Source organism: Acinetobacter sp. V116_7 (assembly GCF_056735735.1).
On sequence record NZ_JBWZIF010000028.1, the window covers coordinates 807,402 to 922,744 of the forward strand.

General features: G+C 38.1%; 101 protein-coding genes, 1 pseudogene and 1 riboswitch (1 of these 103 only partly in view). Of the genes and pseudogenes, 24 read left to right on the forward strand and 78 right to left on the reverse strand.

Annotated elements, in window-relative coordinates:
* Both AC1PJP_RS17775 and pobA read right to left on the reverse strand, forming a co-directional pair.
* Positions 1-7: the start of a UTRA domain-containing protein gene (locus AC1PJP_RS17775; protein WP_000434318.1), read on the reverse strand. The gene continues 716 nt to the left of window position 1, outside the view; the window shows 7 of its 723 coding nt (coding positions 1-7); it begins with the start codon at positions 5-7; its stop codon lies beyond the left edge, outside the window.
* Positions 8-183: 176 nt separating this feature from the next.
* Positions 184-1,398 carry a 4-hydroxybenzoate 3-monooxygenase gene (pobA, locus tag AC1PJP_RS17780; RefSeq protein WP_479767922.1) on the reverse strand — a complete coding sequence of 405 codons (1,215 nt, stop codon included), beginning with the start codon at positions 1,396-1,398 and terminating at the stop codon, positions 184-186.
* A gap of 141 nt (positions 1,399-1,539) precedes the next feature.
* Here pobA and pobR point away from each other — a divergent pair, with 141 nt between their 5' ends.
* Positions 1,540-2,355: an IclR family transcriptional regulator PobR gene (gene pobR, locus AC1PJP_RS17785; protein WP_252059829.1), complete on the forward strand. Its 816-nt coding sequence runs from the start codon at positions 1,540-1,542 to the stop codon at positions 2,353-2,355.
* A 56-nt stretch (positions 2,356-2,411) separates the two neighbouring features.
* Here the strand turns inward: pobR and AC1PJP_RS17790 are convergent, their stop codons facing one another.
* Positions 2,412-3,008 carry an NAD(P)H-dependent oxidoreductase gene (locus AC1PJP_RS17790; protein WP_479767924.1) on the reverse strand — a complete coding sequence of 199 codons (597 nt, stop codon included), beginning with the start codon at positions 3,006-3,008 and terminating at the stop codon, positions 2,412-2,414.
* A 98-nt stretch (positions 3,009-3,106) separates the two neighbouring features.
* Between AC1PJP_RS17790 and AC1PJP_RS17795 the strand changes: the two genes are divergently transcribed.
* Entirely contained in the window at positions 3,107-4,018 is a 912-nt protein-coding gene (locus AC1PJP_RS17795) for a LysR family transcriptional regulator (protein ID WP_479767926.1), read from the forward strand.
* A gap of 76 nt (positions 4,019-4,094) precedes the next feature.
* Here the strand turns inward: AC1PJP_RS17795 and AC1PJP_RS17800 are convergent, their stop codons facing one another.
* Entirely contained in the window at positions 4,095-4,646 is a 552-nt protein-coding gene (locus tag AC1PJP_RS17800; protein WP_479767928.1) for a TetR/AcrR family transcriptional regulator, read from the reverse strand.
* A gap of 895 nt (positions 4,647-5,541) precedes the next feature.
* Between AC1PJP_RS17800 and folE2 the strand changes: the two genes are divergently transcribed.
* The 3 genes from folE2 (at position 5,542) to AC1PJP_RS17815 (ending at position 8,480) form a co-directional block, all read left to right on the forward strand.
* Positions 5,542-6,444, forward strand: a complete 903-nt coding sequence (folE2, locus tag AC1PJP_RS17805; RefSeq protein ID WP_479767930.1) for a GTP cyclohydrolase FolE2 — start codon at positions 5,542-5,544, stop codon at positions 6,442-6,444.
* Between the two features lie 130 nt (positions 6,445-6,574).
* Positions 6,575-7,135 (forward strand): gamma carbonic anhydrase family protein, encoded by a 561-nt coding sequence (locus tag AC1PJP_RS17810; protein ID WP_479767932.1) that lies wholly within the window; start codon positions 6,575-6,577, stop codon positions 7,133-7,135.
* A complete protein-coding gene (locus AC1PJP_RS17815) occupies positions 7,125-8,480 on the forward strand; it encodes a dihydroorotase (RefSeq protein ID WP_479767934.1) in 1,356 nt (451 codons plus the stop codon). Before AC1PJP_RS17810 ends, AC1PJP_RS17815 begins: the two co-directional genes overlap by 11 nt.
* A 135-nt stretch (positions 8,481-8,615) precedes the next feature.
* Here AC1PJP_RS17815 and AC1PJP_RS17820 read toward each other — a convergent pair whose 3' ends face one another.
* Complete coding sequence (locus tag AC1PJP_RS17820; protein ID WP_479767935.1) at positions 8,616-9,995, reverse strand: L-serine ammonia-lyase; 1,380 nt, start codon at positions 9,993-9,995, stop codon at positions 8,616-8,618.
* Positions 9,996-10,445: 450 nt separating this feature from the next.
* Here AC1PJP_RS17820 and AC1PJP_RS17825 point away from each other — a divergent pair, with 450 nt between their 5' ends.
* The 3 genes from AC1PJP_RS17825 (at position 10,446) to abaF (ending at position 15,201) form a co-directional block, all read left to right on the forward strand.
* Positions 10,446-12,017, forward strand: a complete 1,572-nt coding sequence (locus AC1PJP_RS17825; RefSeq protein ID WP_013198264.1) for an APC family permease — start codon at positions 10,446-10,448, stop codon at positions 12,015-12,017.
* Positions 12,018-12,169: 152 nt separating this feature from the next.
* Positions 12,170-13,750: an aldehyde dehydrogenase (NADP(+)) gene (locus AC1PJP_RS17830; protein WP_416684358.1), complete on the forward strand. Its 1,581-nt coding sequence runs from the start codon at positions 12,170-12,172 to the stop codon at positions 13,748-13,750.
* A gap of 161 nt (positions 13,751-13,911) precedes the next feature.
* On the forward strand, positions 13,912-15,201 hold the full coding sequence (abaF, locus tag AC1PJP_RS17835) for a fosfomycin efflux MFS transporter AbaF (protein WP_005304099.1): 1,290 nt from the start codon (positions 13,912-13,914) through the stop codon (positions 15,199-15,201).
* 67 nt (positions 15,202-15,268) lie between these two features.
* Here abaF and AC1PJP_RS17840 read toward each other — a convergent pair whose 3' ends face one another.
* The 6 genes from AC1PJP_RS17840 to AC1PJP_RS17865 all read right to left on the reverse strand — a co-directional run bounded on the left by AC1PJP_RS17840 (position 15,269) and on the right by AC1PJP_RS17865 (position 20,454).
* Positions 15,269-16,021 (reverse strand): AraC family transcriptional regulator, encoded by a 753-nt coding sequence (locus AC1PJP_RS17840; RefSeq protein WP_479767936.1) that lies wholly within the window; start codon positions 16,019-16,021, stop codon positions 15,269-15,271.
* Between the two features lie 44 nt (positions 16,022-16,065).
* Entirely contained in the window at positions 16,066-17,328 is a 1,263-nt protein-coding gene (locus tag AC1PJP_RS17845; RefSeq protein WP_416717183.1) for an FAD-dependent oxidoreductase, read from the reverse strand.
* Complete coding sequence (locus tag AC1PJP_RS17850) at positions 17,328-17,558, reverse strand: 2Fe-2S iron-sulfur cluster-binding protein (protein WP_416717182.1); 231 nt, start codon at positions 17,556-17,558, stop codon at positions 17,328-17,330. Before AC1PJP_RS17850 ends, AC1PJP_RS17845 begins: the two co-directional genes overlap by 1 nt.
* Positions 17,559-18,662, reverse strand: a complete 1,104-nt coding sequence (locus AC1PJP_RS17855) for an NAD(P)/FAD-dependent oxidoreductase (RefSeq protein ID WP_416717181.1) — start codon at positions 18,660-18,662, stop codon at positions 17,559-17,561. It lies immediately after the preceding gene.
* On the reverse strand, positions 18,659-19,591 hold the full coding sequence (locus AC1PJP_RS17860; protein ID WP_479767937.1) for a 4-hydroxyproline epimerase: 933 nt from the start codon (positions 19,589-19,591) through the stop codon (positions 18,659-18,661). The genes AC1PJP_RS17855 and AC1PJP_RS17860 overlap by 4 nt, the downstream gene beginning before the upstream one ends.
* 179 nt (positions 19,592-19,770) lie before the next feature.
* Positions 19,771-20,454: a GntR family transcriptional regulator gene (locus AC1PJP_RS17865; RefSeq protein ID WP_000174668.1), complete on the reverse strand. Its 684-nt coding sequence runs from the start codon at positions 20,452-20,454 to the stop codon at positions 19,771-19,773.
* A 421-nt stretch (positions 20,455-20,875) separates the two neighbouring features.
* On the opposite strand from AC1PJP_RS17865, the gene AC1PJP_RS17870 reads away from it, so the two are divergent.
* Positions 20,876-21,781 (forward strand): DMT family transporter, encoded by a 906-nt coding sequence (locus AC1PJP_RS17870; protein WP_416707775.1) that lies wholly within the window; start codon positions 20,876-20,878, stop codon positions 21,779-21,781.
* Positions 21,782-21,838: 57 nt separating this feature from the next.
* Here the strand turns inward: AC1PJP_RS17870 and AC1PJP_RS17875 are convergent, their stop codons facing one another.
* Entirely contained in the window at positions 21,839-22,774 is a 936-nt protein-coding gene (locus AC1PJP_RS17875; protein WP_013198270.1) for a dihydrodipicolinate synthase family protein, read from the reverse strand.
* A gap of 542 nt (positions 22,775-23,316) precedes the next feature.
* On the opposite strand from AC1PJP_RS17875, the gene AC1PJP_RS17880 reads away from it, so the two are divergent.
* A complete protein-coding gene (locus AC1PJP_RS17880; RefSeq protein ID WP_192454796.1) occupies positions 23,317-23,940 on the forward strand; it encodes a hypothetical protein in 624 nt (207 codons plus the stop codon).
* A 74-nt stretch (positions 23,941-24,014) separates the two neighbouring features.
* On the opposite strand, the gene AC1PJP_RS17885 is transcribed toward AC1PJP_RS17880, so the two are convergent.
* The 3 genes from AC1PJP_RS17885 to AC1PJP_RS17895 all read right to left on the reverse strand — a co-directional run bounded on the left by AC1PJP_RS17885 (position 24,015) and on the right by AC1PJP_RS17895 (position 25,568).
* The gene (locus tag AC1PJP_RS17885; RefSeq protein ID WP_013198272.1) at positions 24,015-24,449 is read right to left on the reverse strand and encodes an I78 family peptidase inhibitor; all 435 of its coding nucleotides are present in this window, start codon (positions 24,447-24,449) and stop codon (positions 24,015-24,017) included.
* 159 nt (positions 24,450-24,608) lie between these two features.
* Positions 24,609-25,076, reverse strand: a complete 468-nt coding sequence (soxR, locus tag AC1PJP_RS17890) for a redox-sensitive transcriptional activator SoxR (RefSeq protein WP_192454797.1) — start codon at positions 25,074-25,076, stop codon at positions 24,609-24,611.
* A gap of 198 nt (positions 25,077-25,274) precedes the next feature.
* Complete coding sequence (locus tag AC1PJP_RS17895) at positions 25,275-25,568, reverse strand: hypothetical protein (RefSeq protein ID WP_005304072.1); 294 nt, start codon at positions 25,566-25,568, stop codon at positions 25,275-25,277.
* 439 nt (positions 25,569-26,007) lie between these two features.
* Here AC1PJP_RS17895 and AC1PJP_RS17900 point away from each other — a divergent pair, with 439 nt between their 5' ends.
* Positions 26,008-26,667, forward strand: a complete 660-nt coding sequence (locus AC1PJP_RS17900) for an epoxyqueuosine reductase QueH (protein WP_151987667.1) — start codon at positions 26,008-26,010, stop codon at positions 26,665-26,667.
* A gap of 277 nt (positions 26,668-26,944) precedes the next feature.
* Here the strand turns inward: AC1PJP_RS17900 and pdxR are convergent, their stop codons facing one another.
* On the reverse strand, positions 26,945-28,423 hold the full coding sequence (gene pdxR, locus AC1PJP_RS17905; protein WP_479767940.1) for a MocR-like pyridoxine biosynthesis transcription factor PdxR: 1,479 nt from the start codon (positions 28,421-28,423) through the stop codon (positions 26,945-26,947).
* A gap of 111 nt (positions 28,424-28,534) precedes the next feature.
* On the opposite strand from pdxR, the gene AC1PJP_RS17910 reads away from it, so the two are divergent.
* Entirely contained in the window at positions 28,535-28,990 is a 456-nt protein-coding gene (locus AC1PJP_RS17910) for a GNAT family N-acetyltransferase (protein WP_479767942.1), read from the forward strand.
* A 38-nt stretch (positions 28,991-29,028) separates the two neighbouring features.
* Here AC1PJP_RS17910 and AC1PJP_RS17915 read toward each other — a convergent pair whose 3' ends face one another.
* From AC1PJP_RS17915 to AC1PJP_RS17930, 4 genes are all read right to left on the reverse strand, one after another.
* A complete protein-coding gene (locus tag AC1PJP_RS17915) occupies positions 29,029-30,186 on the reverse strand; it encodes a winged helix-turn-helix domain-containing protein (RefSeq protein ID WP_447500569.1) in 1,158 nt (385 codons plus the stop codon).
* Positions 30,187-30,316: 130 nt separating this feature from the next.
* Positions 30,317-31,498 carry a cyanate transporter gene (locus AC1PJP_RS17920; protein WP_479767944.1) on the reverse strand — a complete coding sequence of 394 codons (1,182 nt, stop codon included), beginning with the start codon at positions 31,496-31,498 and terminating at the stop codon, positions 30,317-30,319.
* Positions 31,498-31,980, reverse strand: coding sequence for a nucleoside deaminase (locus AC1PJP_RS17925; protein ID WP_479767946.1), 483 nt, complete (start codon positions 31,978-31,980; stop codon positions 31,498-31,500). The genes AC1PJP_RS17920 and AC1PJP_RS17925 overlap by 1 nt, the downstream gene beginning before the upstream one ends.
* A gap of 16 nt (positions 31,981-31,996) precedes the next feature.
* On the reverse strand, positions 31,997-32,665 hold the full coding sequence (locus AC1PJP_RS17930) for an ankyrin repeat domain-containing protein (RefSeq protein WP_479767948.1): 669 nt from the start codon (positions 32,663-32,665) through the stop codon (positions 31,997-31,999).
* Between the two features lie 148 nt (positions 32,666-32,813).
* Between AC1PJP_RS17930 and AC1PJP_RS17935 the strand changes: the two genes are divergently transcribed.
* Entirely contained in the window at positions 32,814-33,671 is an 858-nt protein-coding gene (locus AC1PJP_RS17935; protein ID WP_479767949.1) for a LysR family transcriptional regulator, read from the forward strand.
* Here the strand turns inward: AC1PJP_RS17935 and AC1PJP_RS17940 are convergent.
* The 30 genes and pseudogenes from AC1PJP_RS17940 to AC1PJP_RS18085 all read right to left on the reverse strand — a co-directional run bounded on the left by AC1PJP_RS17940 (position 33,668) and on the right by AC1PJP_RS18085 (position 75,717).
* On the reverse strand, positions 33,668-34,621 hold the full coding sequence (locus AC1PJP_RS17940) for a M15 family metallopeptidase (RefSeq protein ID WP_107880245.1): 954 nt from the start codon (positions 34,619-34,621) through the stop codon (positions 33,668-33,670). The two genes, AC1PJP_RS17935 and AC1PJP_RS17940, sit on opposite strands and share 4 nt — an antisense overlap.
* A 7-nt stretch (positions 34,622-34,628) precedes the next feature.
* Positions 34,629-35,252 (reverse strand): hypothetical protein, encoded by a 624-nt coding sequence (locus AC1PJP_RS17945; protein WP_192833592.1) that lies wholly within the window; start codon positions 35,250-35,252, stop codon positions 34,629-34,631.
* Positions 35,253-35,264: 12 nt separating this feature from the next.
* The gene (gene icmH / locus AC1PJP_RS17950; RefSeq protein ID WP_004793176.1) at positions 35,265-36,071 is read right to left on the reverse strand and encodes a type IVB secretion system protein IcmH/DotU; all 807 of its coding nucleotides are present in this window, start codon (positions 36,069-36,071) and stop codon (positions 35,265-35,267) included.
* 17 nt (positions 36,072-36,088) lie between these two features.
* Positions 36,089-37,453, reverse strand: a complete 1,365-nt coding sequence (gene tssK, locus AC1PJP_RS17955; protein WP_005304041.1) for a type VI secretion system baseplate subunit TssK — start codon at positions 37,451-37,453, stop codon at positions 36,089-36,091.
* A 16-nt stretch (positions 37,454-37,469) separates the two neighbouring features.
* On the reverse strand, positions 37,470-38,564 hold the full coding sequence (gene tssA / locus AC1PJP_RS17960) for a type VI secretion system protein TssA (protein ID WP_174740058.1): 1,095 nt from the start codon (positions 38,562-38,564) through the stop codon (positions 37,470-37,472).
* A 22-nt stretch (positions 38,565-38,586) separates the two neighbouring features.
* Positions 38,587-41,268 carry a type VI secretion system ATPase TssH gene (gene tssH / locus AC1PJP_RS17965; RefSeq protein WP_174744339.1) on the reverse strand — a complete coding sequence of 894 codons (2,682 nt, stop codon included), beginning with the start codon at positions 41,266-41,268 and terminating at the stop codon, positions 38,587-38,589.
* A gap of 148 nt (positions 41,269-41,416) precedes the next feature.
* Complete coding sequence (locus AC1PJP_RS17970) at positions 41,417-41,680, reverse strand: PAAR domain-containing protein (protein WP_005304032.1); 264 nt, start codon at positions 41,678-41,680, stop codon at positions 41,417-41,419.
* A gap of 16 nt (positions 41,681-41,696) precedes the next feature.
* Positions 41,697-42,464 carry an OmpA family protein gene (locus AC1PJP_RS17975; protein WP_005304028.1) on the reverse strand — a complete coding sequence of 256 codons (768 nt, stop codon included), beginning with the start codon at positions 42,462-42,464 and terminating at the stop codon, positions 41,697-41,699.
* A 2-nt stretch (positions 42,465-42,466) separates the two neighbouring features.
* Positions 42,467-43,426 carry a type VI secretion system-associated protein TagF gene (gene tagF, locus AC1PJP_RS17980; RefSeq protein ID WP_004793188.1) on the reverse strand — a complete coding sequence of 320 codons (960 nt, stop codon included), beginning with the start codon at positions 43,424-43,426 and terminating at the stop codon, positions 42,467-42,469.
* Between the two features lie 37 nt (positions 43,427-43,463).
* Complete coding sequence (gene tssM, locus AC1PJP_RS17985) at positions 43,464-47,285, reverse strand: type VI secretion system membrane subunit TssM (protein WP_192836725.1); 3,822 nt, start codon at positions 47,283-47,285, stop codon at positions 43,464-43,466.
* Positions 47,286-47,315: 30 nt separating this feature from the next.
* Complete coding sequence (locus AC1PJP_RS17990) at positions 47,316-48,725, reverse strand: hypothetical protein (RefSeq protein ID WP_192836724.1); 1,410 nt, start codon at positions 48,723-48,725, stop codon at positions 47,316-47,318.
* The gene (gene tssG / locus AC1PJP_RS17995) at positions 48,722-49,720 is read right to left on the reverse strand and encodes a type VI secretion system baseplate subunit TssG (protein WP_192836723.1); all 999 of its coding nucleotides are present in this window, start codon (positions 49,718-49,720) and stop codon (positions 48,722-48,724) included. Before tssG ends, AC1PJP_RS17990 begins: the two co-directional genes overlap by 4 nt.
* On the reverse strand, positions 49,684-51,495 hold the full coding sequence (gene tssF, locus AC1PJP_RS18000) for a type VI secretion system baseplate subunit TssF (RefSeq protein ID WP_479767954.1): 1,812 nt from the start codon (positions 51,493-51,495) through the stop codon (positions 49,684-49,686). Before tssF ends, tssG begins: the two co-directional genes overlap by 37 nt.
* A 16-nt stretch (positions 51,496-51,511) precedes the next feature.
* Positions 51,512-51,988, reverse strand: a complete 477-nt coding sequence (gene tssE / locus AC1PJP_RS18005) for a type VI secretion system baseplate subunit TssE (RefSeq protein ID WP_002048404.1) — start codon at positions 51,986-51,988, stop codon at positions 51,512-51,514.
* A gap of 78 nt (positions 51,989-52,066) precedes the next feature.
* The gene (locus AC1PJP_RS18010) at positions 52,067-52,570 is read right to left on the reverse strand and encodes an Hcp family type VI secretion system effector (RefSeq protein ID WP_003651052.1); all 504 of its coding nucleotides are present in this window, start codon (positions 52,568-52,570) and stop codon (positions 52,067-52,069) included.
* A 49-nt stretch (positions 52,571-52,619) separates the two neighbouring features.
* A complete protein-coding gene (tssC, locus tag AC1PJP_RS18015; RefSeq protein ID WP_013198291.1) occupies positions 52,620-54,101 on the reverse strand; it encodes a type VI secretion system contractile sheath large subunit in 1,482 nt (493 codons plus the stop codon).
* Entirely contained in the window at positions 54,094-54,597 is a 504-nt protein-coding gene (gene tssB / locus AC1PJP_RS18020; protein WP_003651049.1) for a type VI secretion system contractile sheath small subunit, read from the reverse strand. The genes tssC and tssB overlap by 8 nt, the downstream gene beginning before the upstream one ends.
* A 16-nt stretch (positions 54,598-54,613) precedes the next feature.
* Positions 54,614-55,303, reverse strand: a complete 690-nt coding sequence (locus AC1PJP_RS18025) for a hypothetical protein (protein ID WP_198307617.1) — start codon at positions 55,301-55,303, stop codon at positions 54,614-54,616.
* 691 nt (positions 55,304-55,994) lie between these two features.
* Positions 55,995-56,900: a tetratricopeptide repeat protein gene (locus AC1PJP_RS18030; protein ID WP_479767957.1), complete on the reverse strand. Its 906-nt coding sequence runs from the start codon at positions 56,898-56,900 to the stop codon at positions 55,995-55,997.
* Positions 56,901-56,916: 16 nt separating this feature from the next.
* The gene (locus tag AC1PJP_RS18035; RefSeq protein WP_479767959.1) at positions 56,917-57,693 is read right to left on the reverse strand and encodes a putative type VI secretion system effector; all 777 of its coding nucleotides are present in this window, start codon (positions 57,691-57,693) and stop codon (positions 56,917-56,919) included.
* Between the two features lie 51 nt (positions 57,694-57,744).
* Positions 57,745-58,479: a putative type VI secretion system effector gene (locus AC1PJP_RS18040; RefSeq protein ID WP_479767961.1), complete on the reverse strand. Its 735-nt coding sequence runs from the start codon at positions 58,477-58,479 to the stop codon at positions 57,745-57,747.
* Between the two features lie 10 nt (positions 58,480-58,489).
* A complete protein-coding gene (locus AC1PJP_RS18045; protein WP_479767963.1) occupies positions 58,490-61,207 on the reverse strand; it encodes a T6SS effector BTH_I2691 family protein in 2,718 nt (905 codons plus the stop codon).
* Entirely contained in the window at positions 61,200-62,120 is a 921-nt protein-coding gene (locus AC1PJP_RS18050; protein WP_479767965.1) for a hypothetical protein, read from the reverse strand. Before AC1PJP_RS18050 ends, AC1PJP_RS18045 begins: the two co-directional genes overlap by 8 nt.
* 1 nt (position 62,121) lies before the next feature.
* Positions 62,122-64,749: a type VI secretion system Vgr family protein gene (locus tag AC1PJP_RS18055; RefSeq protein WP_479767967.1), complete on the reverse strand. Its 2,628-nt coding sequence runs from the start codon at positions 64,747-64,749 to the stop codon at positions 62,122-62,124.
* 345 nt (positions 64,750-65,094) lie between these two features.
* Positions 65,095-65,433 (reverse strand): annotated as a pseudogene (locus AC1PJP_RS18060) (hypothetical protein); the annotation flags it as partial.
* 88 nt (positions 65,434-65,521) lie between these two features.
* The gene (locus AC1PJP_RS18065) at positions 65,522-66,058 is read right to left on the reverse strand and encodes a hypothetical protein (protein WP_479767969.1); all 537 of its coding nucleotides are present in this window, start codon (positions 66,056-66,058) and stop codon (positions 65,522-65,524) included.
* A 77-nt stretch (positions 66,059-66,135) separates the two neighbouring features.
* Positions 66,136-66,654, reverse strand: a complete 519-nt coding sequence (locus tag AC1PJP_RS18070; protein WP_192833604.1) for an SMI1/KNR4 family protein — start codon at positions 66,652-66,654, stop codon at positions 66,136-66,138.
* Positions 66,655-66,671: 17 nt separating this feature from the next.
* Complete coding sequence (locus AC1PJP_RS18075) at positions 66,672-71,510, reverse strand: RHS repeat-associated core domain-containing protein (RefSeq protein WP_479767971.1); 4,839 nt, start codon at positions 71,508-71,510, stop codon at positions 66,672-66,674.
* Positions 71,511-71,519: 9 nt separating this feature from the next.
* Complete coding sequence (locus tag AC1PJP_RS18080; RefSeq protein ID WP_479767973.1) at positions 71,520-74,714, reverse strand: type VI secretion system Vgr family protein; 3,195 nt, start codon at positions 74,712-74,714, stop codon at positions 71,520-71,522.
* 106 nt (positions 74,715-74,820) lie between these two features.
* Entirely contained in the window at positions 74,821-75,717 is an 897-nt protein-coding gene (locus AC1PJP_RS18085; RefSeq protein WP_416707810.1) for a LysR family transcriptional regulator, read from the reverse strand.
* Between the two features lie 98 nt (positions 75,718-75,815).
* Here AC1PJP_RS18085 and AC1PJP_RS18090 point away from each other — a divergent pair, with 98 nt between their 5' ends.
* The 4 genes from AC1PJP_RS18090 to AC1PJP_RS18105 all read left to right on the forward strand — a co-directional run bounded on the left by AC1PJP_RS18090 (position 75,816) and on the right by AC1PJP_RS18105 (position 79,471).
* Positions 75,816-77,156, forward strand: coding sequence for an MFS transporter (locus AC1PJP_RS18090; RefSeq protein ID WP_479767975.1), 1,341 nt, complete (start codon positions 75,816-75,818; stop codon positions 77,154-77,156).
* A complete protein-coding gene (locus AC1PJP_RS18095; protein WP_479767977.1) occupies positions 77,149-77,550 on the forward strand; it encodes a hypothetical protein in 402 nt (133 codons plus the stop codon). Before AC1PJP_RS18090 ends, AC1PJP_RS18095 begins: the two co-directional genes overlap by 8 nt.
* A 95-nt stretch (positions 77,551-77,645) precedes the next feature.
* Complete coding sequence (locus AC1PJP_RS18100) at positions 77,646-78,590, forward strand: ABC transporter permease (RefSeq protein WP_100290881.1); 945 nt, start codon at positions 77,646-77,648, stop codon at positions 78,588-78,590.
* A complete protein-coding gene (locus AC1PJP_RS18105; protein ID WP_479767979.1) occupies positions 78,590-79,471 on the forward strand; it encodes an ABC transporter ATP-binding protein in 882 nt (293 codons plus the stop codon). The genes AC1PJP_RS18100 and AC1PJP_RS18105 overlap by 1 nt, the downstream gene beginning before the upstream one ends.
* Positions 79,472-79,539: 68 nt before the next feature.
* Here AC1PJP_RS18105 and AC1PJP_RS18110 read toward each other — a convergent pair whose 3' ends face one another.
* The 5 genes from AC1PJP_RS18110 to AC1PJP_RS18130 all read right to left on the reverse strand — a co-directional run bounded on the left by AC1PJP_RS18110 (position 79,540) and on the right by AC1PJP_RS18130 (position 83,474).
* The gene (locus AC1PJP_RS18110; RefSeq protein WP_479767981.1) at positions 79,540-80,562 is read right to left on the reverse strand and encodes an ABC transporter substrate-binding protein; all 1,023 of its coding nucleotides are present in this window, start codon (positions 80,560-80,562) and stop codon (positions 79,540-79,542) included.
* Positions 80,559-82,370, reverse strand: a complete 1,812-nt coding sequence (gene atzF / locus AC1PJP_RS18115; RefSeq protein WP_479767983.1) for an allophanate hydrolase — start codon at positions 82,368-82,370, stop codon at positions 80,559-80,561. Before atzF ends, AC1PJP_RS18110 begins: the two co-directional genes overlap by 4 nt.
* A gap of 12 nt (positions 82,371-82,382) precedes the next feature.
* Positions 82,383-82,817 carry a CopG family ribbon-helix-helix protein gene (locus AC1PJP_RS18120; protein ID WP_479767985.1) on the reverse strand — a complete coding sequence of 145 codons (435 nt, stop codon included), beginning with the start codon at positions 82,815-82,817 and terminating at the stop codon, positions 82,383-82,385.
* 4 nt (positions 82,818-82,821) lie between these two features.
* Positions 82,822-82,947, reverse strand: a complete 126-nt coding sequence (locus AC1PJP_RS18125) for a hypothetical protein (protein ID WP_001000625.1) — start codon at positions 82,945-82,947, stop codon at positions 82,822-82,824.
* A 173-nt stretch (positions 82,948-83,120) separates the two neighbouring features.
* Positions 83,121-83,474 (reverse strand): winged helix-turn-helix transcriptional regulator, encoded by a 354-nt coding sequence (locus AC1PJP_RS18130; protein WP_479767987.1) that lies wholly within the window; start codon positions 83,472-83,474, stop codon positions 83,121-83,123.
* 92 nt (positions 83,475-83,566) lie between these two features.
* On the opposite strand from AC1PJP_RS18130, the gene AC1PJP_RS18135 reads away from it, so the two are divergent.
* Positions 83,567-84,103, forward strand: coding sequence for an NAD(P)H-dependent oxidoreductase (locus AC1PJP_RS18135; protein WP_479767988.1), 537 nt, complete (start codon positions 83,567-83,569; stop codon positions 84,101-84,103).
* Positions 84,104-84,141: 38 nt separating this feature from the next.
* Here the strand turns inward: AC1PJP_RS18135 and uca are convergent, their stop codons facing one another.
* From uca to AC1PJP_RS18160, 5 genes are all read right to left on the reverse strand, one after another.
* Positions 84,142-87,747: an urea carboxylase gene (gene uca, locus AC1PJP_RS18140; RefSeq protein WP_479767990.1), complete on the reverse strand. Its 3,606-nt coding sequence runs from the start codon at positions 87,745-87,747 to the stop codon at positions 84,142-84,144.
* Between the two features lie 2 nt (positions 87,748-87,749).
* Positions 87,750-88,403 (reverse strand): urea amidolyase associated protein UAAP2, encoded by a 654-nt coding sequence (locus tag AC1PJP_RS18145; RefSeq protein ID WP_111854903.1) that lies wholly within the window; start codon positions 88,401-88,403, stop codon positions 87,750-87,752.
* Positions 88,404-88,418: 15 nt separating this feature from the next.
* Positions 88,419-89,159 carry an urea amidolyase associated protein UAAP1 gene (locus AC1PJP_RS18150; RefSeq protein ID WP_479767993.1) on the reverse strand — a complete coding sequence of 247 codons (741 nt, stop codon included), beginning with the start codon at positions 89,157-89,159 and terminating at the stop codon, positions 88,419-88,421.
* A gap of 28 nt (positions 89,160-89,187) precedes the next feature.
* Positions 89,188-89,283, reverse strand: a riboswitch (guanidine-I (ykkC/yxkD leader).
* Between the two features lie 189 nt (positions 89,284-89,472).
* Complete coding sequence (locus tag AC1PJP_RS18155) at positions 89,473-90,636, reverse strand: zinc-dependent alcohol dehydrogenase (RefSeq protein WP_479767995.1); 1,164 nt, start codon at positions 90,634-90,636, stop codon at positions 89,473-89,475.
* Between the two features lie 237 nt (positions 90,637-90,873).
* The gene (locus tag AC1PJP_RS18160) at positions 90,874-91,824 is read right to left on the reverse strand and encodes a 3-hydroxyacyl-CoA dehydrogenase NAD-binding domain-containing protein (RefSeq protein ID WP_479767997.1); all 951 of its coding nucleotides are present in this window, start codon (positions 91,822-91,824) and stop codon (positions 90,874-90,876) included.
* 203 nt (positions 91,825-92,027) lie between these two features.
* Here AC1PJP_RS18160 and yddG point away from each other — a divergent pair, with 203 nt between their 5' ends.
* The 3 genes from yddG (at position 92,028) to AC1PJP_RS18175 (ending at position 94,172) form a co-directional block, all read left to right on the forward strand.
* Complete coding sequence (yddG, locus tag AC1PJP_RS18165; protein ID WP_479767999.1) at positions 92,028-92,960, forward strand: aromatic amino acid DMT transporter YddG; 933 nt, start codon at positions 92,028-92,030, stop codon at positions 92,958-92,960.
* Between the two features lie 128 nt (positions 92,961-93,088).
* The gene (locus AC1PJP_RS18170; protein WP_002114206.1) at positions 93,089-93,520 is read left to right on the forward strand and encodes an SRPBCC family protein; all 432 of its coding nucleotides are present in this window, start codon (positions 93,089-93,091) and stop codon (positions 93,518-93,520) included.
* A gap of 418 nt (positions 93,521-93,938) precedes the next feature.
* Positions 93,939-94,172, forward strand: coding sequence for a hypothetical protein (locus tag AC1PJP_RS18175; RefSeq protein WP_004642296.1), 234 nt, complete (start codon positions 93,939-93,941; stop codon positions 94,170-94,172).
* 48 nt (positions 94,173-94,220) lie between these two features.
* Here AC1PJP_RS18175 and AC1PJP_RS18180 read toward each other — a convergent pair whose 3' ends face one another.
* Entirely contained in the window at positions 94,221-94,739 is a 519-nt protein-coding gene (locus tag AC1PJP_RS18180) for a hypothetical protein (protein WP_322003974.1), read from the reverse strand.
* Positions 94,740-94,762: 23 nt separating this feature from the next.
* On the opposite strand from AC1PJP_RS18180, the gene AC1PJP_RS18185 reads away from it, so the two are divergent.
* Positions 94,763-95,092, forward strand: coding sequence for a hypothetical protein (locus AC1PJP_RS18185; RefSeq protein ID WP_322003972.1), 330 nt, complete (start codon positions 94,763-94,765; stop codon positions 95,090-95,092).
* 2 nt (positions 95,093-95,094) lie between these two features.
* Positions 95,095-95,523: a hypothetical protein gene (locus AC1PJP_RS18190; protein WP_322003970.1), complete on the forward strand. Its 429-nt coding sequence runs from the start codon at positions 95,095-95,097 to the stop codon at positions 95,521-95,523.
* 53 nt (positions 95,524-95,576) lie between these two features.
* Here the strand turns inward: AC1PJP_RS18190 and AC1PJP_RS18195 are convergent, their stop codons facing one another.
* The 14 genes from AC1PJP_RS18195 to AC1PJP_RS18260 form a co-directional block, all read right to left on the reverse strand.
* Positions 95,577-96,131: a TetR/AcrR family transcriptional regulator gene (locus AC1PJP_RS18195; protein ID WP_322003968.1), complete on the reverse strand. Its 555-nt coding sequence runs from the start codon at positions 96,129-96,131 to the stop codon at positions 95,577-95,579.
* Positions 96,132-96,979: 848 nt separating this feature from the next.
* Complete coding sequence (locus AC1PJP_RS18200; protein ID WP_322003966.1) at positions 96,980-99,985, reverse strand: TrlF family AAA-like ATPase; 3,006 nt, start codon at positions 99,983-99,985, stop codon at positions 96,980-96,982.
* Positions 99,986-100,231: 246 nt separating this feature from the next.
* Positions 100,232-101,452 carry a chloride channel protein gene (locus tag AC1PJP_RS18205; RefSeq protein ID WP_003651008.1) on the reverse strand — a complete coding sequence of 407 codons (1,221 nt, stop codon included), beginning with the start codon at positions 101,450-101,452 and terminating at the stop codon, positions 100,232-100,234.
* A 302-nt stretch (positions 101,453-101,754) separates the two neighbouring features.
* Positions 101,755-103,473 carry an acetyl/propionyl/methylcrotonyl-CoA carboxylase subunit alpha gene (locus AC1PJP_RS18210; RefSeq protein WP_479768002.1) on the reverse strand — a complete coding sequence of 573 codons (1,719 nt, stop codon included), beginning with the start codon at positions 103,471-103,473 and terminating at the stop codon, positions 101,755-101,757.
* Complete coding sequence (locus AC1PJP_RS18215; RefSeq protein WP_479768004.1) at positions 103,470-105,056, reverse strand: 5-oxoprolinase subunit B/C family protein; 1,587 nt, start codon at positions 105,054-105,056, stop codon at positions 103,470-103,472. Before AC1PJP_RS18215 ends, AC1PJP_RS18210 begins: the two co-directional genes overlap by 4 nt.
* Before the next feature lie 32 nt (positions 105,057-105,088).
* Positions 105,089-105,904, reverse strand: a complete 816-nt coding sequence (locus tag AC1PJP_RS18220; RefSeq protein ID WP_479768006.1) for a putative hydro-lyase — start codon at positions 105,902-105,904, stop codon at positions 105,089-105,091.
* A gap of 2 nt (positions 105,905-105,906) precedes the next feature.
* The gene (locus AC1PJP_RS18225; RefSeq protein WP_151987579.1) at positions 105,907-106,671 is read right to left on the reverse strand and encodes a LamB/YcsF family protein; all 765 of its coding nucleotides are present in this window, start codon (positions 106,669-106,671) and stop codon (positions 105,907-105,909) included.
* Positions 106,672-106,705: 34 nt separating this feature from the next.
* Complete coding sequence (locus AC1PJP_RS18230; RefSeq protein WP_081399177.1) at positions 106,706-107,959, reverse strand: NRAMP family divalent metal transporter; 1,254 nt, start codon at positions 107,957-107,959, stop codon at positions 106,706-106,708.
* Between the two features lie 340 nt (positions 107,960-108,299).
* Positions 108,300-109,211 carry a LysR family transcriptional regulator MumR gene (mumR, locus tag AC1PJP_RS18235; RefSeq protein WP_005303905.1) on the reverse strand — a complete coding sequence of 304 codons (912 nt, stop codon included), beginning with the start codon at positions 109,209-109,211 and terminating at the stop codon, positions 108,300-108,302.
* A 90-nt stretch (positions 109,212-109,301) separates the two neighbouring features.
* Entirely contained in the window at positions 109,302-109,481 is a 180-nt protein-coding gene (locus tag AC1PJP_RS18240; RefSeq protein ID WP_002048456.1) for a zf-HC2 domain-containing protein, read from the reverse strand.
* The gene (locus AC1PJP_RS18245) at positions 109,475-110,095 is read right to left on the reverse strand and encodes an RNA polymerase factor sigma-70 (protein ID WP_151767698.1); all 621 of its coding nucleotides are present in this window, start codon (positions 110,093-110,095) and stop codon (positions 109,475-109,477) included. The genes AC1PJP_RS18240 and AC1PJP_RS18245 overlap by 7 nt, the downstream gene beginning before the upstream one ends.
* Before the next feature lie 2 nt (positions 110,096-110,097).
* Complete coding sequence (locus AC1PJP_RS18250) at positions 110,098-110,853, reverse strand: HvfC family RiPP maturation protein (protein WP_479768009.1); 756 nt, start codon at positions 110,851-110,853, stop codon at positions 110,098-110,100.
* A complete protein-coding gene (locus tag AC1PJP_RS18255) occupies positions 110,804-111,667 on the reverse strand; it encodes an HvfB family MNIO-type RiPP peptide maturase (protein WP_479768011.1) in 864 nt (287 codons plus the stop codon). Before AC1PJP_RS18255 ends, AC1PJP_RS18250 begins: the two co-directional genes overlap by 50 nt.
* 69 nt (positions 111,668-111,736) lie before the next feature.
* Positions 111,737-112,045, reverse strand: a complete 309-nt coding sequence (locus AC1PJP_RS18260) for an HvfA family oxazolone/thioamide-modified RiPP metallophore (protein ID WP_004702533.1) — start codon at positions 112,043-112,045, stop codon at positions 111,737-111,739.
* 164 nt (positions 112,046-112,209) lie between these two features.
* Between AC1PJP_RS18260 and AC1PJP_RS18265 the strand changes: the two genes are divergently transcribed.
* Positions 112,210-112,812 carry an HvfX family Cu-binding RiPP maturation protein gene (locus tag AC1PJP_RS18265; protein ID WP_151767694.1) on the forward strand — a complete coding sequence of 201 codons (603 nt, stop codon included), beginning with the start codon at positions 112,210-112,212 and terminating at the stop codon, positions 112,810-112,812.
* Here AC1PJP_RS18265 and AC1PJP_RS18270 read toward each other — a convergent pair.
* From AC1PJP_RS18270 to AC1PJP_RS18280, 3 genes are all read right to left on the reverse strand, one after another.
* A complete protein-coding gene (locus tag AC1PJP_RS18270) occupies positions 112,809-113,606 on the reverse strand; it encodes an SDR family NAD(P)-dependent oxidoreductase (RefSeq protein WP_479768013.1) in 798 nt (265 codons plus the stop codon). The genes AC1PJP_RS18265 and AC1PJP_RS18270 overlap by 4 nt on opposite strands.
* 92 nt (positions 113,607-113,698) lie before the next feature.
* Positions 113,699-114,643, reverse strand: a complete 945-nt coding sequence (locus AC1PJP_RS18275; RefSeq protein WP_479768015.1) for a DUF4424 family protein — start codon at positions 114,641-114,643, stop codon at positions 113,699-113,701.
* A 124-nt stretch (positions 114,644-114,767) separates the two neighbouring features.
* Positions 114,768-115,112, reverse strand: coding sequence for a hypothetical protein (locus tag AC1PJP_RS18280; protein ID WP_045435682.1), 345 nt, complete (start codon positions 115,110-115,112; stop codon positions 114,768-114,770).
* Positions 115,113-115,343 lie beyond the last annotated feature (231 nt).

Sequence of the window (115,343 nt, forward strand, 5' to 3'; positions counted from 1 at the left end):
GTTCCATACAAACTTAGAATTTATAAATAAAGAAATTAATAGCAATATACTGAAAAAATGTGACAAAAGCTTTTATTAATGCTGATCTTTTAAGCAAAACAATCTCTTAGTCTATTTCTTTCCTCTGAGTTTTTTATATAAAAAAAGAGCATTTTCATGCCCTTTTTATTTCTTATCTAGTCTTTAGCTTGCGTGCTTAAAACTATCAATTTGCTTAATCTCATAAGGCAAACCGACATAGTTTTCAGCCAATGTGGTTTTACCCGCAATTGAACCCAGTACATAACTTAGCTCGGCTTGCTTAATTTTATGGTCAAACTCACTTTCAGTTTCAAAGCGATGCAATAAATGAGTCATCCACCAAGAAAAACGCTCTGCTTTCCATACACGTTGTAGGCATTTCTCTGAATATTGATCAATCCCTTGCTCGGAACCTTCAACATAATATTCAACAAGTGCACTTGATAAATAAGCAATATCAGACGCAGCGAGATTTAGGCCTTTTGCTCCTGTCGGTGGCACAATATGCGCAGCATCACCTGCTAAAAATAGTTTTCCGAAACGCATTGGCTCGGTCACAAAGCTACGTAACGGCGCGATACTTTTTTCAATAGAAGGTCCTGTCACTAGCTTTTCACGGCTTTCAGGATCTAGGCGATTTTTCAACTCATCCCAGAACTTTTCATCTGACCAGTCTTCGATGTGATCTGTTAAAGGAACTTGTAAATAATAACGGCTACGCGTTTCAGAACGCATACTGCATAAAGCAAATCCACGTTCTGACTGTACGTAAATCAGTTCATCGGCTACAGGTGGAACGTCTGCCAACACCCCTAACCAGCCAAACGGATAAACTTTTTCAAAGGTTTTAATTTTATCTTCTGGCACGCTGGCACGGCAGACACCATGGTAGCCATCACACCCTGCTATAAAGTCACACTGAATTTGAAAAGATTTACCTTGGTACTCAAACTCAACTTTTGGTGCAGTGTAAAAATCTTTCACTTGTACATTTTGAGCTTCATAAAATGAAGTGAGCTGCTCCGCTTCACGCGCAGTCATTAAATCTTTGGTGACTTCGGTCTGACCATATACAGTCACTTGTTTACCACCCGTGAGTGCGGCTAAATCAACGCGATGCAATTCACCATTGGTTAAGATTTCGATGCCCGAATGCGGTAATCCTTTGTCTTTTAGGTTTTGGTCAACGCCTGCTTGTTTCAGCAAGTCGACCGAAACTTGCTCTAAAATTCCTGCACGAATCCGTGAAGCCACATATTCAGCACTACGTTGCTCAACAATAATATGGTCGATGCCAGCTTTATATAAAAGTTGCCCAAGCAATAAACCTGCTGGTCCAGATCCAATAATTGCAACCTGTGTCTTTAAAATATCCATAACTTCATCCTTGTTTCATCCTGACTTTTAAATTACTGGCTTTAAGTTTTGTGCACTATGTATCCAAGACGAAAATAACCGTTTATCATTTAGTTTGTCCGAATAGCGGACAGAAACAACCAAAATAACAGGAATGAAAGGATGCCTTCTCTCGATGCTTTTTTAGAGCACCCAAACTCGCATGAGAAAATTCGTCAAGAAGACTACATTGCAGGGTTAGCAAAAGGTTTAGCTTTACTCGAAGCTTTTGGAACAGATCGGCAACGGCTCAATGTGACTCAAGTGGCCGAGCGAACTGGCATTAGTCGTACCGCGGCAAGGCGTTATCTAAAAACTTTAAAATACTTAGGCTATTTAGAAACAGATGAACATTATTTTTGGCTTACTCATCGCGTGCTGCGCTTTTCGAGTTCTTATTTAAGCTCTGCCCACCTGCCTAAAGTTGCTCAATCATTTCTAAATCTTTTGTGCGCGCAAACATCTCTGACGTTTTCAATTGTGGTGTTAGATGATAACGAAGTGGTGCCAATTGCCCGTAGTTATTTACCGCAGCAAGATAATTTACGTGTTAGCCCTTATGGCATGCATTTAGGAAACCGACTCCCTGCCCATGCCACGTCCACAGGTAAAGTATTACTGGCAGCACTGCCAGAAGAAGCTCAGCATGCATGGGTCAAAACTTATGGTTTAAAACGCTTAACCCCGTTTACCATTGTAGATGAGTCCAAGTTTTTTGAAGTGCTTAAGGACATTACGTTATCGGATTATTGTCTTTCTAAAGAAGAACATGAGCTTGGCGTAATTGCGATTGCAGTGCCTGTATTTAATGCTCAAGGTCAAGCTATAGCAGCGCTTAACTGCATGTCTCAAACCAACCGTGTACAAGAAGATTATTTGGTTCAGCAAATCTTGCCATTGCTTCGCAACACAGCAAATGAACTCAGAAATGTGATTTAAATAGACTTAGAAACTCTTGTTATCTCATTCAAGATACAAGAGTTTCAGGTTACGATTTAAATGGCAAATTCTTTGACTTGCTGATTTGCCAAATCTAAAGCATTGCTGCGATAAGCCTGCATATCTAGGCCTTCTGCATAGATAAAATCGACTCCATGAATGCCCATTAGACCTAACACTGCTTTGAGATAAGGCGTGACTACCTCAGTTTCTTGGCCGACATGAATACCGCCTCGACTACTTACCACCACGGCCTTTACTCCTTCCACCAAACCTTGAGGGTAAGTTTCGGTGTAGCGGAATGTTTGTCTTGCGCGTGCCACTAAATCAAACCAGTTTTTGAGTTGAGTCGGAACATTTAAATTGTACATAGGTGCGCCAATGACCAATAAATCGGCACTTTTTAATTCAGCAATTAATTCATCAGATAAAGCAACGATTTGTTTAATGTCTTGATTGTTATTTTCAGCCCCACGCAGCGCTTGGAAAATTTCCAAATCTAATACAGGCAGATTCATTTCCGCTAAATTACGTATGGTGATGTCATCTTGCAAACCTTGGTCTTTTCGATGTTCAAGCATTACATCGATTAGGCGATTGGTTTGTGAACCCTCACCCATAATGCTGGATTTTAATACCAATATTTTAGCCATGACCATCTCCACGTTTTTGATGAAGCCATATTAACTCCACAATAAATTCAACAGTGGTGATATTATTTCTTATCATTGGTTCCTTTTAGGCAACAATCATGCAACATGAGCTAAGTGCAATTTCTATATTTGTGACTGTGGTTGAAGCTGGAAGTTTTGTAAAAGCTGCCGAGCAATTGCATTTAACCCGCTCAGCCATTAGTAAAAATATTGCTCGCCTTGAAGATCAGCTTGGTGTTGCTTTATTTAAAAGAACAACACGTTCGCTTAGTATGACTGACGAAGGTGCTTTGTTTTATGAGCATAGCCGCCGAGCGTTAAGTGAAATACAAAATGCAGCGGCTTTATTAGACCAAGGGAAAATTCATGCAACAGGCCGTTTACGAATGTCTGTGCCAGTGCTGTTCGGGCAACTCTTTGCAGCCCCACTCATGGTTAAATTTGCTCAAGAGCATTCGGACTTACAGCTAGAAATTTCATTTAATGATCGGACTGTAGACTTGGTCGAAGAAGGTTTTGATTTATGCATCCGAATCGGAACGTTACCTGACACCACTCAGTTGGTTGCCAAACCGATTGGTGAGCATCGAATGCTACTTTGTGCCTCACCTGACTATTTAAATGAAGCAGGTCCCCTAGAACATATTGAAGACTTAGACCACCACGCCACAATTGCCGATCCGCATTTTGGTCAAATAAAAAAATGGCAACTTCAAAAGGAAAATAGCGAGCCTTTATTTATTAAACCCAAAGCAAAGCTTCTTTTAAATGACTTGCAGGCCATTAAAAATGCAGCGCTTGCTGGAGCTGGTATCGCTTGGCTGCCCGATTGGCTCATTCAAAATGAATTACAGGATGGTAAGCTCGTACAAGTGTTAGAAACCATGTCGAGCATTGCTTTTCCGATTCATTTGGTATGGCCTACGCTGCCTTTTATGCCACTTAAAACCCGTCTTGCAATTGATTATTTGGCGCAGCATTTACCACCTGAGCTGAACAAACAAGTTTAAAGTAAATAAGGCCTTGTCCATTTCATCAAGGTTTTTTTTAATACACGAAGCCAAAGTTTATTAACGCTTTGACCTTCTATTTAGAATTTAGAAAACAATCCAGCACCTTTTCCCGATCGACTGCCCCATCTGAGCTTAAAAGCTGAATGATTGTGCCTTCAATCATATATAAAAATAGTTTTGCATCCTGAAAAGTCGCATCGGTTTTTAGCTTTATAAGCTGGCTATAGATCTCATTGATGAGCCATGTTCGATACCTCACCGCGATTTGATAGGCTTTTGGATAGCTCAGTTTCGTTTCAAAAATAGCTTTAAATAATAGGTAGTACATCCCGTCTACATCGGTGTGTAAGAAATAAAGTTTCTTGAGTTTCTCCCCCACACTTGCGCCTTGATGGTACTCAGCAATTGAAACCACTTTTTCTTTTAATCGTTCTTTCTGCACAGTCAAACAGATTTCAATAAAACGCTCTTTCGAGTGAAAGTAGTTATAAAATGTCGCTTTTGGGATTTTTGACTCTTTTACGATTCTATCGACCCCAACAGTATGAAATCCAAAATAGTGAAATAAATAAATCGACGTATTAATGACTTGCATGGCACGTGTTGGGAGAACTAAATTTGGCATGGTTTTACCGTTATAAATTCTTGTTGTTTCTAAATGAGATACTTTTTTTGGGAGAAAAAAAGGCACAGCAAAGCCTATAAAGACTGTGCTTGGCACATCTCAAATTTGTTATTGCTAAGTTTTAAGTAAAAATGACTTAAAGCCTGAAAACCTTAGGGTGATCAAGCTGCTTTAATTTTTTAAGCTGTGTCGTTATAGCTTTTGGCATTGAGAGCCAAGAAATAATGGATGTGCAAAGCCAACTCCTTTTTATTGGGAGTTCTGCCAGAGCATTAATTAAGAATTATGGTGGCAGAACGGAAGAGGGTTGACAGACTAGTCACTCAACTAGCACACCATAGGTGTCCCTCTCCCGTCCTACCGCTACGGGAGGGAACGAGAGTACACACAAAACTGTTCCTCAGATGGAATAGCTCTGATGTGTGAGTGAAACGGTCTGTCAAAACCGACTGGCAATGTGGCCAGCAGGCAAAGGATAGTGCCCAACCCTATTGCAGTCAAGCACGCAAAATGCCATTTGTTTTAAATTAAATCATTAAAAAAGTAAGGCTAAATAATTAAAATTTATTGTTAAATTGGGATTGAAAATTAAAGTAAATATTTGAGCTTAGGCTTTAATAAATGACCGTTAGCTTCTCTTTTTATTAGAAGTTCTGCCAAAACATAAGATTTATGGTGGCAAAACGAAGGAGGGGTCGCGGACTGGCCTTAAGACTCCAGCACACCCAAAGGTGTCCCTCACTCGTCCTACCATTACGGAAAGAGACAAGGAGCTTACATATCTATTTTTACTTATTCAATGTTCTTTAACTCCATTAAGGCCTATAGCAAACTTGCCATCTATTAATGTTATGTTATAACATAACATTAATATCACAGTATAAGTCTCTAATAAATGAACCTTGTTCTCCCAGATATATCTGCCGAGCCAACTTTACCAAATGCCTATAGCCACCGCCTTGATTGGGTTGGCATGGAAAACATTGCATTACCCGTTCGAATTGAAAATACCTTATGCCCAAGCCACATAAATGCTTATGTCAGTCTGGATGATCCTTTAGCAAAAGGCATTCATATGTCGCGTCTTTACACACGGCTTTTAGAGCTAACATCGCTCGAAAACATAAATATGTTTAATCTGAAATTAGTTTTGGAGGACTTTTTAGACAGCCATCAAGATTTATCGCAGCATGCCAAAATTGAAATTCACAGTAAACTTTATATCGAGCGACCAGCCTTAGTCAGCAAGCTTTCAGGGTGGAAAAGCTATCCTTTTGTTTTGTCAGGCCAACTTTCTAATGATCAATTTGAGGCAGAATTAAAAGTCGAGATCCCCTATTCTTCAACCTGCCCATGCTCTGCGGCACTTTCAAGAAATATTATTCAACAACGGTTTGAGTCGGCTTTACAAAACCAAGAAATTCGACTTGACCAACAAGACATTATGAACTGGTTAAATACCACAGATGCAATTGCAGCAACGCCCCATAGCCAAAGAAGTTTTGCCCTCCTTCAATTTAAATTAGATCAAAATCTTCAAAACATTCCTCTCATCGAATTTATAAACCGAGCTGAACTGGCATTAATGACTCCTGTGCAAACTGCCGTGAAGCGTATTGATGAACAGGCATTTGCGGTTGCCAACGGTCAAAATCTAATGTTCTGCGAAGACGCATTAAGACGCCTTTATGGTTCGTTTATACATCACAAAAATATTCATGGTTTCAAATTTAAAGTGACTCATGCAGAAAGTTTGCATGCACATGATGCTGTAGCCCAAGGGACATGGCAGTGGTAGGGAATTTTATATATATCTGAAACTGATCAGGATTTTTATAAAAATGACTTTTGTTTGTCACAAATTAAATAGTTTCAACTTACTACCCTCAACATCCCAACTTAAATAAACAGATTTAAACGGTAATCCAATGCTACGTAAAAATCCATCTGGCCATCTCCCTGTTATTGATCAATCAGCCTATGTCGATCAGACCGCTATTATTTGCGGCAAAGTCATTGTTCATGCCAATGTATTTATTGGCCCTTATGCGGTGATTCGTGCAGATGAAACCGACGAAAATGGAGAGATGAAACCTATCATTATTGGTTCAAATTCCAATATCCAAGATGGTGTTGTGATTCACTCCAAAGCTGGTGCATCCGTTGTGATTGGTGAAAATACATCAATTGCTCATCGTTCAATTATTCATGGGCCTTGTGAAATTGGTCATCATGTTTTTGTCGGTTTCAACAGCGTTATATTTAACTCTAAGGTCGGTCATCACAGCGCTATTCGTCATAACGCAGTCGTCGATGGTCGTGATTTACCGAACCATTTTTATGTCCCTGCAATGAGCTACATCAACTCTAAAACCGACTTAGACCAATACCCTCCGGTTGATATCTCTATTAGTGAGTTTTCAGAGAGTGTTGTCTCAACAAATATTGAATTGGTCAAAGGCTATAAGGCATTACAAAATGAGTTTTAAACCCTATTCTAAAATCATTATCCGTGATGCCAATTTAGTGAATGAGGGAAAACAGGAATTTGTAGATGTACTTATTCAAGATGGTCGAATCGAAAAAATTGCTCCATCAATTTCTCATGTTGTTAATGCTAAAACCATTCATGCGAACGGGAACTGGCTGATTCCAGGAATGATCGATGATCAAGTCCATTTTAGAGATCCAGGTTCACCACATAAAGGCAGTATTGCTTCGGAATCTATGGCAGCAGTCATTGGCGGAATTACCAGTTATATGGATATGCCAAACACGAATCCCCCAACAATATCTTTAGATGCCTTAATGCAAAAAAGACAAATTGCCGCCCAATATAGCATGGCAAATTATGCCTTTCATTTTGGAGTAAGTTCTGAAAATCTAGATATTATTGAGCAGCTTAACCCCAAGCTCATCAGCGGCGTAAAAGTTTTTATGGGAGCCTCTACTGGCAATATGTTAGTTGATGACCTACAAATTCTTGAACGATTGTTTGCTAATGTCCCGACTATTCTTTTAACGCATTGCGAATATACCCCTCGCATTAAAGAAAGAGAAAATTTATATTTCGGGAAATATGGTGAATATATTCCAGCACATATACACCCTAAAATTCGGGATAAACAAGCATGCTTTGAGAGTTCACGTTTAGCGGTGTCTTTAGCGGAAAAATATGGGACCCAACTGCATGTTTTACATATAAGTACAGCCAAAGAATTGTGTTTGTTTAAAGATTTACCTTTAAATCTAAAGCATATTTCTGCTGAAGTATGTATTCACCATCTTAGTTTTGATGAATCAGACTATGCTGCGCTTGGACATTTAATAAAATGTAATCCAGCAATTAAAACTCAACAAGACAAAGATGCACTCATCTCTGCGATTGCTCAGTCCAATCGCTTAGATATTATTGGTACAGATCACGCACCGCATACATGGGACGAAAAACAACAATCTTATTTAAAAGCACCCGCTGGGCTGCCTTTGGTTCAACATGCTGTTCCAGCACTCATGGAACTTGTGGCAGATAAAAAAATAAGTATAGAAACAATGGTTAAGAAAACATCACACCAAGTCGCTGATTTATTTAAACTCAAAAATCGTGGATATATCCGTGAAGGTTATTGGGCAGATTTGGTTCTACTTAAAGAAAATAAAGAGGCTATTGCAGTTAAAGATCAAAAAAACTATATGCGATGTAACTGGACGCCATTTCAAAATAAAACCTTCCGCTATCAAGTCGATACAACTATTGTTTCAGGGCAATTGGCTTGGCATCAAAATCAGTTATTTTTAAGCTGTCGAGGCAAAGCATTAGACATAGACAGATAACACCAGCCCACACGTCGCCTAATGCATTCATGTTTTCGTCTTCCACATTTAGTCGACAAAACGGGCTTCATCAAAATTGCGATGCAGCCCTTGAACATCCAATAAGCAATAAGAGGCCTCGCCCCATCTGATTATTTAGCACTCAATTGCATTAACAGCGAGGCCACCTTTTGAAGTTTCTTTATATTTCTCAGACATATCTCTGCCTGTTTCTTTCATGGTCTGAATGACTTTATCGAGCGTCACAAAATGCTCACCTTCATCATGAAGTGCCATTTGTGCTGCATTAATGGCTTTTACGGCTGCAATTGCATTTCGCTCAATGCAAGGCACCTGAACCAAACCACCAATCGGGTCACACGTTAAACCTAAGTTATGTTCAAGGCCAATTTCAGCTGCATGTTCCACTTGTTCAGGTGATGCACCTAAAATCTCGGCTAAACCAGCCGAAGCCATCGCACAAGCTGAGCCTACTTCGCCCTGACATCCCACTTCTGCACCAGAAATAGATGCATTGAGCTTACATAAAATGCCGACTGCTGCTGCACTCAAAAAGAAACGAACCACTTTGTCTTCGGAAAAATCTTTAGAAAAAGTCACGTAGTAATATAAAACTGCCGGAATGATTCCAGCTGCACCATTTGTAGGAGCTGTGACTACTCGGCCGCCAGCAGCATTTTCTTCATTTACCGCTAAGGCAAATAAATTGACCCACTCCATGGCATGAAAAGTCGTCACAATCAGGTTTGAATTTTTCTTATGTAATAATTTATCGTGAATTTTTTTAGCCCGACGTTTTACGTTTAATCCGCCCGGTAATATCCCTTCATTAATTAATCCATTGTGAATGCATTGTTGCATCACCTTCCAGATGTCCATAATTTTGCTGCGAATCTCACTTTCACTACGCCAGCTTTTTTCATTCTCAAGCATTAACTCACTGATTGATAAACGATGAGTTTTACATAAGCTTAAAAGTTCAGCCGCACTGTGAAATGGATATGGAACCTTAACATCACTGGTTTCAGATTGGGTTTGTGTTAATTGTCTTTGACTAATAATAAAACCGCCACCAACCGAATAGTAAGTTTCTGCATATAAAATTTCTTTAGCCTCATTATATGCAATCAATTCCATTGCATTGGGGTGATAAGGCAAAGATTCATCTAAAAAAAGCACATCACGTTTATAGTCAAAAGAAATACTCTTTTGCTGATTAAGCTGGATGGCGTTATTTTCAAGAACATCTTCAATCAAGTTTGTAGTTGCTTGAGTATCAATATGTTCAGGGTCAAAGCCCATTAAGCCTAACAAAATAGCCTTGTCTGTCGCATGACCAACACCCGTTGCTGCTAGCGAACCATATAACTTCACCTGAACTCTAACCGTGTTTTGTAGATCATTTTGTTTTAATAAATCATCCACAAAACTATATGCCGCTCGCATGGGTCCAACTGTATGGGAGCTAGATGGACCAATACCAATTTTAAAAAGATCAAATACACTAATAAACACTGGGTCCTACCTTCAATTCATTATTATTCGTATGTTCGTCGTTATTGTGTCCTTTCGGATAACTCTAAAACTATCATTAAGCCATCCATAAAGCACTGAAAATAAATGGGTCATTGCCTAAAAACAACTCAATCAATTTCTAATTCAATATTTTCCAAAAAATGGAATTTTCCATTAATTTAAATGGTAAATTACTCAACAAATATTTAAGAATTGTTCTTTTTAACAAATAAAATAGCGAACCTTTCCCAATTTTTTATAAAAAAAATTTGGTTTTCAAGCTATTTCCTTGGAATTTAAATTATTTAAACAAAATTAAAAACAATAACTTACTCAATATTTAGATCACTCTTTGCCATTAAATAGAATAAAAATTCCCCTATTTACCAACAACCATATATCGTATACGATATATGAAAGAACAATAGTTCTGTCGTTAAGGAAAACGTAATGACAAGTCAGTTTAAAAAGCAGTTATCTCTAATGGATCTTACATTCATTGGCTTAGGCGCCATTTTCGGTTCTGGATGGTTATTTTCAGCAAGTCATGTGGCCTCTCAAGCCGGCCCTGCGGGTATATTGTCATGGATTATTGGGGGCTTTGCCGTTTTAATTCTGGGAATTATTTATTGTGAGCTAGGTGCAGCCTTACCACGAGCAGGCGGTATTATCCGTTATCCCGTATTTTCACATGGTCCTTTACAAGGATATTTACTTGGTTCTGTGACCGTCATTGCCTTTTCAAGTTTAATTGCAATTGAAGTCGTTGCTGCCCGAGAATATGCAGCCGCATGGTTCCCTTCTCTTACAGAAATACACGATGGCATCCGATCTCCAACTACCATTGGATGGTTGTTTCAGTTTGCACTTTTATGCGTATTTTTTGCTTTGAATTATTACAGCGTAAAAACCTTTGCAATTGCCAACAACCTCATCAGTGCATTGAAGTTTGCGGTTCCAGTTTTAGTGATGGTTGCACTTCTCTATCACTTTAAACCGGCAAACTTTTCAATGACCGAGTTTGCACCAATGGGCGCTCACGGCGTACAAGGTGCTGTCTCTGCTGGCGGTATTATTTTTGCGTACTTAGGTTTAACGCCAATTATTTCAGTGGCAAGTGAAGTAAAGCGTCCTCAATTTACCATTCCTTTTGCACTCATCTTATCTGTCGTTTTAGCAACGATTATTTATGTAGTGCTTCAAGTTGCTTTCTTAGGTGCTGTACCTACCGATATGTTAGCAAATGGTTGGTCAGGACTCAGTGACAAGTTCCCATTACCTTACCGCGACATTGCCATGTTATTAGGTTTGGGATGGTTAGCGCTTTTAGTTGTTTCAGACGCTATTATCTCTCCGTCTGGCTGCGGCAATATCTATATGGCTGCAACTCCACGTGTAATTTATGCATGGTCGAACAGTAATACGTTCTTCCGTATTTTTACTCGTGTAGATCCAAAATCAGGCATTCCACGTTATGCATTATGGTTAACATTTGCACTTTCTGTATTTTGGACTATGCCGTTTCCATCTTGGGATAAATTAATTTCTGTAGTTTCGGCAGCGTTAGTTTTAAGTTATGCCCTAGCTCCTGTCACAGTGGGTGCCTTACGTCGTAATGCTCCTGAGCTTGAACGTCCATTCTATGTAAAAGGCTTTACTGTTCTTGGCCCACTTGCCTTCGTGATTGCCTCTTTTATTGTCTATTGGTCTGGCTGGAATGTCATTTCATGGTTATTAGGCGCACAAATCGTATTGTTTGCACTCTATGTCATTTTTAAACGCTATGTGCCAACCCAAGAAGTCAGCCTAGCTCAACAATTAAAGTCATCAGCTTGGCTTCTTGTTTACTACATTTTAATGATTATTGTTTCTTACCTTGGCAGCTTTGGTGATGGTGCATCACACCTATTGGCAGCTCCGTTTGACACACTTTTAGTTATGGTGATTTCTCTTGGTTGTTACTACTGGGGAATACATTCAGGTTTACCAAAAGCACTCATTAAAAATGATGATGAAGCTTAGCGATCACTTGCTTAAACACATATAGGTTGGAGTTTTCTTTTGACTAATAACGTATACAAAATACTATATTTTTCGAAAGTAAACCTAGGCTTTGATAATTCTCCAACGTCAGAAGAACTACTTTTGACGTTCACTCTAAAGTGAGGTTGATAATGTTAAATATTACTGGTCAAAATTTTATTGCAGGTCAACGTTCAAGTTCGGGCAGTAAATTTGTCTTAAGTTATGATGCTGCAACAGATGAAGCATTACCCTATCAATTTGCTCAAGCCACTCCTGAAGAAATTGATCAGGCAGCTCAAGCAGCTGCATTGGCTTATCCAGCTTTTAGACAGACTACACCAGAACAGCGCGCTGTTTTTCTAGAAACAATTGCCAATGAAATTGATACGCTTGATGACCAGTTTATTGCCACTGTCTGTCAAGAAACTGCTTTACCTGAAGCTCGTATTCGCGGTGAACGTGGGCGAACTACTGGCCAATTACGTCTGTTTGCTCAAGTATTACGCCGTGGTGATTATTTAGGTGCCCGTATTGATTTGGCTTTACCTGAGCGTCAACCACTTCCACGTCCAGATTTACGTCAATATAAAATCGGTGTTGGGCCAGTTGCTGTATTTGGCGCTAGTAATTTCCCTCTTGCCTTTTCTACTGCTGGTGGCGATACCGCTTCAGCACTTGCGGCTGGATGTCCTGTCATTGTGAAGGCGCATAGCGGCCACATGGCAACCGCCGAATCAATTGCAAATGCGATTTGTAGTGCAATTGAGAAATGCGCTATGCCAAAAGGCATCTTTAGCATGATTTATGGTCAAGGTGTCGGTGAACCCCTGGTAAAACACCCTGCAATTAAAGCAGTTGGATTTACAGGTTCACTCAAAGGTGGGCGTGCTCTCTGCGATTTAGCTGCTGCACGCCCTGAACCAATTCCTGTTTTTGCCGAAATGTCGAGCATTAACCCAATGGTTTTATTACCCGAAGCCCTAAAAGTGCGTGGTGATAAAATTGCAGCCGAACTTAGTGGTTCAGTGGTTTTAGGTTGCGGTCAGTTCTGTACCAATCCGGGTTTAATTATTGGAATTAAATCAGCTGAATTTAGCCAATTTCTTGAGCAGTTCACGGCTGCAATGGCTCAGCAGCCACCACAAACCATGCTTAACAAAGGCACTTTAAGAAGCTATGAACATGGCCTTAAAGCATTACTCGCACACGACAAAATTGAGCATTTAGCAGGTCAACCACAGCAAGGCCATCAAGCTTATCCTCAGCTCTTTAAAGCTGATGTATCTCTTTTACTAGAGCAGGATGAACTACTTCAAGAAGAAGTATTTGGCCCAACGACGATTGTGATTGAAGTTGAATCTGCAGAGCAACTTGCTCTAGCGTTAAATGGACTTCGTGGTCAGCTTACCGCATCATTAATTGCCGAGCTGCAAGATTTTGAGAACTTCTCTACCCTTATTCCATTACTTGAAGAAAAAGCAGGACGTTTACTTCTAAATGGTTATCCAACAGGTGTTGAAGTCTGTGATGCCATGGTACACGGCGGTCCTTACCCTGCAACTTCAGATGCACGTGGTACTTCGGTAGGAACGTTAGCAATCGAGCGTTATTTACGACCAGTATGCTATCAAAACTATCCAGATCATTTATTGCCACTTGCCCTTCAAAATGCCAATCCGCTTGGTATTGAACGCCTAGTGAATGGTGAAATGAGTCAAGCTGCACTTTAATATTTTTGAAGGAGTTTATCCCAGAGATAAACTCCTTTTTATTTAGATCAAAACCTCACAACGTAACCGCACATTATTTAAATAAAAAAGTGCAAAAAATGAATAGCAAGATGCTCAAACAAATCATTGCGTAACATATTTTTTAATAAGGATATTGGTATATGACGACAACACTAAAAAAGGTAGTCGCGGCCTCTATGGTCGGCTCCGTAGCTGAATGGTATGAATTTTTCCTTTATGGAACCGCTTCTGCCCTTGTCTTTGGCGAACTTTTCTTTCAACAAACGGGCAATGCTATAGATGGTATTTTGGCAGCATTTGCCCTCTATGCTGTTGGCTTTTTAGCAAGACCTATTGGTGGCCTCGTGTTTGGCCATTACGGCGATAAAATTGGACGTAAGAAATTATTGCAAATTAGCCTGATTATTGTCGGTATAACTACTTTTTTAATGGGCTGTATTCCGACCTTCCATCAAATTGGCTATTGGGCACCTACACTTTTGGTCATGCTGCGTTTAATTCAAGGCTTTGCTTTTGGTGGTGAATGGGGCGGCGCAGTCATTTTGGTTTCAGAGCACAGTCCAGATGATCGCAGAGGCTATTGGGCAAGCTGGCCACAAACTGGTGTACCGCTTGGGAATTTAGTAGCAACACTGGTTTTATTACTACTTTCAAAAAACCTTTCCCCTGAACAATTTCTAGATTGGGGATGGCGATGTGCATTTTGGTTTTCAGCGGTCGTGGTACTAATCGGATTATGGATTCGAAAAAATGTAGACGATGCCGAGGTGTTTAAAGAAGCACAGGCCAAACAACAGCTTCTTGAAAAACAACAACTCGGGATTATTGAGGTTTTAAAATATCATAAGAAATCTGTTATTGCGGGTATCGGTGCCAGATTCGCAGAAAACATTTTGTACTATATGGTGGTTACTTTTTCGATCAGTTATTTAAAGTTGGTCGTCCATAAAGATACTTCGCAGATATTACTGCTCATGTTCGGCGCTCACCTGATCCATTTCTTTATTATTCCTGTTATGGGGCATTTAAGCGATATATTTGGCCGTAAACCAATTTACCTTATTGGAGCTGTACTCACTGCATTTTGGGGCTTTGTCGGCTTTCCGTTAATGGATACAGGCAATAACTGGCTCATCATGTTAGCGATTGTGCTCGGTCTATTTATTGAATCGATGACCTACTCGCCTTACTCTGCTTTAATGACTGAGTTATTTCCAACTCACATTCGCTATACGGCACTTTCATTTTGTTATCAAGTCGCACCCATTATGGCAGGTTCACTCGCTCCATTAATTGCGTTAACCTTACTCAAAGAATTTAATAGCTCGGTTCCAATTTCTTTATATTTAGTTGCCGCAAGTCTGATTTCTATTGTCTCGATTTTGCTGGTGAAAGAAACCAAAGGCCGGTCATTGGCTTTCAAAGATTAGTCTTTAAGATATAAATTAAGCGCTTAACGATGATTGTGGGTTGTCCTAAACAACCCATTTTTTTCATCTAAATATTTTTGATAGAGGCACGATACAAGGTAGGTGACATACCTGTATGCAACTTAAACTGACGACAAAAAGCACTATGATCGGTATAACCACAGCGCAAACCAATTTGAGTAATGGGTAAATCTGTGGCCAATAGTTCAGTTGCGACTTGAAGACGAATTTTGCTAATCATTTGCCGCGGCGTTAAATGGTATATTTTTTTGCAATAGCGTTCTAACTGAGCCACCGACACACCAGCAATTGCGGTCAAGTGTGCCAACGTAATCGTTTCGGCATAATTCTTTTTAATATATTCCTCAACCTGAACCATTTTATAAAAAGCAGGGTGTGTATCTTCAGGCACATTTAAATCATTAGAAATACCCGCTATTCCTACTAAGTTTCCATCCGCATCAAATAAAGGTTCTTTATAAGTTAAACACCAACCCGACTGATTTTTTGCATATAAATGCAGTTCTAATTGCTCTGTTAACTTTTTACCACGGCGAATGACTTGCAAGTCTTGAGATGTATATATTTTTCCAAGAGAGTGAGGAAAGACTTCTTCCGAGGTCTTTCCAAGTAACGCAGTTTTATCTTTGAAACCACAGCGATTTACCAATGTTTGATTGACAAATACATAGCGTGCTTCAGTATTTTTGATGAAAAATACCACCGAAGATAAAGCATCAAATAATGGTTCAATACTTTCCAGATTTTTTAAGAAATCTTCCAAAGTTGTGGTTAGTTTCGGAATTTGAACCAAAGTCATGAGCTAGAGCGGGCAAAGTAATAACTTGTCTACTCTAGAACATTTCATTTTTGATTTAAAGGAGAAGTAGACATCGCCATGAGGCTTTTTACACGGGTAGGCAGCAATGGCGGTCGAGAGTTAGGTAGCTGCCAATCAAATAGGCAGGCGGCGGCTGTTGCACAAGTGCTTCCCTGACATGCTCCCATTCCACAACGTGTATGTAATTTTGCATCAATCCAACTACTACGCTCGGCAACCTTATCAAAAGTCACATCTTCACATCGACAAAAAATAGTTTCTGGGCGTGCAAGCATTTTTAACTCAGCACGTAACTTAAAGCTTTTCTCAAGTAGATCTGCAAATAAACGATACCGCTGTCTTTGAGCAAATAATTGACTGGCTTTTCCATTTTGGCCTATAGCTGCATAACCTGCGATGCTACCTTCAACCATCGCCAGCTCACTTCCGCCAAAGCCTGTACACTCACCTGCTGCCCACACCTGTGGCTGTGATGTACGTTGATAGTCATCGACCGCAATCGCATTGTCCTTAATTTGACAGCCCATTAACTGCCCTAATTGAGTATTCGGTACTAAACCAAACCCACAAGCGAGTCGATCACACTCAATTTCAACAATTCCTTTCGGCGTTTGTAGTCTTACTCGTTCAAGACGCTCCTGACCAATCGCTTCAATCACATAACTGTCAGGGCGATATAGACGATAAGGTAAAGATAACGCCTGTATTATTTTCGCAGGCCAGCGCCAAAGTTGTAGTGCAAATTTACGAACGGAAGATGAAGCTGCCTGTTCAGCAACATAGAGAACTTGAGCACCTGCTTTTTTTGCTGTGTCCGCACTTGCTAGGAGTAATGGTCCGGAACCAGCAATCACAACACGTTCATTTTTTACAGGTGTACCTGCTTTAATTAAAGCTTGTAAACCACCTGCACCCGTTACTCCAGATAAGGTCCACCCGGGAAAAGGTAAAAATAGTTCTCTTGCACCCGTACACAATATAAGCTGACGATAAGACAAATTTAGGCTGTCATGAGATCGCTCAACGAGCAATTGGCCTACAAAAGGTGCAGCGACAATCTTGGCACCAAACATAAATTCAATATTAGGATGAGCATCAATTTGTTGATATTTCTGCTGCGCCATTTCAGGTACAGGAAAAATCGGTCCAGCGCGCCAGATTTGACCACCCGCCTGTGGGTTATTATCCAATATTAAAATTCGCCCACCACTCTCGGCGGCTGCAATAGCAGCTGACAACCCCGCAGGGCCTGCCCCTACAACGACCACATCGTATTGTTTTTCCATTATTGTGTTTCCACCTTCATGTCTTGCTGGCACAGCGTCTGACAAGCAAGCACTCTGAGTCCATTAATATTGACACGGCATTCCTGACAAACTCCCATTCCACAAAATGGAGTACGTTTTTCACCACACACAGACAAACGGCTGTAAGACTTCGCTTGTGCTAAAGCAGCAGCAACACTCGTACCTTCAATCACAGAAACCAATTGTCCGTTAATAAAAAGCTGAATCATCTATGCAGCTCCTATAAAACGATGAGCTAAAAAAGGCTCAGGATCTATATCAAAAGTTAGTCCACACACATGGGAAGCAATAAGTCTTGCTGTACCTGTCGCAGTGGTTACACCTAGTCCTTCATGGCCTACCGCTAAATAAACCGATTGAAATGCAGGATGTCGTCCAATTACTGGAATACCATCTGGAGTGGCTGCACGAAAACCAGTCCATGCCCGAATAATATTAAGATCAGCCAAAGCTGGAAAATAATCAGCAGCCTCCTTAAGCACCCGAGTAAACACTTCTGGCTCTACAGTTGGATCAACCGTATTAAACTGACGAGATGACCCAATGAATAGCTGACCTGTCGGTCTAGGTTGAATATTACAAGCGACTGAAATTCCACTTGTCGCTTGAGTGCTGGCTGCATAAGCCAAAGCCACTAACGTATGTTTTACATTTAATTCGGGATAACGGTCGGTAATAGCCAAATGACCTTTTTTAGGTTCAATCGGTAACTCTGGAAAAAAATCAGTCGCATGAATGCCGTTAGCCAAAATGATATGCGCAGCTTCTAGCCATGTTCCATCACTTAACTGAACCCGATTTTCTTCAATATGAATAACTTTAGCTTGTTGAACCTGAATCTTTTGCGGGAATTGTTTCAACAACCATTCAGCAGCACAGGGTGCATATAAAATGCCATCATCAAAAACCTCTAGTCCACCATATAGGTCATGCTTTAAGTGAGGTTCAAGCTGACGAACTTCATCTGCGTTTCGAAGTTGACAACGGACACCTTGTGCAGTGAGACGTTGATATTTTTCTTCGGCAATCTGCATTTCTTCTGAGCTGCTTGCCAGCCATAAAGTTGGTGTTTGGCGATATGCGCAGTCTTCTGAAAGCTCGTGCCCTAATTCATGCCATAACTGAACTGACCAATGGCTAAGTTTCAATTCGGCCTCCAAGTCATCCATAATGACCAAATGCCCCATGCCCGCAGCTGTTGCACCACCGATACGAGCATCCAAAACTTGCACATTTAACCCTTGCCGAGCTAATTCATAAGCACATGCCGCACCTACAATGCCTGCCCCAATGACAATGGCATCGGTTCTCATAGCTGAATACCCCAAGCAAATGGGTCATTTTCATCCATAAATAAAGTTGCTTCGGCACTCATGTAAGCTTCACCACGAATGGTTGGAATAACATATTCCCCAGCTTGCTCATAAGAGGCAATAAACTGGCTACCGATAATACTGGCTTGTTTCCATAACTTTCCTGGCTCAAGTTTGCCATCCGCAGCTAAGCAAGCAATTTTTGCACTGGTTCCAGTTCCACATGGTGAACGGTCATAGGCCTTGCCTGGGCAAAGTACGAAATTTTTACTGTCCGCTTCGGCGTCACTTGCAAATAATTCAATATGGTCAATTTCTTGTCCATCTTTACCAGTTATTCCTTGTGCCGTAAGCGCTTGTCTGACTGTCCACGCATAGTCAGTCAGTTGATCTAAATTATCGCTTGCAACATGTTGACCATGGTCATTAATCAAGAAGAACCAGTTTCCGCCCCATGCAATATCACCAGTAACTTTTCCATACTTTTCAACATCAACTTCGACCGCTTTTTTATAACGATATGCTGGTACATTTCTCACGCTAACTGAATGATCTTCATGCAATGTCGCCTCAACATCACCTACTGGCGTTTCAATTAAATGCGTACCTACTTGTATTTTTCCCAAGTGTGCTAACGAAGCCACTAAACCAATCGTGCCATGACCACACATGCCGAGGTAGCCCGTGTTATTAAAGAAGATAACGCCCGCGCTCGCTTTGGGATTCACTGGCTTACACAATAATGCGCCAACCAACACCTCATTACCTCGCGGCTCTAACATGGTTGCTCTACGGAAATGGTCATATTGTTCTGATAATATTTTTCGGCGGCTTTCCATGTCTCCTGTGCCTAAATCAGGAAAACCTTCAAGCACTAATCGTGTTGGTTCACCACCAGTATGAGAGTCCAAAATTTTTACTGTTTTCATAGAAGTATCCTTACATTTTTTTCTAGGATGACTGATCTCAAAACAGCAAGCTTGATCGTTTTCTTATGAATCCATGACGAAATCAGCATAGTGAAAACTTGCTTCAGCTAAAATAAAGACAAAAAAATTAGGCCATTGGCCTAATTTAAATAACATTGAAATGATTAAGAATGGAGCGCTTATTTTTTCACATTTTTATGGTGAGGTAGATGTTCATAAAGTGATTGGCAAACACCATTAATATGCTCTTCAATTAATTTAACCGCTAAATCAACATCTTTGGCTTTGCAGGCTTTCACGATTTCTTTGTGTTCATCATTTGCACGTGATTTGCCTTCTGAAACATTCATCTGCAATCTTAAATAGCGCTCAATCTTATCGTAAATAGAACGAATTAATCCAAGCATATACGGCCGTTGTGCTGGTTCATAAAGGCATGCATGTAACTGCCAATTGAGTGTGGTCCAGCTTCCAATATCCATGTTATCGATAAAGGCATTACAAATTTCATCTGCCTTTTTATAAGTTTCTTCCGTCATATTCGGCACGGCGAGCTGAATCAGCTTCGTTTCCAACATCACTCGGACTTCAAAAATCTGTGCCAACTCTTCTTCAGAAATGCGGGTCACAATTGCGCCACGATTTTTTATAAACTCAACCAAGCCTTCAGCTTCAAGTTGCTTTAAGGCTTCACGTACGGGAATTTTGCTGACATTAAAAAGTTTGGCAATTTCATCCTGACGAATCGGTTCGCCTTCAGCAATATGCCCTGCAATAATTGCTTCTCTAATATATTTGACAATAACTTCAGATACCGAAGGCATTGCACCAAGATTTGATACATTAAAAGATGGTAGCGTCACGAATATTCTCTTAACCTCAAAATATGACACAAATAAAAGGATGATAATTTTTATTCATCCGCCATAATGAAATCATTGCTTTTCAAGCATTATTTTCGGCACGGCTTACCTTTAATTCAATGCTGCTAAAACTCATTTTCTCTATTTATTAGAGCTAATAATTTTTAACTGCATTAATAGCTAAAGTATACTTTATACCATTTAATTCACAAAACTATTATTAGACTATGCTGAAATCGTCATCATTTTATTGTATCTAACCAAGCAAATCATAATAAATAGCAGCATACTACCCTGTTCTCTTGATGGGTAACTGTCAAAAAGATTCCTATCCGTTTAGCTAAGTTATTGCCTGCAAGATAAAATTTTTATCTTGTAAAAATCATGCTGCATAAAACTTTTAAAGTTTGAGTCACTTCATATGAGTACGCCAACAGAAGCAAAATTTTCTCTGAATTATTATACGGGTTTCTTATCTGTACTATTTGCTGCTTTTCTATGGGGTACAGCAGGTACAGCGGCATCTTTTGCAAAAGGCATTAGTCCACTTGTAATTGCTACCATTTCTGTGAGCTTCGGTGGATTAATTCATACGTTTTTAAGCTTAAAAGCCATTAAAAAAAATTACCAAAAACTATTTAACTATAAATCCCAAGTTTTTATTGCGGTCATTGTTTCAATTCTTTGTCCATTTGCATTTTATTCATCTGTCTCTTTGGCTGGTGTTTCTATTGGCACCGTAATTTCTATTGGCTGTGCGCCTTTATTTTCAGTGCTTTTGGAATGGATTTTAGATAAACGAAAACTTTCGTTAAAATGGCTCATCAGTTTTATTCTCGGTTTTTTAGGAATTATTTTACTCTCTTATGCCGGTGATCATGCGCAGCATCAAATCGTACAATCTGATCGTATTTTAGGGGTATTTTTTGGCTTACTCTCTAGCCTGAGCTATGCAACATATTCTTGGATAATGAGAAACCTAATTCGCCAAGATGTCGACTCAAGAGCTGCCATGGGAGTGATTTTTGGTATCTCTGCAGTGCTGTTACTACCTACATTATTCATTACGGCACAAAACCTTTTTGATTACCCAACTAACATTTGGGTTGCGATTTATATTCCGATTGTTCCTATGTTTTTAGGCTATTTATTTTTTAGCTTTGGTCTTAAACGAATTCCCGCAAGTCAAGCTATGACACTAGCTTTGGTTGAGATTCCAGTTGCAGCATTATTAGCAGTTGTTGTAGTGGGTGAAAGTTTAACAATGCATAGTTATTTAGGTTTAATTCTTATTTTCCTATGCGTTATTGTTCTGACCAAAAAGTAATCCATAGAAATAAAAAAAGAGGCTGAATTGTTGGCCTCTTTTTTTATGAATACTTACTTAGATTTCAGCTGACCAGTTACGGTACCATGTACGGAATAACTCATACTGAGTTTCAACATATTTACGTTGCGATTCGCTCAATGCATCAGTCTCATTAAAGTGTAAGGTATATTCCTTATCACCGTTAAGTACCATTAAGTATTTATAGTAAAGAACAAGATCCGTTCCTTCGTCAAAAGAAGATAAAACTTCTAATGCACTTGATAACTCTTGTGCTAAGCGACGGGCTTTTGCATCACCTGCTGCAGCTTTCTTACTAAGGTCAACCAACAGTAAAACTTCTTTAGGTAAAGCATTACCAATCCCTGTAATCGCACCAGTTGCATTACAGTTGACGAAGCCATGGAAAACTTGAGTGTCTACACCAGCCATTAAAGTGACTGAATCATCTTGTGAAGTAATGAATTCAGCTGCGTAACGCATATCGGCAGCGCCACCAAATTCTTTAAAACCAATTAAGTTTGGAAACTCACGGCGTAATTCAAAAAATAAATCTGCACGAGTTGCAAATCCATAATATGGGCTATTGTAAATCACCGAAGGTAAGCTTGGAGCTGCTTTTAAAATGGCAGAAAAGTGAGCTTTTTGTGCAGCTGGTGATGCCCCGCGTGATAGTACACGTGGAATAACCATAAGCCCTTGTGCACCTACCTTTTCTGCATGAGCTGCATGAGAAACTGCTTCTTTTGAATTAACTGCACCAGTACCAACAATTGTTGGAATGCCAGCAGCAACAAGTCGTGCTACACCTTCTTGGCGTTGAGCTTCTGTCAATAAAGGCCAATCACCCATAGAACCACAATACACTACCGCACTCATGCCAGCTTCAATCAGCTCATGCCCTTTTTTCACAAGCGCGTCAAAATCTGGCTCACGGTTAGGAGTACATGGAGTCATTAGCGCCGGGATACATCCTGTGAAGATATTACTCATAATTATTCCTCAGTAATACAAATAAAAGTCTTGGTAGTCGTACTTTCGAGTTAATCCATCTCAAAAGTTATGGAATGGGATTAATAGCTGCTTAATCATTCTTCATATATCGTATACGATATACAACAAAAAGAATAGTCTTCCTTTCGAAATTCTTTACCGACGGAAAAATTCATATAAAACAAATATTAATTTTAATAATCGAATTAAAAAGCAAAATTTAACTCATATTTTTTTAAAAATTGGATGTAAAAATTTATGGAATTTAAAAATTAGTGCTCAGAATAGAAATTAAATCCGAGTTTATAGGCGCTTAAAAAACAACCGCAGAACATTAGCCATTAGTCGCACCTCCCTATTTTTATTCATTTTTGCTGGTAAAGTGCTTTACATGGTTTGATACAACCTACTTAACTCAGATGCATAATTCACCTGTTCTTGCATCTGATGTTTTTCTGCCTCTAGTCCGCTAGGGGCTTTTTTTTATTATTGATTTAAATGCTGATATATTAAATTTCTAGACATAATTAAAGACAAGAAAAATGAATCGAATTTTTAAATTAAGTATTTTTAGTTTTCCGGTTTTATTGTTAAGTGGTTGTATTGGCTGTTATAACCCGACAGGCTGTAACCGTGATACTTCGCCTTATTTCTATACAAAACAAATCACTCAAGTCAAAGGCGTAACAGTTCCTGTTGGAACAAAACTGGTTTATAAATCTCAAAAGTCCAAACAGAAAGATGAGCAAACTGCCCCCCTTAAAGAAGAACATATAACAGGAATAAAGTTACCAAAAGATAGCGCTATGCTTTGGGGAGGAATGCCCACCAATCATCTCCTTCAATTTGCTAACTCCGAAATGCAGGGATTTACAGCCTACCGAGCACAAGAAGCTCCCGCTGTATATTCCAATCAATTTTTAAAACTCTGGAAAGAATGTGATAGTGATTTAGATATCTCGATCAAAAATAAAAATGACTGGAGCTTTAATCCCGCAAATATGAAAATTATTGGATGTGGAATTAACTATCAAGAAAGAGCTTCATACAACACCAACAATCCAAGCCAAGATAAAGTTGATATTTTTCTCATCAAAATTAATCAGGCTTTGCAAAAACTGCCTCAACAAAAAGAGTATCCAGTCATTCATTATTCCCAAAATTAAAGTCATAAAAAAGCCTGCTGAAATGCAGGCTTTTGTACTTCAAGATTTGGTTTAGCAAACTTTAATTAAACAAATTAACCACAAGTTGCCTGAGTAATTTTCTTAGAAGCAGGATCAATAGTAACTGTAACTCGGTTTGTACGATAATCCATTGTCATTGGTTGACCTGGAGCTACTGTGCGCACAATTTCTGATTTAGTTTTTTGTTTAATTTGATCATCAGTCAGGCCAGATTGCCCCACTAATTTTTGAGCTTCTTCTGCTACACAGTTCGCTTGGTTATCACGGAATAATTTCCATTCTTCAACGACTTGCCCATTTGGTAAATGACAATACCCAACCTGACCATTTGCTTCATTTCTAATTTCTAATTTCCCACCTTGTTCAACACAATATTGGCTAGCTGGGTTTGGTGAACCAATTTTTGGTGGAGTTGAATCTTTATGTTGTACAGACGAACAAGCCGTTAATGAAACAAGCGCTAAGCCAAGAAAGATAGTTTTTTTCATAATTTTTTGCTTCTTACTAAAAAAACTAAAGATATCAAAAAAATTCATGTTTCATATGACTTGTTTACAATAAAAAACTCACTTGAATATTCTAGCAAAATAAATTTAATTTATTGGAAATTAAGATATTCCCAATTAAAAGCCATTTTTTGAACTATTCTATTCAGGTCTTTCTAAAATTCGGGCCCCTGATCCGTCTTGTCCTAAAATATCTTCAGGATTTCTTAATGGACATTGCTCTAACGATAAACAACCGCAGCCAATGCACCAGTCCATCTCATCTCTTAACCGAGTTAACTTTTGAATTCGATCATCCAAATTTTCTCGCCAATGACTCGATAAATCCCTCCATTGCTTAGCTGTTAATTTGCTACCAATCGGATACTGACTCAAAGCTTCTTTAATCTCACTTAAAGGAATACCTACTCTTTGAGCAACTTTAATAATCGCAATATATCTTAAAATAATTAAGGGATAGCGACGTTGATTACCATTCGTTCTTATACTTTTTATAAGGCCTTTTGCTTCATAAAAATGAAGGGTTGAAACAGGAACTCCGCTCCTTTTTGCAACTTCACCCACAGTCAAAACGCGACTAGGGTCTGCCTTTTTATTTTCACTCATCATAATTGACCTCAACTTTACTTGAGGTTTATAAGAGTACGTCTTTGTTTTGTCAAATAAATAACACGGGTTTTGTTATATGTATGTGCCGCTTTTATCAAGCTATAGTTCTTATCGGTAAAAGCAAAAGACAAAAAATGGATTTGATGATTAATCCAGTTCTATTTATAAAATAACTTGCTATCAGTTAAATTTAAAAAATTAGTTTTGTAGAGTACACGGACATCCACAAATCCAAAACATGTTGTAAACGAAAGGCATTGGTGCACCTAATGGATAGACTTTAATTTGCTCAATCTTATACGTTTTTTTACGTGATTCAATGTGAAGTATATTATCGTGACGTGCAATCACAATTCCCTTTTTATAGAATTTTTTCCTTTCATTCTTTGCATCAAATTTATATACCAAAAAGTAAACTTTTTCTCCTACGCTAATCTTTGAATGATTAACCATAATGTAACCATTACAATACTTACATTGCCAATCTTTCATATCTCAAATTATCACACGCTTAAATTAAAAAAACACACTGAATTTTATAGTATAAATTTATTAAAGATATAAATCTAAAGAAATACTTTAATTGAAAAAATAAGGTTTATTTGTGACACATATCACAATAAAAACTTAAAATTATATTCAGATACATCAATCACTTATCAAAAAAAATTTAAGTTTTATTATTTTAAAATATATAAAACCCATCCATAATTTATTTAATCATATAGTATATTTAACAATAACCTTAAGGCTAATTATAAAGATGACTTCAATATTTGGTACAATATTTATTTCATTATATTTAGTTTAGTATTAAATATATTAATAGATAACATTAAATTAATTTCACAGTAAAATTGAAAATAATTCATTTCACATTATATAAAAAATAAATATATAATGAATTGCATTACAATTTAATTTTTTTATTATGCCAACTCAACGTTTAAAATTAGAACTCCCATCTGGACATGATCAATTATTACTTCACTCCTGTTGTGCTCCTTGTTCAGGAGAAGTTATGGAAGCATTAATTGAGTCAGACATTAAATTTTCAATATTTTTTTATAATCCTAATATTCATCCAGTAAAAGAATATCTCATCCGTAAGGAAGAAAATATTCGTTTTGCCGAAAAGCATAATATTCCGTTTATTGATGCAGACTATGACACTGACAATTGGTTTGCTCGAGCAAAAGGTATGGAAGATGAACCCGAACGTGGTATTCGTTGCACCATGTGTTTCGATATGCGATTTGAACGAACTGCCCTTTACGCACATGAACACGGCTTTAGTCTCATCAGTAGTTCGCTAGGAATTTCTCGCTGGAAAAATATGGCGCAAATCAATGACTGCGGAATTCGTGCTGCTGCGCACTATCCTGAAATTCAGTACTGGGATTACAACTGGCGTAAAAACGGTGGCTCAAGCCGTATGATTGAAATCAGTAAACGAGAAGAGTTTTATCAACAAGAATATTGTGGCTGTGTATATTCTTTAAGAGATACTAATCGCTGGCGTATGGGTAATGGGCGTGATCGTATTAAACTGGGTGTTAAGTTTTATAGTAATGCCATGGAAGAAGATTAATTTTTATTTCCCTTTAAGAATTAATTAAGTTATTCAGAACTATATTTATTTTTGATAAAAAAACGGCCACATCTGGAGAATGTGGCCAAAAGGTGTACTAAATAAGCTTTGATGTAGTTAGATTAATTGTGCTAGCTTAAAATAATATTAATTAAAATTAATTTTTAAAAATTTTAATAACATCTCTATTTTCATATAACCAATTGATCATCATAGAAATTCGTATTTAAGCATTTAAAGAACGATTAAATTTATCTAAATAACAAAACTTAGGCTATTATTTTTCTTGTAAATATTGTGCAATTTTTTGAATGTTTTCAATAATTTCATTAGGTGTATGGGCTGCGTAACCAAAAAGTACCGCGGCCTTTTTGGTTGGCATCTGACAATATCTTGATAATGGCTGAACAGCCAAGTTTAGAGCTGAACACTGATCAACAAATTCTTGCTCTGTCCACTTACCTTTTAACCAGCACACTGCATGGATACCTGAATCTGTGGGTTGAACACTAAGTACATCTGAAAGATGCTCATCAATAGCTTTAATTAAGGCTTGTTGGCGCTCATAGCAAGCTTTTCGAACTTTACGTACATGCCGAGCATAGTGACCTTTTTGTATAAATTGAGACAAAGCCACTTGCTCTAAATAAGAACTTCGAACATCGGTATAGTATTTAGCTGCACTAAACGTTTCGATCAATGCTTCAGGCACAACCATGAACCCTAAACGAAACTCTGGAAACATCATTTTGGTAAAAGTACCAGAGTAAATGACTCTTTGCTGCTGATCTAAACCTTGTAGAGCTTGAATGGGATGTGTGCCATAGCGAAACTCACTATTATAATCATCTTCAAAAATCCATTTTTCTTGTTGAGATGCCCAATCGAGTAAAGCAAAACGGCGAGTAAGACTTAAAGTTCCACCTACAGGAAACTGATGTGAAGGCGCGGTATAGACCAGTTTGCTTTTTGAATAACGATGAATAATGTCAGAGACTTGCATTCCCTCTTCATCACTTTCAATTAAATTTACCTGTGCACCAAAACTTCTGAAAATATTAAAAGCAGCGTCATACCCTGGTTCATCTAAACACACCTCATCATTTGGTTGAAGTAAAGCATAGGCCGTTAAATGAATAGCTTGCTGTGTCCCATTTACGATAATAATTTGCTCTTCGTTGCAGTTCAGCCCTCGGGTGGAGCGGACATATTCACAAATTGCCTGACGTAGAGGTAGATAACCACGCGGGTCGTGAAATTGACCAAGCTGATAATACGACTGCCGCCAAGCTTGATTTAATAACTTTCCCCAAAGTTGATGAGGAAATAAATCAACACAACCTACACCTACATGGAACATTTTTTTATTTTGACTTGACCACGACTGCTCTCGCCATGAATCCAATAAAGCTTCAATATTCGGATTAATATTTAAGGATTGATGATTATTTTTAGACGTTTTTTTTGAATTTTCTTGAACATGTATTAACTGATCTGGCACAACCTCAGCAACATAGGTACCCGAACTTGGTTTGGTAAATAAATATCCCTCATCAAGTAATCGTTCAAGAGCTGCCAATACAGAGTTTCTTGAAATTGACATCATCTCTGCTAGGGCACGACTTGAGGGTAATTTTGTTCCGGCAGACAGTCTTCCATCTAAAATAGCATCACGCAAAGCCGAATATAGCCCATCTTTAATCTGGCCTTTTGGCAAAATCAAATGTGGGAAAGATGCCGAAATCGAAGCTGCCATAACAAACTGGTACTGTAAAAAATATCAAAAGTGTACCTTACAAAAATACCACTATCAAAACTACACTCTAGTTGTCCATTTTCCATTACTTTAAAATAGAGTGTAATTATTATGCAAAATCAAGATATTAAAATCATCCCAGTTCAACAGCAGGACTATTCACAATGGGAAAAATATTGGCTTGCTTATCAAAATTTTTATCAGGTAAATTTACCTCTTCATGTCACTAAAGTGACTTGGGAACGCTTTTTCGATGAAAATGAACCCGTTTATTGTGCTGTTGCCAAACAAGGTGAGCAAGTTTTGGGAATTGTGCATTATGTTATTCATCGTTCAACATGGGCAGAAGATAATTATTGTTATTTAGAAGACCTCTATGTTTCACCCGAAGTTCGTGGACAACACATTGGTAAGCAACTTATTGAATATGTGCAGAAGCAAGCAATTGAACACAACTGTGACCGTTTATATTGGCATACTCAAGAAACCAATGTAACAGCACAAAAGCTTTATGACTGGATTGCACAAAAACCAGGGATTATTGAATATCGTATGTCCTTGAACTAAAAAAGTGAAAACACCAAAAGCTGGAGTGCTTTTGGTGTTTAAATTTTTGTACGAATAAGCTTAATCACTTTGTTATTAACAGTTAAACATTGGTTAAATGCTGCGAAACGTTTGAGCTCTTGATCTAGTTCAAAAAAGAAATGCTCTTTATCTTTGATTGTTTTTTCTAGATGCAGGCTAATCACTTCTAATTCTTTGATAGACCGATGAGCTTTACAATCTAGTCGACCTACTAACTCATCTTGATAAAGAATAGGTAAGCAAAAATAACCATATACCCGTTTGGCTGCTGGTACATAGCATTCGATTCGATAATCAAACTCAAATAAAGAAGTTAAGCGGTCACGATGAATAAGTGAGTTATCAAAAGGCGAAAGTATTTTTAAACCAAAATCAGTAGTAAGCTTTTGTTCTATTGCAGCTACATCCACATATAGGGTTTGACCGTCGGCAAGTTTAGCCGCTGATACAACACCAGCATCAACCTGCTCTTTTAGCACAACACGCATAGCCTCTTTTAAATCATTTTTCTTTAAATGAACTAATTGCTTCCATGTAAATGCTCCATGTGCTCGAAGCGTGTTATTAAATAAATACTGCGCATATTCATAAAGCGTGGGCATTCTTAAATCAATATTTTCAGGTAGGCAGCGTTCGGTCAAATCATAGACTTTTTCCATTCCATTACGCTCACAGATCATCAAGTCACCCTGCATATATAACTGCTCAAAAGCACGGCGACCTGGACCTGTATTCCACCAATTTCCCAAACTTTTCTTATTATTCTTATCAATGTCTCGCAGTCGAATTTTACCTTCGGCACGAACACGCGCCAATATTTCATTCATAAGGTGCTGATCACCTCTATTGAAATAACGACTTTCTCCGTTCCTGACAGACATCATGGCAGGCAACGCATAGCGATAATCTTTCATAGGAAGATAAGATGCAGCATGATACCAATATTCAAAAATCTGGCGCTCACGAACCAAACTATTTAAATGATTTAAATCATAGTCTGGCACTCGGCTCCACAATATATGGTGATGAGCTCGCTCTACAACCGATATGGTATCAATCTGTACATATCCTAAATGCTCAATCGCCTGTAAAGTGCCATCCACACCTTTTGTAAATCGACTGGTTTTTCCTAAGCCTTGATTAAATAAAGTGAGCTGTTTTAAAGAAGAAGTCATAGAAATCAAATATTGTTGTATTCATTTAGAAGCGGAAAAATTTCAGTTCTATCCTATCACTATTTCCTAATTTGCTTGTGCTTTAGCATCAGTAATTCTTTATAAAAAGAATCTCGGCCAACTCAACATTTTACAGACTCATCTTAAAATAACTTTTGGGAGCCAATCTAATCACTAAAATAACAACCAATATTACACTGGCTAAATGAAAAAGCCATCCTGCTTTGTAAGTCCCAGTAAAATCATGCAAAATTGCAATAATCCACGGCGGAATTGCTGCCAGTAAAAAACCACCGCCTTGCATCAGTGCAGATAAAGCACCTGCATGAATGGGTTCATCAAAATGGTCTAATGCAACTATAAGCGTTAATGCAAAACATCCTCCTAAGCCAACGCCTAAACAAATTGCCCAAAGCATAGCGGCGATCTCAGGTATAAAAGCCATTCCTGAAAAACCAATCATTTGCATTGCTAACGTAAACCATAGCCATGGACGTCGGTCTTTATATTTCCTAGCTAAAACAGGCAAAATGAGTGCTGAAGCTGCTTGGCTCAAGGCCAGAAGAGCAAGTAATTTCCCACTTTGTGCTGCGCTCCAACCGTGATCTTGAAAAGAAGGTGCTAACCAAGCCACGACTGATGAATAGCCACCATTTACAAGCCCAAAGCAAGCCATTAATAACCAAGTTCGAGGTTGGTTTAATAATTTTCTTACAGGCGCACGATGAATAGATGAGCTAGCTTTTGTAGGTAAAAAAGCCAGCGCCAATATAAATGCAAACAAAGCTGGGACTGCAAAAAAAGCCAGTCCAACAAACCATAAACCCGTTATATTTGAAACTACAGGCGCTAACCATGCTCCCAAGGCACCACCGCCCATAAGCATGGCTGAGTAAAGCCCCATCATCGGACCAATATGTTGGCTAAATTCTCGTTTAATCATGCCGGGAAATGCCGCTTGTATCATCGCGACTCCGAATCCAATCACTATGGCACTAAGAATTAATCCTTCGGCAGTAGGAAATAAAAATCGGAAAGTACACCCCGCACAAATGGTCAGCAATGCACCAAGAATAGCCCTTCTTTCACCGACAAAGTTTTGCAATATTGGCCCAACAAATGCAACGATTCCCATAAGCATCATCGGTAGCAAAGTGAGCAGTGCCACCCCTTCTAAGCTTAAGCCAGTGGCTGTACGAATATTGGCAATCAATGGTCCAATACTTGTGATAAATGGTCTTAAATTAAGGCCCACCAAAGCTACCGTTACAACAAGCATGGGACGAGTCAAAAAGACGCCAGACTGCTTCATTATTCTGAGCCTGAATGATTGGTTTGATAATTCTTCCAATGCACATAAAGATCAGTGCTGTTTTCAACTCTGATCGGTATATATTGAATTTTCATTGATTGCTCAGAAAACGGCTTGGCAAGCTCAATATATATTTCGGCCGTAGACAGACCAAATGGTGTTCCGTCTTCATTAGAATAAGCATAGCTCACCGACTTTATACCGGCTAAACGCATTGCAGCCATACAAATTGGACATGGGTGTCCACTTGCATACACAGAGCAGCCTTCTAGGTTGGCAGATCCTAAAACTTGACTGGCTGCACGAATCGCCAATAATTCAGCATGTGCGGTTGGGTCATTCGTTGTCAGAATCTGATTTACGCCTGAAGCAATAACTTCTCCATTCTTTACAACCACGGCTCCAAATGGTCTGCCACCTTTTTCAATATTGTTATAGGCAAGCTCAATCGCTTTACGTAAAAACTGTTCATCTTTTTCCATCACATACTCTCACTTTCTATTTTGCACCAGCTGCAAGAAGTCTTTTTTCAATTTCGCGGTATTCTCTTGAACGCGCATGTTGTAAGGGAGTTACCCCGTCTTTATCAGCCAAGTTCGGATCAGCGCCTGCTTTTAATAAAAGCTCGACAACGTGTTGATATTTGGGTTCTCCATTTCCCAAAATGATGGCCTCAAGTAATGCCGTCCACCCCAAATTATTGACATTATTAACATCTACACCAGCAGCTATTAATGTACGAACTGTTTCAACATGGCCTCGTTCCGCTGCTGGAATGAGCGCAGTCCCACCGTAACGGTTAATACTTTTTAAATCCGCACCATGCATGAGTGTCATTCTTAGAATTTTTAAATATCCCTGTGCACCAGCATATAAATATGGACTGTCTTGAATATTGTCTTTTGCATTTACATCAGCCCCAGCCTCTATCAGCATATGGGCAGCATGTACATTATTTGCTCTTGTTGCGACCATCAAAGCAGTTGAACCAGTTTCATCTCGCTCATCAATTAAGGTCTTTTGAGATAAAATCTGTTTGATAGATTGAGTGTCATTATTTATCACTGCCTGATGTAAAGGATAATCACCCATTGCATTCGTCATATTTGTAAAACCCAAAGCCCCCAGTGCGACGATCAGATTCATCCATATCAGTGACTTACGCATGGTGGCCTCCCAATAAAAACTTATGGCAAAACATTTTGCAATTAGAATAAGCTTCACCAAAAGTATTTGGAAATTAAATTATTTAATCGATAGTATTAAGATTATGAATACTTATTTCATTAGCTTTTAAGCGTGGTAGTACCCAAGAATGTTTGATCCTCGCCTTTTACGTGCTTTCGTCACTATTTTTGAAACTGGCAGTTTTACCGCAGCTGCCGATCGATTACACCTGACTCAATCAACAATTAGTCAGCAGTTAGCTCGTCTTGAAGAATCAGTGGGACATGCGCTTATAGATCGAACAGCAAGACCTTTCAAATTGACGGTGTCTGGAGAATATCTCATTGGTTATGCTCAAAGGATTTTGAGCCTTCAACAAGAAGCTGAAGCACTACTTAAAGATCCGGCAGGAAGTATTCCTATTCGTATTGGTTTACCAGAAGATATGATGAGTCCAGCAATGGCTGAAGTTTTTGGTATATTTGCCAAAGAGCATCGTTCCATTCGTTTAGACGTAACCTCTGGCTTGAGTCGCAACTTAACAGAACGTTATCGGAATGGTGAATTCGATATTATTATTGTCAAAGAACCTGCGGCCAGTGCTGATCACCACGCTACATTCCCAGAAGAAATGGCATGGTTTCAAAGTGAGAATTCAACAACTACATGGTCTGATCCCATGAGTTTAGTAACCTTTCCTCAAGGCGGACTTTATCGGGATGAGATGTTCGCAACGTTAGAGCGCGAACGGCGACGTTGGTATATTGCCTTTACGGGTAGTAGCCTAGAAAGCGTGTTAGTTAGTGTTGAAACTGGCTTAGGATTATCTTTATTGCCTGTGGCAACAACCCGCGGACGTCGAGTACGTCGATATGATTCATTAGGGACTGTCCCCCCTATGGTTGTTTCAATTTATACATGGGAAAAAGCTGGGATCATTTCCCAGCTTGTAGACAAGATGACAACTGTTTTACAAGAACGTTTTCAATCGACAATAAGTGTTTAACTTACATCATTCAAACTTTCAGCAATCAGTTTTTCAGCCATTTCCTGTGTCTTTCTTAAGCCCGGCATACGGAACTCGGTATGGCCATAATCTTGAATAGATTTCCAACGTCCGCCCCAGGTAAGCCCAACCGATTCAGCAACTTGCCCATATAAACGATAGCCTTGCATAGCCCAAGGGTCTCTTTCAGAAATAACCACTTTTCCATTTCGTTTAAAGGCGACATCTGCTGCCAGACCAAATTGATGATAACTCTGATACCCTTTTGCTTTTGTCGTGTTCGGATTACCTGCCAACATATTCTGACGTACAGGACTACGATATCCCTCTAATAGAACCAACTCATAGCCATATTGTTCTTTCATGATTTTAAAAACCATGAGTAAACGCTGCTTATAACGGGGGTTCATTTTGCTCCATTTACGATCTACTAAACTGGTATCTAAAATAGCTCGCCCATCAAAACTCGTATTATCAATAGGTGAAGAATTAATGGTTCCACTATTTTGAGCAGAATATTGTTGCTCTAATTGGGTAGCCTCTACAATTGCGGCTTCAATTAGGCTTTCATCCACTTCTGGTGGTGGCGATAGTATTTCACCGTTCAAAAGCGCGTAGATTTGAGGATCTGTTTTTTTGAGATATTCAGCTTCAATTCGAGTTGAGCTAATAGGCCGAGTAAAAGCAAACACTAAAATGCTGGCAAACAAGAAAAAGCCTGCAATAACAATCCACCATTGCTGTAAATGCCAATGGGATTGCAGCTTTTCAGGCGCAGCCGCCTGATTCATTGTTTGAGCAAATTGTCTAACCTGATTAAGCTGTTTACGGCCTTGCGGCAGTAATGACAAAACAAAATCTTTGCTTCTCGTCCTTAGCTCATAAGACATTAAAAATGCTAAACCAATTGCTAAGCATGTAAAGCAAAAGAAAATGAGAAAAATCATCATTTGTTCATTAATTCACAGCAAAAGGACTTCTTGTAATTTTAATATCTACCGATGCTTTAGGTGGTTCAACCTCAGCTTCGGGTTCAGCTGGAGCTTTATTCTCAACAACAGGTTTAGCCTGTGCCGCTTGTTGTTGCTGCGGTTTACTCACTGGCTTTTGCTGAGTTGGCTGTACCTTCGGTTGAGTCGTTTTAGCTACGCTCGTCTGTAGTTGAGGCACAACCTGAGCTTTCTTTTCACCCGTGAGCTGTTCATCAAATGGAGAAACTCGCTGTTGATTGACAGTAGCAGGCTTATGCTGAGCAGGTTTAAAGATATTACTTAATTCATTATCTTTAGGTTGTTCAAAGCCATCACGGCTCATTGAATCTGTTTCGTTGTCTTGACTGACAGCAACCTGATTTTGTTCATCAGAAGAATGAGTAGTTTCTTGATTTAAGATCTGTTCTTCTGTTGATTTACTCTCAATTGCTGTTGATTCTGACGAATGCGGTTGAGACAAGAACAGGAATAGCGAGATGCTAACAAACACCCCGGCAATAACACCAATGACAATATAAAGTATTGGTGATTTCGGCTTTTTTTTATTCGATTGTAAAACTCGAATAGAAGTTGGTTTTTCCTGAGCCATTTCGTACCATCATCAAGGTAAATAAATTGTAATATGTGCTTGCTCTTGAGGAGCAGAAATCACATTTTGATAATTAGATAATGCTTTATCATTTTGATTATTCAGCATAAATCTTAGCCCTGCAAAGGTAAGCAATGCAAAAATCAATAAAAAGATCAAAATCCAAAAGAAAGGCACTTCGCGATGAATAATATTTCGTATCTGATCGGGAATGGCCGAGAACGGCGAAAAGGCAACCTTTTTTCCTTTCAAATAGTCAATTTCGTCACCGACTCTTGATACTAAATGGTTGAGACTTTCCGTAGATTCGATTCGGTACTTACCCTGAAAACCTAATAAAAGGCAGTAATGAAATACTTCTAAAGCAGCTAGACGCTCTTTTCCACGGCTACGTAGTTGTTCCAATATTTCAAAGAAACGATAACCAGCTAACTGAGAACCAAACAAGCTCAATTGTAACGGGCTAATTAACCAAGCATTTTGCAAATTAAAATAACTTGGGTCTTGTTGCGTTACGATCGTTTCATCAATCAAAGCACAAAATGCATATTTAGCATCATGAATATCATCAGCTGAAAATTGCAACTTTTTAGCTTGTTGCTCAAATTGATTGAGTAAATTTAAGATTTTTTCACGAAACTGCTGAGCATCTGCTGGCACATACTGATTTCGAATTAAGAAAACCAAATAAAAGCCGTCATGCAATAAATCAATAAGATTGATTGCCTGTAGTTTTGCTTGAGACTGGCTATTATTGTTACCGCCCGTTCCAATTTGCCCATCATCAAATAAAGAAGGAGCACCTGTGGATTGTGACATTTTTCTCTCCTTTATCCTTAAGCGTTCATGACCGCAATCAGTTCAATACTGATATCTTGGAAACCAGCCGGAACATAAATACAAATCGTTTCTGAATCTAACATGCGCTGATAAAGCTCATGATGTGGTTCAATCTCGAAATAACTCACACCAGAACGTACTGGTATTGCAGTTGGAACTTGAATTAAGTGATGCAATGGAATCGCAGGCAATGCAGCAACTACACGTTGTTCTACATCTAAAGTGCTACCGATCTTGAACCGTAAAGGCACAATCTGGATTAACTCATGTGTCTGCATTGCGCTACTTGATACAGCAATATAAAGTCGAGTATCTCGAGTAATCTTATCGGTCTCAAGACTTCCCACCCAATATGAAGGTCGGATCTCTTTAAGCGCAATACTGATGTATCGACTCGAAATAATCGTATCGAGCAAATCACGTAGAATCGTGTCTAACTGCGAAAAACTTTCTTGTAAGTTATGGTGTTTATAGGCAGGCAACTGATCGACATCATATGCCGTCGAGAATGTTAATAATGAACCTGCTAAACGCAATAATTCGAAGAACAAACGCTCTGGATGAATTTGAGGATATTGCACAAAATGATTTAGACCAGCATGAGCTGTATTTAAGGCATTTACCAACCAGAACGAAACGATATCACCTGAACGGAATTCAATTAATTTCTGTTCATTTTCTCGGTTATTGGTTTGAATCGTCTTAATTTTTGCTTTAATAACGTTCAGTGTTCTTTTTAAATTTGAAATAAGTGTTTCAGATGCATCCACATGCAAAATTGGTGGAATAAACTTTCGATCAATTTCAAAAGCACCCGAACTTTGACGTTTAATCTTTCCAATAGGTAGATATAAGAAACCATCTAGATTGTGGTCTGGATTACTATGTACATCTAATAATTTAAAAACAGCACGGCGGCGTAGCAAACTGATATCTGCTTCAGTAGCATTCGTAAATAGATCATGCGTTTCGACAAGATGTGATTGATATCTGCCCTTTTGTGCTTGGTTTTGATCAATTAGATTTTGCTTATTTGCTTGTAAGAGTGGCAATGCTAAATAAATTAGCATCTCACCACGTAAATTAAGATCATCCAATAAAATTGGCTCAGGCAATAAATCATATGCAGGTGCCTGATAAATTTCACCGTCTTGCCAGATCATCTCTACAGACTCAAGAGCAAGAATATGTGTGCTCAATTGAGCCTCATCGAAACTTAATTTCTGAATACCATATGAAAAAGGTACGACCGCACGAACCGTATGATTCAAGCGTTGTTCATGGTAGGTATCTTGAATTTGGAAATGTTGAGGTCTTAAAAATAAACCTTCGCCCCACAGGACTTTTTCAGCTTTAAACATATGTCTTTACCAATCTTTATTCGTATTCATTTTTAGGCTGCACACCTAACATTTCCTGAACCATTTGTAATGGATGCTCATCTTTAATGACTTGCGCTAGCCATTCATGTAACGGCATTTGACTCCATTTAATGGTTTTTTGAAGCATATAACTCACAGGACTATGAGGCTCATTTGCCTGAAAGTAATCCGCAATTTCTTGCAGCACTTTCATTGCTTGCTCACGATTCGCCAAATGTGTTTGAGCTTGAGGCTGAAAAGCAGGCTGTTCTGAAACAACTTGTACAGGCACTTGATTTTCCATAGATGAACTCGTGATGACAGTCGCCTGCTCTTGGACTGGCGTAAGTCCAGTACCAAAAGCTTCTGCTTTATAAATCTTGCGTAATGTGCTGTGAATGGTTTCAAATGCTGAATCAATTGCACCAAAACTTGGTGAGTCGAGTCCCATTAAATGGTCAAGGGTTTGCTTTAAAACATCCCACTCGGTTAAGACTGAGCTAAAATCTTGATAATTAGAATATTGAAAAGTTTTAGACGTATTAAAAATAGCTTGATCGAACTGCTCTAACTCCGATGGTCCCGACTGACTATCGTACTCTTCAGTTTGCTTACGACGAATGTTCTCGTGATATAGAAAATTATCATAATCAAGCAAATTGTAATAAGGCACTGTATTGGTTAAAGAGACTTTCTTCAACAAGCCAGGCAACTGATTAATTAAACCCTGTAATAAACCAATGCGTTGATCTAAGTCATCATCTTCAATAACAGGATGAATTTCCTGCCAGTATTGATTAAGCATGGTATGGCTTAAAGTTAAGCCTTTCGCCATACCTTCAAAACCGTAAAGATGAGTCCAAGCCTCTATGAGCCAAGTTAATAGACGAATATCTTTAGTATTCTCTTTTAGCAAAACACTCGTTTTATTTGATACAAAATCCCAGTCGGCTTGTTTTCGCTCAGCAACCCAATCGCCTTGATCTAGCAATAGATCATCTTGTGTTTTCGCCTTTTTGATTTCATGAAATTCATTAGAAAATGAAAAGTCATCACCACAAGGTAAGCTATCACTAATGGGTTCAAGGAGTTCAGAAATATCAATATTCATCTAATTTTAGCTCTATTCAATTTTAAACTTCTGACTTCAACTTTTTACTGGTCCTTTTTTTAGCAGCTTTTGCAACCGGATCTAGTAAATATTGAATTTCGTCATCTTTAGCATCAATCATGATAATTTTTGGCAACTTTTGCTCTGCTAAAGCCACTAAAATTTCTGTAGCCAATGCAGGTAACACCGTAGAATTTAAAATATTATCAACATTACGCGCACCACTATCGACTTCTGTACAGCGACTTAAAAGTAGCTCTACCAAATCTTCAGAATACTGGACTTGTGTACCGTATTGTTTTTCAATTCTTGCTGTGATCTTGCCTAACTTATGTTTAATAATTCGTACAAGTAGATCGTCATGCAATGGGAAATATGGCACAACTCTCATCCGACCTAAAAATGCAGGCTTAAATTGCTTATATAAACTTGGTTTTAAATGGTCAATCAACTCTTCAGCTGTAGGCCAGTCTTCGACTGGGGTATTTAAGCAAGCTTGCATGATCGCGCTTGAGCCAGCATTAGAAGTCAACAAAATAGTGGTGTTTTTAAAGTCAATTACTCGTCCTTCGCCATCTTCTAAAGTACCTTTATCAAATACTTGATAGAACAGTTCCTGAACATCACTATGTGCTTTTTCAATTTCATCAAGCAACACAACACTGTAAGGGTTGCGGCGAACAGCTTCTGTTAAAACACCACCTTGACCATATCCCACATATCCAGGAGGTGCCCCTTTAAGCGAAGATACAGTATGTGCTTCTTGATATTCAGACATATTAATGGTGATTAAATGCTGCTCGCCACCATATAATTCATTTGCCAACGTTAATGCCGTTTCAGTTTTACCAACACCACTTGGCCCGACCAAAAGAAATACACCTTGTGGCTTATTCGGATCTTCAAGTCTTGCTTTTGAAGTTTTAATGCCTTGAACTAATTGTGTAAGCGCATAATCTTGCCCCATTACACGCTCGCCCAATTTATCTTCAAGCGTCAATATTTGTTTAATTTCATCATTAACCATTTTTCCAACAGGAATTCCGGTCCAATCAGAAATAATTTCATTAATAATTTGAGAATTTACTCTTTCAAATACTAATGGTTGCTGGCCTTGAATTTCAGCAAGATCTTTACGCAGTAAATTAATCTGATCATAAGCTTCAGATTCATTAGAATGATTCTGTGCTTCTAATTCCTGAATTTTATGAACAAGTTCTAATTCTTTTTTCCACTGCTCTTCAGTTTCATGAATCTCTTTTTGCAAAGATTCTAAATTAGCTTTTAAAGTTTCTAATCGTTCATGATGAATTGGAATCTGACGATGTTCATTTTCTAAAATTTGCTGTTCAAGCTTTAAGTTATGCTCTTGAGCCTTTAACTGATCAAGCTTTACAGGTTGGGCATTTTGGGTCAACGCAACACGTGCTGCTGCCGTATCAAGAACACTAACTGCTTTATCCGGAAGTTGACGACCACTAATATATCGATGTGAAGAGTGAACCGCTGTAACAATCGCCTCATCATCAATTTGTAATTTAAAATGCTGCTGCATGACAGGAATCATCGCGCGCAACATATCTACCGCAACTTCTTCGGTTGGCTCTTCTACTTTTACCACCTGAAAACGTCGGCTTAATGCAGCATCTTTTTCAAAATATTGTTTGTATTCTGCCCAAGTTGTCGCAGCAATGGTACGCAACTCACCACGCGCAAGTGCTGGTTTTAAAAGATTTGCAGCATCATTTTGTCCTGCTTGTCCGCCTGCACCAATTAAAGTATGCGCTTCATCAATAAATAAGATAATAGGATGAACCGAGGCTTGAACTTCTTGAATCACTTGTTTCAGACGATTTTCAAACTCGCCTTTAACACTTGCTCCAGCCTGTAAAAGCCCCATATCCAATACATGTAAATGCACGTTTTTTAGGGCATTAGGCACTAAACCTTGAGCAATTTTTAAAGCTAAACCTTCGACCACAGCTGTTTTACCAACACCTGGCTCTCCAGTTAAGATTGGGTTGTTTTGGCGTCTACGCATTAAAATATCGAGCATTAGGCGAATTTCATATTCACGCCCTATAACTGGATCTATACCGCCTTTTTTCGCTTTTTCAGTGAGATTAATCGTATATTGATCAAGTGCAGGTGTTTTAGCAGTTTTGGCATTTGCTACAACCGTTTCTGTTGCTTCAGCTTCACCAGAAGGTGTTTTTGTTTCATCTTGTTGTTCAACACTCTTCTCACAAATTTCAAGAAACTTATGTTTCATTGAATCAATTGGTAAAAGATCAAATAAACTCGAAGCACGAGTCGCAATTTGATATAAATCAGGTGCAGTTAATAACGCAACTAATAAATGACCACTGCGAATAACTGGATTTTGCTCAGCCGAAGCCAATAACCATGCTTGTTCAAACAAACGAACAATAGATTTAGCAAAAATAGGAGTTCTTGAATTACCTTTCGGTAATTGAGAAATTGTTTCTTTTAAATCATCAGCCAAAGCTTCAGATGAAATTTTATATTTCTTTAATAAAATCTTTAAATCATTCTCTAAAGATTGATTAAGTAACTCTAAGAATAAATGCTCAATTTCAATTTCATAATTTTGTTGAATAACACAAGCATTAGCCGATTTTTCTAAAGCAGTTCGCGCAACTGTAGAAAGTTTTGTAATTAAAATTTTTAAATTACTCATCATTACTCTCAATATTTTTAAATAATTTAATGCTTAAAATCATAATGCCTGTATATTAACAAAATTCAGCTTTATCAGACAAACTACTCATCATTTCAAGCGTTAATATGTTTTGGTAGATATTTATATCTATATAAAAATATCTCTGCCCTTATCCTTGATTAACTAAACTCTGTTTTGGCAATAATTTACAGCCGCATGATAATGAATCATTTACACGCGCTGCTGATTTACCCATGACAAGCATATTCGGATCTCCCGATACAATCGTTGCAACTATTTTGTGTAACGGGCAAGTCGCCTTGTCTCCTACACAGGCAATTGCAATTCCATCAATTAAAAATGTACTGTTTCCTGAAATGACTTGCCCTCCACCAGTTGTTGGGCATCCAATCGTAATGTAAGGGCTAGCCATGTTCTTCTCCTTATATTTATAGAACAGTAAACTCAATTCGACGGTTTTTCTTTCTGCCTTCTGGAGAAGTATTATCTGCAACAGGCTTAGATGAACCTAAACCTTCCGCAGATAAATGGTCGGCAGGAATACTTTTACTAATCAAATAGTTTTTTACTGCTAACGCACGATCTTGGCTAAGTTTCAAGTTTTTAGTCGCATCACCTGAACTATCTGTATGTCCTACGATTTTGACTTTTTTACCGCCTACTTTATTCAAGGCAACAGCCATTTCGTCTAAAATTTTTTGACCCGCATCAGTTAAAACCGCACTACCAGATTCAAACTCAATAATTCGATTTTTAAGTGCGTCATCAATGATTTTCTGCTCAGCTTGATTGACTGATAACTGTGAATACAGTTGATATGGTGGCTGTACTAACCCTTGAAAAGATTGAATGGTAGGTTGAATATCTGCTGGATTCAGCATTTTTCCACTTAGCTCAAATCGAGTACCATTTACGCTTAATTTACCCTGTGAAACTTTTTTTAAGTCAGGTGTAATAACTCGTGTAACTGAATCACTCCATCCATTTGGAGCAGCGACAGGTCTCACTTGTATTTTATCTACAACCTGATCAGCACCATAAACAGATTGCATTTTTAATAAGATAGCCTGTTTACTCGCCTCGTTAGGAACCACACCTTCTACAACAATAGGCTGAGCCAAAGCATAATTAGCTATTGCATAGATAAAACAGCCTTTTATGAGCTGTGTAAGTTTAGTTTGATTTCGTTGATTCATTATTATTCACCCAAAAAAGTCTGTCTAAATAGTTTTAAGCCTTGATTTAAACTTAATTGGCGTTGGCATAATGATTGTTCTAGCGTAGCTAAACCAGCATTTTGCTCCAAATAAGTATCAATCCACTGAGCTTCTATTAAAGAAACCCAATGTTTACTATCCATATTCTGAGTAAAAATATCGCTCAGGGCTAAAATATCAGCCCCTTGAAAACCGAAGAACAATACGGGTTGCTCTCGATGTAACAAACCTATCAACACCTCAGTATTATGTTCCTTTAAAAAGCGACAAATAATACTGACCCAAAAGGCTGCTATTTCATAACTGTAAGCAGGATTATTAATAGGCAAAATTAAAACTTTATTTAAGCGACTAGTTCCATTTTGTAAAATTGGCTGAAGTAATAATCCTAGCCCAATCATACTTTGCGCTAACTCATAAATACTGAGTTTCATTAATTGAGCAAATGAATGCATCGTATGATTTTCATAGAAACCTACACACTCGCGTTCAGTTAAAACCTGAATTTGATTTTGTAAGTGACCTAATTTTCCAAGTAATAGATCTGAATCTTTAATTCCTTTTAAAGTACGATTGTTTTGAAATAAATCAACAAGTACATGTTTATAGCTATATGGCGCATATAGCAAATTATCATACGGTAAATCAATTTCTAATAAATGGCTGAGTACCATTGGAAAAGATCGACCCGAACTATCTTCACTTGCGAGAAGGTTCGCCGCTAAAAACATATTTTCTTTCGGATTCGCAATAAAGAAATCCAGTGAAGGCAACGTGTTATAAGCTTCTTTAAAGCTGCCCGATTGCATTGCGTATTCCAATGCTTCAGTAATCCACTGATCAAGCAACTGTATTAAAGCATTCTGACCTTTTGTTTTTAAAAAGTCGCCTCGTGCAGGACTTTTGCCGTAATACAAAGGAGTTGTTTTTAACGTTTGCATTATTGCTCCTCCTTTGGCATAGAGGTTATTTTCCATGTCATGGTTTAACTCCCGCAGAAGGCTGAGCAAGTGCTGAAACAGGATTTTCTGTTTTTGCTGGAGCAGCTGCTTGAGCTGGCGCCTGCTGAGCAGACACCACACGAGCAGCTTTATCCGCAGTGACTTTATCCACTAGTTGCATACCTGCATAACCACGGCTTGAACCAATACTGCCTGAATTACTGCTGATCAGACGGAAATTCATTTTTACAACTAATGATGGGTCGGTTTTACTACGCCAAAGCATTTCAAATCCGCCATTTTGTTCTTTACGCTGAGCACTATCAATTAAGCGGTTAATACCATATTCACCTGGCTCATCAAAAATCGTATGCGTTTGACCTTGTAAATCTACAGCGGTAATACGAGCACCTGGAATACTGCCTTGATTTGGCCAAATGAAGTTCACCCACTGTTGCACGCCGTTCTCATAAGTCATGCGCTGACCATCAATATCCACGGTATATGAAAGCAATTGTGGATTTGGAATTGGGTAGAACTGGAAGTTAGATTGATTAGTTGCAGGCGCAGCAGGAGCTTGACTATTCAACTCACCTGTTGCCATACCATTAGATGGCGTAACGTATCTTTGGAAATTCATGACGAATTGAGGATTTAAACTAATTCCTAAATCCTTCCATGTCTTAGACGTTAATGTATAACCACGACGAATCACAAATGGATCAAGATTTTCTTTTACAAAACGAGAAATGCTGCCGTTTTCACCTAAGATTTGTCCAATTTCACTACTTGTCGCCTGCAAAGAAGCTGATGAATTAAATGGATATTTCTTAGCAAGATTTGCTGTAAATGGCTGATACGCCTGCATGACCCATAATTTATTAATTTCGTCTTGGGTAGGCGTAATTAAACTCTCGAAAGCCTGTGTAAGTGGGCTAACTACTAATTTTTGTAGTAATCGCTGATCAATTTCATTGAAACCAACCGCCATTTTTTCATCTACAATTTTTTGCGTCTGATTAAATACAGAAGTTTGCTCATTCAGGGTTTGCTTGACTAATGTCATCGCATTAGGCCCAACTTCCCCTGCATTCTTAAGCTCATTAAACTTGCTACGAACAAGGGCTAAATTTGTCATATATTCATCAAGCAATGATTTACCTTGCTGATCATCACGTTTGCGAACCAACTGATAGAACATTTGGTATTCTTGAGAAATAGCGCCCTGAGCATTAGTTGCCACTTGATTGGCAGTCTTATCATCATGATTTAAAACCTTCCGTTTAAACCATGCAACAAATCCTTTTTGTGGAGCTGCCAATTCAGCTTGTACAACTGGATTATCCCAGTTTGTTTCAATTGCCACTCTTTCAATTAATGTTCTAATTGGAGAGTTCTGTGGCTCACCTAAAACATCAATATTTTTTACTTGCTGAGCAAATTGGCCAGCTTTAGCATAATGAATACCACTTAAGAATTTTCTCCATTCCGCAATGTATTCTTGCTTATAGAGTGCTGTCAGTTGCTTTCTAATTTGCTCTGGACTACCAGAGAAAGTTAAATCATCAGATTGACGGCTATTCAGCACCCAATCTTTACTATCTGTTGGCTTATCTGCGGCTTCTTCAATCGCCTTTTCTACATAGTCATTCCATGCCTTTTGGGTAAACACACCCGGTAACGCATAACTACCTAATACAACATTTTTATTAGCCTCACCCACAATCTGACTTACAGTCAACGCAGGGAAACGTACCGCAGCACGCATTTTTATTTCGTTATAAACACGATCACGTGCAGGCATTCCTCGAACAATAGAGAGCAATACTTGACGGGTTTGATCAACAATTTGAGAGTCAGCTTCTAAAATTGGGAACTGTTTATCATTTGCCAAAGTCATTGCGTACGACAAGATTTGTTCAGCTTCCTGAATCATATCTGCGCGTGGCATTTGGCCTTTATTTGCGTCTAACCAAGAACGCCAGAAACGCGTAACCTGATCACTCAGATGACTTGCATCCATGTATTGTGGATTACTCATCATTAAATACGCTTTTAATGCATTATAAGCATCTTGAGGATTGGTATCTGAAGGTTCTAAATATTGTTGAGACTGAGCAGTTTGCTTGATTTCAACATTCGTGTGATTCGCTTTTAATGTCGCCTCATTATTTTTTACGCGTTGCAAATATTGAGCAATGTTTTGCTGTGTCGGTGTCAATACAATTTGCTTAACACCTTTTAAATATTCGGCTTTTAGCTTTTCACGAAGTTCATTGCCCTGATATAAACCAAAACTAAACTTAAGTGGTCTATTTTCGTCAAACTCATCTAACTGCTGTAAACGTCTTTGAAGAATCAGTAAAGCTTCTAATTGGGTAGACAGCTGCTGACCTGAAGCTCTTTCTAATTGAACAACCTTATTTAAATCAGCTTGAACTTCACCAATTAATTGTTGGTTATTACGGTATGACCAAACCCACACACCAAGAATAATTGAAACGCCCGCTAAAGCACCAATAAATGCAATGTAGCGTTGACGTTTTCTACCCGTATTTACATGCTGCTTAACAAGATCTTTATCTTTTAAAATAACATCTGAAAATAGACCATTTAAGAAATAACCATGATTAGGCGTAATTTTTGAATGATCTTTTAAATCACTTTGTGCAATTTGAGTCAGCTGAAATTCTTGTGCAATTTGTTCAGTCATTGGACTTTCAATGACACCTTCCTGCAAAGCACTTGTGAAGTAAAACCCACGGAAAACAGGTTGAAATTGATATGGATTATCTTCAAAAAGTGTACCGATAAAGCTTTTTAAAGCGGGTTTTAATGTTTTAAATTCTAATGGGAAGGTCATTACACTTGGTGAGATATTTTGCGAATGACGGCGACTTAAATGAGTCGAACTTACCCCTTTTAGACCATCATAAAGAATGGTGTAATGTTTTTCGAACAAATCTACCGCGTTATGAGAAGAACTCTGCTCATATGGAAGCGTTGCTCCCCAAGCTTGGTTATATTCTTGAGCTTCGTAAAATTCAAAAAACTCGGTAAAACCTGCAATCAAGTCCATCTTTGAAAAGACTAAATAAACAGGCACAACGACTTCTAGACGTTCGGTTAGATCTTGAATACGAGCACGTAAATTTTTAGCTAGCTTTAACGAGTTTTCAGGACTTTGACTAATTAGCTCAGCAATACTAACGATTAAAATCAAACCATTAACCGGAGCTTTAGAACGGTTCTTTTTTAAAATATTTAAGAAACCTAACCACTCAGAATGGTCTTCACTATAAACAGAATAACGGCCCGCTGTATCGAGCAAAATACCTTCTGTAGAGAAAAACCAATCACAATTTCGAGTACCGCTTAAACCAGCAGATACCATTTTTTGATGCGTTTCTTCGAAAGGAAACTTTAAACCAGAATTATAAATAGCTGAACTTTTACCTGCGGCTGGGTTACCAATAACCATATACCAAGGAAGCTCATATAATGCAGCATTCCCTTTTTTATCACCCAACTTAGATTTACGAATCAGTTGAATTGATTCTTTCATTTGTTGACTAACAAGCTGAAGCTCTTCTTTATCTTTATTTTTGCCATATTCAGCTTGGTTGTCTTTTTCAATTGCTTCAGCTAGCTCTTCACCCTGAGCAGCATGCTTTCTTCGTTGAATAAGCCAATAGATACCATAAACAATAAGACCCAAAGCATAGGCAGTTGCTAAAGCCCAGAATATATGACGAGGAATTGAAGTATATGAAGACATCAATGCCACGAACAATGACAAGGCGATAATTGCTTTAGGATTCGTGATGTACTGCCACAAGTAGCCTAAAATTGTATGCATTCTATTCTCGTTCTAAGTCCAAAGTTTAAATTAGTTATTCAACACCATCACATCATCTTCTGAATTTTCAGTGACACTTTGCACAAATGTATGTGCTGACACCGTATTTTCACCAAAGACAAAAGGAATGATATGTTCAGGGAAATGCATACTCAGCATAAAGCCATAAATATCAGCTAAATGTTGGGTATGCCCTAATGAAGATTTCACATAAATATAGTGATGTGGTTCTACAGGTGTTTGAAGAAAGTGTTGCTGCAATTTCTTCGAAACTTTTATATCCGTCTGATCTGACAGTATCAGTACATAAGGATCCTCACCTTCATGCTGAGGTAAGTCATGAAATTCAAAATTAGTAAAAAGTTTTGCCGTATCTTGTTGGCCCACAACAACTTTCAGATTTTTTGTAGGTTCTAATTCTTGAATTTTTACTAAAGGATCGGCAAGTAAACAGCTTGCTGCAAATTCAGCAGGAATATAATCCTTAATCATCCAAGACTTTTCATCGACTAGATCCTGATCAATTTCGGAATCGGCTAAGAGCAAAAAGAACATCTCGTGTTCTCTTTTATGAATACCCTTTAATAGGTGTATCAGCTCTTGGTAAGCCAGTTGCTCTCCAAAAAAATGATATTCAATATGGATCTTTTGAGCAGGAATGCCGATCTCAGCAAAAAACTCTAAAATTAATTCATTACTTTGTTCATCATTCCAGATATGTAATAAATCCTCTGAAAGAAGGATATGTAGATTTAAGCGATTTAAACGATAAACTTCGACTATCGGCATTTGAACATCATCATATTCAGACTCAGGATCAACCCATGCCGGATGCATATGATATTCACGTGCTTGCTGCGACTCATAAAATAAAGTTGAACGTTTTAAATGCTCTGCAAGAAGATATAAGTTTTCTATATTTTGTTCTAATTGCTGTTTTATTAATGACATCATACGAACTTGTCGTGGAGATGCATACTCGCTCTCCTCATGATTATCTTCATCAAAGTCTTTAATACGATAAGATAAAAGAGGCAATCCATAAGAATTTAACAGTTGATCATCCAGCTCTGGACTTTTAAAGTTTTGTAGCTCTGCAATAATGCTTTCATTCTCACCAAATGCATGCACAGCAAAAGAAGAGTAAATATTAAAATCTAGCTGTTCGAGTGGTGCATCGGTTACTGCAGTTTGTTTTTGGTTAGTATCATCTTTATCTTGATTTATAGCTTGTTCTTTCTTTTCTTTATAATTTTTATAAGCGCTATAAATTAACCATGGCGATAAAATCACCAAGGTAATAATTGCTGGTAATAGCAGGAAATAAAGGAAAAAATCACCCTTATCAGGGTTATATTGAACATCACGCCAGTAGAAAATAATAAATCCACTAACTAATGCAAAAATAGCGATGAACGAGAGTAATATTTTTTTAATCATATTCGCTCTCCAATAAGGCTATAACATGTTTCATGACTATGTACTTTCGGTTCTCGTGATATAAGAAAAGAACCTTGCCCCAAACCATTCTGATTATGGTGAGTGAGACAAATAGGTTGTATTTCTGACTCATCTAATACGAGTCGAAGATCTATTGACAAAGTTGGACTACACCAAGTTTCTACAATTTTTTTTAGTTTTAAACTTAATTCTTGATTTGGTAAGAAACTGAGATATTGCTGACGCTTTAATGGTCCAATTTGAATTTCAATTTTCCCATCAATTTGCTGAATAGTTTCGCCACAAAATGTATTAACACCAAGTAGGCTCGGTTGAGCTCCACCTAAAGTTGTTAATTGGTCACTCGCCAACTTAAAAGACTCTTGTATGAACTCTTTGATCGTAATTTCATGCTTAAAAATACACGACAGCATCGTTTTTAAGGCATGAACTGTATTATTCTGGCCCTGCATTAATCCAGAAAACTCTGCAAAATAGTCATCAAGCTCTGTTTGCTGATGTTGCGACCGTACATAGCCATTCAACGCATGCAGAATATCTAGATAATCATTTTTATGCTCAATCTCATATCGAATCGGCAAATTATAGGTGATGCTGGACTCTACATATTGGGCAGTAAGCTTATGATTAAATAAGCTCAGAAACTCTTTAGTTTCAGCTCTTTGCTGACGCGGGGCCTGCTTAATCTTATTCGTATATGTATAAGGTAAAGCACCTTGTATGCCCGTAAGACCAACAATTAAATTTGTGATATAAATCCGCTCGTCCGTTAATTCTAAATTTTCAATTTCTGTAGCAGGAAAATTTAAATTAAAGGATGTCTCAAACTTAAAATGATCACTCCAAGATGTACTAACTGTGCGACTTGAATCGTGTCTTAATAGCCGTGTTGCTTGGATAAATTCAAAAGACTTTGGCTTTGTAAAGAGCTCAGCTGTTACAGAAGAGTCTTGCCACCAACGTTCTGACTGCATTGGTATAACTCCTGCTGAGATGAATAATCCTTAACAACCAAATCAACGAAACTATTAATTTGAACCTTTAAATTAAAAACACGACTTAACAATTGGCTAAAAATGTATAGGCTATGCCCTCTAAATACAGATGAATCAATTTGCAATTCGGCCTTCACGCCCCTTACAAACATTGGAAATGGTTTTCCATCTACAAGTTTGTGAGTAAGTGAAAATTCAAGATGCTTAATTGATTCAATAATTAAATAATTTTCTTTTGATAATGGTAAGTTGTATAACGCAAGTAACTCTTTAATATGAGATACCGCATCACCTTTCATTAAAGCTAAACTATTCAATGAAAGATGCGAAATAACACGCCACTGCTCACTCTGACTTTGACCAAATTGATATGGTTTTGTAGGTCTTTTTAAAACAATCGCACGGCGAGCCAAACTACTATCATTGAGGTTCAATATATTATTAGACTGCCCCAATGCTTCATGTGGTAAGTCACGATTTGAGCATAATAATTTTGTGCTAATAAAATCCGAACGTGTTGACGAAGGATTTAGATTTTTAGAAATAATTGAATATCCCATTTCGACGAAATTGGGCTGTAATTTTTGATAGTTTACTGAATAGAAAAAACGAGCCTTATCTGCATGGTAGTGACTCATCGCGAAAAAAGGCAGCACAGGAACATAGCTTTCTTCGTGACTGTTTTTTTCACGCACCATGTTCATTTCAGTGATTGAATAAACTTGATAAAACTCAGGACGATGTGCATCTGTAATCAGTGGGTATTCTAATTGCTTGTGTACAATTTTTTGAGGTTCAGCGTATTTTTCAAATAAATTAATGACTGGTGTAGTAAATAATTTAAAATTAGCGATATTTAATTCAGAATAATTTCGGACTACGGCTTGATCATTTAAATTTAATTTAAAATGTATAAGCAGCTCAAAACCACTCTCTTCTGAAGATAGAAGCTTTAAAAAACTTAAATCGAGTTTTAGATAATTAAATTTTTCAGGAAAACAAAAATATTCCATCAGCAAACGATAAGCATGGTGAGTATGCTGATCGAGAGGTAATAGACTTTCCTGCTCTGAAAAGCCAGTTAATTCAAATGGATTTTTATTCAGCTCAACAACTTTCTGCCCTACCTTAATAGCAAAAGTTGTCCCCTTTTTAAAAATGCTATCTAGCACTTGAAGTGGAAAATTAGAAATTGCATCTAAGTAAATAGGCAATTTTTCATCTTTTAAACATAGATGAGCATTGTTAAAAATTTCGAATTTAAAATTTAAAGTCGCATTTTGACTTAAATGCATATGTGCACTAGGTGTGCTTTTAAACTCAAGCGCTTGCAAACTTATCGGGAGTAATTTAACTTCTTGTGTAGTGTTAAACTCACACTGAACCCCTTTAAAACTACGTGACTTCAAGACGGTGTGTGCAGGAACAATATGCGCTTCTGTGAGCTGCTTTATCTTATTTATATCTTCGAAACTTACCACTGAACAAGCAGGAAAGTGACGTAAGTATTGAGGGAACATCACCTCAAATAGAGAACGCGTAAATACGTCATAGCTATCAGCAAGCTTTTTATCAATACGAGCAGCAATTAATGAAAACGCCTGTATAAGACGCTCAATATGCGGGTCATCAATCTGCTCTTGATTTAAAGATAAGCGCTGAGCAATTTTCGGATATTTTTGTGAAAATTCACGAGATTGCTGACCAAATTCTTGTAGTTGTTTTTCGTAAAACGGTAAAAGCTCTTCTATCACCACACACCCACTACGCTTAGGTTCTCGCTGAAATTACATATTGCTGCGTTGTCGGTTTTAGCAATGCATCAAAAACGACAGGTTCATACAGTGGATGAATATTTAGATATGCCTGAATACTTAAACATAATGCCCCCATATTGTGTCCATCTAACAACATCTCTACCCGTATTTGTCTTAATCTAGGTTCATGAGCTGCTATTGATTGTTCAATGGATTGGCAAATCTTGTCTCGATCTAGCGGATTGGCTGTAGAAAGCCCCACAAAATCAATAATCCCGAACTGAAGTATAGATTTTTTTACTAGCGGATAATCATCGACGACATGATCTAATTTAGCGACTCGACTATTTAGTAAGTCTTCTAAATCTTTTGCTACCGATTCTCTTAACTGCTGAATAGAAAGACCCTTTGCATAATCTTCACTTTCAGGAATTAAGCGATCAAACAAAGTTGAACGAAATCCATATGGATAAAGCCGATCTAAATTCATTCGAGTTCACAACAAGCATGCTTAAAGACAGCAGAGGCTAACTTTATGTCAGCCTCCACCAAATATTCACTCAAATAATTATGCTGCGTAAGAAGCAGTATTATTAGAAAGTGACCATTTCTTAGTAACAGCACCTTTAGCAGTACCGTTAATATCTTGTTGGTTATAAGTCCACTCAACAGCTGCGTATTTCAAACCAAACGCTTCAGTTGGCACACCTTCTTCGTTAACTGTTGGAGTTACGCTAGAAACTAGAACATGCTTCAATTTAATTTGTAAGTACTTGATACGTTTATCGCCATTTGCACGATAAAAATCAATTTGTACTTCATCAAATGTATAACCAGCTGAACATGCTTCCCATAATTTCGGGCTAGTTGCATCTAGGTCTTTAATAAAAAGCATATCTGAATGTTCAACACGTTCAGCAGTATGGCCACCAACACTACTTGAAGTAGCAGATTTAGGTTGACGAATGTTGTGAGACCAAGAGTTAACTTCTAACCAGCCTTTGTGCTCAGAGTCACGAGACTCGCCATCAACTTTATATTTACCGCGAAACTCAACGTATATATCTTTCATTTAGAAATGTCCTATTTGTAATTTAAAGTTATTCTTTCGCTGACCTTTATTAATTTGAGGACTGAGGTAACTCAGTAACAAGTCGCAAAGAAACTGACAACTCATCCAGCTGGAAGTGTGGTCGCAAGAAAACCACAGATTTGTAGTGACCTGGTTGAGCAGGATCTTCTACAACTTTTACAGACGCTTCGCGAAGAGGGTATTGAGCTTTCGCTTCTTGAGAAGCACCATCATCAAGTAATACATACTGTGACAACCACTCATTTAAGAATGCTTCAACATTTCCAGCAGAAGCAAAGCTACCCACTTTATCTCTCATCATTGCTTTTAAATAATGAGCAATACGTGAAACGGCCATGATGTACTGAATTTGACTTGATAAAGCAGAGTTAGCATTTGCTGTATCATTGTCATATTTTTTAGGTTTTTGAGTTGATTGCGCGCCAAAGAAAGCAGCGTAATCGGTATTTTTACAATGCACTAAAGGAATAAAGCCCAAATCGCTTAATTCTTTTTCGCGGCGATCAGTAATCGCAATTTCTGTTGGACACTTGAATACCACTTCACCATCTTGTGTTTTAAACGTATGAACAGGTAAGCCTTCGACTAAACCACCGCCTTCAACACCACGAATTGCAGCACACCAACCATGCATATCAAATGCATTTGTTAAACGAGTACCGAAAGCATAAGCAGCATTCATCCACAAATATTCGTTGTGGTTTGCACCCGAAACATCTTCAGCAAAGTTAAACCCTTCTGTAGCTGTTCCTTCCTTTGGATGATAAGGAAGACGACCAAGCACATGCGGCAAGGTTAAAGCGACATAACGAGCATCTTCACTGTCACGGAATGAACGCCATTGAACATATTCAGCTGTTTCAAAGATTTTCGACACATCTCTAGGTCGATCAATATCTGTAAATGATTCAAGACCAAGAATGCTTGGACTAGCCGCCGAAATAAACGGTGCATGAGCCGCTGCAGCAACATGAGAGATTTGCTCAAGCAAATACATATCAGAAGGCGTACGGTCAAATTCAAAATCACCAATCAGTGCTGAATATGGTGCACCACCAAAAGATCCATATTCTTCTTCATAGATTTTTTTGAACAAAGTACTTTGATCAAAGTCTGTAGCACCTTGAAAATCTTTGACCAGCTCTTTTTTAGTCGTATTCAACATACGAATTTTAATGAGAGGATTAGAAGGTGTTTCTTGACAGAAGTAGTAAAGACCACGCCAAGTTGACTCAATCTTTTGGAATTGTTCATTGTGCATGATCTGACTTAATTGATTTGAAATCAGTGCATCAATTTCCGCAATACGCTTATCGATTGATAAGGTCATATTTTCAGAAACTGTAATTGTTCCTGCCATTACTTCTTTGGCAAGTTCACCGATTAAGCTTTTTGCACGCGAATGCTCTTCTTCATTTCGGGCAATCCGGCTTTCTTCAACAATCGAATCTAAAAGATTAACTTGTTCATTTTCAACAAGAGGCATTGCTGCCGATTGAGCATTATTCATGATCAGCCTCCGCACTTAATTTACGGATTTGATCAGTACTCTTAAGCACTTCATCAAGTAAGTCTTCTAAACGCTCACTGTTAGAAATCTTATTTCTTAGATCTGTTAAACGCTCACGTGCTTCAACGAGTTTCTTTAATGGGTCAACCTGTTGAACAACATTTTCTGGGCGAAAATCTTCCATTGACTTAAATGTTAAATCAACTGCAATTCTTCCACCCTCTTCAGTCAGCGTATTATCTACTTGAAAAGCAGCTCTTGGAGACAATGATTCCATAACTTCATCAATATTATCTAAATCAACATTAATGAATTTTTTATCTTTTAATTTTGTACGTTCAAGCTCAGAAGCTGCCGAAAAATCACCCATCACACCAACAACAAATGGTAGTTCCTTCGCTTCTTTTGCATCACCAATTTCGACATCATATGTAAGCTGAACACGTGGAGGTCGAATTCGCTGAAGCTTCTTTTGTACGCTTTCTCTCTTAGCCATAAGATTCTATTCCTGATTATTTAATTAAAGGGTCAAAAGGCGAACTTTTTGATTTATTAACATTGGCTACAGGGGCAGTTTTTGGTTTAACCGCAGTTGCTTTTGCTGGAGTTGCTACTCGTTTTGTTGCTGCTCTGGAAGCTGTAACTCTGTTGCGGGTTACAGTTTGTTTTCTATAACTTCTTCTTTCATTATCAACTGAGCCACCTTCTGTAGCCGCCTTAACACTTGAAGTATCTGGCGCAGGCATTGAAGTATGAATATTTTCAATTAATTGTTTAGCGGGTGGATAAGTTACATCGTTGCTTAAATAACGCATTTCCTGACTTCGCATTTGCTGCAAAGAGTTATTTGCAATACTTACACCAGACAAAAATAAAACATCTGTTATTAATGAACCGCGTATATTTTGACTTTGCAATTGACTTGCCAAATTTAATGCTTTAACTGGTTGATTGGTTTGATAAAACCGCATAGCTGCTTTAGCTAATAAATCATTTTTTTGAGTCGTATTATCACTATCACAAACTTGTTTAAAAATATTCAATAGCTCAGGATCATTCTGACCTTCTGCTAAAGGATTTTTTTTAATACAACTTTTTTTAAGTTTTACAGGCTCTAGTTCTGCTGCATGAGCACCTGATAGACCGATAATGTTTCCAGTCAGAGAAAGTATCAAAATACTTCGTTTCAACACAACTTTCATTCCTCTGTTTTCTTATTTATTCAAGGCTTTACTGAAAAGTTAATATTGATAAAACATTAAAAAATCAGTCTAAAAACCTTATATTCAAAAAATTTACGCGCAGTTTATCATATAAACAAACATATTTTATATAAAAATCATATCAACTTAAACTAAAAGTAAATAGTTAAGATGGTTATAAAATATAGCTTAATAAAGTTATTCTTATAAAAATATAATATTGTTATTTTTTGTAATTAAAAATAAGTTGTTGATTTTTATTTATTAAATAAAAATTAAAACTAAACAAAAAATTATCATAAATATCATTTAGTTAAGTTTTATGAAACATTTTCTTAAAAATATTTCATTTGATTTAAACGATAAAACAGATTAAATGATTGCAAAAGATACATTTCAAATTTATGAAAGTAAAATTCAATGTAAATAAAATTTAACTTGTCAAGACTAATCTGTCTATTTAGTATATTTTTATTTCACTCTGGGAGAGTAAGTAAAATCAATAAAATTCATAGATTCATGAGTAACCATATTTCTCTTGAGGTCAAGTTCTTAGATAGTTCAAAACCACACTCAATATCAAAAAAATTAAACTATTTGGCGTTATAGTTTTAAAGAATATTGCGAGTTTTAAGTTAGAGAAAAAGAAAAAGGCCTTTCCACTCAAAAGAACTTTTATTTAAGTATAAATTTATATTTTAGACTTCCAATAATTAGCTTTTTCAGGACTATATTTTGAACTACTATCATCCGAATAAATATTAAATAACAACTCTGCTCCAGATTTATTTCCATTGCGCACAGCTATTTCTGCATATCGGATTGATTCATCTAAATTCTGTTTCATACCTGCACCATTATAATATTTAAGAGCAGTATTATATTGCGCTAGCGCATGTCCATGATCAGCAGCGCGTTTAAACCAGACAAGTGCTTGAAGCGGATCTTGCTCTACACCATCACCTCGCTCATAAGCCAAGCCTACATTGTTTTGTGACTCAAGATCTCCCTGTTCAGCAGCTTTTAATAACCACTTAAAAGATATTTTGATGTCTTTCTCAACACCATCACCTACATATAATTGAGCAGCAACTACCGTCTGGGATTGTATGAGTCCTAATTCAGCAGATCGAATAAAATATGTAAAAGCTTTTGCTCTATCCTGTTTTACATTTAAACCTTTGTAATAGGCTAACCCAACATTGTGAATTGCGGAAGGATTTCCCTTTTTAGCTCCTTCTTCAAACCAAATTAAAGCTTTTTGATCATCTTTTTTAACAACTTCATTGCCATTTCGATAAATCAGTCCTAATTGAAGCATGGCATTTGAAGAGCCTAGTTGTGCAGATTTCTCAAATAGTTCCAATGCTTTTTTTGGATCAATTTTTTCACCTTCACCTGTGGCATACATAGATGCCAATACAAAAATAGCCTCTGCATCATTTGTTTTTGCAGCCTTTTCCAGATCATGTTTAGACTTGTATTCAGATACATCCTTATAATCTTTAGTCAAAGCTCCGTGAGTATATTCTTCTTTCTGTTGACTACATGCAGATGTAACTAATATTAAGGTAACGACAAACAATCCAGGCTTCATTGAACAACCTTTTACGTCAAAAATTTTTGTTATCAAAATAATCTTCTGGATAAGGGTCTTTCCCTTTCAGATTTTTTCTATATTTCATTACACTAATCTGGACACCATCATCCGTTAAAAAATCATTATAGAAATCCTGTTCTTTTGGATTTTCAAAACCTAATTTTTCAAATATTTGTTCAGATAAAGAGCCAAAATTCTCGTATGATTTTCGAAAACTAAAATAATTTATGAATATAGAAAATGAAACTGAAATAAAAAATGTTATAAGCACTGCCTCAAAGAAGAATATTATACTCTCACCAGAATAATCAGAAGAAGAGATAAAACTGAATATAAGTATCACCATGAACAAGCCAAATGACAGAGCACTAAAAAAACAAGACTGCATCACAATAGCTCTATATCCCATTTTTACTGAACGGCCCATCTCATAAATCATATATAATAAACCAGACTTCGGGTCGAGAATTGCATAAACTTGATGACGCCCATTCACAGGTTTTTCGCTAATTACAGCAATCAACTCATCATTTTCTTCAAAACGTGTTGTCCTAAATTGCCCTATTACTGGATATCCATCTATTTCACCTGTAAAAGTTATCCCATCTTTTGCTTTTCCAGCCATTAATAAAATAGGTGAGCTTGTGAGTAAGGAGCTGCTTCCAGCAAGTACACCTGCAAAAGCGGTACCTGCTGCGATGCCACCCATATCCTGATTTACAGGTATTTTAGATTTGGCTTTATCTAGAGAATGGATTGGGCTCTGAACCAGTTGAAGATGTAATTTCAAAATCTTTACCTTTAAATAACCTTTTAGCCTTTAGTTATTATCCCCATTCTTTTATTTTTGCTCTATATAGCTTTCTGGATATGGATCACTTTCAATAACTTTTCTATATTCATATACTGATTCTAGTAACAAATGATCTTTTTCACTCAAATAACGACTTGGCAATAAAAAAACTTCTTGCGGGTCTTTAAAACCATACAAACTAAAAATTTGTTCTGACTTTTCTGAAAAATGTTTTAATGAGTTGGATGCATTTTTAATAATAAAAAATAAAATAAAATAAAATAAAATAGAAACTATTAACCAATTTAAAAAATCATCTAAAGAAAAGTCCCTCCCAAATAAAAGAATTAACAAAAGACATATTACAGAAATAAAGTACATCACTCGCCCACCTTTTATAGCAGAGGCATTATGCTTCTTAACGGAAGCCCCCATCCCTACCTGCATATGAAGCAAACCTGTTTTTGGGCTTAACACCGAATAAAGTTCATACAAGTTATTTTCAAGTCGCTTTACTATACAAATGACATATTCGTCTTGTTCAAATAATGCACGATGGAATTGACCTACACAAACTTTGCCATCGATTTCCATAACGATTGACTTAACATGTAAACGGCTACGCGAGGCGAGAAATACCGTTTGCGCAGACAATGAAACACTTTCTGCCACACCAGTCAGAATTGCTGACGATGTAATCTGAGCATCACCAGACTTTCCAAATGCACTTAAAGAGTCATCATATATTTCTAGTCTTTGAATGCGACCTTCAAGTTTTAACATCTCGTACATTCTAAACACTCACTATCGCTTTCATAAACTCTTCATATTCCTCATCTGCATTTTTAAATTTCTTTTCATTTCTAGATGCAGACTTAAATAACGATTCTTTCTTAGGATCAGATACTAATTTAAAAGCTGTTTTCTGACACCAGTCTTTCATTGCATCGTCCAAAATATATTTTTTAAGTAAAATTTCTACACTAATTAGGCCTAATGTTAATAAATTTAATCCAGCAACTACTCGAGCACCCATTAGAAAAGCAACTAAAGCATTTGAGGTAAATTTGGTCAAAGCTCTCTTAATAAATACAATTTCAGTATATTGTATAACTGCACTAGCCAAAACTCCCGCTTGACCAACCAATACAGCGAGATTTGCAGCCATTCTAATTAAAATAATTCTTTTTACAATCAAACTACTAGAATCATCGTAACTAACTTTATCTGAATATAAACCTGCTATTCCCCCCAAAATACCCAGACTTCCCGCAGTCAGTCTAAATGCTGCTGCTGAAGCCGCTGCACCATTAATTGTCTTACGGCCCCAACTTTCACCTAACATATCAAACGCAACAGCAGATACCGAGAACATCGAACCCACTAATTGTACGGATAGCTCCGGCTTATCTTTAATATCAGATTTCCAAGCATCATATTGAAAATAAAAATTCAGTAGCTCAAAAACTCCCACAATAGCAAGTATTCGGTTTTTGGTAATATCAGATTGCCCTTTAACTGCTAAGGATACTGAGTTTTTAATTTCTATCGCCCTAGTATTACGATAAGTATAAGTCATACCACTTTGCGGTAAAGATGCTATTGCAGCGTTTCTAAATTCTAGGTTATACATCAATCTCGTTAATGGGACTTGTTGAGCTAAATTCCCTGACCTTAAATATAACAATTGAGCTGTATGCCTTTGAGCACCTTCACGCGCCATTATAGTAATTGTACTAATATTTATTGTTCTTAAACGTATATCACCAAACTCTTTTAGAGCCGAATTCAGCATCAAAGATATCCAGTAAAACAGTTTATCTGGCCATTTAAAATCATTTGCCGAGATAAATTTTTTCCCCTCAATACTACTCAACCAACTATCAAAGGCAGCATCTGCTGCGGTAAACATACTAAAACTCTGTTTACTATAATCTAGTAAATCTTTTGCTGAACTTGGACTTTCAAATATTTTGGCATACTCATCCATCAAGACTTTGTTATTAAAACAATAAGCTCTCAAGAACAAGTTTTTATCTGGAACCTTTTTTTCGCATATCCATTTATTTAATAAATCCTTACCTTTCTGCAATAAATTCATGCCATACATTAAATCCATAATGACTGCATGAAAAATAAAGCCGTTGCTTTCTTTTGATACTTTCCCCTCTTTCAATTCTTCACTTTGGTCAAAATAGAATAGACCTTTTAAAAGATTAGAAGAAACCAACCAGTTATAATGATCATCTACATAGCGAGCCGCAGCAGCATAACTCTCTTCTGATTTCTTATCGACATCCTTACGAAATTTATCTAAAGCATCCATATCAAGTTCTTTTCGATACTCTCCCCAAGCTTTATTACCTTGAATAATTGCTTCCTGATGTGCACTAACCTTATGTTGTTCGGCAGTTTTCTCAATATTTTTTTTGACTTGATCTACAGTTTTCTTATCCAAATGAGCTGTAATTCTTGGGTCATATTGCAAATGACCTAACGTTGTATTTTTATTAGCTTCAATGTTTTTAAATTTTGCACTTATCAAATTTTGCTTCAAAGTAGACTCGATATTATCAATCAAAGTCATAGTTTGAAGCTTATGTTCATTGCTAAAGCCGTCTTTATTTTCTTTTAAGAAGCTATCAACCCCTTTAAAGCTTAATATATTACGATCTTCATTTAATTTAGAAGTAATTCCAATCGGATCATAGAGCGCAACACCAATATGCTCTTTGGGTTTCTCACTAAATTTCTTGTTTATTGCTCCCCAACGAGCAGAACCATATGATTCCAAAGGTAATTCAACAGCACTTAACTGGGCACTAGAAAGACAATGTTGCTGGACAGCTCCTTTTGTTACATCAATTTTTTGCCAGTAGCCTGAAGTCGCATACTGATCAGCATTTTTTTCAAATTGTTCTCTCATTTTTTTGGTGAGTGGAGCGTGAGCATGAAGTAAATAGACCGTTTGGGCATCATCATTATTTACCGAAGGAATAGTAATTAAAGAAGCGTTAGCACTATGTCCAGCTTTATTGCATGCAAAATCTTGAGCAACAATTGGAGCTTTACCCCCTATAGCAAACTCCTGATGAAACCCCTTCTTATTAGTAATATACGCAACCCACTCTTTTTTCCCTGATTTTCTTTTTATGAGTAAGTAAATATATCCTGAATCAATCATTCGAACCGTATATTTATATTCCTTAAGTGGAACATTAGTAACATTGGCCCCTAATTGTGCCGGTAATGGTTTGACTCCTAAACGAGCTACCGAATATTTAAGAGGTAATATGTTTATACCTGTAGGGCGACAAAAGTTAGTACATTCCTTTTTAGACATCTGAGTGACTGGTATTTTATTATTCTGAGTCGTCGATGCAGCAGCCTGCTGACTAATTTTGCTTGGGTTTGGACTAACACCTAACTTTTGAACTACTTTCTGCTCTTGTTGTGCTGGCGTCCCAAATTTTTTCATTTGTTTCGCAAAAGTCGGTTTATCATTAGCCATGGTAGCTCTCTTTACATTCTCTTATAACTTGTGAATATTGATTTTCTTCTAAATAGTCCATTGCTTTGGTAAATGAGTTGGCCTCACTTCTATCAACCCAACAATGATCAAGTATGTCTGAAATCAAACGACTTTTTATAAAATTTCTATGTAAAATAACGGAATACATTCCATAAGCAATAAGATCCGTTACATGTAAAATTCCATAATGTGTTATTGCTTGATGAAGTGAATCTAATATCTCATCCTGACGAATCAACAACTTCTCGTCATATATAAGAGATTGTTTAATCACCGTATTCGATAACTCAATTAAATCTAGTTTTGCTGACTCAGCATTTGTAAAAGTAAGAGGAAAAAGCGACCTTTTTTCCTGAATTTTCACCTCATACAAACCGTTAAAAAAAACAAAATGCCAATTCTCTAAAAATGATTCAATTCGTTCGCTTTGCTTATCAATTATTGCGGGCAAGTAAACCAACACTCGTGGATCATACCAACGAAAAATAAATTTATTCTTTGTATCTTTTGCAATAACAAGTTTTTTAAAAGTTTGAACTGCAATTTTTAGATCATCAATTTTGCTAAATCCATGAATAAAATAACCATCCTCATTTTGATCCAAATTCATTAATAATATATGAGTAATAAAGTCTAATGAATTTGCTAGATCTTCTTTCACTTTTATTTTTATAAAGAAAAGAGCTGGACGGCTATTTTTTTTAGCACCAGCTGCAATCTCTATTGGTTCCAATTCATAATCTTTTAGCTTTTCGATAAACTCATCAAAGAATCCACTCAATAAAGTCTCATCACATAAAAAACTAATATGGCCATTTTGTTCAAATAAGTTTGATATTAAATCACTTAACTTTTTAGAATTTAATTCATCTTTAGAAAATAAAAGCTTCATCTTAGTCTAATATCACTTTTGCTGATCCATTTTTTGCTGCATCTGACTGTTTAGCCGAACAGTCTGGTAAATCTAATGCAGGTGGATTTATTGATGAGCCGCCCATAAACAAATGCTGCCCTGCTTTCACCTCAAGCTTACCGCCCGTAACAGGGAAAATACCTGAACCATTTAGCTTTACTTGAGACCCATTTGCAGTCAGATTAATTTCAGTTGGACTAGTAATAAAAACCGTGTCTTCGGTTGAAATAATTTGCACACCCTTTCGAGCAATTACATCCAAAGCATCACCTTGGGCCTGAATTTCTAGTTTACCTTGACCAGCAAAAATCCGAGCACCTTCTTGGGCGGCAAATAGACTTATTTTTTGACTCGCATGACTCACTATATTCTTTTGCGTACTAATATTAATACTATCTCCAGCACTTTGAGTGAGCTGACCATTTGCACTAAGGTGTATATCTTCATTACTACTTACAGCAATACTTTTTGGAGATGCCAGCAGCATCACTGCTGATTGAAACTCAGCAGCCTTTTTAGGATCTTCTTGTTTGAGAACTTCTAAGAAAGTCTGAATATTCTCAAGCATATCTAACGGGTCGGTTTGCTGATTTTTAGCAACTTCACTGAGTGCCTTGGCATTGTTGAGGCCACCTTCTATTTGTTGTTTGGCCTCATTTGCATTGAGGTGTATGCCTTGAGCTTGATCCTGTTTGTGGGTACTAAGGAGTAAGCCGCTGCCTGCTCTGACTGCCCCCCACTGGTCTGTTCGTAGCTCGAAACCTTCACCACGACCTTGACTCTCCGCCTTATCTTTTGGATGACTTAAATTACCTAAGTTTAGTTGGCTGGCCGCATGGCTACTTTGTAGCTGGGCACTAATTTGCCCTGTGGTGTCATCAAAGCGTAGCTGGTTAAAACCTTTACCGTCGACTTCTTCGGAGCGGATACCACTGAGTTTTTTAGTATCAGGTAACTGCCCTTTCTGGTCGAATTGCGTTGGGTGACGTTCAGCCTCATGAATACGACCCACCACAAACGGGCGGTCAATGTTGCCGTCAAAGAAGTCGATCACAACGATCTCGCCCACGCGAGACAAGAAACGTGCGCCATAACCCTCACCTGCCCATGGGGTTAATACATCGACCCAAGCCGAGTCAGTGTCATTGTCATTACTTCCTGCACCACCATCATGGCTATGGTCGTCAGTTCGGGTAAATAGGAAGCGAACTTTAATGCGCCCCCATTGGTCAACATGGATACTTTCGCCTTCCAAGCCCACCACTCTAGCGCGCTGCGGGTAAGCAGCTGGACGGTGCTCTAACGGATGGTACTGAGGAACAGTTTTAATATTTCTACGCGACAGAATGAGCTCATTAATCTGACGCTCAGTCTGGTCATTTAGCCCTGATTGATTGTTTTGCCATTGGCTTTGACTAAAAAGTTGATTGATTTGCTGTTGCAAATCTTTAGGCAAATTATTTTGCAGATAGAAGCTTTTCCCAACAATCAGAAACTCTTTGTCTGATCCACTATGCGTATCTATTTCAGGATGTTCATCCAATTCAAACCAATAGCCAACTTGCGCATCACGTACCGTGGTTTGTGCACGGAAATATTTTGATTGAAATGCATAATAATCAGATAGATTCTGATTGAGTTTTTCTAACTGCTGGTGACCCGATGCAGTGGCTTGGTCTTCCCCATTTAAGTCTTGCATCCAAGCAGGACTGACATGCCATGCATGTTCTAGACTTAAACTCGCATTATCCTGATTAGCACTATGACTATGCTTCGACTGAACACTGCCCATGCCTTCTTCTTGACTTAAAGCATCAGCCTGCCAGCGTTGCACATGCACGGCTGTAGATTGCAAGCTTCGAGTTGGCACAAGGCTTGTCATACTGTCTTGTTGTTCAACAGCGCTACTACGGTGATAACGGATATTTCTTCGGTCTAATGCTAAATATGATTCATTATTATCAATTAAACGTAACTTTTGTGATTGAATCTCATCCGAGCTATCAGTGGCAAACAAATGAGCTTCATCAATTAACCAATTAATGCCTTCACTACGCCAAAGTCGGGTTAAAAACTCATAATCCGTTTCGTTACTTTGCATGACGAAAGGTCGAACATCGTAGTCTTGGCTTAGGTTTTTTAAATCCAAAGTTAAGGCAGAAGCAAACAACGGGCTTTTGTTCTGCCACTCAGTAAATAGAATTTCAGTAATGTCCCGTACACTTTTATTCATAAATACACGGCTATTTCGGCGTTTATGCCATAGCGCTGTCGGGTCTTGTAATCTCAATTTATACAATGTTAATGAACCATCACTCTGCCCCTGACTGGCTTCTGTAATAATTCCTGTAGTTCTAAATAGCTGCCCTTGATCAGTTACTTGATCGACTGCAACCTGACAACCAATAAATTGTTTTAATGAAATATGGGCATTAGTAGAAAGACAAAATAAATCGGCGATCAGTCCTTCATTTAACTGATGCTGTCCTTCAATACTTTGTAAAAAAACTTGAGTATTCAACGATGGATTAGAAAACTGAACATGAAGCACGCGTTTTTGCGAGCTGATACCCAAATCTTCTAGAATTCTATGTATATGAGATAACATCTTTTTTATGAAAACTTTGTCAGGATTGGCATTATTTTATAAAATACAGAAACATCTGTCTATTTTGTAAAGAGAAACTTAACCATATGAATACAAGAGTGGATGAAGATGACGAACGTAATAAAGATATAAAGTGAATTAAAAACTTACGCTATTAATTCACTTTTTAAAGTTACTAATATTTTAGTATTCTAAGAAATTCATTTTTAATTTAAATTTATTAATAGTATCTACAAATTTTTGACTTACTACATAAATATAAGGTTTATCCGTATCTCTAGCAATAAAAAAGCCATCTACTACTAGATCATTTTTTATGAAATCATCCTCATCTAATAAATTGTTTTTTCTTTTAATATACATAGCATAAATATCTACCTCTTCATTCCTCACATAGCACTTATAGAAATCACACTCATCTTCAAGAATTTCTTTCATTTTATTAAAAAATCTTTTTGAAAATAGTAAAATTCCAGAAGATGAATAATAAAAATCAGTCTCTAATATCTCATTTAATTGATCAGAAAAAATATTATCATAATCTAAATTTATTCTAGGATTTTTTAAAAATTGATTACTTAAGTCAAATTTAAAATAATCAATGACAATTTCTTGTTTCCCTTTCAAATCAAAAGAAAAATCTCTATCAATATACTCAGACGGATAAATTGTATAAAAATTCACAGACCAACCTTTAAAACATCTTATTTCAAAGTAGTACTTTTAAACAAGCATCTAGAAATACTACTTATTTTTGAATATTACTTACACTTTAATCATAAAAAAACTCTATAAAACTCTCTACATCTAACAATACTTTTTCATTTATAAGAATTTCCTTTAACTCTTCTAAAAAACCTGTTTTATACCCTCCATTTTCACCTCTAGGGTTAGAGTCATATAGGTCAATAATTAGATTCTGCACAATATTAATTTGCGAAAAAAAATCAAATAAATTTTTAGCAATGATATGTAATTCATCACCTGAAATACATGCTCCTATCTCGCCACTATTATGATTTATGTATACGATATTTACATCATGCTGTGTTAGGAATACTGTAGCACTTCCCCCATCGAGTATATCTTCAAACATATATTGAATATTATCTAATGAATCTTTTCCTAAAAAATCATTTATATTCCCTCCTAGATCAATATTAAAATCATTTTCAGGAATACAACTTAAATAGCTTTTAAACAGATCATCATTAACAGAATTAACCTGATTAATAAGAAATCTTTCACCATAAATTATTTCATTACAATCATCAATTTCCTCTAATAATTTTTTAAAACAAACCTGCACTATTAAGACTCCCTATTTAATACAATTAAATAGTATCAAATATTTTATCTAAAAATCATTAAACCCCAATACAAAAACTAAAAATATTCAAAGGGATATCTTTCATATAAACCCTCATTAATAGAATTGACTAATTTCTTAAATTGATCTTGTTCAACTTTATTAAGCTCTTCGTTTATATCCAATTCTTCTTCAAGTTGTTGATACGAAAATGCCATTTTAAGAAAGTCTTCAAAAGTAATTCTCATATCTATAAACTGATTAATATTCAAATACTCCCCTTGGTTATGATCATAAAACAAGATATTATTTTTTTCCTTACCTATAAACCATTCATCACCTTGACCGGTACGACCAATTATCCAAACTTTCTCACTAATTTCAGGATAATTTTCATGAAGATATTGATTTTCTTTTAATGCTGTTTCATATCCAAAAATTATAATATCGGGTGTAATTTCTATTTCTTTAAATTTACCTAAAAAAGATAAATAATTACCATCAAGCTGAGGTAGTTTGCTAAATTTCGTTATTTCGCTACTTCTTTCAATTAATTTCGCTTTAATTTCTTGATCTGTCATTAATTTATCGAACATTTCATATACCTTTTAACTTACTGTAATTGACAAAAGTTTGCACCCTTAACAGCTGTAGCATTGTGCTTTCCAATACGCTCTTTCCTTGCTAATGCTCTCAAGCGTTGCTCCAAGATTTCCTTCGATTCAGCTTGTGATAAATTCATAGCTTCAACTTGGTTTAAAATTCCTCCCCAAGTTTTATTCCAATTCTGACCAGTACGCGAACTGTTAGTATGAATACCAGGAGATTTAGTATGCTTTTCTTTTGGAAGATTATAATAATATTGTGGATTATTCACATCGATACCAGCTATATTTTTAAATCTTTCTGCATATTCTTCGGGAAAACCATGATGAATATCTGAATTAGTATGTTTACAACCTACATAATTTTTCCAATTTTTTTGCAGAGTTCGAGTTGGTGTTTTTGCTAGCCCAAGCTGATCAACCCAACCCACTGGATTAGGTGCATAAGCATAAATATTAGAGCCACCCAGCAATCCAATCGGGTCTTTACTAATAAACCGACCTACATACGGCGAATAATAACGATAACGGTTGTAATGAAGTCCTGTTTCCTCATCAAAATATTGACCTTGGAAACGGATATTATTGCTAATAATTTCTGACTTTTCAAAGAAATCTGAGTTAGTCTGTTCTAGCTTACATTCACCCCAAGCTTTATATTGAGCTTTCCAGATAATGGCGCCTGTCTGGTTACTCATTTCTTGCGGTGTGCCTAAATGGTCGCAGTGATAGAACCATACATCATCAAAACCTTGGCTTTGTTTTACCGTATTCCACAATGGATCTTTATAAATACTATATGTTTTTTCTGTCCAGTCTTGGGTTTGATGTAGTTCAATTGAGTGATGATACGCCGCCTGCAATAAAGGCACAAAACTATCTTTTTCGTAGAAATAGTGTTTAGTTATATCAGCGCTAGATTCATAAGCTAAAGTATCACCATCCCAACCATAAATAATGTTCTGCTCTTGCCCAGTATGGTGATGTTTACTTCTTTTTTGAATACGTCTACCTAAGGCATCATAACGATACTCTGCCGTATATTGATTATTTCGGCTACGAACAAGACGTCCCAACACATCCCACTCAAGATTTAAATCACCTTGTAATGACTTTTGTCGAATCAGTTGCCCAAAAGCATCATATTGATATTGTTGGTCAAGATATTCCTGCACAACGTTATTTACTAAACGGTTATAGCCAAGACCTTTTTCAGTGGCAATATGCTGTGAGGATTGTTCTTTGGTAGTGTTATATCGATCTAAAATATTACTTGCTGGGTCAAAATTAAATGTCTCTTTTCCAAGCTTACTGGTTGCCTCTAATAAACGCCCAACAGGATCATATTTATAGTGAATAGTTCCACGACGTGTATCTTTAATGAGCGTTAACTCACCTGTTTTATCGTAATGATATAAGCGTTCAATCAATTGGTTGGTATGCTGGATAGCATTATTTTTAGTTTGAGCCTGATAGCTTTTGTCATGCCCACTCAACATTAATTGCTGAGTTAAGCGCCCGACTTCATCATAACGTTGTTGTTGGCTAAGACCATTTGCATAGTGACGTAATGTCTCTCTATGTAAATCATCACGTTCAAAGCTAACAACATCTTCACCATTTAAGGCCATGCCATAGACATGCCCACTCCCGTAAGTCAGCCAATCTATTTTCTGTCCATCTGGTCGAATGGTTGTGGTTCGATTATTTAATTCATCATAGACATGTTTCCACACAGCAGTTTTCTGTGTGACAATGTCTTGATGATGTTCTTTAATTAAATTACCTGCTGCATCATAAAACCATTGCAAGTTAGTTTCGGCATTTTTAGCCTGAACTAGATTACCTAAGCCATCATAAGAAAATTCTTCTGTTTGCTTTTCTTCAAGCTCTTGTCCTTGGTAGCCATATCCTGCTGTACGTTGTTCTAAACGTCCCATGCTGTCAAAAATAAATTGCTGAATACGGTCTTTAGGAGCAGCGCGATCTTTGAAATCTTGACCATAGGCAGAAGCGACCTCAATGCTACTAGTTAAACGACCATTATATTCATCGTACGTATAAGCAGTTTCTTTGCCATCAAAATCAATTTCTTTTACTAATCGACCCGCAACATCATAAATAAATTCATAACTTGCGCCATTTTCATTAATTAAACGTTTTAAGCGACTCAAGCGGTCCCATTGATATTTTAAAGTTTGATTTAATGGGTCTGTACGCTTGGTAATTAAACCAGCTGCGTCATATTCATAACGTGTCAGCTGTCCTTTAGAGTCAACATGAACTAATAAGCGACCTTCTTCGTCATGAATAAAATGTTCTTCAGCACCATCAGCATGTTTAATTTTTTCGAGCTGTCCAAAAGCATTTAGCGGTAAGCCTTTTTTTAGAGGCTGTCTTGGTTCAGCAGTTAATTCCGTATAGAAATATTCAACTTTTTGCTTTAAGGCATTTTCAATAAATTTGACGCGCCCGCGATCATCATAGTGCCAGTGCGTTTCTTTACCAGAACAATCCGTATAAGTAACCAAGTTGCCTTGATCATCATATTTGAGTGTCTTCTTACCGCCTTTAGCATCTTTAATGGAAGTTACCAAACCCATTGCATTGTAGGCATAGGCTGTTTCACGCTTCAGCGGATCAATTTCTTTAATTATATTTCCTGAAGCATCGTATTCTTTAAACCAACGCCCCTGTTCAGCGTCAACAAAACCGGTCAGATTATCTTTTTCGTCATATTCATAATAGAAGGTTGAACCATCGGCCTGAACCATACTTAAGACATTACCGCGTTCGTCATAGGTATACGAGGTTTCTGTTCCATCCGTGGCAATATGTGATGTTATATTTTTTGCTTGGTCTCTAAAGAACCATTCTTGCAGATTGTCTGGATAAATAATTCGATAGGTATAACCCGTAATACCATAATAGTATTCAGTCACATTCCCATCGATATCCATAACAGAAGTTACGCGAACGTTTTCATCCCAATCTAATTTAGTAGCGGAACTATAGTCATCAGCCCATTCTTCAATCGCTTTTGAGCTAGGTAAAACGCCATCCCACTTTAAGTTCATTCCTCTTTGAGTAAGATCAGTATAGCGAGTCAATAAGTGAGCTTGGTATTGATATTCATAAGAAGCAGCAAACTCATTGGTTGCCTTAATTAAATCGCCTTGCTCGTTATATTGATATGCTGATAGTTGTCTAATGAGTTGACCATCTTCAACCAACCAAGCTGCAACAACTTTCTGCATATCATTAATCTGTAATGCTACATGCGCTAAAGTTTGCTGTTGCTGTTTAAATATAATGTCGGATAAATAGTTATCACCATTTTCTAATTCATAGTCATAACGTAGTCCGATACTAAATCCATGTTGACGTTCTATGGAGACTAAACGAAACTCATTTTTATATTTTTGATAGAAGCGAGTTTCTGAAGCTCCATATGAAATAGCTCTAATTTCAGGTGAGACAACTGTATAAGTAAAAGTTTCTACTTCATCATAGTAACTCTGCCCAACTTTTAACTCTGGTAAGCGAACAGGACGGCCATCGCTGCCAATATACTCCCAACCCTCTTGCTCAATCGGTTCTTTAGGTTCATTTATGTTGTAAGTAGAACAACGAGCAATCTTGGTTGTAAAAGGTGTAATCCACCGTGCTCCGAAAATCGATTGATCATACTGATATAAGTTTGATACATACGTTCTCGAAAATTGCTCTATTAATAATGGATGAATTTGGGCATCGGTATGATTTAAAAACTCAGTACCCATGGCAAAAGTAATTGATCGTTTAGTCGCAGCACCTTTACAGTTTTTACATGCATTCGCATTATGAGTCGCGTCGGGTTCAGTATTCGCCTTTTCTAATTTATTATTTTTCTTGTCATGTTTAACTTGTGTGGTTTGAGTTGGCTTAACTTGAGCTGGTTTCTTTTTCCTAAATTTAGAGGCACTCATTCTCAATACATCAAATAGCCACCCAATTGTTTGCGGCTGCGCTGCATTTCCCAAGCCTTTAATTTTAGTATTGGCAGTGATACCAATTTTATTAATCGTTGCACCTACATTTAATATCGGCTGCTTTAGATGTGCAGGAACTAAAGAAGTAACAACTTTAGCATTGGAGTTTGCTCCTGTTTTAATAAGAGCTTTCCCCCAGTTTTCGGTCATGTAAACTAAATTTTTTCCAGCTCGCGTTAAGTCACCACTTTTTATTCCCTTAATAACACCGGCAGCTTGCTGTTGAGCGCGGTTTGTATTTGAGCCTGCATTTGTAAATACTTGGCCTTTTGTTACAACTCGAACAATTCCGCCATTAATTTGTGTCGTGGCACTTTGGACGGTTCCACCACAAGTGGCTAAAATTGAATTTAGTTTATTTAACCCAGTTTTGCAGAATTTTTCTATGTCCCCTGCAACCTGATCGTTTAAATGATTAGAGATCACTACAATTACTGCTTCACCTAAAGCAGCTTTACCTACACGTTTAACTTCTTGACGAACTAGAAACAAGGCTGGGCGAGCAGAAGTACGGATTGCTGTTGTTCCCGGAATAGGTACAATCCCAATAAGGTCAATACCCATTGTCGTCCAATCCATAATATCGGCATTTTGAAAACCTTTATCGTAGATATAACAAATGTCGGAAACTACATCGATAGCAGCCATCACATTTCCAATAATTGGAATTGTTCCCATTACACTGGCTAGCAAGTCTAATGTCACAATTTGATGAGTATGACTTTTTAACCAATCATCTATTTTTTGTTTTGAATGACTAACATCTTTAATAGCAACTTCTGATAATGGTTTAACAACTTCTGTTTTTCCAGACATTTTATTTCTCTACGAATTCTTTTTAAAAGGGCTTTGCAAATATTGAGGAAGAGCATTAGTTATCAAGCTACCGCTATCAACAGAACTTAATTTGCTGAAGTCATTTATTTTTTGAATTGATACAAGATCAATGTTGTTCCCTATTTTTTGGCCTACTTCTGAAATGGGTAAAAAGCTTTTCACTTGATCAGTTACTAATCCCTGCGCCTCTGTTTTTAACATTGGCATTAAAGCCTTTGCCCCTTCAGATTTTATACTTTGTGCAGTTTGAATATTTTTCATAATATTCACAGGATTGGTTAATTGTTTAGATAATTCACCAAGCTTGGACTGGGCTGTTTTACTCATTTGTGCAATTAATGAATCTGATTGTTCAGTATCCGCATCATTCTTATTCGGCCACTCAACTGGACGTTTAAAGTCACTTGCTGCATCCCAAGGATCACGGTGATCTGGTTCAAAGAAGACTTTTACTGCACCTGTTGCTAAGCCAGAAACTCTTGCAAATCCCTTATCATCCAACTTGCCAGTGACTTCTTTTCCTAAGTTGTCAACAACCGTATAACTTCCACCTTTAACAAACTCACCATGCGCATAATCATGGATGAGCTCTAAATTTCCTGGGCTACGTTTTGGCGGAGGCGGTAGTGAAGAACTAAAATTCGCACTCCCTCCCCCCATAAACAAATGCTGTCCGGCTTTCACCTCAAACTTACCACCAGTGACAGGGAAAATTCCCGAGCCATTAATCTTGATTTGAGATCCACTCGCCGTGATAACGATTTCTTTAGAAGCACTAATTTCAATTTTGTCTTCTGTTGAAATAATCTGCACAGCTTTACGGGCAATTAAATCTGCTCCATCGCCTTGTGCTTGTATTTCGACTTTGCCTTTGCCGGCATAGAGTCTTGCCCCTTCTTGCGCTGCAAAAAGGCTGATTTTATTTTGGGCGTGTGCAATCAGGTTCTTTTGAGTGGTCAGGTTAATGCTATCACCAGCAGTTTGACTTAACTGAGCATCTGCGCTGAGGTGAATGTCTTCATTACTGGCTATGGCAATGCTGTTAGGTGCAGTTAATATCATCAAGGCTTGCTTAAAAGCGGCAGCTTTGTCTTGATCTTTTTCTTCAATTTGCTCTATGAACGTTTTTAAGTTCTCGAGCACTTCCAATGGATCAGTTTGCTGATTTTTAGCAACTTCGCTAAGTGACTTGGCATTGCTAAGGCCGCCTTCTATTTGTTGTTTGGCCTCATTTGCATCAAGGTGTACGCCTTGAGCTTGGTCCTGTTTATGAGTGCTAACGAGTAAGCCACTACCCGCTCTTACCGCTCCCCACTGGTCAGTTCTGAGTTCAAAACCTTCACCTCGACCATCACTTTCCGCCTTATCTTTTGGATGGCTTAAGTTACCTAAGTTGAGCTGGCTTGCTGCATGACTACTTTGTAGCTGGGCACTGATTTGCCCTGTGGTGTCATCAAAGCGTAGCTGGTTAAAGCCCTTACCGTCGACTTCTTCTGAGCGGATACCACTGAGTTTTTTAGTATCAGGTAATTGGCCTTTCTGATCGAACTGGGTTGGGTGGCGTTCAGCTTCGTGAATGCGCCCCACCACAAATGGACGGTCAATGTTGCCGTCAAAGAAGTCGATCACAACAATCTCACCCACACGAGGCAAGAAGCGTGCACCATAACCTGCACCTGCCCATGGAGTCAGCACATCGACCCAAGCCGAGTCGGTGTCATTGTCGTTACTTCCTGCTCCACCGTCATGACTATGGTCGTCAGTTCGGGTAAACAAGAAACGGACTTTAATACGTCCCCACTGGTCGACATGAATGCTTTCACCTTCCAGTCCTACGACTTTAGCACGCTGCGGGTGGGCAGCTGGACGGTGTTCTAGCGGGCTATATTCAGGGACAGCTTTAATGTTGCGTCGAACGACATTCAGCTCAGCAAAGTGGCGCTGCTCTGGGTTTTGGCTGTCGAGTTGAGCTGCTTTGAGCTTGTCTTTTGGCAACAGACGCTCAAGTTGCTGTTGTAATTCTTTCGGTAAATTATTTTGGTTATAGTAGTGCTTGCTTAAGATTAAGAACTCTTTATCAGCACTGTCATGTTGGTCGAGTTCCGGATGGTCATTGAGCTCAAACCAGTAACCGACCTGCGCATCACGGACGTTACCTGAAACCGTAAACTGTTTCGAACTCAGGTGATGGTAAGCATTCATATGCTTGTTAAGCTGTTCAATTTGGCTATTGCCTGAAGCGGTGGCTTGATCTTCACCGTTTAAGTCTTGCATCCAAGCGGGGCTGACATGCCACGCATCTTCAAGGTTTAGGCTCGCATTGTCATAGTGTTCGCTGTGCTTTTGCGTGCCTTGTACGCTACCGCTGCCTTCTTCTTGTTGTAGGGCATCGGCTTGCCAGCGTTGCACATGAACCGAGGTTGGTTGTAAGCGACGCTCAGCTTTGACTTGGGTAATGGTGTCGAACTGCTCTGTAGCACTGCTGCGCTGGTAGCGTAAGTTACGGCGTTCAAGAGCTTTATAATTTTGGTTATCATCAATTAAACGTAGCACTTGTGGCTGAATGGAAGCATTCGGGTCAGCGATCAAAAGTTGCGATTCATCGACTAGCCAGTTAATACCCTCGCTGCGCCATAGACGGGTTAAAAAGTCATAATCGCTTTCATTTGACTGCATCACAAATGGGCGCACATCGTATTCTTTCGTTAAGCCAGATGTGTCGAGCGTTAGACTTGAGGCAAATAACGGGCTTTTCCCCTGCCATTCTTTAAACAGAATTTCGCTAATATCGCGCACGCTTTTATTCATAAACACGCGGCTATTACGGCGTTTATGCCAGAGTGCAGTTGGGTCTTTTAAAGTTAAATTATAAATGGTGAGTGAGCCGTCGCTTTGCCCTTGGCTTGCTTCGGTAATAATGCCTGTTGTTCTAAAAAACTGGCCTGTGTCAGTGACCTGATCAACAGCAACCTGACAGCCAATAAATTGTTTTAATGCAATATGCGCATTTGTCGATAGACACAGTAATTCAGCAACGCTACCTTGGTTGAGGGTATGTTCGCCCTCAATGCGCTGTAAGAAGACTTGATTGTTTAATGATGGGTTGGAAAATTGCACATGAAGTACACGATTCTGTGCGACCAAACCTAAACTATCTAAAATTTGAAATATTTTATGGGACATCGTTATTATAAAACTGAGTCATAATCATCGATATTTTATAAAAAACAGACAGAATTGTCTATTTATATAAATTAGCTTATCTTCCATGACTTAGATATTTTTTAGTTTAACTGAAAGAAAGATTGGCTATTAAATAATCTACAAGTGCTCTCGTTTTGGCCGGTAAATTAGAGGTATGAGGATAAAGTAATTGAATACTTTGTAGCGGTAATGAAAAGTCAGGAAATAACCGAATTAGGCGATTTTGTTGAATATCTTCATCAACTAACCATGCAGGACAAATAGCCACACCTAAAGATGAAAGAGTCATTTGATGAATTGCAGTCACCGAATTTGATTCATACTGACTTCGAATAAAAGGTAATGAATATTGCTCCCCTAAACTGTTTTGCAAAATATATTGTGAATCTTGCCAATTTAATAAAGTGTGGCCAATCCAAGGAACATTCGCTAAATCAGATATATTTTCTATAGGATGGTCTTTTATAAACTGCGGAGTAGCCACAAGATAAATTGGATATTCTCCGATTTTTCGAGTTTTTAGAGATGAGTTTTTTAAATTTCCTAGCCGAATAACTAGATCTAATTTTTCAGTCACTAAATCATCGAAAGATGAATTAAACGAATACTGTAAACGTAAATCTGGGTAAAGCCGACAAAACTCAGGAAGTAAAGGCAAAATGAAACGTTGGCCAAATTCATTAGTAGATGAAAACCGTAAAGTGCCTGTAATGCTTGTACCTAAGTGTTGGCTTCGTTCGAATGCCTCATCAATCTGAAGTTGGATTTGTTTAAAATCTTCATAAAAATGCTGACCAATTTCAGTTAATGCAATATTACGGGTATTGCGAATTAACAGGCTTGTATTGAGCTGCTTTTCTAATTGTTTTATATCAATACTCACCATTGATCGGCTTAAGCCTAAAATTTCAGCAGCCTTGGTAAAAGAACCGGAATCAACGACTTGTAGAAAACTGGTAATTTGCTTGAGGTTTTTTTGCACAATTAAGCCAATTGTTTAAAATTATCAAACAATGATTTTACTTCGCTTGCATCGACAATAAAAGAGCTGGATCTTACCCTGCCTGCACGGAGGTAGGTATGTCTTATCGATATAAAATAGCAACAGTGTTTTTACTTGGGTTCTTTATTGATTGCATCAACATTTTTATGTCTGCAATTGCATTACCCAATATTGCATCGTCATTTTCAGTTAGCCAATCCATGGTCGCTTGGGTAACAAATGCTTATATTCTCGGCCTCATTTTAATTATGCCAATGAGTTTATGGTTAGCCACCAAACTTGGTAACCAAAAATTATTGTGTTATTCGATGCTGTTATTCTCGATAAGCATCTGCTTTATTGGCTTTAGCGAATCGATTTATAGCTTAATTTTTTGGCGATTTATTCAAGGTGTAGCTGGAGGTTTATTAATTCCAGTCGGACAAGCTCTCGTGTATACATTCTTCCCGAACCAAGAACGCCAACGCATTTCTACATTAATTATGGCAATTGCTCTGATTGCACCAGCTTTTTCACCTGCTATTGGTGGCGTAATTATTGATTCATTGAATTGGAGATGGGTATTTTTATCTAACCTTCCTTTTTCTTTACTGGCGGCAGCTCTGGCATGGTTATGGGTTAAAAAAACAGAGAATATGTCGAGTGAAAAACCAGACATAAAAGGCTTGGTTATTTTTAATATGAGCCTGTTATGTTTGTTACTCTCCTTTTCATTTTATAGTGATTACCATAACGCCTCATTCGCTATAACGAGTTTTCTAATTTCAATTGGAATGCTTATTTTTTACATTCGACATGCGAAAAAAATTTCCCATCCTGTTCTTAATCTTGAGTTATTAAAAAATAAAAATTTACGTAATGCATTTATTGTCTATTACGCCGTTCCGGGTATTTTTACTGGCGTTAATTTACTCAATATTTTTAATTTACAGCTTAACTTTGGCTTTAATGCAAAACAAACTGGTTTATTCATGTTGCTCTATGCAACCGGGGCACTCGCAGCCATGATTAGTGGCGGTCTGCTCTATCAACGGTTAGGTAAAAAGTCTCTTCTTATTATTGGAATAACCCTACATAGCTTTGGCATATTTCTTTTATTTTGTATTTCAAACACAAGCCCTTTAAGCTTTTTAGTGATTGCTTATTTATTAATGGGTATGGGTGGCGGTCTAAGTGCCAATATTGCCCAAATTAGCTCATTGATTGATTTTTCAGGCCAAGATTTATTACAAGGAAGTGTGCTCTGGAATATTAATCGACAAGTTTCATTTAGTGTCGGTACTGTTGTTCTGATTTCGATATATAACTTGATGTCTGGCTCAACTGATCTCATTCGTTATCAACATACATTTCTTGTTGCAGCAGTCCTCTGCTTACTTTCACTCATTCCCATTTTAAAGGAGAAAGCACATGTCTAACCAAATGGATCAAGCCATTCAAAGCGTGATTGACCTACATGTTTTAATAGAAAATGTATTTACAGGAAAAAATGCAGAGCAAAGTCTGAGCCCGCTTTTAGATAGCTTTGATCAAAATTTTAAGATGGTTACGGTTCAAGGTCAGAGTATTGGTTTAGCCGAAGTTAAAAACTTATTTAGTCAAAATATTGGAAAGAAACCCTCTTTAAAAATCACCATTATTAAGAGTATAGCTTTATACGAATTTGAGAATTATTGTTGGGTACAATATCAGGAACATCAGCAAACCGATGAAACCGAGACAGTACGTAGATCCACAGCCTGCATTAAAGTAGAAGGCGAAAAATGTTATTGGGTTTACTTACATGAAACTTTAGTTCCCTCATCTTCTTAACTCATCTAAAGCATTTTAAAGATGGCACCTATTTTGCTTAACAATATTACGTTTTATGAAAATCGTAATACTGATCAAAATGGGGAGCTCTCGATATGGGTTATGTTGCAAAGGAATTTACGCGAAAGAACAAGCTGATTCTCAGTATTTGTTCTTTCGTTATTCCAATATGTCTTTGGTGCGCAATCAGTTACTTACCTTTTGTTTGGCATCCTCAAGTACAAATCACGAGTTCGGGAAGTGTTCCTTACCTACAAGTAGGAAGTCGCGTTGATAAAAATGTGTTCTATCTCGAAGCACAAAATGCAGTCAATCGAGATTCTGCACCACCACAAGGTATTTTAGTCAATCCAATTTATTTACCCGCTCCCCATGAAGTCGCTAAGGCTTTGGTGACTGCATTTACTACGCCACCTGAACAACCTGATTCGCCGTGGTTTCATCAAAGTTTATGGCACAGTATCAAACTGGTTTTTTCAGCTTTTTTTATCTCTTCATTGATTGGAATTCCACTGGGTATTTTGTGTGGTTTTTCTAAGCGTATATCCCTATTGACGGAACCGTTTGTTGAGTTTTTCCGTTACTTACCCGCACCTGCGTTTGGTGCACTTGCAGTGGCAATTTTAGGAATTAATGATGCACCTAAAATTGCCATTATTGTGATTGGTACACTTTTTCAGCAAATTCTTATTATTGCCAATACCACCCGAATGGTAGATCGAAGCTTAATTGAAGCTGGTTATACGCTTGGCACCAATAAGCTCAAAAGTTTATTTCATGTGGTGATTCCTGCGGCCTTACCTGATATTTACCGCGACTTACGTGTGCTATTGGGCTGGGCATGGACCTATTTAATTGTTTCCGAGTTGATCGGTACGACCTCGGGTATTACATGGTTTATTACCCAACAGGCTCGCTATCAAAACTTTGACAATGTCTATGCAGCTATTTTGATTATTGGAGTGATTGGTCTGGTCTGTGACTGGCTATTAATGAAGTTAGGTGAGCGGATGTTCACTTGGAAAGTAGGAGCAAAATAATGAAAGATTCAACATTTAACGCGCATGAATACTTTCAAAAAATTTATGAACGCCCTGTTATTTTAGAAGCCAAACAACTGAGCCAAGTCTTTAAACATGGTCACAGCGAACGCACTGTTTTAAATAAGCTCGATTTAAAAATTCATAAAAGAGAATTTATTTGTGTGATTGGTCCTTCTGGCTGCGGCAAATCGACACTGAGCCGTGTTATTGCAGGTTTAGACCCATACCATAGTGGAGAAGTTTTAGTAGACGGCGAATGCATTACGGGTCCATGCCCTGAACGCGGCATGGTGTTTCAGGGCTATACCCTTTTTCCGTGGAAAACTGTAAAAGAAAATGTGATGTTTGGTCCGCAAATGCGCGGCGCTAGTCAAATGACAGCCGAAGCTCAAGCACGCGAATGGATCAATATTATTGGTTTAGAAAAATATGAAAATCAGTATCCACATCAACTTTCTGGTGGTATGAAACAGCGGGTTGCGATTGCTAGAGCTTTGGTTAATCAACCTAAAATTTTACTCATGGATGAACCTTTTGGTGCGCTCGACCCACACACCCGTCAAAAAATGCAAAAGCACTTGATGGATTTATGGCAAAACATTGATATCACCATTATTTTTGTGACCCATGACATGGATGAAGCTATTTTACTGGCAGACCGAATTGTGGCACTTAAAGCCAACCCAGGTGAAATTAAGGAAATTATTGAAGTTAATTTACCGCGTCCACGCTCACTCGACTTAATGAGTACACCTGAGTTCAAACAACTTCGGACACGGGTAGATTATTTAGTTCACGCCGAAGAAGACGAGCTTGACCCAGCTTTACAAGACTTACCAAAAATTCCACGTATGACTCAGGTCAGTACAGAAAAATAAGAAACACATTAAAATAAGAAACACATTAAAAAGCCCAAGTTCAACTTGGGCTTTTTTATTTACTAGGCTTATTTGAGCTGTTCTATGAGTGTCGGATAAATCAGCCCATCTACATTTTGTTCGGTTTTATAAATCCCATTTTCGACGTTAAATTTATTGACGTGATAAGTAGAGCCATAAATCGAGTCAAAGCCTTCAGATTTAGCAAATACTTTTTTATTGGCATTGATATCTAATAGATGCGTACCGCTGACCATCAACTCATATTGTTTTGGGTCGACCCCTGAACGGTTTGCCATGATTTTAACCGCATCGGCATGGGTTGCAGGGTCATTAATATATTTAACGGTTTTGTCCCACACCTGAATGACTTTTTTCCACTCTTCTTGATGCGCAGTTAAGTGGCTCATGTTGACAGTCAGGGTGTCATAAATTAAACCCGGCTTGTCTTTAGAGGTATAGATAATTTTAGAACCCGCTACGGCTTTTAATGCCTGCCCCGCAACAGGCTGCCAAACAGTAATTGCAGAAATATCTGGGCTATTGAACACTTGAGGTAGCTGGTTGGTTGCTGAGTTCACCAACTTCACCTCACTCGCTTTAATGTTATGGTCGGTCAAAGCAGTTGCCAGTAAAAGATGGTCAACCAAGCCTTTTTCAACACCGATTGATTTTCCTTTTAGGTCTTGAATGGTGTTAATGCCCTCTTTTGCAATAATGACATCATTGCCCGCAGAATAATCTGTTGCCATGATCATCATGCCTTGAGTGCCACCTGAGGCTGTTACCAAGTTATCGCCATTGGTGACCAAAACGGCATCAAGTTGATTTGCTGAAAAGGCCGAAAGAGAAGCCGAATAATCAAACCATTTAAACTCCACATTTAACCCTGCTTCTTTTAACCAACCTTTTTCAATGGCTACTTGCCAAGCCACCCAGCCCGGCCAATCACTATAACCAATGGTAATTGGTTTTGTATTTGTGGCTGCCTGAGCGTCTTGTTTGGCCTCGGGCACTTTAGCCGTATTGTCACACCCACCCAATACAACTGCCGATAAAATAGATACGGATAAAAACGCTTTTTTAATCATATAGAAACTTCCCCAACATTTTTACTAACAACATTTTGAGCGGTTTGATTGAGTGACTGTATATAGGCTCGCCAGCCTCCAAAATGGCTAATATCGGTTGCATCATGAATACCATAAGCTTCACAAATAAAGCCTTTGACCCATGTTCCATCTTTTAATTTGAGGTTGCCAATACCAAGTGGTGCAGGCACTTCAGCCACAATGGCTCCAAAATTTGCTAATGGAACATCCCACACTTCAACTTCAATAGAAGTACCTGTCGCATCACATTGCAGCCCAGGTTTTGGTGGCGTGGTATTTTTTAGGGCAAAGAGTTTATAGGCTTCTGCTGTCTGGGTTTTCTTGAGTAAAGTGGCATTACGACTAGTGAGTTGAAAATTAAGTGGCATGCCTGTTAAGTGCGCTCCGACGACAGCAAGCTGCACTGAATGATTCGACTGGATGGTTATACCTTTTTGATAATGTTGAGTTGATTTACCCAAACTCAGCAGTGTTTCGGCTTGCCAGAGCTGCGCAAAATTTGCCAGTGCCTGATCGTGCCAAGCTGGTGCAATAAAGGTTACCCCGCTTGGTAAACCGTCATCACGCAGTACATTTGGTAAGGCTAAAGCAGAAAGATCTGCAAAATTTACAAAGTTGGTATAGGCCCCCATGTGCGCGTTTTTAGTCAACGGGTCGGCTTCAACTTCGACAATGGTATAAATGGTTGGTGCTGTCGGAACCATCAATGCATCAAAAGGCTGTAAAGCCAAATTAATTTTTCGAGCCAGAACGGCGCGGTTATATTCCGCTTGAAGTGCATCTGTTGCTTTGAATTTATCTGCCTGCGCAATAATTTGAGCAATGACTGGATGAGCCTTTTCACGTGTTGTCATGCGTTCAACGGCGACTGTTCTTTCTGCTACCCAAGCATCGTTATAAAGTGCAGCAGCAAGCTCATTAAACACGCTGAAATCTATACTCTTAACTTCATAACCCAGCTTTTTTACGCGCTCAATTGCAATTAAAAAGGCTTTTTCAGATTCAAAATCACCATAAAACTCAAGCTGAGCAGGAATAGCAATTTTTCGTTTAGAAAACTGAGTTGGTACATTGGCTGGATGTGCTCGTGAATATTCATCTGCTTTATCATAGCCCTGCATTAAGTTGGCCACTGTCCAAGCGTCATCAATATGCAGTGCAAAAATAGAAATGACATCAATAGTCCGACAGGCAGGAATTAAACCTGTGGTAGAGAACCAGCCTTTCGTCGGTTTAAGGCCCACAATATTGTTATGACCAGCAGGAACACGCCCTGACCCCGCCGTGTCTGTCCCCAAACTAAAAGGCACAATGCCGTTGGCAACCACCACTGATGAACCTGAGCTTGAACCGCCGCTAATATATTCGGGCTTAAAACTATTTTTTACTGCACCATAAGGAGAGCGAACGCCAACCAGTCCAGTCGCAAACTGATCTAAGTTGGTTTTGCCCACCACAATCGCCCCTGCTTTTTTCAGCTTGGCAACTACGGTAGCGTCTTGAGTCGCTAAATATTGAACTTCTTTACAAGCAGCAGTGGTATGAAAGCCAGCGACATCAATATTGTCTTTGACTGCAAATGGCACTCCGTATAGAGGTAAGTCAGCAATATTCTGATCTTTTAAAACATCAATTTGTGCCTGAATCTGCTCGTTCGATGCAATTTCAATCCACGCATGGTCATCATTTTTAATTTCTGCAACATAGCCAATCAGATCTGTAAGATGGATTTGCCCGTTTTGATATGCTGTTTTCCAGTCTTGGATTGTCCATAAATTTTTCAACACGCTACTCCTCATTTAGTCATTTTGCTGTATAGGCGGCATGACGGCATCCATCAGTTCTAGATGTCCTTTGATCACCCCTTTCAGCACAATAAATTGCTGGCTAATTTGTCTAAGTTCAGAACTCGTGCCCTGCATTAACATGACTTGCAATATCTTTTGTTGGTCGAGCTGAATATGAAGTGAACTAATCACCTGCGCTAAAAACTGTTGCTGTAAATCGACCAATTGATTACGCAAGGTCATTTGGCTAGCGTCATAAAGTAACGTCAAGGTGCCCACCATGACTTCATTAGCCTGCGCCTGCTCTGCGATCAGGTGTTTATTAATCATGTCGACAATGGCTTGCGAGCGACTTTCATAGTTCTGCTCGACAATTTTTTGGTCGAGTGCGTTGAGGGTCGTTTCAGGTACAGTAATACTGATTCGAGCCAACTTTTGTTTTGCCACAGTCTTATCCTTTTGTTTTAGGCGGCTGATTGTTTTGCTTGATATATACGCCTGCACGTACGCTAAGCAATTCGACTAAAAAGGCTTTTAACGTTGGCTTTGGTTGAACCACAGGTTTTACATCGTTCATATCGCACCTCTAGCTTGGTATTACCAAATTCAGTTTTTGTATTACTGATAAGAGATGCAGAAAATGTGCCAGTTTTTAAGCGTCCTTTTGATAGGCTTGGCAGAAATTTGTGAGTGATTTTTGGGCAAAAAAAGCCCCATGCACAGGGATGGGGCTAATATTTAATTTTAATCTTATGACTGATTAATCATCGTATGTGCCCATAACGATAAAGACTCTAAAACAGGCTTAAAAGATTGGCCTAAATCTGTCATTTCATAAACCACCTTAATCGGTGCTTTTTCACCATAAACGGTTCGAGAAATTAAGCCACTTTGCTCTAATTGTTTAAGTTGAAGGCTTAAGGTCATTTCTGTGATGGTGGGCATTAATTGATTGATTTCATTAAAACGTTTTGGCCCATCTTTTAGATAATATAAAATAACGCCTTTCCATTTTCCACCCACCAAATCCATAGCCATACTGATATGACATGGATAGGTTTTTCCATTCATGCTGATTTCACATTTATTTTCAGTATTTGCCATTTTTAACGCCACCTATCAACTTTGATAGTTATTGTACACCCATACTATAAAAACTATAGTGACTATGATTTTTATAGCTACAAGGCATTATTATGGCTTTACTTATTTTGGCCCATCCCTACTACGCTCAATCGATTGCAAATAAAACGATTGTGAATGAACTTGTAAAAACCTATCCGGACCTCGAAGTCCGAGATATTTTCCAACTTTATCCAGACTACCAAATTGATGTAAGTGCTGAACAAGAAGCGTTGTTACGCCACGACACGATCATCCTGCAATATCCAATGTTCTGGTTTAATATGCCGGCAATTTTGAAATTATGGTTTGATGAAGTTTTTACTTATCAGTTTGCTTATGGCTCTCAGGGCGATAAATTAAAAGACAAAAAAGTCATTATTAGCATGACGGTCGGCCAAACAGAAGCCAACATGGTGAACGACCAAGAAAACTTAGCCGATAGCTTTTTAAAAGCAGTTCAATATTCAATTCAATATACGCAAATGCAGTTAAGCGCCACTTACTTGCTTTATGACGTATCACCTTTATCAGGCAATCCAGAGTCGAAAATTAAATTAGAAGCGGTTGAACATGGTCATAAAGTATTAAAGCATTTGACCGAAGCATAATAAAAAAGAGAGCATCGGTATTGATGCTCTCTTTTGGTTTAAGCGACAGGTGCCAAGGTAAAAAGTACTTGTCCCGTTTTTACGGTTTGCCCTTTTTCAATGGTAATGGTTTCAACTTTCATGCGTTCGGGGGCAATAATCGGGATTTCAATTTTCATTGCCTCAATCACCGCAAGAGTTGCACCTTCTTCAACAATATCTCCCGATGCACATTCGATTTTCCAGATTGAGCCCGGCATGTGTGATTCGACTGCACAGCCCCCTTCAGGGATCACCACGGTTTCCCCTTCATCTACCGCATCTAGGCTTTCAGAAATATATTCTTGCAAGCCCGCTTCGTGCCAACGGCGGCGTTCAGCCTCGAAGTTAGCTTGCTGCATATCTTTAAAGGCTTGAATGCTGTCTTGATGTGTTTTTAAAAACTGGTTGTATTCTTTTAAGTTGAGTACACCATCTTCAATACGAAGTTGTAATCGGCCCGCCTTAAAATCTTCCCGCATTTGCAGAAGTTCAGCCTCAGAAACTTCATAAAACTTAACTTGATCAAAAAAGCGCAATAACCACGGTTTGCCTTCTTCGAAGTTGGCATTTTTACGGTAACGGCTCCACATTTGGGTCGTGCGACCAACAAACTGGTAGCCTCCCGGCCCTTCCATGCCGTACACACACATATAGGCACCGCCGATACCCACGGCGTTTTCAGGTGTCCAAGTTCTCGCAGGGTTATATTTTGTGGTGACTAAACGTTGGCGTGGGTCCAGTGGTGTGGCAACGGGTGCACCTAAATACACATCGCCTAAACCCATCACCAAATAGTTTGCACTATAGACCACATCTTTAACTGCTTGCTTGGAAGCTAGACCATTAATACGGCGGATAAACTCGACGTTATCTGGGCACCAAGGCGCATCTGGTCGAACAATTTGTGTGTAGCGCTCAGTTGCAAGTTGAGTTTGTGAATCTTCCCAAGCCAAAGGCAAATAGACAGTCCGTGAAGGAACCTGCATATTTTGAATGTCGGGTAACTCGGCTTCTGCTTGTTGAAGTTTCTGTAAAAGCTCAAGTTGATCGAGCTGGATTGAATCAAAATGAATTTGTAGTGAACGAATACCCGGTGTTAAATCGATAATACCCTGAATGTTTTGATCTTTGACCCATTGCATGAGTGCATGAACGCGGAAGCGTAAATTTAGGTCGAGTACTAACTCACCATATTCCACCAACAAATAGCTATTTCCTGCTGGTCGATAGGTCACGCTTGGTAAGGCAGCTTTACCGTCTAAAGTAGCTAAAACTGCATCTTTTAAAGTGTCGGGTTCTGCTTGAATGGCTGGGTTAAAATCGATCTGAGTTGTATCAGCCGCAGTTAAGCTTTGATGATATTTTTGATCGAGTACTTTTGCTTGCGCATAACTCACGGGTACAAATTTGACCTTATCGCCTGCTTTTAGCTGCCCGATTTTCCAAAGCTCGGAATGAATGACTACCGCAGGGCAAACAAAGCCGCCTAAGCTCGGACCATCTGGACCCAAAATAATTGGCATATCGCCCGTAAAATCAATTGCCCCAATCGCATAAGCATTGTCGTGAATATTAGAGGGATGTAAGCCTGCCTCGCCGCCATCTTCACGTGCCCACTCAGGTTTGGGACCAATTAAACGAATGCCTGTACGGCTTGAGTTATAGTGAATTTCAAACTCATTGACAAAGAACGTATCAATATCTTGTTTGGTGAAAAAATCTGGCGCACCATGTGGCCCATACATGACTGCAATTTCCCAGTTTTGGGTAAAGCTAGGAATTTGCACTTGAGCCAATGCAGTGGTCGATTGAACAGAATATTCAGTAATCGGTAGCATATCGCCAATTAATAAATTACGGCCTGCGTGCCCACCAAATTGCCCCAAAGTAAAAGTCGCCTGCGACTCCAAATAGTCAGGAACATCGAAACCACCTTTAATGCCAATATAGCTGCGACAACCTGAACGGATGAGGCCACATTTTAAAACTTGGCCTTTTTTCACGTTGATGGTTTGCCACATCGGTACAAGTTCACCATCAAGTTTTGAAGGCATATCACCGCCCGTAATGACAATTTGGCTATCACAGTGAAACTTTAAAGTTGGCCCTTGTAAGGTACATTCAAACCCTGCGGTATTTGGCTCATTGGCTAAAAGCTGGTTTGCTACAGTTAAACTGAGTGGATCGATGGCACCTGATGGCGGCACCCCGACATCCCAATAACCTAATCGACCTGTTACGTCTTGAATGGCAGTTTGAATGCCAGCCTGCAACACCTCAATTTTTTGTGTTTTCCATTCAAACGTATTTAAAAACCGAGTGGTTTGGGTACCTAAAGCAAACACATCACAAGCAATAATGTTTTGTAAATATTCCAAATTGGTTTCGATACCAGCCACTTTCGTATTGGCAAGACTGGCACTCATTGCCTGTATAGCTTGCTCTCGTGTTGCAGCGGTCACAATAATTTTAGCAATCATTGGGTCATAAAAAGACGACACCATTGAACCTGTTTCAACCCATGTTTCGACTCGGGTTTGCGGGTCAAATTTAACATACGTGAGTAGGCCTGCACTTGGTTGGAACTGTTTAATCGGATCTTCGGCATAAAGACGAACTTGAATGGAGTGTCCTGTTGGCTCTAACTTTTCAGTCGGTTCTGACCAGTCACCACTTGCCAAGGTAACCATCCACTCGACCAAGTCGACACCAAACACTTGTTCGGTCACGCCGTGCTCGACTTGCAAACGCGTGTTGACCTCTAAGAAATAAAACTCTTGGGTTTCGGTGTCCATAACAAACTCAACCGTGCCTGCCGAGCGATAGTTCACCGACTGCATCAGTTGAATCGCAACTTTTTGCAGATAGTCGCGTTGCTGTTCATTTAAGTGTGGCGCGGGTGTTTCTTCAATCACCTTTTGATTACGGCGTTGTACCGAACAATCACGCTCACCCAAGGCTAAAACTTGTCCTTGCCCATCACCAAAAATTTGCACTTCGATATGGCGCGCATGTTGTACAAATTTCTCTAAATACAAACCTGCATCTTTAAAATTGACCTGAGCTAAATAAGACACGGTTTGATAAGCATCTTTTAACTCGGTTTCATTCCAGACCAGACGCATGCCAATACCGCCACCGCCCGCGGTACTTTTCAGCATGACTGGATAGCCAATACGAGCTGCCTCAAACAAAGCCTCGGCTTCATTAGCAAGTAGTGAACTACCCGGAAGTAAAGGCACATTGCTTTTAATAGCCAGCTCACGCGCGGTATGTTTTAAACCAAAATCGAGCATTTGGCTTGAAGTTGGCCCAATAAAAGCAATGCCTTGGCTTTCGCACAAATCACAAAACTCGGCATTTTCAGACAAAAATCCATAACCGGGGTGAATGGCTTCTGCTCCAGACTGTTTAGCAACCTCAAGGATTTTTTCAATATTTAAATAACTTTGATGCGCAGGTGCAGGGCCAATCAGAAAAGCTTCATCGGCCAAAGTCACGTGTAAAGAATCACGATCGGCTTCGGAGTAAACAGCCACCGAAGCAATCCCAAGTTTTTTAAGGGTGCGAATGACGCGACAAGCAATTGCACCACGGTTGGCAATTAGAACTTTTTTAAACATGCTTACACCCCTTCCGCTTCACGGACAACCAGTTGAATTTTGGTTGGGTTATAGGCGTTACATGGGTTATTGAGCTGTGGACAATTGGAAATTAAAACAATCAAATCTATTTCTGCCCGAACTTCGACATATTTACCGGGGCCTGAAATTCCGTCATCAAATTTAAGCTGGCCATCTGGCGTAACAGGCACATTCATAAAAAAGTTAATGTTTGGGCCGATGTGACGGACATTTAAGCCATGCTTCTTCGCAATCGGGTGTTTTGCCAAGGCATACATAAAGTTGTTACGGCAACTATGCATTGGGTAGGTTTCATGTGCATAGCGAACCGTATTACTTTCACATGAACAAGCACCACCAATGGTGTCATGGCGACCGCAGTTATCATCATGAATAACCGCAATTGGACGGCCAAAGTTACTATAGAGCTTGGTGCCCTTTTCTAAATAGATTTGTTGGTTGATGGCCAAAGTATCCATTGCGCTATAACGCTCAGTTGGATTTTCGGCACTCATAAACAAAGTATCGACCGCTTGGTTTCCCTCCAGATCAATAATTCGAAAATATTGGCCCTTTTTAACCTCGCACATCCACGCTTCGCCCGCAGGACAAACTTCATTTAAAACTGCTTTTTCAAATGATTGTAAAACTGTCATGATGCTTCTCCTGATTTAAATATTACTAAGCGCGTAGTAGCGGGCTGTGTTTTGAAACGCGCGCTGATTTTGCGAACATGCATCACGACAAATATCGCTGTCTGCTAGAGAATTGGCTTTAAATAAACTGAGTTGAATATCGGCAGGTTGATAGATTGGGCTGATGTCTAAACCATGCGGTGCAGCAGATAAAAATAGTAAGCAGTCCATTTCAAAGCGCAGTTCAATGGTTTGATCGGTGTTGTCAGAACCGACATAAGACAAAGCGCCGTTTTCATCTGGTGCAACTTTAGAAAATAGGTTAACCGCAGCACTCAGGTCTTGGCTGGCAAGTCCGTATTTACACATTTCAATGAGTAAGCCGTCTAAGCCATTTTGGTACATATCATTGCGGGCATCTTGAAATGTGCGACTGCCAAATTGCTTTTCAATTTGCTCAGGTCGGCTTGGGCCACAAAGTGCATCGTTCCAACCATGATCGTCATGAACAATGGAAGCCATCACACGGCCAAGGTCTGAATACAGCACATTGGAAGCTTTTAAATAGGCGGTATGTTGCCCTTTTAAACTGTCAGGCATGTTAAAACGTTCAAGCACATCGGCAGCATTTACACAAAACAAAGAAACATTTGCCTGAGCGCCTAGCGATGTAAATCTAAGAATAGTTCCTTTTTGAATACGACCCGACCAGTGATGTCCGCCGGGTAAAAGTTCGGTCCAAATCGCCTGATTGTTATGATAACTTGCAGTGTTCATAGCTACTCCTGTCGGATAGTTTTAGACTTCCTCCCGGGCTTTTATCCCTCCGTGTAGTTCGCTAGGAACCGTGAACTCTCGGTCCAGTCATACATGAAGTATCGGAACCCTAGATCACTTTTGATTGTTTATGACTATGCAAAGGACATGCCAGCTTAGTATTACGATTTTTGTTAAAAGTAATACTAAACTTGGGCCATTTAGGTGCGATTTGAGTTCAAAAATAAAAAGCTGCACTAAAAATTGTGCATCTTGAAAATAAAAAAGCCCCTTTCACTAAGAGGCTTAAAACTAAATTATAAGATTGAGAATCTTAAGGAAGCAGAATTACCTTACGGCAATCTTCTTCTCTTTCATTAAAAATGCGATATCCCTCTGCGGCATCTTCTAATTTCATTCGATGGGTAATAATCGTTTCAGGTGATAAATCACCACATTCAATCAATTCCAAGAGTTGCGGCAAATATTGATGCACATGGGTTTGGCCCATTTTAAAAGTCAGTCCTTTATCAAAAGCATCGCCAAATAAGAAACCATGAATTGGGCCTGCATATACACCTGGTACACTCACCACACCTCCACGACGAACTGCGGCAATACATTGACGAAGCGCTGCACCGCTTGAGCCTTCAAGCTTTAAATTGGTTAGGACAGTTTCAATCACACTGCCTTTTGCCTCGAAGCCAATCGCATCAATCACAGCATCGACACCGCGGTAATTGTCGGTATGTTGAATAATAAATTCAGCCGCATCGACTTCATCAAAATTAACTGGAATAGCACCGTATGTTGCCGCTGCATAGTTCAATCGATAGTCATTGTGATCGACCATAAATATCTTTTCTGCACCAAGCATTTTGGCACAAGCGGCACTTAACAGTCCGACTGGACCAGCACCATAAATTGCAACGGTTGAGCCACGTTTCACTTGGGCATTGGTCACTGCTTGCCAAGCAGTCGGTAAAATATCAGTCAAGAAAAGTACTTTTTCATCAGACAGTGAAGTTGGCACTTTAAAAGGGCCTTTATTGGCTTTTGGCACACGCACATATTCCGCTTGCCCGCCCGGTACACCGCCGTAAAGATGGCTATAGCCAAACAAAGCTGCACCTGGTGGAATCTGCTTTTTATTAATGATTGCGCCGCGCCCTGTATTAGTTGTTTCGCAGGCAGCGGTCAGGTCAAGTTGACAAAAGAAACATTCGCCGCAAGCAATCACAAAAGGAACAATCACTCGATCACCCTTTTTGACTGCGGTGACAGCTGGGCCGACTTCTTCAACCACGCCCATAAATTCGTGCCCAAAGATATCGCCTTGTTCGGTTCTAGGGATTTTTCCTCGATATAAATGTAAGTCAGAGCCACAAATGGCTGTGGCAGTCACGCGTAAAATAATGTCATCTGGTTCTTGAATAATAGGGTCTGCTACTGTTTCTACTCGAACATCTTCTGCACCGTGGTAAGTAAGAGCGCGCATATTGTTATTCCTCTATTTTCTATGATGTCCTTTGATTATGAGGAGGCTTTCTTTACGGTTTGCAACGATTCTTACACTTCACGTAAGGCATATAGTTCAAATGCAACGCGACAGAGATTTCAGTAACATTTAATGAATGTAGGATTTTTTCAGCTAGGCATGTTTTTGTTATTTGGCCCATTAAAAAGCCAATCACCCCTTGCAATAAAATGATTGGCTTTGTCTTAAAAATTTGACTTAGTCTAACTTAAGTTGCTGTCTAAGCTTTAAGATATCGACCAGACCTTTATCTCTGGTTTGATATAAATCGATATTTTTATATTGGGTTAAAAGCTGGTTGGTTTCTGCTTCCAACAACTCTGCTGTCTCATCTGAATGTTGAAATGCATGCATATCGTTCCACCATTCTGTCATTGGTGGGCCTAAATGATGAATTGCCTCTTTAAAGCCCTTTTGGTTGGCCAGCTGCATATTAATGTAGGGACCAAATAGCGCCCATCTTAAACCTGGGCCACTGGTAATCGCGACATCAATATCTTCGGCAGAGCACACGCCTTGTTCAACCAATGAAAAAGCTTCTCGCCATAGTGCAGCCTGCAAACGGTTTGCGACATGCCCTTTTACTTCTTTATTTAAAATGATTGGATTTTTGCCCAGTTGTTTATAGAACTCAGAAGCCTGTTTTAAAATTTGAGGATCAGTCAGATTACCACCAACGATCTCGACCAAAGGTAAGAGATGAGGCGGATTAAAAGGATGACCTAATAAAATACGTTCAGGATGTTTGGCCTCTTTTTGGAAATCAGACACTTTTAAGCCCGATGAACTTGAAGCAATAATAGTATGTTCAGGGCAATATGCTGTAATTTCTTTATATAGCTGTTGTTTTACATCGAGACGTTCAGGGGCATTTTCTTGAATAAAATCTACGTCTGAGACTGCATCTTTTAAATGATTAAAAATTTCCAGATGAAGCAGCACATCTGATAAAGAATGAGTGTGTTCAGCGTTTTGATCTAAAGCCAATAAATCATTTAAATTTGCAGATATTCTATTTTTAAAGACCGCTTCATCTATAGGATACGGGTCGTAAACCTTAACTTTAAATCCTTTATATAAAAATAAGGCCGTCCAACTCGCACCTATTACACCAGCTCCAACAACACCAACCGTTTTAATGACTTCCATATTTTCCTCGTAAGAATGTTGTTTTATTCGAAATTTCGTTACTCAATTGAATGCTAAATAAACATATCAGATTCAACCAATCAATAAATTTAATTGTTTATATTTTATATAATTTGTCCTATATTCCTTAGCTTGAAAATTGATTCCTTTCATTAGTACAACTTAATCCTTTACCATTTTTTAACCGTTATTTACTGAATTTTATGTCAAAAAATCTAGCAACATTGATTGGTTTAAGTGCCATTCTCATGTGGGCATCTCTGGTCGGTCTGATGAAACAAGTCAGCGCCGCCCTTGGACCTGAGCTAGGTGTTACGCTTATTTATTCTTTAAGTGCGCTACTGTTACTGGCCATTTTCAAAGTCCCAGACTTTAAACAGATCTCTAAAAAATACTTAATATTTGGCACAATCCTGTTCGTGGCTTATGAAGTGTGCTTTTCATTTGCGATTGCTTATTCTCAGACAGCAAGACAAGCCATTGAAATTAGTATTGTTAACTATTTGTGGCCGAGTTTAACGGTTTTGGCTTTCGTTATTTTTAAGGAATTAAAGTTTAATTTTCTTATTATTCTCGGCTTACTTATTTCAATTTCTGGCATTATTTTTATTCAAACTGGAAGTAGTGATTTTAGTCTAAATAGTCTTGTCGATAATTTTCACAGCAACCCACTGAGCTATATTTTGGCATTTACAGGTGCCATCATCTGGGCTTTTTACTGTGTAATCACAAAAAAAATGAGTAATGGGCAAAATCCAATTTCCATTTTCTTTGTTGGTGTCGCACTCACTCTTTGGCTCAAGCTGCTTGTCTCGGGGCAATTTGCCATTCCTTCAATGGATATTCCAGCTCTCATCACCCTTTTAGTGGCATCTGCTGCCATGGGTTTTGGTTATGCTGCTTGGAACATTGGCATCATTCATGGAAACATTACCATACTTGTGGTGGCCTCTTATTTCACCCCGATTATCTCGTCTATTTTGGCCATGTTTGTTTTACAAACTCAATTATCGATGAACTTTTGGCAAGGAACAGCAATGGTGACGGCTGGTTCCTTTATTTGCTGGGTTTCAACCAACTGGTCGGTGATTCAACCCTTCTTTAAAAAATTGAGAAAAGACCAAAAAGCATTGTAGATTTATCGCAATGCTTTTTTCGGACTTAAGATAACTCCGACGAAGAAGAATTCCCCCATTACCCAAAGCATGCTAATATCCAAATTCTGACAATCGTCCATGTCAAAATAATTTATAGAGGGAATAAGATGTTAAAAACTCAAAAAATCAACATCGTACAAGAATTTGATGCACCCGTAGACAAAGTCTTTGCAACCTTAAGTGAGCATGAAAACCTAAGCAAACTTTTCGCTCCTGCTAAAGTGACTCGTATTAGCAACGGCAAAGATGCCCGTAATGGTGTTGGTTCTGCACGCAAAATGTCTATTCCGCTCACCCCATCATTTGTAGAAACAAATTTAGTCTACAAAGAAAATGAACTGATCGAGTACGCAATCACAAGCGGGATTAGCCCAATTAAGGGTCACCGTGGTGTAATGAAATTTACTGACTTGGGAAATAACCGTACTCGTTTGGATTACACCATTAGCTTTAAAGGTCGCGTTCCTTTTATTGGCCCGATTATTAAAGCAGCCTTACAAAATGGCGTGAGTCGTGGGCTTAAAAAACTCAAATTTTAATCAAGATATAAAATAAAAGCTCTTTATCGGGCTTTTATTTTTAAGTAGATGTATGGATGAACTGCTGCATAGATTTCTACAAATAGGAAATTTAAAAACCTAACCACAAAAACAAAAGCCGACTCGTTAAAGTCAGCTGAATACTACAGTTTGAGAAAATTGCTTAAATAGTTTTTGTTCGTGGCAATCTTCTATCTATTTTCTTTTTCTAAAATTAATTTAACCCTTAATTATGACTATTTGATTAAAAAGAAATCAAAAATCTTAGGTTAAAAGCAAAATAAATCACCATTGATGAAATTAGTGCAATTTACATCACATTTAGCAAAAGTAATGTATATCAACTAGATCTTTAGAAACTTTCTAAAGTTTAGTATGCTAAAAATAACTTACTAATTAATAGAAAATAATCAATCCAATGGAACATCAGAGTTTGTTAAAGGAATTAAATTCACTTATTGAATATTATTCCAAAAGAACAGATTGTCCACCTACCAGAATTCGTATAGGTTACAGAGCCTATGCCAAACTCATGCAGAATCCAAAATTTGCTGATGAAGTGACAAACTCTGCTTTAGATCCAAACAAACGTAAATATAGAAAGATGAAAATCAAAGTCACGAAAGATGACGATCAACTAGAGCTCGAATAAATAAAGAATTTACTAATTAATATGCTTGATAATAATTTTCTTTACAAACTACTTAGTTTTATCATTTTTAATGTCTCCTGGTAGTGCCAATCTTGGCTCACAATAACTCGGTATATTTTTTTTCGGTTTCATTTTTTCTTGATCTATAGCCAAACCTCCTAATAGCAATGCTTCACCTAATTTGTATTGTTCTTTTGACTTACTATCTTTAAGTCCAGCAATATTATTTTGATCATCAAATATGATTTCATAGTTCTTAGGCACTACTAAGGTATGAATAGTTTCTTTATCATTGCTTTTCACTAGAATGGATAAACAGTTATTGTACAAGACTAATTTACCAGACCATATCGCTTCTAACTGATGTAAATCTTTATCAAACTTTAAATCTTTTAAAAGAAGAAAAAACTGCTTATAAGATTTTTTCGTATTTGCTTCATGATTAATGTTACTAACAGAAACTTGGTCAGGCGTAATAGGTATTGAGTTGACATTTTTTTCTTCAGCAGAACATCCGTGTAGAAATGGCATACATAGTGGAAAAATAGAAAGCAATATTCTCTTCACAAATTAAATCCTTGTATATAATATTGATTGTAAAAATATTTATTCAGTTTATTGGCAATAGAGAAATTTTATCATTTTTTATATTTTTAAACTTCCCCACCTATGATAATGCGTGTAATGGCCAAACCTGTAATCCTGTTTGGGTTCGAGTAAAAGGAATAGCATCAGGTACAGGTAATGGGACATTAAAGTGCTATCCAAGTGACAGTGGTGGTCCTGTTTTTGCCTCGCAAACTGCATTTGGTTTATTAAAAGGAACCTCGACTTCAGGTACTGGAGCTGGACAATGTAATGAATACTATTACATGTCTACTGACGAACTTTATAATTTAGGCTTTTCATTAGTATATTAAGTATGAATAAACAAAATATTTTAATTACTCTTCTAACTGGATTAGTCATCTTACTTAATGGATGTACCAATCCTCCTCAGCCTCAAAATAAGGTTATTGTGCCAAAAATTGCTTACACAGGTGGTGCTGATAATGCGAGCTATAGTAAGGCACAAATTAAAATTGAAGGCTCTTGTGTCTATTTAATGCATGCAAGTGATCGAGTCCTTCCCATTTTTGCAACTAAAGATGCTCATTGGGATAGCAATAAGCACCTTTTAATTGTTGACTCAAAACAATATAAAGATGGTGACACTATTGCTTATGGTAGTGGAGAAGCTTATCCCCTTAATTTGAATGACTACAACTGGATCGTTAAACCTGATACTACTTGTAATTTAAGTAAAGGGGTTATTATCAATCAACTTATAGATCCTATTACTAAAAAGTAAATAAAAAGCCCAATTACGGGCTTTTTACTTTTAGAACGTGTGTGGATTTAGAGCTAAGAGAGCATTATTAAAAAATAATTTAGTAACTTGTCTCGCTCATCTACACTGTTTTTACTTAAAAGCTGCACCATTGCCCCATCAATCACGAACAAAAACATGTGGGCGTCTTTCATTGAAGCCGTACTTTTGACGGTTAAAAGCAGTTTATAAATTTCGTTGATTAGCCAAGTTCTATATTCAATCACCACGCGATAGGCTTTTGGGTAGAGCTTTTCAATTTCAAAAATTGCTTTAAAGGGTAAATGATAAAAGCCATTTAAGTCGGCATGTAAAAGGTAAATCTGCTTAAGTTTATCTAGCACCATTTGCTCTTTGTATGAATTAAGAATGGAAAATACTTTTACTTTGAGCGCATCTTTTTGAAAAGTCAGACACATCTCGATCAGTCGTTCTTTTGAGTGAAAGTCATTATAGAAAGTAGCTTTGGGAATTTTGGCTTCCGCAATAATTCGGTCGACACCGACTTTATTAAAGCCATCTTGATTAAATAAATCTTTTGCTACGTGAAGCACGCGCAGCGCTCTAAATGAAGATTCTAAATTTTTCATGTATACCGCTTAAAATAATTTTTTGTTGTATCTAAAAGAGATAGAAATGCCGTCACTCTTAAAATGAGTGTTAAAAACAGGCATGCAAAAGCGGCACTAAAGGTGTGCTCACCTATCTCGGTTTTATTGTTGCTATGATTTTTTAGTCGTAACGATTTAAGGTCGTAGAAAACCTACAAACGTTTAAAGCGTTTTAAAGACTGTTCAAGTGGTATGAATAGAGAGAGTTTGGCAAAGGCCAAAAACTGAGAAGAATTAGTACGCATGAGCGAACTCCTTTGGCTATAAAGAAGCTTCATCACATTACTGTCAAATAATGGTGGTGAAACGAGAGAAGGTTGACAGACTGATAGCCAAAAGATCAGCACACCCGAAGGTGTCCCCCTCCCGTTCCACCGTAGAGGGGGCACGCAGGGATGCCCACAAAAAAGAAAGACTTTTTCGTGTGCGTTGGCTATCCGACCTGTCAAAGTCGACTGGCAATGTAGGCCAGCACGCAAAGGATAGTATTCGCTCTTGTTGGCGTCAAGCGTGCGAAATGACAATCGTATTAAAATAGATCATTAAAAAGAAAGGGCAAATAATTTAGTTTTTATATTTAGAATTAATTTATTAAACCAGTTTATAAAGTCTTTAAGCGTATAAATAGAAAGACTGGGACAAAAGCAAATAAAGAAGAACTAGTACGGATGTAAAAATCTGTTATGTGTAAAGAAAACTAATCAATTACTATCAAATGAAAGTGACAGAGCAAAAGAAAAAATTAAAAGCCCCTTTGAAGAGGCTTTTTAACAGATAACTATTATAGATTAAGGGAATTTTTACTAGTTAAAGTATCATGCATACAATTAGGCGAAATATTTACTTCGTCTATTATTGAATGCTTCCAATGTTCCTTCCAATATATTCACAGCATGTTGATTTAAATCATAACTCTCTATCGAACCAGAGGTATAATTAATCGAAAAATTATCTTCTCTATAAAAATCTGTGTAAATAATTTGTTCAGCATCACAAACAATTGCAAGATTCGGATTGTGAGTAACCATTATTATTTGTCTGGTTTTTTTAGCCTCATTCAAAATTGGGACCAAAGAATTTACAACAGTATCATTATCCAAATTTTCTTCTGGTTGGTCTAGGATAATTGGCGTCTTATCTTGATCTACTAATAAATAGAATATCAGTAATAATGCCCCACGTTGACCAGGAGATAATTTTTCTACTTCGGCATTCTGAAAGCGTAAAGAGTACTTAGATTTTATGAAATCTAAACTATAGACAAAATCATAAACATCTTTAGGTGTTGTATTTTTTCTCACCATATCCCCTATACCAGTAGCACCATTTACTTCTTCTAACTTTCCAATAAGTTTTTCAATAAAATTAATACATCCTTCCTTCGTCTCAAGATCATCATGCTTAGATAATTCCTCTAAAGTTTTTTTAATATTATCGGGTGTAAACTCTAACCTACGTTGCATGATTAAGTTTGTTAATTCATCCTGAAAATGTTCAGTTGAGAAGTTCAGCTTTGATACAAACTCAAATTTATTTTTCTCATTAATAAACTTATTTTTCTCGATAGCCTGCTGCACTGGTCCATAGAGAGATTCCCGTATAAGCTTTTTACTTTCCAAAACTTCAAATATTTTGATTGAAATATCTTTTCTCTCAAGCCTTTTTTGAATTAACCGCTGAGGCAATTTTTCTATTAGTTCTAGTTGATATTGAATTCCAAGTAAAGAGTCTTGGGAGGAATTGTCTCCCTTTAATTCCAATTTCTTATTATCCCATTTTTTTAAGTTCTCCAAATATTCATTATATTTTTGCAATGGCTCAGATAGTTGTCCTCGAACAGTTTTAACTACGTCACTACAAGTTTCAATTTCTTTTTCTAAATCAACAATTCTGAGAGAATTTTCTGTATTTTTTACATTTAAACTCTCAATTAATTCCACAATTTTCGTTGTATCGATGTCAAATGTAACAATATCATTTTCAATAGATAAAACTTTTAAACTTTCACTAATTTGGTCTTTAAATGTTTGAACCTGTTCTTTTAAAAATTTAGATTTATCAAAAATTTGTTTAGCAAGAAAAATCTTTCTTTGATTCTCAACAATTAATTCGTTGAGTTTTTTCACTTCATCCAATAATTCAATCTGGCGTGAATTATTAGCATCCATCTTTGTCTTTAAAGACTGTTGTTCTGGTGTAAGCACTTCACTTGGAGATTCAACTTCAATAGGCTTAATTGATTCATGATCTTGCAATTCCTGTAACTTTAATTGTCTTTTACTTTCTAAAATATTCCTCACACCTGCTTGTGCTTGAAATTCTAAGTCTTCAATCTCTGTATTTAACTTACTTAGAACAAGTTTGAGTGAAGATAATTGATCATTTAAAGCACTTTCTTTGAACTTAATTAATGAGTCAAGAGATGTACACCCATTTCTATCCTCTTCAGACAAGTATGAAAATATTACTGAATTGAGTTCATTTTGAAATTCTTTATCCCCCTGATCAGGATTACAAAGTTTTTCAAAATATACCTGTGGAATATAACGGACTCTTTCTGCTTTTCCATGGTCGACACTTGAATCTAATGATTGACATTCTTTTGTACCATTCAACCATGTTATGCTTGCTTCAAAATCTGATGCAAATCCGCCTTTACCTTTGAACCGACCATCTTTTAGGAATGAAAAGAATTTACTACTCGACTTAGAATTACCTAGAAGGGAAATCACGTCAGCCAAAGCACTCTTTCCACTACCTTTTTTTCCAATTATTGCTACAAGATCATGGCTAAGTTTAAGGTTTGTTCCATCAAGCCAAGTATGATCACTAGATGCTGAAGATTTTTTTGAAATTTCTATTTTATCAATGAAGTAACTGCCTTTACCCTGTTTAACTAATTCTTTTTCTGGCAATTCACCAATATAAATTCTATTTTGGGGTTCTAATGTGGCTTGTACTAAACCCGCAAAAGTCGGATCAGCTTTTATCCATGTGAAACAATTTCCGATTCTATCTTTGTCACTTGTTTTATCTGAAAAATTATGAGCATCGCTGCAATCTAATAATAAATCATTGACACCATTCTGCTTTAGCTTTTGTTTAGCATTATTGAACGTTTCATATGATTCTGCTGAGGTAAAAACAATATGTGCATTATTAATTAAACTTTTTTTAACCGCTATAGAACCATCTGTCCACTTAAGCTGATCCCATTCAGTTTTTCCAATAGCAATTAAGTACTTATCCTTAAAACAACTTTTATCTAAACTTGAAACAATTGATTCAAGACTTAAATTTAGATTATTAAAACCTTCAATTAAATCTGAACCATAATTACTTAATTGATTCTCAGGTACATTTTGCTTAATAGATTTCCCAAGAAGTTCTACTGATTCTCGTGTAACACTATAATTCCAAGGGGAGTGTTCTTTCTCTAAAATGTATTTAGCTTGTAATGTATTTAAAAACTGTGATTTTATCTGATCTAAAGGTAAAACTTTTTCATCTGCAAAAATAACATGAAGATTTATACGGTTTAACTTTCCAAATTGAACGCCAGCAAATTCCTGTAATCTGAACTCCACAACTGGTAAAATCAAATCAATATTCTGCAATCGTCCTTTAGCTTTTTCTTGTAGAATACGTTCATATCCATCAATAAAAAAATAATCGTTAATGCCTAATACTTTGAAGGAATCAGGTAGGTTTTCTAAATCTGTTAGATATTTTTCCCAAGTAGCTTCACAATTACCTCCATATTTATGATCAAGAGATTCAGGCGTATGTACATGTAGATCCCACTTTCTCCATTCTGACCCTTTACTAAACATAATAACCCCTTTATTTTTTAAAATTAAAATTCAGTCATTTTAAGTTATTGAATTCTTAAAAATGCTTAGATATTGCACAAATATGTTATCAAACTATAAAACATATAGCTTAAAAAACTCATTAAATTCAAGCAAAAAAGCGTCGAAAATTGAATTTTAAGTTCGAATCAAAAGTTATTATTAGATACAATGTCAAAAATGAGCTGATTAGATTCCCCCCCAATCAAGCCCCATGTAAACCACTCACTAATCCATCAGTTTTTTACGGCGATACAACCCACAATTTCCAGAAAATAGGGCTGCCAACAAACAAGTAATAATGGCATAAGTCGCAACATTCATTCCAAATAGCTCAACCGCTAAAATAATAGACGTCAACGGCGCCTTACTCGCCCCTGAAAACAGACTCACCAAACCTAAGCCTGCAAGCAATGAAATTGGCAAGTTTAAAACCGCCCCTAAAGCATTACCTAATGTCGCACCCACATAAAACAACGGCGTAATTTCACCACCTTTAAAACCCGAACCTAAAGTGATGGCAGTAAAAATAGTCTTGTTAAAAAAGTCGTAAAATTCAATCGGCACATAAAAAGATGAAATGATTTTATCTGTACCCAAACCATTGTATTGCTGATGCGCAGTGAACAAAGTAAGTAGCATAATGACAATACCACCCACCATCGTTCTTAATGGCAAATAACGGATGTATTTGTAAAAGACGTCACTGGCAAAATGAATTGCGGCAATAAAGAACCGTGCAATCAAACCAAAGATTAGCCCTGCCACAATTAAGTTCATGAGCGTGCCGAAATGAATAGGCGGAAACTCACTAATCACATAAAAAATGTGTGGGTGAACAATATCGAATAGTTCAGGAATGGTCGATGCAACAAGGGCAGACACAAAACATGGGAAAATGGCTGAATATCTTAAATTACCTAAAGCAGTAATTTCCAAGCCATAAATTGCACCAGCCAGAGGCAAGCCAAATACTCCAGCAAAGCCCGCTCCAATACTGGCGATTAAACAAATTTTTCGGTTATCTTCCGAGACTTTTAAAATATGGCTCAAGTGATCAATTAAAGCACCCGAAAGCTGAACGGCTGGTGCCTCACGCCCTGCCGAACCACCAAACAACTGCGTTAAAATTGAGGTGATAAAAATGATGGGGCTCATTCGTTTTGGAATGAACGATTTAGGCTGGTGAATTTCATCAATCAGTAAATGCGTTCCCCGTTCAATGGGTGAACCATATTTTTTGATGAGATAACCAATACCAAAGCCCACAAAAGGCAAGAAATAGATGAGCCAGTGATGCAGACTTCTGACTTTATTTGAAATATCAAAAGCCACAAAAATTAAAGTCGAAGCCAGCCCCGCAACGACTCCAATCACAATTGATATGGCGAGCCAATAGACACTGTATTTTAGAATTTGATCATATTCAGATGAAGGTAGAATTTTCATTCGCGTTCTTCAATTAGCCTTTAAAATGGATGATAAATTCTCAATTTTTTTATGCAGCCAGCTCATTAAGTGAGAAATGCTTAAACTGGGCTAAAAATTAAAGCTCGCACAAGCGAGCTTTCAATACAGTGATTAATTTTGATATCACCAAACAGGGCGAAATATCTCATAACCCTTTCTGGCTTTCAAGTTGAAAATGGTTAACGAGTACTGTGAACATAGCTAACTGAGTTAATAAATAAGCATCTGATTTGACCCAATCAAACTAAAAACAAAATCAGGTCAAATCATTTATTCAAAACTTAATTAATGCTACCAATCACAGTTTCTGCATGGCAGGTTGCACCCTTCTCTGCGCTCATCTGAATAACACCACTGCGATGCGCCAGTACCTGAACTTCCATTTTCATGGCTTCCATAATGGCAACCACTTGACCTTCGGTGACTTGCTCGCCATTTTCGACTTTCCAAGCACTAATCACACCATTAATTGGGGCAAGTAAATGCTCGGCGCTCACTTCTGGCTCGGCAGTTTGTGCTTGAACAGCGGTTGCTGGGCCTTGTGCAAACATGCCCGCAGGTAAACCTAAACGGTGTAACTTGCCATCAATTTCAATGTAGCTAAGTAGCATCGGTTGTTGATGGTTTGGAATGCCACGTTTAGTCGACTTTAACTCTTGTTTAAAGTCATTTTCGATCCAACGCGTGTGTACATTAAACTCATCTGTAAAGTCAGGTTCATTGAGTACCGCGCGGTGGAAATCTAAAACAGAAGCCACGCCTTCAATTTTAAATTGCTTCAAAGCACGTTTAGCTCGTGCAATTGCAATTGCACGAGTTGGACCAGTCACAATCAGTTTTGCCATGAGTGAGTCGAAGTGGCTAGATACTAGAGAGCCAGTGCGAACTCCTGTATCGACTCGTACACCGTTACCAAACGGCGCTTCAAATAAACTCAACACACCAAAGGCTGGAATAAACCCACGTGCTGGGTCTTCAGCATTAATACGAAACTCAATGGCATGGCCTTGCGCTTTTGGTGTTTCTTTAATAGAAAGCTCATGGCCCTGTGCAACACGAATTTGCTCAACCACCAAATCGACTTTTGATGTTTCTTCGGTCACTGGGTGCTCGACTTGCAAACGCGTGTTTACTTCTAAAAATGAAAGCTTGCCATCACGACTCAGTAAATATTCAACTGTTCCCGCACCCACATAGTTTGCAGCCTGACAAATATTTTTTGCCGAGCTTAAAATTTGCTGGTAAATCGCATCGCTAATAAATGGCGCCGGTGCTTCTTCAACTAACTTTTGGTTACGGCGTTGCAACGAGCAATCACGTGTACCCAATACCACAATATTGCCATGTTGGTCGGCAATCACTTGCGCTTCTACATGACGCGGTTTATCGAGATATTGCTCGACAAAACATTCACCACGGCCAAAGGCAGCTTTTGCTTCACGTACTGCCGACTCATAAAGTTCTTTCACTTCTTCGAGTTTCCACGCGACTTTTAAGCCACGCCCACCGCCACCGAATGCGGCTTTAATGGCAATTGGTAAACCATATTGTTTGGCAAAATCTAAAGCTTCATCTGCATTATTGAGTGGATCTTGCGTACCCTGAACCAAAGGCGCGCCAACGGAAGCTGCAATTTTACGTGCTTCAATTTTATCGCCTAGTTTTTCAATGGCACTTGGTGATGGCCCTACCCATTTTAAGCCCGCATCAATCACGGCTTGGGCAAATTCAGCACGTTCAGATAAAAAGCCATAACCTGGATGCACCATGGTCGCTTTCGATTTCTTTGCAACTTCGATAATGGCTGGAATATTTAGGTAAGTCTCGCTAGCAGTCGCACCAGCCAAACCCCATGCTTCATCTGCAAGTTCGACATGCATGCTGCCAATATCGTCATCTGCATATAACGCGACTGATGAAATTCCCATATCACGGCAAGCATGAATAATACGAACGGCAATTTCACCACGGTTAGCAATCAATAATTTTTCTGTATTCATCTTTCATTCTCAAAATCTGTAAATTCGGCAATTTTTTTAAATTTGATGCAGCAGCCTGCTGGAATCTGTGCCACCAAATCCCAATGGTGTTTAGCAACAGAGGCAATGACCGGATATCCGCCCGTTAAAGGGTGATCATTCATAAACAAAACGGGCTGACCATTCGGTGGAATCTGTAAAGCACCAATGCATGTGCCTTCACTTTCCAGTTCATGGGTAATTTTGCGAGTCAAAGACTGTGCACCTGAAAGTCTTAGCCCTACTCGGTTGCTTTCATTGGTCACTAGCCATTCTTGCTGACACAATAGTTCAATACTGTCTTGTTCAAACCAGTCAGTGCGCGGCCCCATCACAATATCTAGCTCAACGACTTCGCCAGCTTTTGGCAAATCGTTTTTACCAACTTCATTTACGCTAATATTGGTTGCCTTTACCTGCCCTTGGTAAATGGTATCTCCAAGTTTTAAAGGCTCTGGCCCTAATACCGCCAAGCTGTCAAACGAGGCACTATTGAGCACTGGTTCAACGTCTATACCACCTCGAACTGCCAGATAGTTTCTTAAGCCCGCTGTTGGTGGCTGAATTTGAAATTCATCGCCTTCATCCAGATCAATCGGTTGATAGCTTGCAAAGTCTGCGGTTTGGCCATCAGCAAATTTCACACGAATGTTTGCAATAGCCCCAGCCATCGCAATAATGCCTGCATGCTGCATTTTGGCTTTTAAGCCGCCATTTAAAACTTCAATAACTGGTGTATCGGTTGGATTACCTACAATACGGTTAGCACTGTGCATGGCAGATAAGTCCATTGCACCTGCACCCCCAACTCCAATATTGGTCTGGTTTAAGCGTCCTTCATCTTGAATGAGCATTTGTAAACTTGGCGCAGTAATCGTAAACAGTGGCACAGATTGTTGAGACTCAACCTTACGTTTGATTTGCTGCGGTACAGTCACAGTCGTTGGACTATGCGTCACATCTTCAAAATGTACGGTCATGCCCGGTAACAGCAATGCAGGATTTTTACGCTCTAAATCCCACATTTTTTCCGATGTGGTCCCAATAAGCTGCCAACCACCCGGACTGTCTTTTGGGTAAATACCAGAGTATTTTCCAGCCAAGCCCAAAGAGCCTGACGGTATTTTTTTACGCGGAACCGTTAAACGTGGAATATCGGTAAAAGGCTTATCGGGACTGCTCATATAAGCAAAGCCCGGCGCAAAACCAATAAAAGCGACATTCCACACGCTTTGGTAATGTTTTCTAATCACATCAGCCACAGACAGCCCTTGTAGTTCGGCAACTTGCGCAAGGTCTTCGCCATCGTAACGAATCGGTACAATCACTTCTTGGCGGCTACGCTCAAATCCAGAATCAACTTTGAGACCCTGAATTGAAGCAACCAGCGTTTTAAAGTTGGTTTCGATCTCATTGAAAAAAAACAAAATTGTTTTTGCAGCGGGGACTAAGTCTTTAATTCCATTCAATTGCGTATTTTGCAATTTATTGTACAACGCCAAAGTTTCTTCTAGGCTCGCAAGCTCAATCAGAAAACAATCGGCGTTTACCGATAAAAAACGCATTTGCTTATCCTTTTAATTCTTCTTTAGTCCAATTAGCCAATCCAAACGCGGTCAGGAATGTCGGTAATAAACATGTGACCCGGTGCATGACTAATCGCAAAAGGAATTTTCGAGTTCATGACTGCTGCTTGCGGTGTTACCCCACATGCCCAAAACACTGGAATTTCACCTGCTTCAATACGAGAAGCATCACCAAAGTCAGGTCTATTTACATCCAAAATTCCTAAGCTTTCAGGGTGCCCAATATGTACAGGTGCACCATGCACGCTTGGCATACGTGAGGTAATTTTTACCGCTTCACTAATTTGATGCGATGGAATTGGTCGCATAGAAACCACCATGTTTCCTGAAATACGCCCTGCCGGTTGGCACTGAATATTGCTCAGATACATCGGTACATTGGTATCGTCATGAATATGGCGAACTTCAATACCCGCTTCTTGCAAAGCTGTTTCAAACGAAAAACTACAGCCAATTAAGAAAGTCACCAAATCAGGATGAGCGTTATAAATCTCTCTTGCATCGGTCACTTCATCAACCATTTCGCCATCTTTCCAAATGCGATAACGCGGAAAGTCAGTTCGAATGTCTGAGTCTGCTGCAAGCTTAGTTGCATAGATGCCTTCTTCGAGCACATCTAGCACTGGACAGCTTTGCGGGTTACGGTGTGCATAGAGTAAAAAGTCATATGCCCACTCTTTTGGCACCGAAATCATGTTGACCTGCGTCATGCCCGCGGCCATGCCTGCTGTCGGCTTATCAAAACCTGCACGAATTTTTAAACGCGCATCTAAAGCGGCTTCAAGCTGAGCTGGGTCGACTTTAATATCCTTATACATGGTGCTCATCCTTATGCTTTGTTTACAAACGGGCGGATTTCAATATTATTTTTTACAAGCTCGGCTTTAATGGCTGCTGACATCTCTAATGCACCGTCAGTATCGCCATGTAGGCAAATGGTGTCGGCCTGAATTGGAGTAAATACACCGTCAATTGACTCTACCCCACCATTTTTAAGCATTGAAACCACACGGCTCGCAACAAATGCCGAGTCATGTAAAACCGCACCTTCCAAACGACGAGACACCAGTGAACCATCGCTGTTATAGGCACGGTCTGCAAATGCTTCAGACACAACTTTTAAACCAGCCACACGTGCCTGCTCTACCAAGTTCGACCCAGCTAAAGCAACTAGTACGAGTTCAGGGTTGTACATTTTAATGGCGTCAATCACTGCAGCTGCCTGAGCTTGGTCATGGGCAATCGTGTTATAAAGCGCGCCATGTGGTTTAACATATTGCACTTTTGAGCCTGCCACTTTTGCCAAACCATCAAGTGCAGAAATTTGGTAAAGCACATCAGCAATCAGTTCGTCACGCGACAAATCCATATTACGGCGGCCAAAGCCTACAAGGTCTGGATAAGACACATGAGCACCAACGGTCACACCAAGCTCCACTGCTTTACGAACCGTTTTTAAAATGCCGAGCGGGTCGCCAGCATGGAAGCCACAAGCAATATTGGCACTGGTCACGACAGGTAAAATCTGGTCATCATTACCCATTTTCCATGAACCAAAGCTTTCACCCAAATCACTATTTAAATCTACAAACATGGCATTATTCCTTTATTACTTCACGCAGTCTGGCTTAAAGCTTGGTCAAATAGTTAAATACTGTCGTAAATGACATATAGCCCATCCACCACGTTAACAGACATGTTAATCCACCCAAAATAAGCAACCATTTTGGATAGTTGTAATTACCCATTAAATCTTTACGGCACGCAGCAACATACACAAAAATTGTAAGACCAATTGGCAACACCAAACCGTTAAAACCACCGACGAAAATGAGTAGACCTGCTGGAGTTGCACCCAATAACACATAGAGCAATAAAGCCAATGCGATAAAGGTAATGGTCGTATAGTTGGTTTGTTTTGGTGTTAAGTTCTTTTTAAACGCAGTAAAGAATGACACTGAAGTATATGCTGCGCCAATGGTGCTACTAATCCCTGCTGCCCAGAAAATTAAGCCGAATAATTTAAAACCAAATGTACCCGCTGCATATTGGAATGCTTGAGCTGCCGGATTGGCATCGTGGCTGGCTAAATCAATTGTTGCACCGCTTACCACCACACCTAAAAACGCTAAAAACAACACGTAGCGCATGATGCCGACAACAATAATGCCCTTGGTCGCAGCTTTAGCAACTTCATCAATATTTTCAGGGCCAACAGCGCCTTTATCGAGTAAACGGTGTGCACCCGCATAGCAGATATAGCCACCAACTGTACCGCCAACAATGGTGGTAATAATGGCAAAGTCGATCTGATCTGGAGCAAAGGTTTGATGTACAGCTTGCCCAACTGGAGGCATTACAATGACGGCAACAATAATAATCAGAAGGATTTTAAGCAATCCCAACACGATCATGCTTTTATCCATGGCAAGCGTTGCTTTTCTTGATGCAAAAATCAAAATGGCTAACGCACCACTTAAAATACCGCCCCACTTTGTGTCTAGGCCAAAAAGCGCATTTAAACCTAAAGCTGCACCTGCAATGTTACCGACACTAAAGAAAAAACCACCCAAAATCACCAGAAACGCCAGTAAATAACCACTACCCGGTAATGCTTTATTGGCAATGTCTGATGCACGCATTTGAGTAAGTGTGACCACTCGCCAAATATTTTGTTGAACTACATAATCAATCAGAATGGAAACTAAAATTGCAAAGCCGAATGCTGCACCTAACTTGACTGTAAATACAGCAGTTTGGGTTAAAAATCCTGGCCCCATTGCAGAGGTCGCCATCATAAAGATTGAGGCTACAATGGCCCATTGGCGATCTGATAAAAAAGAAGATTTCAGTAAAGACATATTAATGCGTTCCTCATCCATTTGAGCTTAACAACGCTATTTTCAGGTTGAACCAAGAACATCATTTTTCCCAAACAATATTCTTTAATCCTTTAAAATGACAAAGATTCCCTGTTCCCCAATCAGTACAATCGGCGATCAAATCTTGTATCTAAAATAAAAACATAGCTAAACCCTACGGACAATAAGACTTTTTACATAAAATGAAAAACTCAAGCATTTGATTTTAAATGGTTTATATTTTATTTAAAAAGCAGGATAAGTTTTACTTATTGAAAGAGATAAGCTGCTTTTATGACTTTGCATGCAAGCAGCCTATTTAAAATAAGAGAAAATATTTTATGAGAAATAAAAGTATCGCTTATTTTTGGATTTTCTCATTGAGGCTTTTCATGGCACTTTCCGACACCCTAACGGCAACTTCGGTTAGTTTTTCTTTCAAGGCAACATCATTTCCTTGAATGTAGATTGAGGTGAAATGAAACGTCTTTAACTGAATGGGTGTGTTTAATATTTCTAGTCGTCCGTCGGTAATTTCTTTTAAAGCCGTTAAAGTCGGCACCACAGCAATTCCTAGGCCCTGCTCGGCTAAACGCAATAAAGTCGCTAATGAATAACTGGTAATTGAGAGTGGTTCATCAATTCCCTGTTCTTTCATTCTGGCTTTCAATTCTTTATAGGGATAGGTAATTTTGGGGTAAGTTAAAATGGTATGTGACATTAATGTTTTAAAAGACATTTGAGCTACACCGCCTTTAAAGGAAGGTGAAGCCAAGAAACTTAATTCAAAATCACACAAGGCCTGTTCAATACACTCAAAAGCCAGCGTTGGTCCAAGCAAAAAAGCCATGTCTAAATCGCCTGTCCGAACACCTTCTTGTAAGTTCGGTGTCAGGTCTACCACAATTTCTACTGAAATTTTTGGGAACTCTTGTTGAACCTTTTCGATATATTCGACCAACCACGTATAAACAATGGTTTCGGAAACGCCTAAACGAATGGTACCAGTCAGGTGCTGGTTTTCGGTAAGCTCTGCCACCAAATCAGTTTCTAAACGCATAAATTTTTCGGCGTACTTAAATAAAGTTAAGCCTTTATGAGTCGGTTTAAACTGCCGATAATTTCGATCTAAAACTTTAAAGCCTAATTCATTTTCAAGAGATGTGATTTTTTGAGATACCGCAGGCTGGGTAGTTTGCAATTTAGTCGCAGCCTTATTGAAGCTATTTAAAGTCACAACCCAATAAAATGCTTCAAGATTCTTTAAATTCACGTTTCATCCTGTCTTAAAAATTCCTTCACTTTTATAGTATGTAAGCTTTTAACGCGTTAAGGCCAGCAATAAATAAATTTTTAACTAAAGTTAGCCATCCAAATTTTTAAATGCTTTAGAAAGCTGACTAATTGTTTTGATCTGTTTTGCATAACGGCGGCATGATCGACACGCCAACAAATGCAGTTGTAAACTACTTTGCTCGCGTAAAAACAGCGGTCTATCTTGCTTTTCAGACAATAGTTGAGTGGCTTGTCGGCATGTCAACATGAACAATCCTCCTTCAATAACCATTTATTTTCTAAGCATTCCCGTAATCGGGTACGACTTCGATACATCAACACATTAAAATTTGAAATAGACAATTCCAGCTTGCTACAAATTTCGTTGGAACTCAGCTCTATCACTTCTCTCATCATAAAAACCTGAGCATATTTGGCTGGCAAATGATCTAAACAAGCTTCAAAAATTATCCAGAAATCTGACTGCTCTATCATTTCTTCAGGGCTTTGCCATACTTGAGGGGCTTCATATTTATGCCAGTGCCCTGATGCATCGAATAACTCGTCGACACTGAGTTCGCTTTCCTCATCTTTAAATAATTCAGACATTGCGACCAAGCGCGACTTTTGCCTAACTACATCAATAATTTTATTTTTTAAAATCGCGAATACCCATGTTTTGAACGCAGCCCGCCCTTTAAATGAATCTAAATTTTGAAAAGCGCTCGTTAATGCCTCTTGCACTACATCCTCAGCTTGCGGAAGCGAAGACAACTGTAAAAAAGCAAATTTAATCATTTGCTGTCTTAAGTCTTGTAAAAAGGCTGGATTATGCAGTTGATCCCCTAGGTCGTCATGACGTGATGCAGCGGCTGAAGTCATCCTTATGCCTCTTTTAAATTATAGGGAATTTGAATTAATTGTAGCCGAGTTAGTAGATTTTTTAGTTCTTGAATTTGCAGATAAATTTCAGGCTCAGACAAGTCAGCTAGTACCGATTGAATGAGTGTAAAAATATCATGATCAGTTAACGTTATATTTTGAGTTAACTGTTCAATCAGCATAGCAAACAGTGGAGAGAGTTGTTCAATACATACCCTATCTTGTTCATCGCGCCAGACCATTACTGCACCCGGTGCAAGTTCTACTTGTTCTGGTGTCGTTAAAGTCGTCCACCTATAAACAGGATATTGATAAACCAATACCCATACTTTGGTGGTTAACTGCCAAGCATAATTTTCATGTAAAACAACATCTTCAATTTCAACAGTGTCTAAATATAATTCTAGCCATTCAAACTGCAATAATTCAGCCAACCAAGGATATTCTTGCAATATTGGATGCTGTCGTGCTGTTAAATACTCTCTAAACTCTAAAGAAATATCATTATATAAAGGTGAGCGACTCTTAGCTTTTTGAAAAAACTCTAAAAGCGATTGTTGCCACTTTAATTCTGGTAACATCGCACGAGCTACTGGATAAACTAACTCAATAAATGAGCTGACATTATTAAAAAGTAAGTCCCGATAAATTTGCATTCGTTGAGCAGGAAGTGCTTGAGGTATTTCCAAATCAGGATCACGAATCCAGTCACAAAACTGTTGCTGCATGGTTTGGAAGGATATTTGATTTCCCTTCATAGCCACTCTCCTGTTGTTGAATGAGTTTAATTTTGGCGAGTTCCTCTTCTAATTCTTGCCATGATGGAATATTAAAGTCGCGTTCTAATAAAGTCGGTTTTACTCCACACACTTGATAGGTATATCTCAATAGCTCCCAAACACGGTCACAAACTTCTGCACCATGCGTATCAATTAATAAATTTTTCTGAACTTTTTCATGTCCAGCAATATGTAAGTAACGAATTCGTTCCTTTGGCATGTTCTGAATAAATCCGAATGCATCGCTACCATGATTGGTACTGTTGACATAGACATTATTTACATCAAGAAGCAAATCACAGTCAGCATGTTGAATCACTTCACGAATAAATTCGGCTTCACTCATTTCGGCATTCGGCATGACGTAAGTAGAAACATTCTCTATGACTAATCTTTTCCCTAAAATATCCTGTACACGCAAAATGCGTTCAGCCACATATTTAACCGCGGCTTCTGTCATCGGTATTGGCAACAAATCATATAAATAGCCACCATCATTTGTATAGCTTAAATGTTCAGAATAAATAGGCACTTCGTATTGTTCTAAAAAGCTTTTTACTTTACCTATAAATTCGAGATTAAGTGGATGCGGCCCTCCTATAGATAATGACAAGCCGTGACAAATTAACGGCGCTTTTTCAGCACACTGTGCAAGTAATTTTGCATGTCGACCACCAAAACCTAGCCAATTTTCTGGGGCAACCTCAATAAAGTCCGGATATGTTTTTGCTGTTAGAAACGAATCTATGAAATCTCGTCTTAAACCAAGCCCTACACCATTCAACTCCATCATGGTGATTTCTCCTTTTGGAAATGATGCCGACACTTACTAGAAGGCCGACATCATCCATGATTAAATTGTTTACTTGGCACCACACTTACCATCAGCAACTTTTTTATCTGCACCGCACTTGCCGTCCGCTGCTTTTTTAGTTGCACCGCATTTACCATCGGCTGCTTTTTTAGCTGCTCCACATTTTGCTTCAGCAGATTTTTCATGTTTTTTCATTTTGTTGGCTCCGCATTTCGCTTCACCACATTTACCATCGGCTGCTTTGGTTGCATGTACTTCGGTTGTTGTATTGGTTGCTGCTACAGCCATTTGCGTAGCTCCTGCAACTGAAAGTGCTAATAATGCTGCCACTGAAGTCATTGAGTTGAGTTTGTTCATTTTCGTATTCCTTTAATGATAATTTCTCGGTTTGTACACATGTACATAAAGTTAGACGGACCAAATCCTTTTTTATTACACCGTAAATAAAAAATTTTTTTATGTAAGAAATACAGCTTCCATCCGACTAATTATTATTCAATCGCAATGGATGTGAAATTATTATGAAGAACTTTATTTATGGCTTATGTAAATACTATCAACGCCTCGGCGAGTCCCTACAACATATTGATGGCATTGCAGCGCTGGCTATTCGATTGTACCTAGTCCCCATATTTTGGATGGCAGGCATAAATAAGTTAATGCACTTCAATGACATTGTAGAATGGTTCGGCAACTCAGATGGAGGATTAGGACTTCCTTTCCCCTATTTAATGGCTTTGCTTGCAACAGCAACTGAGCTAGCAGGTGCAATACTTTTAACATTAGGTCTGTTTACCCGTTTAATTAGTATCCCACTCATTATTACAATGTTAGTTGCAATATTTACGGTACATCTCCCTAATGGATGGCAAGCAATTGCTGACCCGCATGCACCCTTCGCAAACATGCAAGTATTGGCCTCCGCTGAAAAGTTAGATAAAGCTCGTGAAATTCTACAGAACTATGGCAACTATGACTGGCTTACATCGAGCGGTTCGTTTGTTATTTTAAATAATGGAATTGAATTTGCTGCGACCTACATGGTTATGTTGCTTGCTCTGCTTGTGCTTGGAGGTGGCCGTTACTTTAGTTTAGATTATTGGATTAAAAATAAATTGCACTAATCAATTATTGCACCAGCCGTCATATTTACCACGGTTGCAGTCATTGAGTTCGCATGTTCGGATGCTAGAAAAGCCACAGTTTCTGCAACCTGAGAAAGCGTGGGTAGCCGTTTTAGCATAGTGCTCTGGGCCGCACCTTCTAACCATTGTCCTATGCTAAGCCCCATTGCCTGTGCTTTAGACTCAAATAGTTCACGCGTGTAGGAACCAGCTTGAACAGCATCAACAATTGCATGTGAGCGAACACCCAGTACTCGTATATTCTTAGGCCCTAGCTCACTAGCCAGTGCTTTAATAAAAGCTTCGATTCCGGCACAGCCCACAATATGCCCCAGATGGCCCGGTATTGCCATCCGCGCTGAAGGTGCCACAATTGAAATAATTGTTCCGCCACGATCGCCGCCCATATAAGGCACCACAGCTTTAGATATATTAAACTGAGCTGTAAGAAATGGATGTATTCCCCCGACGAACTCATCAAGATTTAATTCCAAAATTTCTTTGCCTTGGTTATGGATAAAACTAGTCGCATTGATGACTAAATCTAGCCCACCTGTATCTTGAACAATTTGAGCCACGGTATTATTTATGGACTGACTGTCTAATACATCAACGCTGGCCGTATGAACCACGCCCCCAAGTTGATGTAGTTGTGCCGCAATATTTTGAAGTTTATTTATATCTCTTGCACACAAATAAACATGTGCACCTTCACGAACAAAAACCTTCGCAATTGCAGTGCCAATTGCTCCACTGCCTCCAAAAATGACAGCCAGTTTTCCATTAAGCAACATTGCGGCATCCTCTTGTTATTATGTGCCATCATTAAGTTATGTCACACAATCAAGAGTGATGCAATTTTATACAGTTTAGAGTTTGTATGAGCTTATCTAACTTTGACAAAAATAATATCTAAGTCTCGTTTTGGTACAAACTTGGTTTTAGTCATTTGAAATTGAGTTGGGCTAATCTTTTTGACTTGCCCGTCCCAACAAAATGAAACCAGTTCGTCTTTATCGCGCTCAATGGTGAGCTTAAAGTTTTCAATCGGCTTTGCCCAATTTGCACCTGTTGTCAAAATATAGCCCAGGGCACTAAACGGCGAATTTTCTGAACTGGCTTTTTTTAAGCCCTGCTTAAATTGTTTATCTATACAAAATTGCTGGTTATATTCGTCTGGATAGAGAGCAACTGAACCACCCACCAAAGGTTTATATTCATGCTGAATTTTAGTCAAACTATTGGCTTTAAAGGTCTGCTTCCAACTATAGATCACTTGAGATGACCATGGAATTACATCATCTTTTCTAAAATTGGCTAAGATTTTCTGTATTTGTGGCTTATTACACTTCTTTAGCTTATCTACATAATATTCATAATCATAGTTATTACGCAGCCACGGATTAAGCATGTCTTTTTCAGTAAAACCGCACTGCTTAAACTCATCAGTTGCATCAATCAGCGGTGATTTCTCATCTTTTTGAATAAACGTTCGTACATGCATTTCGGGTTTAATATTTTTACCATCCACCACAATCTTAAAACTTTTTAAAAGCTCTTCGGTGTGAGCAAAGTCAGACTCAAAAAAATTATCAATGCGTGGTAGCGGAAATAAAATCGTTTCAGTAACGTCTTTATTGCTTAGGTTTTTATAGAGATAGTCGACTTTAATTCGTTTTTTACTAATAAATAGATCTTCGCTTTGCATGGCGATCTGCGAATTTTTGAGATATTGAATCCCACCCGTACCGACGTAGCCCGTAGAATCATTGGCTACGCTATAGGTCGATAATTGAATTAATACAGCAAAAGTCATTACAAGCTTTTTCATTTTAAAGCGCTCTATGTCATTTTCTAATTATGGAGTGTCAATCTGTGGTAAATCATATTATATATTTCACCCACAAAAAACCGTCTAAAGACGGTTCGTTCATGCATTTAAAATCTAATTCATTTTAATGATAATTTAGTTTCTGCCTTATCATCCTTTTTTGCACACTAATTTTTCCAATAAAATTGGTTAGCCATAAAATACATTCATCACGATGTTCAAAATGAGGAATCAAACTTAAATCAATTTTTATATCTCTATCTGCCAAAGGCAAACTCAGGCAATATTCAAAATCGATAGAGTTATACTTTAATTTTAAATCTTTTTCTTCGGCCTGCTTTTTGATTTCAGCCATAATTCGATTGAGGTTAACAATCAAGTTGTTTGAAACTTGGTTATTTTCATAAATACGTTCATATACATTTTCAGCAACGTCTATGTATTTAATTAACTCGGCATTTTCATTCATATTATTTATATTCCCCTTTTTTTAAAGATTATGAACAGCTAAATGTTTAATTGCGTTACTTGACACATTGCTTATGTGAAAACCGTATATTTTTCTTTATTAACAAATACACTTAAGATATTGTTATTTATTATAATTCAATAGATATTTGCACATTTGTATACATTTAATATTTTCTAAAATCTAAATTTAGACAATATTAAAAGTTAGTTAGGATGAGATTAAGACAAA

Bases quoted from the DNA above. Each gene is read 5' to 3' on its own strand.
- AC1PJP_RS17970 (WP_005304032.1), bottom strand. From the start codon at position 41,680: ATGGCTAGCCCTTACATTACGATTGGATGCCCAACAACTGGTGGAGGG.
- AC1PJP_RS18250 (WP_479768009.1), bottom strand. From the start codon at position 110,853: ATGAAGGGAAATCAAATATCCTTCCAAACCATGCAGCAACAGTTTTGT.
- AC1PJP_RS18280 (WP_045435682.1), bottom strand. From the start codon at position 115,112: ATGAATGAAAATGCCGAGTTAATTAAATACATAGACGTTGCTGAAAAT.
- AC1PJP_RS17990 (WP_192836724.1), bottom strand. From the start codon at position 48,725: ATGATTAAAAAAATATTACTCTCGTTCATCGCTATTTTTGCATTAGTT.
- abaF (WP_005304099.1), top strand. From the start codon at position 13,912: ATGACGACAACACTAAAAAAGGTAGTCGCGGCCTCTATGGTCGGCTCC.
- AC1PJP_RS18200 (WP_322003966.1), bottom strand. From the start codon at position 99,985: ATGTTTAGTAAAGGGTCAGAATGGAGAAAGTGGGATCTACATGTACAT.
- AC1PJP_RS18090 (WP_479767975.1), top strand. From the start codon at position 75,816: ATGTCTTATCGATATAAAATAGCAACAGTGTTTTTACTTGGGTTCTTT.
- soxR (WP_192454797.1), bottom strand. From the start codon at position 25,076: ATGATGAGTGAAAATAAAAAGGCAGACCCTAGTCGCGTTTTGACTGTG.
- AC1PJP_RS18255 (WP_479768011.1), bottom strand. From the start codon at position 111,667: ATGATGGAGTTGAATGGTGTAGGGCTTGGTTTAAGACGAGATTTCATA.
- AC1PJP_RS18210 (WP_479768002.1), bottom strand. From the start codon at position 103,473: ATGAATACAGAAAAATTATTGATTGCTAACCGTGGTGAAATTGCCGTT.
- folE2 (WP_479767930.1), top strand. From the start codon at position 5,542: ATGAACCTTGTTCTCCCAGATATATCTGCCGAGCCAACTTTACCAAAT.
- AC1PJP_RS18245 (WP_151767698.1), bottom strand. From the start codon at position 110,095: ATGACTTCAGCCGCTGCATCACGTCATGACGACCTAGGGGATCAACTG.
- AC1PJP_RS18215 (WP_479768004.1), bottom strand. From the start codon at position 105,056: ATGCGTTTTTTATCGGTAAACGCCGATTGTTTTCTGATTGAGCTTGCG.
- AC1PJP_RS18150 (WP_479767993.1), bottom strand. From the start codon at position 89,159: ATGAACACTGCAAGTTATCATAACAATCAGGCGATTTGGACCGAACTT.
- AC1PJP_RS17975 (WP_005304028.1), bottom strand. From the start codon at position 42,464: ATGAATCAACGAAATCAAACTAAACTTACACAGCTCATAAAAGGCTGT.
- AC1PJP_RS18220 (WP_479768006.1), bottom strand. From the start codon at position 105,904: ATGAGCACCATGTATAAGGATATTAAAGTCGACCCAGCTCAGCTTGAA.
- tssE (WP_002048404.1), bottom strand. From the start codon at position 51,988: ATGAATTTAGATCGGCTTTATCCATATGGATTTCGTTCAACTTTGTTT.
- AC1PJP_RS17930 (WP_479767948.1), bottom strand. From the start codon at position 32,665: ATGCGTAAGTCACTGATATGGATGAATCTGATCGTCGCACTGGGGGCT.
- AC1PJP_RS18265 (WP_151767694.1), top strand. From the start codon at position 112,210: ATGAAGAACTTTATTTATGGCTTATGTAAATACTATCAACGCCTCGGC.
- AC1PJP_RS18055 (WP_479767967.1), bottom strand. From the start codon at position 64,749: ATGTTATCTCATATACATAGAATTCTAGAAGATTTGGGTATCAGCTCG.
- AC1PJP_RS17795 (WP_479767926.1), top strand. From the start codon at position 3,107: ATGCAACATGAGCTAAGTGCAATTTCTATATTTGTGACTGTGGTTGAA.
- AC1PJP_RS17825 (WP_013198264.1), top strand. From the start codon at position 10,446: ATGACAAGTCAGTTTAAAAAGCAGTTATCTCTAATGGATCTTACATTC.
- pdxR (WP_479767940.1), bottom strand. From the start codon at position 28,423: ATGGCAGCTTCGATTTCGGCATCTTTCCCACATTTGATTTTGCCAAAA.
- AC1PJP_RS18100 (WP_100290881.1), top strand. From the start codon at position 77,646: ATGGGTTATGTTGCAAAGGAATTTACGCGAAAGAACAAGCTGATTCTC.
- tssM (WP_192836725.1), bottom strand. From the start codon at position 47,285: ATGCATACAATTTTAGGCTACTTGTGGCAGTACATCACGAATCCTAAA.
- AC1PJP_RS18145 (WP_111854903.1), bottom strand. From the start codon at position 88,403: ATGACAGTTTTACAATCATTTGAAAAAGCAGTTTTAAATGAAGTTTGT.
- AC1PJP_RS18170 (WP_002114206.1), top strand. From the start codon at position 93,089: ATGTTAAAAACTCAAAAAATCAACATCGTACAAGAATTTGATGCACCC.
- AC1PJP_RS18230 (WP_081399177.1), bottom strand. From the start codon at position 107,959: ATGGATGAGGAACGCATTAATATGTCTTTACTGAAATCTTCTTTTTTA.
- tssK (WP_005304041.1), bottom strand. From the start codon at position 37,453: ATGTTTAAAGCTGAAAAAGTCCTGTGGGGCGAAGGTTTATTTTTAAGA.
- AC1PJP_RS18095 (WP_479767977.1), top strand. From the start codon at position 77,149: ATGTCTAACCAAATGGATCAAGCCATTCAAAGCGTGATTGACCTACAT.
- AC1PJP_RS18135 (WP_479767988.1), top strand. From the start codon at position 83,567: ATGGCTTTACTTATTTTGGCCCATCCCTACTACGCTCAATCGATTGCA.
- AC1PJP_RS17895 (WP_005304072.1), bottom strand. From the start codon at position 25,568: ATGAAAGATTGGCAATGTAAGTATTGTAATGGTTACATTATGGTTAAT.
- AC1PJP_RS17910 (WP_479767942.1), top strand. From the start codon at position 28,535: ATGCAAAATCAAGATATTAAAATCATCCCAGTTCAACAGCAGGACTAT.
- AC1PJP_RS18075 (WP_479767971.1), bottom strand. From the start codon at position 71,510: ATGTCTGGAAAAACAGAAGTTGTTAAACCATTATCAGAAGTTGCTATT.
- tssA (WP_174740058.1), bottom strand. From the start codon at position 38,564: ATGAATATTGATATTTCTGAACTCCTTGAACCCATTAGTGATAGCTTA.
- tssG (WP_192836723.1), bottom strand. From the start codon at position 49,720: ATGCAGTCAGAACGTTGGTGGCAAGACTCTTCTGTAACAGCTGAGCTC.
- AC1PJP_RS18050 (WP_479767965.1), bottom strand. From the start codon at position 62,120: ATGAAGCTTTTATTTTCTAAAGATGAATTAAATTCTAAAAAGTTAAGT.
- AC1PJP_RS18225 (WP_151987579.1), bottom strand. From the start codon at position 106,671: ATGTTTGTAGATTTAAATAGTGATTTGGGTGAAAGCTTTGGTTCATGG.
- AC1PJP_RS17880 (WP_192454796.1), top strand. From the start codon at position 23,317: ATGAATCGAATTTTTAAATTAAGTATTTTTAGTTTTCCGGTTTTATTG.
- yddG (WP_479767999.1), top strand. From the start codon at position 92,028: ATGTCAAAAAATCTAGCAACATTGATTGGTTTAAGTGCCATTCTCATG.
- pobR (WP_252059829.1), top strand. From the start codon at position 1,540: ATGCCTTCTCTCGATGCTTTTTTAGAGCACCCAAACTCGCATGAGAAA.
- AC1PJP_RS17845 (WP_416717183.1), bottom strand. From the start codon at position 17,328: ATGGAAAAACAATACGATGTGGTCGTTGTAGGGGCAGGCCCTGCGGGG.
- tssH (WP_174744339.1), bottom strand. From the start codon at position 41,268: ATGATGAGTAATTTAAAAATTTTAATTACAAAACTTTCTACAGTTGCG.
- AC1PJP_RS17935 (WP_479767949.1), top strand. From the start codon at position 32,814: ATGTTTGATCCTCGCCTTTTACGTGCTTTCGTCACTATTTTTGAAACT.
- AC1PJP_RS17945 (WP_192833592.1), bottom strand. From the start codon at position 35,252: ATGGCTCAGGAAAAACCAACTTCTATTCGAGTTTTACAATCGAATAAA.
- AC1PJP_RS18130 (WP_479767987.1), bottom strand. From the start codon at position 83,474: ATGGCAAATACTGAAAATAAATGTGAAATCAGCATGAATGGAAAAACC.
- AC1PJP_RS18175 (WP_004642296.1), top strand. From the start codon at position 93,939: ATGGAACATCAGAGTTTGTTAAAGGAATTAAATTCACTTATTGAATAT.
- AC1PJP_RS18025 (WP_198307617.1), bottom strand. From the start codon at position 55,303: ATGAAAGTTGTGTTGAAACGAAGTATTTTGATACTTTCTCTGACTGGA.
- AC1PJP_RS17915 (WP_447500569.1), bottom strand. From the start codon at position 30,186: ATGACTTCTTCTTTAAAACAGCTCACTTTATTTAATCAAGGCTTAGGA.
- AC1PJP_RS17920 (WP_479767944.1), bottom strand. From the start codon at position 31,498: ATGAAGCAGTCTGGCGTCTTTTTGACTCGTCCCATGCTTGTTGTAACG.
- AC1PJP_RS17885 (WP_013198272.1), bottom strand. From the start codon at position 24,449: ATGAAAAAAACTATCTTTCTTGGCTTAGCGCTTGTTTCATTAACGGCT.
- AC1PJP_RS17810 (WP_479767932.1), top strand. From the start codon at position 6,575: ATGCTACGTAAAAATCCATCTGGCCATCTCCCTGTTATTGATCAATCA.
- tssC (WP_013198291.1), bottom strand. From the start codon at position 54,101: ATGAATAATGCTCAATCGGCAGCAATGCCTCTTGTTGAAAATGAACAA.
- AC1PJP_RS17925 (WP_479767946.1), bottom strand. From the start codon at position 31,980: ATGGAAAAAGATGAACAGTTTTTACGTAAAGCGATTGAGCTTGCCTAT.
- AC1PJP_RS17850 (WP_416717182.1), bottom strand. From the start codon at position 17,558: ATGATTCAGCTTTTTATTAACGGACAATTGGTTTCTGTGATTGAAGGT.
- AC1PJP_RS18155 (WP_479767995.1), bottom strand. From the start codon at position 90,636: ATGCGCGCTCTTACTTACCACGGTGCAGAAGATGTTCGAGTAGAAACA.
- AC1PJP_RS18260 (WP_004702533.1), bottom strand. From the start codon at position 112,045: ATGAACAAACTCAACTCAATGACTTCAGTGGCAGCATTATTAGCACTT.
- uca (WP_479767990.1), bottom strand. From the start codon at position 87,747: ATGTTTAAAAAAGTTCTAATTGCCAACCGTGGTGCAATTGCTTGTCGC.
- AC1PJP_RS17830 (WP_416684358.1), top strand. From the start codon at position 12,170: ATGTTAAATATTACTGGTCAAAATTTTATTGCAGGTCAACGTTCAAGT.
- AC1PJP_RS17855 (WP_416717181.1), bottom strand. From the start codon at position 18,662: ATGAGAACCGATGCCATTGTCATTGGGGCAGGCATTGTAGGTGCGGCA.
- AC1PJP_RS17875 (WP_013198270.1), bottom strand. From the start codon at position 22,774: ATGAGTAATATCTTCACAGGATGTATCCCGGCGCTAATGACTCCATGT.
- AC1PJP_RS18030 (WP_479767957.1), bottom strand. From the start codon at position 56,900: ATGAAGCCTGGATTGTTTGTCGTTACCTTAATATTAGTTACATCTGCA.
- AC1PJP_RS17860 (WP_479767937.1), bottom strand. From the start codon at position 19,591: ATGAAAACAGTAAAAATTTTGGACTCTCATACTGGTGGTGAACCAACA.
- AC1PJP_RS17940 (WP_107880245.1), bottom strand. From the start codon at position 34,621: ATGATGATTTTTCTCATTTTCTTTTGCTTTACATGCTTAGCAATTGGT.
- AC1PJP_RS18270 (WP_479768013.1), bottom strand. From the start codon at position 113,606: ATGTTGCTTAATGGAAAACTGGCTGTCATTTTTGGAGGCAGTGGAGCA.
- AC1PJP_RS18190 (WP_322003970.1), top strand. From the start codon at position 95,095: ATGAATAAACAAAATATTTTAATTACTCTTCTAACTGGATTAGTCATC.
- AC1PJP_RS18110 (WP_479767981.1), bottom strand. From the start codon at position 80,562: ATGATTAAAAAAGCGTTTTTATCCGTATCTATTTTATCGGCAGTTGTA.
- AC1PJP_RS18240 (WP_002048456.1), bottom strand. From the start codon at position 109,481: ATGTTGACATGCCGACAAGCCACTCAACTATTGTCTGAAAAGCAAGAT.
- AC1PJP_RS18070 (WP_192833604.1), bottom strand. From the start codon at position 66,654: ATGTTCGATAAATTAATGACAGATCAAGAAATTAAAGCGAAATTAATT.
- AC1PJP_RS18040 (WP_479767961.1), bottom strand. From the start codon at position 58,479: ATGTTAAAACTTGAAGGTCGCATTCAAAGACTAGAAATATATGATGAC.
- AC1PJP_RS18105 (WP_479767979.1), top strand. From the start codon at position 78,590: ATGAAAGATTCAACATTTAACGCGCATGAATACTTTCAAAAAATTTAT.
- AC1PJP_RS18275 (WP_479768015.1), bottom strand. From the start codon at position 114,643: ATGAAAAAGCTTGTAATGACTTTTGCTGTATTAATTCAATTATCGACC.
- AC1PJP_RS18160 (WP_479767997.1), bottom strand. From the start codon at position 91,824: ATGGAAGTCATTAAAACGGTTGGTGTTGTTGGAGCTGGTGTAATAGGT.
- pobA (WP_479767922.1), bottom strand. From the start codon at position 1,398: ATGGATATTTTAAAGACACAGGTTGCAATTATTGGATCTGGACCAGCA.
- AC1PJP_RS18205 (WP_003651008.1), bottom strand. From the start codon at position 101,452: ATGAAAATTCTACCTTCATCTGAATATGATCAAATTCTAAAATACAGT.
- AC1PJP_RS17800 (WP_479767928.1), bottom strand. From the start codon at position 4,646: ATGCCAAATTTAGTTCTCCCAACACGTGCCATGCAAGTCATTAATACG.
- AC1PJP_RS17815 (WP_479767934.1), top strand. From the start codon at position 7,125: ATGAGTTTTAAACCCTATTCTAAAATCATTATCCGTGATGCCAATTTA.
- icmH (WP_004793176.1), bottom strand. From the start codon at position 36,071: ATGTCACAATCCACAGGTGCTCCTTCTTTATTTGATGATGGGCAAATT.
- AC1PJP_RS18125 (WP_001000625.1), bottom strand. From the start codon at position 82,947: ATGAACGATGTAAAACCTGTGGTTCAACCAAAGCCAACGTTAAAAGCC.
- AC1PJP_RS18195 (WP_322003968.1), bottom strand. From the start codon at position 96,131: ATGAAAAATTTAGAATCTTCATTTAGAGCGCTGCGCGTGCTTCACGTA.
- AC1PJP_RS17840 (WP_479767936.1), bottom strand. From the start codon at position 16,021: ATGACTTTGGTTCAAATTCCGAAACTAACCACAACTTTGGAAGATTTC.
- tagF (WP_004793188.1), bottom strand. From the start codon at position 43,426: ATGCAAACGTTAAAAACAACTCCTTTGTATTACGGCAAAAGTCCTGCA.
- AC1PJP_RS17790 (WP_479767924.1), bottom strand. From the start codon at position 3,008: ATGGCTAAAATATTGGTATTAAAATCCAGCATTATGGGTGAGGGTTCA.
- AC1PJP_RS18080 (WP_479767973.1), bottom strand. From the start codon at position 74,714: ATGTCCCATAAAATATTTCAAATTTTAGATAGTTTAGGTTTGGTCGCA.
- tssB (WP_003651049.1), bottom strand. From the start codon at position 54,597: ATGGCTAAGAGAGAAAGCGTACAAAAGAAGCTTCAGCGAATTCGACCT.
- AC1PJP_RS18010 (WP_003651052.1), bottom strand. From the start codon at position 52,570: ATGAAAGATATATACGTTGAGTTTCGCGGTAAATATAAAGTTGATGGC.
- AC1PJP_RS17870 (WP_416707775.1), top strand. From the start codon at position 20,876: ATGAGTACGCCAACAGAAGCAAAATTTTCTCTGAATTATTATACGGGT.
- AC1PJP_RS18045 (WP_479767963.1), bottom strand. From the start codon at position 61,207: ATGGCTAATGATAAACCGACTTTTGCGAAACAAATGAAAAAATTTGGG.
- AC1PJP_RS17900 (WP_151987667.1), top strand. From the start codon at position 26,008: ATGCCAACTCAACGTTTAAAATTAGAACTCCCATCTGGACATGATCAA.